This window comes from Caldovatus sediminis, from assembly GCF_014644455.1.
Lineage (GTDB): Bacteria > Pseudomonadota > Alphaproteobacteria > Acetobacterales > Acetobacteraceae > Caldovatus > Caldovatus sediminis.
Map to the genome: position 1 here is coordinate 1 of NZ_BMKS01000016.1, position 90,253 is coordinate 90,253.

The window sequence follows — 90,253 nt, forward strand, 5'->3', positions numbered from 1 at the left end:
GCCTGCGGCGACGCCTGGAACTGGCTCGCCCATCAGCCCGAGCGCAGCACCGCCATCGCCTCACCCGCCTACGCACAGGTCAACTTCTGATGCCGCGCGTATTAGGGGCGCGGCGATGGGCATCGCGATGGGCGACGGCCGCCACGCAAATCCGCTGGCCATGCCGCGCGCCGCGGCCGTCTCGATGGCGCACGAGTTGATCGCGGCTTCCGGCCTGTCGCGCAGCCTGAACGTGGCGGGGGCCGCGGTGCTGATCGAGGCGGGCGCGGGGCGTCTCTGCCGCGTCTTCGTCGGCGCTCCGGGCAGCGCCGCCGCCGCCTTCCACGATGCCGCCACGGTCGGCGGCGCGAGCGCGGCGAACCTGATCTTCGTGGTCCCGTCCGGCGCGCCGGCCGGCAGCGTGTATGGCCTCGACGCGCCCTTCGCCTCGGGGCTCGTCGCGATCCCGGGAAGCTCGGGCGTGCTGGCCATCGTGTGGACGTGACCGCACCGCGCCGCGCCCCGCCGCTGCCAGGCGAGGGCGGGCCGCAGGCGGTGCGGGAGGCCCCCGGCGGGGGCGGGGGCGGCTTTCGGCGCGAGGGGCGGGGGGTGGGGCCGCCGACACCCGTCCCGCCTCGCCTGCGCACCCCTCGCGCAAATCTTGCGCGGGCTCGGCGGGCGTTTTCCGAGCCGGGGTGGGCGGCGGGGTTGGGCGGAGGGCTGCTTTGGAAAACCTCGGCGGGGCGGACGGCCGCGAGGCGTCACTTCGCCGCGTCCCCGTGGTTGCCAGCTTATCCGGGCCCCGTCCTCTCGGCTGGATTCCTCTTCAACGCTCGCCACGCAGCGCGCGCCGCGAGGATCGCGGCCACCGCGGCCGTCATGTCTTAGATGCGCCACCCTTCATCGCGAGGCGTGTGTTCGACACCACGGTAAGGCGTCATCTGGGTTTCCATGATGCGGTTCGCGATCCAGAGAGCTTCGTCACGGTCTAGATGACCGAACGTCTCGGGGTGCTGTTCCAGGTAGGCTTGCGCCGCGTCGGTCAGTTCGTGCGCCGCATAGCCGTCGCGCCGGAGTATCATCACCGGGCTTGCGCTGATGCGCGATGACCTTCTTGTATCGCAGGCTGCGCACGACAGGATGGTTGCTCTGCACCGTGATGGGGTGGAAGGCAATGGAAGGGAACATGGACACCAGTGCGGCCTCTTCCTTCGTCAGCCCGTGCAATACCTCGCCCATCTCGGCGACCTCGCGCGCCCGCTTCCGCGCCGCAACGATGCGCCGTGCTATGGCTCGAAACAGCGCGCCGACAGCCATCGCCGCGCGCACGAAAAGCCCCGACAGGCCGATGACGAAAGTGATCCATATCCATCCCCGGTGCTGTTCGATCACGCTGGCCGCGCCGGTCGGTGTCAGGGACGCGGGGAAGTAGAGAAGCGCCGCGCTCCCGAAGGCGACGAACAGCAGCACGCGCATGTCGCCGATGATGCCCAGCGCCGTGTCGAAAATGTCCTTCATGCGGTCACGGCCGCCTTCTACAGCAACGCGGCCAGCTTGCGCGCCGCCGTGCTGCCATCGTGCATCTGAACCAGCTTGTCGGGTTCGGACACGAACCAGGCGAAGGAACGCCAAGCCAGCCCCGGCAGCGTCCGCCGCGCGGGATCGGCGCCCCGATCCATGTAGGCGGTGACGAAGGCCGCATCCTGCGGTCGATAGGCGCGGGGGGCGGCGGTGATCAGGTCGAGCAGCGCACGCTGGCGCTGTTCCGTTATCGGCCCGTCGGATGCCACCACCTCGACGAAGACGATCAGCACTTCGCCCGCCCGCCCCGGCGGGTCGAGGTCCACGAGCACCACGTCGGGCAACAGTGTGGCCGCGTCCAGGGTGATGCCGAGCGCCTTCTCAAGCGGGGGATCACGGAACGGCGCCTTGCTCGCGCTGTCGCTGATCCAGGCCACGCGCGGATTGCCGAGGAAGGCGGGCGCGAACACCTCGACCACGGCCTTCGTGATGGCAGGGCTCGGCCCCGGCGGCAGCACCACCGAAGGCCCGCCCGGACATTGCACCATGATGTTGGCGGCCGATGTGCTGGCGCTGGCACGGACCAGGGCGGCGCGCGCAAGCGCGGCGGGCGACATGTTGCGGCGGCGCCATTCCGCCGCCTCCGCTTCCAGCGCGGCGCCTTGCAGCCCCGGGCGGAACAGGGAGGCGAAATCGGCTTGCAGCGCGTATCGGCCCTTCGGCGAGGTGGTGGGCACGCCAGCGCGCTCCACGATGGCGTTGACCGGAACCAAGCCGTTGCGGATCACCTCATCCCGCAAAGGCTCGCGCGTGTTCTCCGCATACCAGCGGCCGGGAGGCGAAGGGGAGTTCGCCGCGCTCATCACCGCGTAGTAGGTGGCGCGCGCATCCGCGTCCTGCCGCGCCGCCTGCGCGTCGCTCATCCGCACCACATGCCGCGGGGCAAGCCACACGTCCGAACCGGCCACGGCGCCGATGTAGAGCGCGACGAAGATCGTGCGCGCCGTCATCTCGCGGACGAGGATGGCGCGATCCGGCGTGCCTTCGGGGAAGATCACCAACAGTCGCGCATGCACGTCCTGCCACGGGATCAGGGCGGGGAGCGTCATGCCTCGGCACCGTAAAGCCGCGCGATGGCCTGCTCGGGATCAGGGGCAGCGAGCGCGGCGAGCACGTCCTCCGCCGCCGGAAGCGGCATGGCCTCAAGCTCGGAGGCGCTCACCGCCACCGAGGCGTTGATGCAGCGAAGCACCCGATCCGCCGTGGCGGTCGCGAGAAAGGCTGCAAGCGCCGAGAGCGGCACGGACGGCGCTGTCACGGCGGGCAGGATCATGTTGAGGTGGTTCTCGACCGTCACACGGCCATGCCGCGCCAGGAAGCTGGCCGGCATCTCGGCCGCGATCAGGCGGCGATGCTGTTCCTTGGCCGTGGTGCGCTGAACCAGGACGCAAGGGCGCGTGACGATGTTGGGATCATCCTCGCCGCGGGGCTGGAACCACGGCGCGTGGTTCTTCTTCGTGGCGCGATGGACGAAGCGCCCGTCCTGCGTCACCGCCTCCGCCCACACCACGGGCACGCACCCCGGCCGCGGCGTATCGTGCAGGCGCGCCTTGTGGCGGTTCCACACAAGCGGCCCGGTGGAAACCCTGTAGCCCCAATCGCGCAGCCGCGCCGGCATGCTGCGCAACCGTGTGACGAAGGCGGCGTCGGCAGCGCTGCGCGGCAGGGTCCAGGGCGCTTCCGGCTCGCGGGGCAGGATCAGGGGGCCGGTCGGCTCGATCCGCAATCCGCCTTTCTCCGCGTAAACCACGGCGCAGGCAGCCCGCCGGGTGGTGGCGCCCCGCTTGAACGTCGAGAGCGCCACCTCTTGCAGCACGTCCGCGAAGACATCCTTGCGGCTTTCCACGAGGTCGAGCGTCTGCGGCGGGGCGTGGCGATGCAGCGTGCGGCGCAGGGCCTTGAAGTAGTGCCCGGCGAGGAAGCTGGCCGGTGTGAGGTAAGCAATGATCCCGCCGTCCTTCTTGGCGAGGTGAAGGGCAAGATCGGTGAAGAGGCCATACAAGTTCGGGTGGCCGTGAAGGCTGCGGGCGAACCGCTCGCGGATGGCGGGCGTGTCCTTCACCTTGCCGAAGGGCGGGTTGCCCATCACCAGGTCGAACTGGTCGGCGGCATCGTCGAAAAGGCCGAGCGCGTCGCGGACCTGCGCAACTGGGGCGAGGCGGCGCCCTGCCGAGGCGAGGATCGGCATCGCCACCGCCTCGACGGCCAGGTTCGCGAGCCACACCGCGAAGGGGTCGGTGTCCCAGCCACGAAGCCGCGAGCCGAGCGCCGCCAGCGCGATGGCAGGCTCGGCCCCTTCCATCTCTCTCAGCACGCGCGAGGCGGCCTCCACAAGGAAGGCGCCGCCGCCGCAGGAAGGGTCGATCACACGGCCCGCACGCCAGCAATGGCCGGCCTGCTCGGCCTTGTCCAAGAGACGGCAGACCAGGGCAGGCGGCGTGTAGTAGATGCCGTGCGCGGCGCGGTGCTTGGCCGGAATGGCTTGCGTGTAGAGACCGCCGAGAGTGGCCACGGCCTCGGGAAGAGGCAGGGAGGCAAGCGCTTGTCCGAACTCGGCGGCGGCGGCGAGCGTGTCTTCCGGAAGGGTTGCCAGGGATAGAGCGTCGGGCAGCGGCGCGGCCGCGATGCCAGGTCGCGCCAGCGAGGTCGTGCGGGACTGCCACCAGGCAACGGCAGCGGCATGGGCGACGGCACGCGCGGCTTCCAGGCTGGCCGCCTGCGCGATGGCGGACAGCGCGCGCTGGCGGAGCAGCAGCGCCGCCGGGCTTGATGGCTCCGCCCGTCTCTGTTGTGCCGCTGATCGTCCTGCCATGCACCCCGCCCGCGATTCGCTCCGACATCATGCCGGCGAACAGATGCCTGCGACAGTTCAGGTTGACCTGACGGGGTTCAGGGGCAGTTGGCCGGCAGCCCGCTCCGATCCGCCCTGCTCCGCATGTGTCCGCCGGGCAACACCCGCGAACCATTCTCGACAGGCCGACAGGCTTGAGTGTGGGGAGGTTTGTGGGGACAAATCGGGGGATGGCCGAAAAAAACGGTGGCTTGCCGGATGACATGGCGGAGGGGATGGGATTCGAACCCACGGTACGGGTTTAGGCCCGTACAACGGTTTAGCAAACCGCCGCCTTCAGCCACTCGGCCACCCCTCCGCAGGCGTGGCTCAGTCTCACGGCGTATGCGCGAGCGCTCATAGCCTTCGCATCGCGGGGCGTCAAACGCGCGGCCCACGCACGGCGGTGCCCCTGGCGAGGCGGGCGGAGGCGCCGCCAGCTCAGGAGAGCGCCACCTCGAAGCCCCTTGCCGTGGCCGGGCGGGCCATCATCCGCTCGTACCAGCGCTTCACCTCGGGGTAGTCGGCGAGGTCCACCTGGTGGCGCGGATGGCGCCAGGCCCAGCCGAGGATCGCGAAATCGGCCACGCTCGGCTCATCCCTGGTGGCGACGAAATCCCGTCCCGCCAGCCGCCGGTCCAGCACGCCGTAGAGCCGCCGCGTCTCCTTGTCGAAGCGGGCGAGGCCGTAGCGCCGGTCGGCCTCGTCCTTCACGTCGCGAAAATGGTGCACCTGGCCCGGAATCGGCCCGAATCCGCCCATCTGCCACATCAGCCATTCCAGCACGGGCACGCGCTCGCGCAGCGGGCCGGGCAGGAAGCGGCCGGTCTTCTCGCCGAGATAGAGCAGGATCGCCCCCGATTCGAAGACGCTGATCGGGCGGCCATCCGGCCCCTCCGGGTCCAGGATCGCGGGGATCTTGTTGTTGGGCGAGATCGCCAGGAACTCCGGCGCGAACTGCTCGCCCTTGCTGATGTTCACCGGGCGCACGCGGTAGGGCAGCCCCATCTCCTCGAGGGCGACGCTGATCTTGCGCCCGTTCGGCGTGTTCCAGGTGTAGAACTCGATCGGTGCTGGCAAGGCGGCGCGCTCCTCGTGGCAGGGCAAGGGGTGGCGGGACGGAGGCTTGTCTAGCCCGGCGACGGAATGCTTTACAGCCGTGCCGGCATGGCGCAACTATCAGTTGATTCGGGGGATCAGGGGGTTTCTTCCGATGGCGGCAGGAAAGGGGGCCGGCCTGTTCGGGCTGGCGCGCGGGCGCATCGTCCTTGGGGAAGGACGGCCGCGCTCGATGGGTCTCGCCTATCTGATCTGGTTCGGGTTCGGGCTGTTCGGCCTGCACCGGCTCTATCTCGGGCGACGGGTGAGCGCGGCGGCCATGGCGGGTATCACGCTGGTCTCGCTGGCGCTGGCGCAGAGCGGCCTCGGCCTGCTCGGCTTCGCCGCGACCGGCGCCTGGGCCCTGGCCGACCTGCTGCTGATCCCGGAGATGACGCGCGAATGCAACGAAGCGCCCGGGGCGACGGCAGCGGCGCAGGCGCCGGCAGCGGCGGTCGCCTGAGCCCGGGCCGGACGACGCCGGCGGGGCCGGAGCGTTACCACCAGCCGTAGCGCGGCGGCGGCCCGCCGTAGTAGCGCCAGGCCTGCGCCTCCTCCCAGCGGCGCTGCCGCTCGAGTTCGAGCGCGTAGCCGCCGAGCGCGCCGACCACCGCGCCGACCGCGGCCCCTTCGCCGGCACGGCCGCTGGGCGCGCCGATCAGCGCGCCAGCCCCGGCGCCGATCGCGGCGCCCGTGCCGATGGCCTGCGCCGCCGGGTCCAGCACCGGCACCGGATAGGCATAGACGCAGCCGCCGAGGGCCAGCGCGGCGGCGAGCACGGCGGCAGCGGATCGGGATCGGCGCATGGCCGGCTCGGACTCCCTCGCACATGCCGGCGACGCACCGGCGGGCGCGCGGCCCGCACGGGCAGCGCGCCGGATGCGCACCGGTGACAGCCTCGCCGGCGATCGTGGCGGGCGGATGGCGCCGGCGGAGCCGCACCGCGCCGCGCCGGTCCGCCGGTTGCCTCAGCCGAGCGCGCGCTTCAGCAGCTCGTTGACCAGGGCCGGATTGGCCTTGCCCTGCATCGCCTTCATCACCTGGCCGACGAAGAAGCCGAACAGCTTCTCCTTGCCGGCCTTGTACTCGGCCACCTTGTCGGCGTTGGCGGCGAGCACCTTCGCGACCGCGGCCTCGATCGCCCCGGTGTCGGTCACCTGGCGCAGCCCGCGCTCCTCGACGATGGCGCCGGGCGGCCTGCCCGTCTCCACCATCGCCTCGAACACCTCCTTCGCGAGCTTGCCGGAGAGCGTGCCGTCCCTCATCAGGTCGAGCAGCGCGCCGAGGTCGCGCGCCGAGACCGGCGGGTCGGCGATGGTCCGCCTCGTGCGGTTCAGCGCCGCGAACAGGTCGCCCATCACCCAGTTGGCGGCGAGCTTCGGATCGCGCCCGCGCGCGACCTCCTCGTAGTAGGCGGCGGTCTCCTTCTCCGCGACCAGCACCGAGGCGTCGTAGGCCGGCAGGCCGAAGTCGCGCATGTAGCGCGCCTTCCGCGCGTCCGGCAGTTCCGGGAGCGTGCGCCGGAGCTCCTCGACCCAGGCCTCGTCCAGCACCAGCGGCGGCAGGTCGGGGTCGGGGAAGTAGCGGTAGTCGTGCGCCTCCTCCTTGCTGCGCATGGAGCGGGTGACGCCGCGGCCGGTGTCGAACAGGCGCGTCTCCTGCTCGACCTCCCCGCCCTCCTCCCAGACCGCGATCTGGCGGCGCGCCTCGGCCTCGATCGCCTGCATGACGAAGCGGATCGAGTTGATGTTCTTCACCTCGCAGCGCGTGCGGTAGCCCTCGCCCGGGCGGCGGACGGAGACGTTGACGTCGGCGCGCAGCGACCCCTCCTCCATGTTGCCGTCGCAGGTGCCGAGGTAGCGCATGATCTGGCGCAGCTTGGCGAGGTAGGCGCCGGCCTCCTCCGGCGAGCGCATGTCGGGCTCGGAGACGATCTCCATCAGCGCGATGCCGGAGCGGTTGAGGTCCACGAAGGTCTTGGTCGGGTGCTGGTCGTGCAGGCTCTTGCCCGCGTCCTGCTCGAGGTGCAGGCGGGTGATGCCGATCCGCTTCGTGGTGCCGTCCGGCAGCTCGATCTCGACCGCGCCGCTGCCGACGATGGGGTGGGCGTACTGGCTGATCTGGTAGCCCTGCGGCAGGTCGGCGTAGAAGTAGTTCTTGCGGTCGAAGCGCGACCACAGGTTGATCCGCGCGTTGAGGCCGAGGCCGGTGCGGACCGCCTGCGCGACGCATTCGCGGTTGATCACCGGCAGCATCCCGGGGAAGCCGGCGTCAACGAAGGAGACCTGCGTGTTCGGCTCCGCGCCGAAGGCGGTGGCGGCGCCGGAGAACAGCTTCGCCCGGCTGATCACCTGGGCGTGGACCTCGAGGCCGATCACCAGCTCCCACGGGCCCGTGCGGCCCTCGATCGTGTAGGTCGCAGCGCTCATGCCCCTGCCCTCACCCGCGGCAGCGCCCTGAAGTCCGCGGCGCGCTCGATCGCCGCGCCGACGGCGAACACCGTCTCCTCGTCGAACGGCCGCCCGATCACCTGCAGCCCGAGCGGCAGCCCCTCGGCGTCGAGCCCCGCCGGCACCGCGAGGCCGGGGAGGCCGGCGAGGTTCGCCGTCACGGTGAAGACGTCGTTGAGGTACATCGTCACCGGGTCGCCCATCTTCGCGCCCATGGCGAAGGCCGCGGAGGGCGTGGCGGGCGTGACGATCGCGTCCACCCTCTCCCACGCCCGGTCGAAGTCGCGCGCGATCAGCGCCCGGACCTTCTGGGCCTTCAGGTAGTAGGCCTCGTAGTAGCCGGCGGAGAGCACATAGGTGCCGATCATGATCCGCCGCTTCACCTCCGCGCCGAAGCCCGCGGCGCGCGTGCGCTCGTACATGTCGCGCAGGTCGCCGCCCTTCTCCTCCACGCGCAGCCCGTAGCGCACGCCGTCGTAGCGCGCGAGGTTGGAGGAGGCCTCCGCCGGCGCCACGATGTAGTAGGCCGGCAGCGCGTATTTCGTGTGCGGCAGGCTGATCTCCACCGTCTCCGCGCCCTCGGCGCGCAGCCAGTCGAGGCCCTGGCGCCACAGCGCCTCGATCTCCGCCGGCATGCCGTCGAGCCGGTACTCCCGCGGCACGCCGATGCGCAGCCCCTTCACGCTCCGCGCGCAGGCGGCGGCGAAGTCCGGCACCGGCACCCGGGCGGAGGTCGAGTCCTTCGGATCGTGCCCGCTCATCGAGCGCAGCAGGATGGCGCAGTCCTCGACCGTGCGCGCGAACGGCCCGGCCTGGTCGAGCGAGGAGGCGAAGGCGACGATGCCGTAGCGCGAGCAGCGGCCGTAGGTCGGCTTGATCCCGACGATGCCGCAGAACGCCGCCGGCTGGCGGATCGAGCCGCCGGTGTCCGTCCCGGTCGCGCCGAGGGCCATGCGCGCCGCCACCGCCGCCGCCGAGCCGCCCGAGGAGCCGCCCGGCACCAGCCGCGTCCCCGGGTCGTTCCGGCGGCTCCACGGATTCTCGACCGGCCCGAAGGCGCTCGTCATGTTCGAGGAGCCCATGGCGAACTCGTCGAGATTCGCCTTGCCGAGAAACACCGCCCCGTCGCGCCGGAGCTGCGCCGTCACCGTGCTCTCGTAGGGCGGCACGAAATTGCCGAGGATGCGGCTTCCCGCCGTGGTCCGCACCCCCGCGGTGCAGAACAGGTCCTTGATGGCGAGCGGGATGCCCTCCAGCGGCCGCGCCTCGCCGCGCGCGCGCCGCGCGTCGCTCTCGCGCGCCGCCTCCATCGCCTGGTCGGCGGTGACGGTGATCAGGGCGTTGAGGCGCGGGTTCAGCGCCTCCACCGCCTCGAGATGCGCGCGCGTCAGCTCGACCGCGCTGATCGCGCCCTCCTCGAGCGCGGCCAGCGCCCCGGCGACGGTGAAATCGGTCGGGCGCATCGCCGCCGTCACTCCACCACCTTCGGAACGGCGAAGAAATCGCCCTCGCGGTCCGGCGCGTTGGCGAGGATCAGCTCGCGGATGCCGCCGTCGGTCACCACGTCCTCGCGCATCGGCATCCCGGCGGGCGCGCCGCGCGGGGCGCCGCCCGCCATCGGCTCGACGCCCTCCGTGTCCACCGACTGCAGCTGCTCGATCCAGCCCAGGATGCCGTTCAGCTCCGCCTGGAGGCGCGCGACCTCCTCCTCCTCAAGCCGGATGCGGGCGAGCGCGGCGACGCGCCTCACGGTTGCGGTGTCGAGGGACATGACGGACGAATTCTCTGCCAGGACTTCCCGGGGAAACGGCGGCGGACCATAACGGCGGCCATGCCCCTCGTCCACCTGAGCGCCCTGCGCGCCGGCCTCAAGCGCGGCGAGCGCCTGCTCGGGATCGATCCGGGGGCGAAGACCATCGGCCTCGCGCTGTCCGACGTGACGCTGCTGCTGGCGAGCCCCTATGGCAGCCTGCGGCGCGGCAGGCTGCGGGAGGTGGCCGCCGAGATCCGCGCCATCGCGGCGAAGGAGGGGGTGGGCGGCCTGGTCGTCGGCCTGCCGCTCTCCATGGACGGCACGCGGGGGCCGGCGGCGCAGGCGGCGCAGGACTGGGCCAGGGCGCTCTCCGACGCCACCGGCCTGCCGGCGGCGATGTGGGACGAGCGCCTGTCCTCCGCCGCGGTCGGCCGCTTCCTCGTCGGCGAGGCCGACCTCAGCCGGGCCAAGCGGGCGAAGGTGGTGGACCGGGCGGCGGCGGCGTGGATGCTCCAGTCGGCCTTGGACGCGCTGCGCGGCGCCGCTACCCTCCCCCGCCCCCCCGAGCAGCCGGACGAGTCGTGACCCTCGCCTACCCGCATCGGCACCTGCTGGCCATCGAAGGCCTGGAGCCGCCCTACATCGCCGACCTGCTGGAGCTGGCGGAGAGCTACGTGCTGCTCAACCGCTCCGGCAAGACCCAGCGCGACCTGCTGCGCGGGCGGACGCTGATCAACCTGTTCTTCGAGGACTCGACCCGCACCCGCACCTCCTTCGAGATCGCCGGCAAGCGGCTCGGCGCCGACGTGATCAACATGTCGGTCGCGACCTCCAGCGTGAAGAAGGGCGAGACGCTGCTGGACACGGCGGTCACGCTGAACGCGATGAACTGCGACCTGCTGGTGGTGCGCCACGGCCAGTCCGGCGCGCCGGCGCTGCTCTCGCAGAAGGTCTCGGCCGCGGTGATCAACGCCGGCGACGGCACCCACGAGCACCCGACCCAGGCGCTGCTCGACGCGCTGACCATCCGCCGCCGCAAGGGGCGGCTGGAGGGGCTGACGGTCGCGATCTGCGGCGACATCCTGCACAGCCGGGTCGCGCGCTCCAACATCCACCTCCTCACCACCATGAACGCGCGGGTGCGCGTGGTCGGCCCGCCGACGCTGATCCCGGCCGAGGCGGCGCGGCTCGGCGTCGAGGTGTTCCACGACATGCGCGCCGGCCTGCGCGACGCCGACGTGGTGATGATGCTGCGCCTGCAGCGCGAGCGCATGGCCGCCGGCCTGGTGCCGAGCAGCCGCGAATTCTTCCGCTTCTGGGGCCTGGATTCCGAGAAGCTCGCGGCGGCGAAGCCCGACGCGATCGTCATGCACCCCGGCCCGATGAACCGCGGGGTCGAGATCGACAGCGCCATCGCCGACGATCCCGCCCGCAGCGTCATCGGAGAGCAGGTGGAGATGGGGGTCGCCGTGCGCATGGCCGTGCTCGACGTGCTGGCGCGCGACCTGCGGCGCAACGCCTGATGCCGATGCGCGACACGCTGATCGCCAACGCCCGGCTGCTCGACCCGGCCACCGGCCTGGACGCGCCCGGCGCATTGCTGGTCCGCGACGGCGCGATCGCCGATCTCGGCCCCGGCCTCGCCGCGCCCGAGGGGGCGGAGACGGTGGACGCCGCCGGCGCCTGCCTCGCCCCCGGCCTCGTGGACCTGCGCGCCGCGCTCGGCGAGCCGGGGGCGGAGCATCGCGAGACCATCGCCTCCGCCGCCCTGGCCGCGGCGGCGGGGGGCATCACCACGCTCTGCGTCCTGCCCGACAGCGACCCGCCGATCGACGATCCCGCCCTGGTGCAGTTCCTGATCCGCCGCGGCGAGGCCACCGGCTCCGTCGCCCTCCTCCCCTACGCCGCCGCCACCCGCGGCTGCGCCGGCCGGGAGATCGCGGAGTTCGGCCTGCTGCGCGAGGCCGGCGCCGTCGCCTTCACCGACGGCGCCCGGGCCATCGGCGATGCGCGCACGATGCGCCTCGCCCTCTCCTACGCGCGCGGCTTCGGCACCTTCGTCGCGCAGCATCCGGAGGAGCCGAGCCTCGCCGCGGGCGGCGCCGCGACCGAGGGCGAGCTCGCCACCCGCCTCGGCCTCCCCGGCATCCCGGCCGCCGCCGAGGCGATCCTGGTCGAGCGCGACATCGCCCTCGCCCGCATCACCGGCGGCCATGTCCACTTCGCCCACGTCTCCACCGCCGCCGCGCTCGACCGGATCCGCGCCGCCAAGGCGGAGGGCCTCGCCGTCACCTGCGACACCGCGCCGCCCTATTTCGACCTGAACGAGACCGCGATCGGCGACTTTCGCACCTACGCCAAGCTCTCGCCCCCGCTGCGCGCCGAGTCCGACCGTCTCGCCGTGGTCGCGGCGCTGAAGGACGGCACCATTGACGCCATCGCCTCCGACCACCAGCCGCGCGACGCCGACGACAAGCGCCTGCCCTTCGCCCAGGCCGCCGCCGGCGGCGCCGGGCTCGCGACGCTGCTCGCGGTGACGCTGGCGCGCGTCCACGCCGGCGACCTGACGCTGCTCGAGGCGCTCGACCTGCTCACCGCGCGGCCGGCGCGGCTGCTCGGCCTGCCGGTCGGGCGGCTCGCCAGGGGGGCGCCGGCCGACCTGGTGCTGTTCCACCCCGACCGCGCCTGGAAGGTCGAGGCCGGGCGGCTGCCCGGCAAGGCGCAGAACTCCCCCTTCGACGGCCGGGCGCTGGAGGGGCGCGTGCTCGGCACCTGGAAGGCGGGGCGACGGGTGTTCGGGGGATGACCGCGGCCGGCCTGATCCTCGCCCTCGCCCTCGGCTACGGGCTGGGCTCCATCCCCTGGGGCCTGGTGCTGACCGCCGCCGCCGGGCTCGGCGACATCCGCCGCATCGGCTCGGGCAACATCGGCGCGACCAACGTGCTGCGCACGGGCCGCAAGGGGCTCGCCGCGGCGACGCTGGCGCTGGATGCGCTGAAGGGGGCGGCGGCGGTGTGGCTCGCCTGGTCGCTCTGGGGGCGGGATGCCGGGCTGCTGGCGGGGGCCGGCGCCATGCTCGGCCACGCCTTCCCGGTCTGGCTGCGCTTCAAGGGCGGCAAGGGGGTCGCCACCGCGCTCGGCGTGCTGCTCACCGCCGCCTGGTGGCTCGGCCTCGCCGCCGCCGCGGTCTGGCTGGCGGTGGCCTTCGTCACCCGCATCTCCTCGGCCGGGGCGCTCGCCGCCGCGGCGGCCGCGCCGGTCGTCGCGCTGCTGTCCGGCGACGGCAGGCTGGCGCTGATGGCGCTGGCCCTCGCCCTCTTCGTCGCCTACCGGCACGCGGCGAACATCCGGCGCCTGCTCGACGGCACCGAGCCGCGCATCGGGAAGGGCGCCTAGCCGTGCGGCGCCGCGCCGCCGCCGCCGCGCCGGCCGCCGCCAGCCCCCCTGCCGAGGCACTCGCGCGTCTCCGCCTCGCGCGCACCGAGGGGGTCGGGCCGCAGACCTGGCGCCGCGCCCTCGACCGTTTCGGCTCCGCCGAGGCGGCCCTCGCCGCGCTGCCCCGCTACCCCGCCCCGCGCGGCGGCCCGCCGCTCCGGCCGCCGCCCGAGGCCGAGGCGGCACGGGAATGGGAGGCGCTGGCGCGGCTCGGCGGGCGCTTCCTCTTCCTCGGCGATCCCGGCTATCCGCCGCTGCTGGCGCTGACCGAGGACGCCCCGCCGGCCCTCGCCGTGCTCGGCGATCCGGCGCTGCTGTCCGCCCCGCAGGTGGCCGTCGTCGGCGCGCGCAACGCCTCCGCCGCCGGCCGCCGCATCGCCGAGGAGCTGGCCGAGGCGCTGGCGCGCGCCGGGGTGGTCGTCACCTCCGGCCTCGCGCGCGGCATAGACGCGGCGGCGCACGAGGGGGCGCTGCGCGGCGGGCGCACCGTCGCCGTCGTCGCCGGCGGCCTGGACCAGCCCTACCCGCCGGAGCACGCCGCGCTCCAGGCGCGCATCGCCGAGGCCGGCGCGGTGGTGTCGGAGGCGCCGCTCGGCGCCGCCCCCCTCGCCCGCCACTTCCCGCGCCGCAACCGCATCGTCGCCGGCCTCGCCCTCGGCGTCGTGGTGGTGGAGGCGGCCCCGCGCTCCGGCAGCCTGATCACCGCCCGCCTGGCACTGGAGGCCGGCCGCGAGCTGTTCGCGGTGCCGGGCTCCCCGCTCGACCCGCGCTGCCGCGGCTCGAACGACCTGATCCGCCAGGGGGCGCACCTGACCGAGACGGCCGAGGACATCCTCCCCAACCTGCCCGCCGCGCCCCGCGACGGCCCCCTCTTCGCCCTCGCCGCGCCGGCGCGGCCCGGGCCGGAGGAAACCGCCGGGGTTCCCGCGCCGCCCGCCCCCGAGCCGGACGATGTTCAGCAAGTCTTTGATCTTATTGGACATTCACCCGTAACGGTTGACGAGGTCACCCGCCGCTGCCACCTCTCGGCGCCGGCGCTGCAGGCGATCCTGTTCGAGCTCGAGCTGCAGGGCCGGATCGAGTCGCTCCCTGGCGCCCGGGTGGCCCGCATCGGGCCGAGCCGGAACGAACCGTCGGAATCCGCGTAAGAACTGCCCATGCCAGACGTCGTCGTCGTCGAATCGCCGGCCAAGGCGAAGACCATCAACAAGTATCTCGGCCGCGACGTCACCGTCCTGGCGAGCCTCGGCCATGTCCGCGACCTTCCCGCGCGGGACGGCTCCGTCCGCCCGGAGGAGGACTTCGCCATGGACTGGGAGGCGGAGGCGCGCGGCGAACGCCAGGTGAACGAGATCGCCCGCGCCCTGCGCGGCGCCCGGCGGCTCTACCTCGCCACCGACCCCGACCGGGAGGGCGAGGCGATCTCCTGGCACGTGCGGGAGATGCTGGCGCGCAAGGGCGCGCTGAAGGGCATCGAGGTCCGCCGCATCACCTTCAACGAGATCACCAAGCGCGCGGTGCAGCAGGCCTTCGCGAACCCGCGCGACCTCGACGAGCCGCTCATCGACGCCTACCTCGCCCGCCGCGCCCTCGACTACCTGGTGGGCTTCACCCTCTCGCCCGTGCTCTGGCGCAAGCTGCCCGGCAGCCGGAGCGCCGGCCGGGTGCAGTCCGTCGCGCTGCGCCTGATCTGCGAGCGCGAGGCCGAGATCGAGGCCTTCCGCGCCCGCGAGTACTGGACCGTCGAGGCGCGCTTCACCACGCCGCTCGGCGCCCCCTTCACCGCGCGGCTGACGCATCTCGACGGCAGACGGCTCGAGCAGTTCGACCTGCCGGACGAGGCCGCGGCGATGCGCGCCAAGGCGGCGGTCGAGGCCGGCGAGTTCTCCGTCCTCTCGGTCGAGAGGAAGCGCGTCCGGCGCAACCCGCCGCCGCCCTTCACCACCTCGACGCTGCAGCAGGAGGCGGCGCGCAAGCTCGGCTTCCACGCCCAGCAGACGATGCGCATCGCGCAGCAGCTCTACGAGGGGGTGGACATCGGCGGCGAGGCGGTCGGCCTCATCACCTACATGCGGACCGACGGCGTGCAGATGGCGCGCGAGGCGCTGTCCGCCATCCGCGACCACGTCCGCGGCGCCTTCGGTCCCGACTACCTGCCGGCCGCCCCGCGCGAATACGCGAGCCGCGCCAAGAACGCGCAGGAGGCGCACGAGGCGATCCGCCCGACCGACGTCGCGCGCCGGCCGGAGGACGTCGCCCGCTTCCTCACCGACCAGCAGCGCCGGCTCTACGAGCTGATCTGGAAGCGCGCCGTGGCGAGCCAGATGCAGTCGACCGAGCTCGACCAGACCACGGTCGAGATCGCCGACCGGTCCGGCCGGACGAGGCTGCGCGCCACCGGCTCCGTCGTCGCCTTCGACGGCTTCCTCCGGCTCTACCACGAGGACGTGGACGACGCCGCGGCGGAGGACGAGGAGGGCCGCACCCTGCCGCCGATGGCCGAGCGCGACCCGCTGCGGCGCGGCGAGGTCACGGCGCTGCGGCACTTCACCCAGCCGCCGCCGCGCTACTCGGAGGCGAGCCTGGTCAAGAAGCTGGAGGAGCTCGGCATCGGCCGGCCCTCCACCTACGCCTCGATCCTCCAGACCCTGCAGGACCGGCAGTATGTCCGCCTGGAGCGCCGGCGCTTCGTCCCGGAGGACCGCGGGCGGCTCGTCACCTCCTTCCTCACGCGCTTCTTCGAGCGCTACGTGGACACCGGCTTCACCGCGGCGCTGGAGGAGCAGCTCGACGACATCTCCGGCGGGCGCGCCCACTGGAAGGCGGTGATGCGCGCCTTCTGGGAGGAGTTCTCGAAGGCGGTGGACGCCACCAGGGACCTCAAGATCAGCGACGTGATCGAGGCGCTGGACGAGGAGCTCGGCCCGCACTTCTTCCCGGCGCGCGAGGACGGCACCGACCCGCGCGCCTGTCCGGCCTGTGGCGCGGGGCGGCTCGGGCTCAGGCTCGGCCGCAGCGGCGCCTTCATTGGCTGCTCGAACTACCCGGAGTGCCGCTACACCCGCCCGCTCGCCGTCCCCGGCGCCGAGGGCGAGACCGACGGCACGGCCTTGGCCGAGGGCCAGCGCGAACTCGGCACCGATCCGGCCACCGGCCAGGCCGTCACGCTGCGCCGCGGCCCCTACGGCCTCTACGTCCAGCTCGGCGAGGAGACGGAGGACGCGAAGGGGAGGAAGGTGAAACCCCGCCGCGCCAGCCTGCCGCGCGGGATGGACCCCGACACGCTGACGCTGGAGCGCGCGCTCGGGCTGCTCTCCCTGCCGCGCGTGGTCGGCGTCCACCCGGAGACGCGCGAGGAGATCCACGCCGCGATCGGGCGCTTCGGCCCCTATGTGAAGATGGGCAACACCTACAAGTCGCTCGACGCGGACGACGACGTGCTCTCGATCGGCCTCAACCGCGCGGTGGCGCTGCTGGCCGAGGCGAAGCCGCGCGGCCGCGCGCTCGGCAACCATCCGAAGGACGGCGAGCCGGTGGAGGTCCGCCGCGGCCGCTTCGGCCCCTTCGTCCAGCACGGGCGGAGGGTGGCCTCGCTGCCGCGCGGCGTGGACTTCGACGCGGTGACGCTGGACCAGGCCGTCGCGCTGCTGGCCGAGAAGGGCAAGGAGCTGAAGCCCAAGGGCGCGGCGCGGCGCGGCGACGCGGCGGGGCGCGCGAAGGCGGGCAGCGCCGGCGGCGACGGCGATGCGCGCGGCAAGGCTGCCGCGCCGCGGCGGCGCGCCGCAGCCGCGGGCGGCGCGCGCCAGGCGGCCGCCTCCGCGGCCCCGTCGGGGTCTCCCGCCGCCAGGCCCCCGCCGGCGGCTACGCGCAAGGCGGGCGCCAAGAAGGCAAGCGCCAGGCCCGCCGCGGGCAAGGCCCGCGCGGCCCCGAAGGAGGCGCGCTGAGCGATGCCCCGGCGCCGCGGTCCACCCCCGACGAAGGGCCACGGCGCGAGGGCGTCCGCCAGCGCCGCGGCCGGCATCGGGCGCCGGGCGGGGGCCGCGCACCGGCCCGTTGCCGCGCCGCTCCCTTCGCCGGAGGAGCTGCGGCGCTTCCTCGCCGAGCGGCGCGGCCGCGCCGGGCCGCGCGAGATCGCCCGCGCCTTCGGCCTGGACGCGGGGCAGCACGCCGCGCTCCGCGGCCTCCTCCACTCGCTCGAGGGCGAGGAAGGGCCGCCGGCGCGCGGCCGGGCCGGGCACCGCGCAAGGCCGCCGCCCGCCGCCACCGAGGGCCCGGCCCGCGGCAGGCCCGCCGGCCCCCGCTCGACCCGCCTGCCCGAGATGGCCGTCGTCGAGGTCTTCGCCACCGGTGCGGACGGCGAGCCTCTCGCCCGCCCGGTCGGCTGGGAGGGGCCCGGCCGCCCGCCGGTCGTGTTCATGCGCCCGGAACGCGCGGGCCAGGCCGCGCTCGCGCCCGGCGAGCGCGTCCTCGCCCGCCTCCGGCCGCTCGGCGGCGACAGGTACGAGGGCCGCACCTTCAAGCGCATCGGCGGCGCCGCCCCCGCGCGGGTGCTCGGCGTGTTCGAGGGCGGCGGTCCCGGCACCGCCGCGCGCATCATCCCGACCGACCGGCGGCAGAAGGCGGAATGGACCGTCCCCCGCGGCGCCGAGGGCGCAGCCGCGCCCGGCGACATCGTCCTCGCCGAGCCGCTCCCCGGCCACGGCCTCGGCCCGCGCCCCGCGCGCATCGTCGAGGTGCTCGGGCAGGTCGGCGAGCCGCGCTCGGTCTCGCTGATCTGCATCCACGCCCACGGCATCCCCGACGTGTTCCCGGCCGAGGCGTTGCGCGAGGCGGAGAAGGCGCGCGGCGTCTCGCCCCGCGGGCGCGAGGACCTGCGCGCGATCCCGCTCGTCACCATCGACGGGGAGGACGCCCGCGACTTCGACGACGCCGTCTGGGCGGAACCTGACCGGAACGGCGGCTGGCGCGCGATCGTCGCGATCGCCGACGTCGCGCACTACGTCCGTCCCGGCGGCCACCTCGACCGCGAGGCCTGGGCGCGGGGCAACTCCGTCTACTTCCCCGACCGCGTCGTGCCGATGCTGCCGGAGGCGCTGTCCAACGGCTGGTGCAGCCTGCGCCCGGAGGAGGACCGCGGCTGCCTGTTCGTCGAGATGCGCTTCGACGCGCGCGGCCGGAAGATCGCCCACCGCTTCGGGCGCGGCCTCATGCGCTCGGCGGCCCGCCTCACCTACGAGCAGGTGCAGCGCGCGGCGGACGCCGGCGACGACCTCGGCCTGCCGGGCGACCTGCTGCGCCACCTCTACGGCGCCTTCGGCGCGCTGCTCGCGGCGCGCGAGCGGCGCGGGACGCTCGAACTCGAGGTGCCGGAGCGCAAGGTGGTGCTGGACGCGCGCGGCAAGGTGCTGGCGGTCGTTCCGCGCCCGCGCCTCGACTCCCACCGGCTGATCGAGGAGTTCATGATCGCGGCCAACGTCTGCGCCGCGGAGGAGCTGGAACGGCTTCGGCAGCCCTGCATGTACCGCATCCACGACCGCCCCTCGGACGACAAGCTGGAGGGGCTGCGGCAGTTCCTCGCCGGGTTCGGCTTCTCGCTGCCGCCCGCCGGCGGCATCCACCCGCGCGACTTCTCCGGCATCCTCACGCGGGTCCGGGGCCGGCCGGAGGAGCGGCTGGTCCACGAGACCATCCTGCGCGGCCAGTCCCAGGCGGCCTACAGCCCCGACAACATCGGCCACTTCGGCCTGGCGCTGCCGCGCTACGCGCACTTCACCAGCCCGATCCGGCGCTACGCCGACCTCCTGGTGCACCGGGCGCTGATCCGGGGCCTGCGCCTCGGCGCCGGCGGGCTCGAGGAGGTCGAGGCCGCGCGCTTCCCCGAGACGGCCGAGCACATCTCCCAGACCGAGCGCCGCGCCGCCGCCGCGGAGCGCGACGCGGTGGACCGCTACCTCGCCGCGTTCATGGCCGAACGCGTCGGTGCGACCTTCGCGGCACGGATTTCGGGAGTGACACGATTCGGTCTGTTCGTCACGGTAGAGGAGAACGGAGCGAGCGGATTCGTTCCCCTCGCCACCCTTCCGGACGACCGATGGTTCCACGACGAGAGCCGGCATACGCTGACCGGCCGCAGGACAGGTCTGGCCTTCACCCTGGCGCAGCCGGTGGAGGTGATGCTGTGGGAGGCGACCCCCCGCACCGGCGGGCTGGTCTTCCACCTGCTGCAGGGCGAGCCGCGGCGCGCCGCCCGCGCCGCGCCCCGGCCCCGGGGACGACGCGGCGGCTGACGCCGCATGGCGCCGGCCGCCCCCGGATCCCCCGGACGCGCGACGCGCCGTCCCCGGCGGCGGCCGGGCCCGGCGGCGGGCGGGCGGCGCGGGCTTGCCGACGCCCGCCGGCACCCGCGCTCGGTCGCCTGCTCCTCATCCTCGCCGTCCTGCTCGCCGTGCCCCTCGGCGCGCCGCCGCGCGCGCAGGACTTTCCGCGCGCGCCGATCGAGGCGGTGCTGACCGCGGCCTTCGAGGCGGTGCTGGAACGCCACCTCGAGCCGGTCACGCCGCCCGATCTGGGCCTCTGGAGCCTTCGCGGCCTGACTGCGCTCGATCCCGCCCTGCTCGTCGAGCTGCGCGGCGACGCCTTCCGCCTGCTCCCGGCGGCCGCGCGCGAGGGCCCACCGATCGCCGCGCGGCGCGCCCCGCCGCCGCCCACCGGCGCCGCCTGGCCCGAGCATCCGCTGCCCGACCCGGCGGCGGCCGCGACCCAGCTCGTCGCGGCGATCGCGCCGCTGATCGAGGCCGCCTGGGCCGCCTCGCCCGCGATCCGCCGGGCCGGCGCCGAGGGCGTGCTGCGCGCGCTGTTCGAGGAGCTGTTCAACTATCTCGATCCCTACAGCCGCTACATCACGGCGGCCGAAGCGCAGGCGGCGCGGGAGCGCCGCGTCGGCCACGCCGGGCTCGGCCTGCGGCTCGCCGCCGGGCCGGGCGCGTCGGTGCGGATCGCTGCGGTCGTGCCCGGCGGCCCGGCGGCGCGCGCGCGACTGCGCGCGGGCGACCGTCTGCTCGCCATCGACGGCCAGCCGGTCTCGGCCGCCGGGCTCGCCGATGCGGTGGCGCGGCTGGAGGGACCCGAGAACAGCCTGGTCACGCTCCTGGTCGCGCGCGGCAACCGGCGACGCGAGGTGCTGCTGGTGCGCAGTCCCGTGCCGCCCGAGACGGTCTCCGCCGAGCGGCGGGACGACATCCTCTGGCTCCGCCTCGCCGGCTTCTCGAGCGCCTCGGACGAGCAGCTGGCGGCGGCGCTCGGCGAGGCCTTCGGGCGGCAGGCCCGCCATCCGCCGCCGCGCGGCGTCGTGCTCGACCTGCGCGGCAACCGCGGCGGGCTGCTGAACCAGGCCCTCGCGGTGGCCGACCTGTTCCTCGCCGGGGGCGAGATGCTGCGCACGGTCGGACGGCATCCGGAGGCGCGGCGGGTCTTCGTCGCGGGCGCACCGGAGCTCGCGGCCGGACGGCCGATCGTGGTGCTGGTGGACGGCCGCTCCGCCTCCGCCTCGGAGGTCGTGGCGGCGGCGCTCTCCGATCGCGGCCGCGCGGTGGTGGTCGGCAGCACGACGATGGGCAAGGGGCTGATCCAGCTCCTGCTGCCGCTGCCCGACGGCGGGGAGCTGCTGCTGAGCTGGTCGCGGCTGATCGCGCCGCGCGGCTGGCCGATCCAGGGGCTCGGCGTGATGCCCGCGGTCTGCACCAGCCTCGGGGCCAGCGCGACGGAGCGCGCCATGGAGCGCCTGATCGCGGCGGGCGAGCCGCCGATGGCCGAGGCGCTCGCCCGGCATGCGCGGGCGCGCGTGCCGGTGCCGCCGGAGGAGATCGCCGCGCTGCGCAACGCCTGCCCGCCCGCCGAGGGGCGCGAGGCCGACCTCGCCGTGGCGCGGCTGCTGCTGCACCATCCGCGGGCCTGGCAGGCGGCGGCGAGGAGCGCCCGCTGACCGCGCCGGCGCAGGGCTGCCCGCCATGCCCGGCCGCGCTTGACGCGCAGGGCGGGACGGCTAGTGTCCGCCGCTCGCGCCCGGCGCCCCGCGGGCGGTCCGCGGCACACGGAGTCCCGCCATGGCCAAGTCCAACACCATCCTGATCCGGCTCGTCAGCAGCGCCGACACCGGCTACTTCTACGTCACCCGGAAGAACACGAAGAACACGACGCAGAAGCTGGAGCTGCGGAAGTACGACCCGGTCGCGCGCAAGCACGTCATCTTCCGCGAGGCGAAGATCAAGTAGCGGCTCCATCGCCCGCGCCGGGCGCGGGCGGGCCGCGACGCGAGGGTCACCGCCTCGCGGCCACCCTCCAGTCCTCCGGGCGGGCGAACTCCACGCGGTCGCGGCCGGCACGCTTGGCGCGGTAGAGGGCGGCGTCCGCCGCCTCCATCAGGGCGTCCACCGCGCCGCCGCGCGCGGCCAGCGCCACGCCGATGCTCACCGTGGTCCAGACCGGGGCGCCCGCCGCGTCCTGCGCGACCGGCGCCTCCGCCACCGCCGCGCGCAGCCGTTCCGCCGCCGCCATCGCGTCCTCCGCCGTGGCGCCGGCCATGGCGACGACGAACTCCTCGCCGCCCCAGCGCGCCACCACGTCGGAGGCGCGCACCTGCGCCCGCAGCCGCTCCGCCACCGCGCGCAGCGCGGCATCGCCGGCGGCGTGGCCATGCGTGTCGTTCAGCGGCTTGAACCGGTCCACGTCCACCATCAGCACCGCCGCCGACTGGGCGCGCATCGCCGCCTCGAGATAGCTGCGCAGGTAGAGGCGGTTGCGCAGGCCGGTGAGCGAGTCGGTCACCGCCAGCTCCAGCGAGCGGTCGAGGTCGGCGCGCAGCCGCGCCTGGTGGCGATGGCGGCGGATCTGGTTGCGCGCCCGCGCGCGCAGCTCGTTGGGGTCTACGGGGCGCAGGACGTGGTCGTTGGCGCCGAGATCGAAGCCGCGCAGCACCAGCCCGCGCTGCTCCGGGCCGGCGACCAGCAGCACCGGCAGCTCGCGCGTCTCGGCGCGGGCCCGGATGCGCGAGGCGAGGCGCAGCCCGTCCGGCCCGCCGCCGCCCAGGCCGAGCACCACGAGGTCGAAGGCGGGGTCGGCGCCGGCCGCCCGCGAACGCCCCGGCAGGGCGATGCGCGCCCAGGCCTCGGCCGGGCTCGCGACCCGCTCGACGGTCAGTCCCTCGGCGGCGAGGACGTGCGCCAGCGCCGCCGCCTCCGCCGCGTCCCCGTTAACGACCAGGGCGCGGGCGCCGCGGAGGTCGGCCTCGGGCAGGTCGGGCGGCTCCAGGCCGAGGGCGCGCGCGGTCTCGGCCCGCTGGCGCCATGCGTCCAGGACCTGCTTCATGCGCAGCAAGGCCCGCAGGCGGGCGAACAGCGTCGCGTCGTCCACCGGCTTGGAGAGGAAGTCGTCGGCCCCCGCCTCCAGCCCCCGGACGCGCTCGTCCGGCTCGGCCAGCGCGGTGACCATGACCACCGGGATATGCGCCGTGACGGGGTTGGCCTTGAGCCGGCGGCAGACCTCGAAGCCGTCCATCCCCGGCATCATTACGTCGAGGAGGATCACGTCCGGCGCCCAGCGTTCCGCGAGGTCGAGCGCCTCGGGGCCGCTGCCCGCCAGCGCGACCTCGTAGTATTCCGAGGTGAGCTTGGCTTCCAGCAGGCGCTGGTTCGCCGGAATGTCGTCCACGACGAGTATGCGCGCGGTCATTCCGGGCGCGTCCCCCCCTGCATCGGTCGCGGGGGCAGCGGCGTTTGGCGCCCGGCGCATGCCCGGCGGGGGGCGAGGGAGGCGCCGCTCCCCGATTCGGTCACGGTCCGGTCAAGGAGATGGGCATGCCCGGAATCACCCTGCGCGAGGAACGGCAGGCAAAGGGCGCGGAACGGCGCGGGGTGGCCAATGCCGCGCTGTTCTTCCGCCGCTGGTTGGCCAACCCCCTGCAGATGGGCTCGGTGATCCCCTCCTCGCCGAGCCTGTGCCGCAGGATCGCCGCCCACGTCCGGTGGGGCGCGGACGAGGTGGTGGTCGAGCTCGGCGCCGGCACCGGCGTCGTTTCGCGGGCGCTGCTCGCCGCCGGGGTGCCGGCCGATCGCCTGGTCGTGGTGGAGATCGTGCCGGAGATGGCCGAGCACCTGCGCTCGGTGCTGCCGGCCGGCGTGCAGGTCCTCTGCGGCGACGCCTTCGAGCTGGCCAGGACGCTCCCGAGGCGCTGGCACGGCAAGGTGGGAACGGCGATCTGCGGCATTCCGCTGGTGATGCTGCCGCTGGCGCGGCAGCGCCGGTTCGTCGAGGCGGTGGAGGCGGTCGCTCCCGGGCGGGGCTTCCTCCTCTACACCTACTGCATCACTTCGCCCCTGCCCTATCGCCGCCTCGGCCTGGAGGCGCGGCGCGAGGCATGGACGCCGCTGAACTTCCCGCCCGCGAGCGTCTGGCGCTACCGCCCGTCCCGGTCCGCCCCCAACGCCACCGTGCCGCATCCGATCGCCTCTCGAGGGCCAAGGGTTGCATAATCCCTTCGGCTCACTCGCCTTATGGTAGCATGCAATTCTTGCGGACCGTGACTCCTTGCGGGGCACGCGGCGGGATCGGCACGGCGCGCCGCCCGCCCGCGACGCCTCTCGGCGGGGCATCCGCCATGCGGGTCCGCCGGGGCGGGCTCACCCCGAGGTGAGCGTGACGTCCTTCCCGTCGGCACGCCGGATATGGACCACAAGGCGGGCATGGGGGCTGTGGCGCACCGTCACCGCCTCCTCCAGGCCGCGCGAGGCGAGGGCGGCGCGAAGCGCGTCGGCGTCCGGATGCTCGGCCTCGATGGCGAGGAGGCGGCAGCCGGAGTCGCGCAGCCGCTCGCCGGCCCGCGGCCCATCCCACTGGATCAGCGGCGGGATCAGGTTGTCGAGGTCCTGCCGCTGCGGCGGGAAGGCGATGCGCCAGGCGAGGTCGCCGCGGCGCATGGTGCGGATCTCGCCGCTGCGCGCCGGGCCGAGCCGCGCCACCACCGCGTCCAGCGCCGGGGTGCGGGCGACGTAGGCGAGCAGGGCGGGGCCGGAATCCAGCCGGGTGCGGACCGCCGGCTCATCGAGGTCGAAGGGGCGCGGATGCGCCGGCTCCGGCTGGGAGGGATCGGGGGCGATCACTTCCAGGTAGCAGTCCGGGCCCATGCCGAGCAGCATGTTGTGCGTGCCGACCCCCTCGTGCGCGCCGCCCTTCTCGGGCCTCGCGCCGAGCTGCTGCTCGACCCAGGCGGCGCCTTCCTCGAGGGTGCGCGCGCCGATGACGATGTGATCGATCTCGGCCATGGGATTCGGGTCCTAGCGCGCCGCGAACTGGATCTTGCCGAACATCACCTCGCGTTCGGCGTCGGTGATCGGGCCGCGGCGCTGGCGGTCGGCGAGCACCTCGACGCCGCGCTGCACCGCGGGCCGGGCGGCGATCGCGTCGTGCCAGCGCTGCACCGCCGGGTACTGGGCGAGGTCCACGTTCCGCCGCTGCGGGTTGCGGATCCACGGGAAGGTGGCGATGTCGGCGATCGAGTAGTCCGGCCCGGCGAGATACTCGCTCTCGGAAAGGCGCTTGTTGAGCACGCGGTGCAGGCGCGCGACCTCGTTGGTGTAGCGCTCGATCGCGTAGGGGAGCTTCTCCTTCGCATAGTTGGCGAAGTGGTTGTACTGGCCGAACATCGGCCCGACGCCGCCCATCTGAAACATCAGCCACTGCAGGCAGCGGTAGCGCGTCGCGGCGTCCTTCGGGAGCAGCGCGCTGCCGGTCTTCTCGGCGAGGTAGATCAGGATCGCGCCCGACTCAAAGAGCGGGAAGGGCTTGCCCTCCGGCCCCTCGGGATCGACGATCGCCGGGATCCTGTGGTTCGGCGTGATGGCGAGGAACTCCGGCCGGAACTGGTCGCCGGCGCCGATGTTGACGGGGATCACCTCGTAGGGAAGGCCGACCTCCTCCAGCATGATGTGGACCTTGTGGCCGTTCGGGGTCGGCCAGGTCCAGACCTGGATGGGTGCGGGCATGGGCGGCGTCTCCACTGGGCGCAAGGGACGATGGGGCCTGCGGCGCGCGGAGGCAATGGCCCCGCCGCGCCGGTTCAGGCGTTGCCGCTCAGGAATTCCAGCGCCGCCTGCACCCCGCCCGGCCGGTGCGGCACGCCGGCGGCGCGCAGCCCCATCTCGACCCCGCTCAGCGTGCCCATGAGCTGCAGGTCGCCGAGATCGCCGAGATGGCCGATGCGGAACACCCGGTCCCGGAGCTGGCCGAGGCCGTTGCCGAGCGACATGTTGAACCGCTCCAGGATCACCGCCCGCAGCGCGTCGGCCGAGTGCCCCTCCGGCACCCGCACGGCGGTGAGGCTCGAGGAGTGGTGCCGCGGGTCGGCGCACTGGGTCTCCAGGCCCCAGGCGCGCACGGCGCGGCGCGTCGCCTCCGCGTGGCGGTCGTGGCGGGCGAAGACGTTCGGGAGGCCCTCCTCGAGCAGCAGGTCCAGCGCGGCGTCGAGGCCGTAGAGCAGGTTGGTCGCCGGCGTGTAGGGGAAGTAGCCGGTGGCGTTGGCCGCGAGCATCGCCTTCCAGTCCCAGAAGCTGCGCGGCAGCCGCGCCGTCTCGCTCGCCCTCAGGGCCTTCTCGCTGACCGCGTTGAAGGAGAGGCCGGGCGGCAGCATCAGCCCCTTCTGGCTGCCGGCGACGGTGACGTCCACGCCCCACTCGTCGTGGCGGTAGTCCATCGAGGCGAGAGAGGAGATGGTGTCCACCATCAGCAGCGCCGGGTGGCGCGCCGCGTCCAGGGCGCGGCGCACCTCGTCTATGCGCGAGGTGCAGCCGGTCGAGGTCTCGTTGTGGACGACGCAGACGGCCTTGACCAGGTGGCCCCTGTCGTCGCGCAGCCGCGCCTCGATGGCGGCGACGTCGGCGCCGCGGCGCCAGTCGGTGCCGATGAACTCGGGGACGAGGCCGAGCCGCTCGGCCATCTCCTTCCACAGCGTGGCGAACCAGCCGGTCTCGCACATCAGCACCCGGTCGCCGGGGGAGAGGGTGTTGGTCAGCGCCGCCTCCCAGGCGCCGGTGCCGGAGGCGGGGTAGATCACCACCGGCCCCCTGGTCTGGAAGACGAGGCGGAGCTTCTCCAGCAGCGCCTTGGCCATGCGGCCGAAATCGGGGCCGCGGTGGTCCATGGTGGGGTTGTCGATGGCCCGCAGCACGCGGTCCGGCACGTTGGTCGGGCCCGGGATCTGCAGGAAGTGGCGGCCGGGGGTGGGCTTCGATCGGTAATAGGCCATGGTGGCGCTCCTCGTCGGGCAGCGGTATGCCGCAGGGAGGCGCCCGACGCCAATGGGTCCGGCGCGCCGGACCGACGAGGACCACGGCATGAACGCCTTCGCCATCCCCGCCTCCCGCATCGGCGATGCCCGCCTCGCCGAGCGCCTGCGGCGCGAGACGGCGGGCGAGGTGCTGTTCTCCCCCGGCGACCGCGGGCGCTACGCGACCGATGCGAGCATCTACCAGGTCGAGCCCGTCGGCGTGCTGGTGCCGCGCCGCGTCGCCGACGTCGAGGCGGCGATGGCGATCTGCCGCGAGGAGGGCATCCCCCTCCTGCCGCGCGGCGGCGGCACCAGCCAGTGCGGCCAGACCGTCAACCGCGCCCTGGTGGTGGACTGCACGAAATACCTGCGCGCGGTGATCGAGGTGGACCCCGCGGCGCGGCGCGCCACGGTGCAGCCCGGCATCACCCTCGGCGCGCTGAACGAGGCGCTGAGGCCGCACGGGCTGTTCTTCCCGGTGGATCCCTCGACCTGGGCGCGCTGCACCATCGGCGGCATGGCGGGGAACAATTCCTGCGGCGCGAAGTCCATCCGCTACGGGCTGATGGCCGACAACGTCACCGCCATAGACGCGCTGCTCGCCGACGGCACGCGGTTCCGCTTCGGCGAGCTGCCCGGCAACCTCGGCGCCGAGGTTCCCGCAGGCATCGCCGACCTGATCCAGCGCCTGCGCGCGCTCGGGGCGCGCGAGGCGGAGGAGATCGCGGCCCGCTTCCCGAAGCTGCTCCGCCGCGTCGGCGGCTACAACATCGACGCGCTGACGCCCGAGGCGCGCGCCGCCGGGCGCGGCAACCTGGCGCGGCTGCTGGTGGGAAGCGAGGGGACGCTCGCCTTCTCCGCCGCGCTGGAGCTGAAGCTGTGGCCGATCAAGCCGCGCAAGGTGCTCGGCATCTGCCAGTTCCCGACCTTCCGCGCGGCGATGGAGGCGGCGCAGCACCTGGTCACGCTCGACCCGGAGGCGGTGGAGCTGGTGGACCGCACCATGATCGAGCTCGGCCGCTCGATCCCGATCTACCGCGCGACCATCGAGCGGATGCTGATCGGCGAGCCGGACAGCCTGCTGATCGTCGAGTTCCACGGGCACGAGGACGCGCCGCTCGCCGCCGCGCTCGGCCGGCTCGAGGCGATGATGGCCGATCTCGGCCATCCCGGCGCGGTGGTGCGCGCGACCGATCCCGCCTTCCAGGCCGCGGTCGCCGAGGTGCGCGAGGCCGGGCTCAACATCATGATGTCCATGAAGGGCGACGGGAAGCCGGTCTCCTTCATCGAGGACTGCGCGGTCGCGCTCGAGGACCTCGCCGACTACACCGAGCGGCTGAACGAGGTCTTCGCCCGCCACGGCGTCAAGGGCACCTGGTACGCCCACGCCTCGGTCGGCTGCCTGCACGTCCGCCCGGTGCTGAACATGAAGGACCCCGCCGACGTCGCGCGCATGCGCGCGATCGCCGAGGAGTGCTTCGCCCTGGTGCGCGCCTACAAGGGCAGCCATTCCGGCGAGCACGGCGACGGCATCGTCCGCTCCGAGTTCCACGAGCCGATGTTCGGCCCCCGCATCGTGCGCGCCTTCGAGGAGGTGAAGGACGCCTTCGACCCGCGCGGCCTGCTCAACCCGGGCCGCATCGTCCGCGCCCCGCGCATGGACGACCGCACGCTGTTCCGCTACCCGCCGGACTACCGCGCCGATCCCGCCGTGGTGCCGGCGCTCGACTGGTCGGCCTGGCCGGGGCCGCAGGGCGGGCTGCTCGGCGCGGTGGAGATGTGCAACAACAACGGCACCTGCCGGAAGTTCGACGCCGGCGTGATGTGCCCCTCCTACCGCGCGACGCGCGACGAGCGGCACGTCACGCGCGGCCGCGCCAACACGCTGCGCCTGGCGCTGACCGGCCAGCTCGGCCCGGACGCGCTCGCGTCGGACGAGGTGCACGCGGCGCTGAGGCTCTGCGTCTCCTGCAAGGGCTGCCGGCGCGAGTGCCCGACCGGCGTGGACATGGCGCGGATGAAGATCGAGGCGCTGGCGGCGCGCGCGCGCCGGCACGGGATCGGCGTCAAGGACCGGCTGATCGCCTCCCTGCCGCGCTGGGCGCCCTTCGCCAGCGTCGCGCCCTTCGTCGCGAACGCCCGCGACGCCGTCCCCGGCCTTGCCGCGCTGTCCGAACGCTGGCTCGGCCTCGCGCGCGAGCGCAGCCTGCCCCGCTTCCGCCGCGACGCCTTCCACGACGACGAGGCGCATGTCCATGCGCCGGACGTCCTGCTCCTCGCCGACACCTTCGACCGCTACTTCGAGCCGGAGAACCTGCGCGCGGCGCTGCGCGTCCTCGCCGCCGCCGGGCAGCGCGTCGCCGTGGCGCGGGCGCCGCGCGGCGCGCGCCCGCTCTGCTGCGGCCGCACCTGGCTCGCCGCCGGCCTGGTCGAGCAGGCCCGGGCGGAGGCGCGCCGCACCGTCGAGGCGCTCGCCGCCTCCGACGCGCCGGTGATCGGCCTCGAGCCCTCCTGCCTGCTCACCCTGCGCGACGAGTTCCCCGCCCTGTTCCCCGGCGACGAGACGGAGCGCCTCGCCGCGCGCGCCTTCCTGCTCTCCGAATGGCTCGCGCGCGAGAACCCGGCGCTGGCCCTGAAGCCGGTCGCGCCGGCGGCGCACATCCACGGCCACTGCCACCAGAAGAGCTTCGGCGCCTTCCCCGCCGCGGTCGCGGCGCTGCAGCGCGTCCCCGAACTCGAGGTGAAGCCGATCGCCTCCTCCTGCTGCGGCATGGCGGGCGCCTTCGGCTACGAGGCGGAGACCCTGCCCGTCTCGAAGGCGATGGCCGAGCTGGCGCTGCTGCCCGCCGTGCGCGCGGCGCCGCGCGAGCACCTGATCGTCGCCGACGGCACCTCCTGCCGCCACCAGATCCGCGACCTCGCGGGCCGCGAGGCGCTGCATTCCGTCCGCGTCCTGGAGCGCGCGCTGGCATGAGCGACGCGACCACCCCCGGCGCCGTCCTCGCCTTCTGGTTCGAGGGCGACCGCGAGACCCTGCGCGAACGCTGGTTCACGCCCGACGCCGCCTTCGACGCCGCGATCCGCGCGCGCTTCGGGGCGCTGGTCGCGCCCGCGGCCGCCGGCGCCCTCGATCCCTGGGCGGCGACGCCCGAGGGCGCGCTCGCCCTCTGCCTCCTGCTCGACCAGTTCCCGCGCAACCTCCACCGCGGCACCGCGCGCGCCTACGCCTGCGATCCGAAGGCGCGGGAGATCGCCCGCGCCGCGGTGCTGCGCGACCGCCACGACCTTCGCCTGACCGCCACCGAGCGCGTCTTCCTCTACCTTCCCTTCGAGCATTCGGAGGACATGGCCGACCAGGACCTGTCCGTGGCGCTGTTCGAGGGGCTGCGCGACCACCCCGCGCATCGCGCACCCGGCGGCACCATTGACTACGCCTGGCGCCACTGGCTGGTGATCCGGGAATTCGGCCGCTTTCCCCACCGCAACGCGGCGCTCGGGCGCGCCAGCACCGCGGCGGAGAAGGCGTATCTCGCGCGGCCCGACGCGGGCTTCTGAAGGCGGCGGCGACACGCCCGGCTCGCCGTCCGGCGCAGCCCACCGGGCGCTGCCGCGGGGGGCGCGATCCGCCTCGACGGGCCGGTCTCGCGCCGCGACCATCGGACGGCTTGCCGGCGGCCCGCCCGGGTGTAGCCTCCCCTCGAAGGGACATCGGCCTCGCGGGAGGACGCCATGGACGGCACCGCGGCAGCGGGCGCGCCGCGCCCGGACATCAGGCTCAGCATCGCGAAGAAGGCGACCGCGCCGCTGGTGCCCGGGCGCCGGAAGTTCTTCCGCCACCGCGACCTCGGCGTCTCCGACGCCACCGGCGGGCGGATGCGCGCCCAGGTGATGGAGGCGATCTCCGGCATGACCGAGCCGACCGGCTGGCACACGCACCAGTGCGAGGCGCAGTTCGTCTACGTGCTGAAGGGCCGGGTCGAGCTCGAGTTCGAGGACGGCACCCGCGACCGCTTCGAGCCGGGCGACGCCATCCTCATTCCCGGCGGGATGAAGCACAACGAGATCGCCACCTCCGACGACGTGGAGATCCTCGAGCTCTCGATCCCCGGGCCGATGGGCACCACCCCCTGCGACCCGCCGCCCGGCATCGCCGGAGGGGCCGCCGCGATGAAGGCGTGAGGTCGTCCGCGCCCGCCCGGCCCGCCGCGTGCGGCCAGGCATCGGGCGCGCACCCGTTGCCGGGATGGCCTTCCGGCATCGGGACGGCCCGTCGGCAGACGGGGCACGATACCGGGAGGATCCGCCATGCGCTTCCAGGAACAGGTCGCCGTCATCACCGCGGCGGCGAGCGGCATCGGCCGCGCCACCGCGGACATCATCGGGCGGGAGGGCGGCACCGTGATCGCCGTGGACAACAACGCCGAGCGCCTGGACGCGGCGGTGAACGCGATCCTCCGCGCCGGCGGGCAGGCCCACGCCTACCTCGCCGACGCGCTCGACGAAGGCCAGGTGAACGCCCTGGTGGCCGAGGTGGCGGACCGCTTCGGCCGCATCGACGTGCTGGTGAACGCGGTCGGCGGCAGCACGATCATCGCCGATCCGGCCGCGACGACGGAGGCGCTGACCCTCGCCGAGTGGCAGGCGCTGCTGCACTTCAACCTGACCGGGACCTTCCTGTTCACCCACGCCGTGATCCCGGTGATGAAGCGACGGGGACGGGGCAAGATCGTCAACCTCGCCTCGATCGCCGGCCGCGGGCTGAGCGAGGCCAGTTCCTCCGCCTACGCCGCGGCGAAAGGCGGCATCATCGCCTTCACGAGGAAGCTCTCGATCGAGCTCGGCCCGCATGGGATCAACGTGAACGCGATCGCGCCGGCGACGACGCTGACCGAGCGCATCCGCCCGCGCTGGGAGCAGCGCCCGCCCGAGGAACGCGCCCGCGACATCGAGCGCACGCCGCTGCGGCGCATGGGCGAGGCGGCCGACCAGGCGAAGGTGATCTGCTTCCTCGCCTCCTCCGACGCCGACTTCGTCACCGGCCTGACCATCGACGTCACGGGTGGGCTCTAGCCGGAACGGGCGGCGCCGCGCGCCGCCGCCCGCCGCAGCCGCCTATTCCAGCCGGGCGCCGGAGATGCGGACCAGCTCCGCCCATTTCGGGACCTCGGCGGCGAGGAAGCGCGCCGACTCCTCGGCGTCCATGACGACCGGGATGGAGCCCATCTCCTCGATCCGCTGCCGCATCGCCGGCCGGCTCATCACCGCCATCGTCTCGCGCGCGATCCGCTCCACCGCCGCCCGCGGCGTCTGCGCCGGCGCGAACAGCCCCTGCCAGGAGGTCACCTCGAACCCGGGCAGGATCTCGCCGATCGAGGGAAGGTCGGGGAACAGGGAGTGGCGCTGCCGCGTCGTCGCGCCGAGCGGCCGGATCTTCCCTTCCCGAATGTAGGCGAGCACCTCGATCAGCGGATTGATCACCAGCTGCACCCGCCCGGCGATCAGGTCGAGCGCCGCAGGCGCGCCGCCGCGATAGGCGACGTGCGTCATCTCCAGCCCGGCCATGTGGGCGAGCAGCGCCCCGGAGATGTGCTGCGAGCTTCCCACCCCCGCCGAGCCATAGCTGATCCGCCCCGGATTGGCGCGGGCATAGGCGATGAACTCCTGCAGCGTGTTCGCCGGCACCGAGGGATGGATGGCCGCCATGTTCGGCGACAGCGCCACGATCGAGACCGCCACGAAGTCGCGCAGCGGGTGGTAGGAGAGGTTGGGATGCATCGCCGGCGCCGCCGCCATCGGCGTGTTGGTCCCCATGAACAGCGTGTAGCCGTCCGGCGTGCTCCGGGCGACGTACTCGGCGCCGATCGTGGCCCCCGCCCCGGTGCGGTTCTCCACCACCACCGACTGGCCGAGCGGGCCGGTGATCGCCTCCGCCACCAGCCTCGCCATGGTGTCGGTGGCGCCGCCCGGCGCGAAGGGCACGACGATGCGGATCGGCCGGTCTGGCCGCCACTGGCCCTGCTGCGCCGCCGCCGCGGACGGGACGAGCGGCGTCGCCGCGAACGCGGCGAGAAGACTGCGACGGTTCATGTTTCGCTCCCTACGACGATCGGGGCGTTTGACGCCCTCTGTCCGGCATTGCCCGGCGCGGGCCCCGCCATGCCCGGCGAGCCTAGCCCGGGCTCCGCGGGGCGCGCCAGCACGGCATGAACCCGCGCGCGCCGGGTGCCCGGCTCCTTACCGGCGCGGCGCGGCCCGGAAGGGAGCGGAGCTGCACAACGGCCCCGCTTCCCTCCGCCGCCGGTCCGCCTGGCCGGGCGGGGTCGTCCTCCGCGGCACCGCACCGGATGGCGCCGCCATGCCGGCGAGCCTGCTCGGGGGTTTCCCAAGGTCCGGCCGCGCCGCCACCGCCGGCGCCCCGCGCGATCCGGCGAAGCGCAGCGACCGCGCCATCCGGGCGCGGCTTCCGGGTCTGGTGCCGGCCGGATCCCACCGGATCGGCCCGGACCCGGCGTTCCCGACGCCGGGGGAGGCACCGTGGCGGACGCGCGGATGCTGGTGGGCCAGGCCTTCTGCGTCCCTAGCCGCATTGGTGGGCGCCACTCCCCGGCGGGGTCGGCGACCGCCGGGGAGCATCAGTCGGTGACCAACCGCCAGCGCTGCGACGCGAAGGAGCGCCGTGTCGGATCGGTCGCGCCTTCGATGATCTCCATCGGGGACCGCACCCGCGGCACGATGACCTGGATCTGATGCGGTCCCGGCCCCGGCGGCAGGACGACGCGGTGCAATACGACGCCGGAGGCGTCCGGCTCGCCATGGCTATGCCGGAGCGGCCGCCGCTCGGGACCCGCGAAGAAGCGGAACTGGTCGGCCGCGATGCCGAGCACGACCGCGACCTCGAACTCCAGATAGCGTTCGCCCGCCGCGTTGGTGACAAGGATCTCCGAGGCGGGCATGGGCCCTGCCCACCACTCGCTGACGCCGTCGCCGCGCTCGACCCGCGGATACCAGCCCCGGGTCAGCCGGATCTCGCTCTCTCCAGCCTTATAGGGGCACATCGCATTGGCCAGTCGGCGCAGGCCGAGATGCGGAGCGTCGAGCACGTCGCGACGCCATTGGGCGTAAGCCTCCCGCGCGAGGCTCCAGAGCGTGAAGTCGAGGCCGAGCCGCTCCATGCTTCCGGCCACGACATCCCGCAGCCTCTGCAGGTCCACGTCGCCCGAGGCGGCGCGGTTGCGCGACGCCTCGAACGGCAGGTGTATGCCCTGCTCGACCGACCAGAGCATGCAGAACTCGTCGATCGATTCCGTCGGCACGAGCCAGGTGATCCGGTCGAGCGCCTCGCCCATCTTGTCGAGGACCCAGCGCGTCTCGCTCGCGACCCGCGGCCCGAGCCCGGTCCCGAAGAACGCGACGGCCAGGCAGCGCGCCTGGAAATTCAGCAGGATGTCGCCGTAATGCTCGAAGAAGGCGGCGGGCGAGAGCTGGTTCGCGGCGCGGTGCAGCGACATCCGCGGCTCGCGGCGGATATGGCGATAATGGGAGATCACCTGGCCGATGGGCTCGCGGACGGTGCAGATGACGCGCACCTCGTCGCCGGCATTGCGCAAGGCGCCGCCGCGCACGTGCGCCTCTACGAAGTCGTAGCGCCCCTTGAGGGCGGCCAGCGCCTCCTCGCTCGCGATCGGTCCCCGGAGGAAGTAGGCGCGCTCCGGAGGAAAGGCGGAGCCGATCCGCTCCGCGACCGTCTGCCCGCCGGTCTTCGGGATGTGCAGATAGAAGTACATCTCCGGTCCTGTGATCCTTCCTTGCGCGATGCCGGTCGGACGGCCTGCGCCGAGGCGGCCGCCCCGCTCCCCTGGATCGGTCGCCTCACTCCGGATCGAGCCGCGAGAGGTAGAGGATGCTGTCCTCGCTCTCGGCCAGCACCTCCTCCGCCCGACACGCCCGCGCGATCCCGTCGAAGCCGATGCGGCGCAGCGGGAACCGGGCCGCGATCGCCGCCAGCGTCTCGGCCGGCGCGCGGCAGCGGCGCGGATTGAACTCGAGCACGATGCGGATTTCCGGGCTGCGCGCGATCAGTCCCTGCATCCCTGCCCAGACGGCCTCCTCGGCGCCCTCGACGTCGATCTTGGCGAAGTGCACGGGACGGTCCGCGATCGCCGCGTCGAGCGAGACCATCGGCACGGTGCCGACCTGGTAGCCCTGCGCCGCGTAGCCGGCGAGCGTCCGGTCATCGGCCCCCGGCTCCAGGCGCCCGTTCTTCGGATCGGAGGCGAGCGAGACGAACGGTACCGCCTCGGCATCGCGGTCGCCGACCGCCGCGGCGCGCGTCTCGACGACGTTCCAGTAGCCGTTCACCGCGACGTTGCGGGAAAGCAGCTCGTTGAGCCGCGGATTCGGCTCGAAGGCGACGACCCGCCCGCCGGGGCCGACGATGTCCGCCATGAGCATCGTGTAGTAGCCCATGTGCGCGCCGAGATCGAGCGCGGTCTGACCCCGCCTGAGGTTGCGCAGGACGAACTCGGTGATCCAGAACTCCCAGTAGCCGTCGAGCAGCAGGTGCGGTACCAGGCCGACGTCCCGGGTGTCCAGATACATCTTGTACCGCCCCAGGACGCGGCAGAGCGCCGTGTTCGGTTCGACGGCGGCGACGAAGCAGCGCGCGCGCACCGCGCCCTCGGCGGCGGTGCGGTGCGGCATGCCGCGCAGGTCCTCGAGGGTGAGGAGGCCGATCGCAAGCTCGGGCTGCATCGAGGGCACTGCGCTCCGGATCAGGGCGGGAGGACGATGCGGCGCGACCGCCGGAGGGCGCGCCGCCGCCTCTTATCCCCGGCGCGCATTCTCCGGGCAAGACCGCACTCTCCGGTTGCATCCCCTTCCGGCCGCACCCCTGCCGCAAGGCCCGGGGACCGCCGCACGCGCCACCCTCAGCGGCCCGCCCGCCACGGATTCGCCGCTGCGCCCCGCGCCCGCGGCGAGGCGGCCTGCACCATCATCATCTCCCCGATGGTCTCCGAGGTGACGTAGCCCATCAGCCGGCCCGCCCCGTCCACCACCCCGACCGCCGGCACCCCCCCGCCCTCCATCAGCAGGCGCAGCGCCTCCGCCAGCGGCTGCCGGTGGTGCACCAGCGGGATCTCGGCGTGCATCACCTCGAGCACCGGCGTGTCCGGCCCCTGCGCCCGCAGCGCCTGGACCATCGCCTCCCGCGTCAGCACCCCGCGCAGCTTCCCGCCCCCGTCCACCACCGGGAACTCGTGCTGGGTCGTGCGGATCAGGCACTCCACCGCGTCCGCCACGGTGGCCGAGGGCGGCAGCGATTCGAACCGCGTCACCATCGCGTCCGACACGATCACCCCGCGCGAGACCTCGCGCATCTGCGCCGCGTGCGCCTCGCCGGCGGCGCCGAGCCAGACGAAGAGGGCGATGAAGATCAGCAGCGGGTTGCCGAGCAGGCCGAGGACGCCGAGGCCGAAGGCGAAGGCCTGCCCGACCGAGGCCGCGATCTGCGTCGCCCGCAGATAGCCCATGCGGTAGGCGAGCAGCGCGCGCAGCACCCGCCCCCCGTCCATCGGGAACGCCGGGATCAGGTTGAAGACCGCGAGGAAGCCGTTCACCAGGGCGAGGCGCGCCAGCATGTCCACGCCGGGCCGGTGCACCTCGACGCCCTCCTCCGGCACGAAGCGGCCGACGACGAGCCAGAGCAGCAGGACGATCGCGAAGCTCACCGCGGGGCCGGCGAGGGCGATGACCAGTTCCTGCCCCGGCTGCTCGGGGATCCGCTCGAGCCGGGCGACGCCGCCGATCGGCAGCAGGATGATCTCGGGCGTGCGCACCCCGTAGCGGCGGGCGGCGAAGATGTGCCCGAACTCGTGCAGCACCACGCAGACGAACAGCAGGGACACGAACACGATGCCCTGGAACGCCGCGCTCCACCCGCCCTCGGCGTAGTGGATCATGCCGATCCAGAGCAGCAGGAGGAAGAAGGTGAGGTGCAGGCGGATAACCGTGCCCTTCACCGCGCCGAGGGGGATGGACCAGCTCATGCCCGCTTATTTCAGCCCGGAGGCTCCGGGCGCAATGGCAAGACGCGCCGGGACGGCCGCGGCGCGCCCGCCGCATCGGGCCGCGCCCGCGGCGCGCCGCGCCAGGCCGACCCGACCGCGGACCGGGCCGCCCGCCGGCGCCGGCCCCCGCCCGGTGACGCCGGGCCGTCCGCCGCCTAGAACGGGGCCGGATGGGACCTGCCGACGCCACCGCCGACCACGCCGCCGACGAGGCCGCAGCGCGCCGCCTCCTGGCGCGCGCCGCGCGGGCCGGCCGTCGCCGGCTGCTCCTGCCGGTGCTGCTCGGCCTGGCCGGGACGCTCGCCGCCATCGCCCAGGCCTGGCTGGTCGCCCGGCTGCTCGCCGCGCTGCTCGGCCTCGGCCCCGGCGCGGGGTGGGCGGAGCTCGCCGGCGCCGGCGCCTTCGCCCTGCTCGGCCTCGGCCTCGGCCTCGCGCAGGAGCGCGCGCAGCAGACCGCGGGCGAGGCGGCGAAGGCCCGGCTGCGCGAGGCCGCCTTCGCCCGCCTGATCGAGGCCGGCCCGCTCGACCCCCGCCCGGTCGGCGAGCGCACGGCCCTCGTCGTGGACCGGATCGAGGCGCTGGAGGGCTATTTCTCCCGCTGGCTCCCCGCCGCGTTCCTGGCGCTGCTCGCTCCCGCCGCGGTCGCCCTGGCCGCGGCGATGGCCGACCCGGCGAGCGGCCTGATCCTGCTCGGCGCCGGCCTGCTGGTGCCGCTGGCGCAGGGCGCGAGCGGGATCGGCGCCGCCCAGGCGGCGCGGCGGCAGTTCGACGCGCTGCAGCGCCTCTCCGGCCGCTTCCTCGACCGCATGCGCGGCCTGCCGACGCTCGTGCTGTTCAACCGGCAGGAGGCGGAGGCGACGAGGCTCGGCGCGGTGGCGCAGGAGCTGCGCCGGCGCACCATGCGCGTGCTGCGCGTGGCGTTCCTCGCCTCGGCCGGGATGGAGCTGATCGCCGCGGCTGCGCTGGCGCTGCTCGCCATCCGCCACGGGGCGGCGCTGGCCGCGGCCGCCGGCATCCCGCCCGGCGGCGCGGCGGCGGAGGCGCTGTTCGTGCTGCTGCTGGTGCCCGCCTTCTTCGCGCCGCTGCGCGGCTTCGCCGCCGCCTACCACGAGCGGCTCGCGGCGCGCGGCGCGGCCGCCGCCCTGGCGCCGCTGCTCGGCGAGGCGCAGCCGGACCGCCCCGCGCCCGCGCCGGGCCTGCTCCTCGCCGAGGTGCCGCCGCAGGTCACCGTCACCTTCCAGGAGGTGCGCCTCGTCTACGACCCGGCCCGCCCGCCGGCGCTGGATGGGCTCAGCTTCCGCGTGCTGCCCGGCGAGACGCTGGTGCTGACGGGCGCCTCGGGCGCCGGCAAGACCTCGGTGCTGCGCCTGCTGATGGGCTTCGCCCGGCCGGACGGCGGGCGCATCGCGATCAACGGCCGCGACGTCACCCTGCTGCGCCCTTCGGAGCTGCGCCGCCTCTCCGCCTATGTCGGCCAGCGCGCGCACCTGTTTCGGGCGACGCTCCGCGAGAACATCCGCCTCGCCCGCCCCGAGGCGACCGAGGCGCAGGTCGAGGCGGCCGCCCGCGCGGCCGGCGTCATGGAGTTCGCCGGCGCGCTGCCCCGGGGGCTCGACACGCTGGTCGGCGAGGGCGGCTGGGGACTCTCCGGCGGCCAGGCGCAGCGCGTGGCGGTGGCGCGCGCCTTCCTGCGCGACACGCCGCTGGTGCTGCTCGACGAGCCGACCGCGCATCTCGATCCCGGGACCGAGGCGGAGATGTGGGAAAGCCTCCGTCGGCTCTGCGTCGGCCGTACCGCGATCGTCGCGAGCCACGCGCGCGCCGCGCGCGGCGGCGCGCTGCGCGGCGCGCGGGTGCTGGAGATCGCCGCCGGCCGCGCCCTCGGCGCGGCGCGGGCGGCGGGGGCGTGAGCATGCCGGGCGATCCAGGCCATGCCGGATGCGGCGCCGCGATGCGGCGCGACCTCGCCCGCGTGCTCGCCGAGCTCTGGCGCGGCCATGCGGGCCGCCTCGCCGGCGGCGCGGCGGTGGCGGTGGCGGCGGCGCTGCTCGGCCTCGCGCTGCTCGCCCTGGCGGGGCTCGGGGTCGCCGGCGCGGGCGGACAGGCGGCGCTGGCCGGCGCGGGCCTCGTCTCCGGCCTCGCCGCCCTGGCGCTGCTGCGGCCGCTGGTCCCGCTGCGCCCGCTGGCCCGCTACGCCGAGCGCCTGCTGACCCACGAGGCGACCTTCCGCGCCCTGGCCGACACCCGGCTCTGGTTCTTCCGCCGCCTCGCCGAGCGCCTTCCGGCGGGGCTCGGCCTGCGCCGCGCCGGCGACCTGCTCGGCCGGCTGGTCGCCGATGTCGAGGCGCTGGACGGGCTCTACCTGCGGGCGCTGGTGCCGGGCGCGGCGGCGCTCGCGGCGGTGCTGGCGATCGCGCTGCTGCTCGGGATGCTGGCGCCCAGGCTCGCCGCTGCGGTGGCGCTGCCGCTGGCCCTCGCGCTGCTCGCGCCGCTGGCGCTCGCGCCGGCCGCCGCGCGCGCCGCCGCCGCGGCGGCGGCGTCGCAGGGCGCGCTGCGCGCCGCGGTGGTGGACCCGCTGACGGGGCTCGAGGACACGCTCGCCGCCAATGCCGAGGGCCGCGCCGCGGCCCGCCTGGCGGAAGCGGGTGCGGCCCTCGCCGCCGCCCAGCGCCGGCTGGCGATGCGCGGCGCCCTGGGCGGGGCGCTCGGCGGGCTCCTGGTGCAGGCCGCGCTGCTCGCCGCGCTGGGCTGGGGGCTGGCCGCGGGGCCGGAAGGGGTGGCGCCCGCCCTGCTCGCCCTGTTCCTCGTCGTCGCGGCGGCGGAGACGCTCGGCCTCATGCCGCGCGCGGGGGCGGCCCTCGCCGCGGCCGCAGCGGCCGCGCGTCGGCTGTTCCAGGCGGCGGACCAGCCGCCGCCGGTGGCCGAGCCGGCCGCGCCCGCCCCCCTTCCGCCGCGCGGCCACGCGATCCGCATCCGCGACCTGCGCTTCGCCTGGGCGCCGGACCGGCCGCCGGTGTTCGAGGGGCTCGACCTCGACGTCCCGGAGGGGGCGAGGGTCGCGATCCTCGGCCCCTCCGGCAGCGGCAAGTCCACGCTCGCCGCGCTGCTGCTGAAGCTTGCCGCGCCGCAGGGCGGGCGCATCACCCTGGGCGGCGCGGACCTCGCGACGCTGCCGGCGGCCGCCGTCCGCGGGCGCATCGCCTGCCTGACGCAGGATGCGCGGCTGTTCGACGACACGATCGCGGCCAACCTGCGCCTCGCCGCGCCCGAGGCCGAGGACGCCGCGCTGTGGCGGGCGCTGGAGGCGGCGCGCGTCGCCGAACTCGTGCGCGCCCTGCCCGAGGGGCTGGAGACGCGCTGCGGCGAGGCCGGCGCCCGCCTCTCCGGCGGCCAGGCGCGGCGGCTGGCGCTGGCCAGGGCGCTGCTCTCCCCGGCGCCGGTGCTGATCCTCGACGAGCCCGCCGCGGGGCTGGACACGGAAACCGAGTGCGAGTTCCTCGCCACGCTCGACGCGGCGACCGCCGGGCGCAGCGTGATCCTGATCGTGCACCGGCTGATCGGGGTCGAGCGTCCGACCCGCATTCTCCGCCTGATCGGCGGCCGGGCGATCCCGGCGACCGGATAGCCGCGCGCGGCGGGCGCGGCGGGGCTCCGCGGCGCCTCCACGACATGCGTGCCGCCCGGTGTCCTCTTCCGCGCCCGGCCGGCCGTCCCGTTCGGCCGCCCGCCCTGCTCCCCGGCCGCGCCTGGCCATCGGCCCCGCTGGCGCCTCTCCGTTGCGCCGGCGAGGGTCGGCGGGTTGCCCCTCGCCCCCGGCAGCCCGGGTTTCCTCGCGGCACCGTCCGGTCGCGGCCCTACAGGCGGGGCGAAGCCGGCGGCCACCCCCGGCTCCGCGCGAATCGCGGGGAACCGCGCTGCGCTTGAACGCGGATGTGGTTCGTCTCCGCTGCCCGGGCCGAAGAATCGTGACAGAATCGGGCTACCTTCCCTCCCTGGCGGCGAAGGCATGGCTGCCGCGCGGCGCCGCCCGCGGCGGGCAGGTCCGCGGGCATCGCCCCGGTTCCCCCCAGAGCAGGCAAGGAGTGCAGGCTTGGCCCATCCCGGAGCGATCCCCGCGCACCGCCCCCTCGACCCCGCGAAATTCCGCGACCCGCGCAGCACGGCGAAGGGCGAGCCGCGCGCCTCGGTGGCGCCGATCGGGCTGCGCACCCTGTGGTTCAACACCGGCACCCTCTGCAACATCACCTGCCGCGGCTGCTACATCGAGAGCAGCCCGCGCAACGACGCGCTGAGCTACCTCACCCTCGGCGAGGTGGAGGCCTTCCTCGAGCAGGCGGCGGCGCTTCCCGGCGCATCGCTGCGCGAGGTCGGCTTCACCGGCGGCGAGCCCTTCCTCAACCGCGACCTGCCGGCGATGCTGCGCGCCGTCCTGGCGCGCCCCGGCGGCCTGCGCGCCCTGGTGCTGACCAACGCGATGCGGCCGATGCGGCGGCGGGAGCGCGAGCTCAAGGCGCTGCGGGACGAATTCGGCGCGGCGCGCCTGGTCCTGCGCGTCAGCCTCGACCACTACGACGCCGCCGTGCACGACCTCGAGCGCGGCGAGGGCAGCTTCGCCAGGGCGCTCGACGGCCTGGTCTGGCTCGCGCGCGAGGGCTTCACCGTGCACGTCGCCGGCCGGGCCGCCTTCGGCCGGGAGGACGAGGCCGGGCTGCGCGCCGGCTTCGCGCGGCTCTTCGCCGCCCACGGCATCCCGATCGCCGCCGCCGATCCCGTGGCGCTGACCCTGTTCCCGGAGATGGACGCCTCCGCCGACGTGCCGGAGATCACCACCGCCTGCTGGGGCATCCTCGGCCGGCGGCCGGAGGAGATGATGTGCGCGACCTCGCGCATGGTGGTCAGGCACAGGGGGGCCGCGCGCCCCTCCGTGGTCGCCTGCACGCTGCTGCCCCACGACCCGCGCTTCCGCCTCGGCGCGACGCTGGCGGAGGCCGACCGGCCGGTGGCGCTGAACCACCCCCATTGCGCGCGGTTCTGCGTGCTCGGCGGGGCGGCCTGCTCGCGCTGAGGCCCGGCCGGGCGGGCACGAGGCGCTGCGCCGACCGGCCGCGACGCATCCGGCGATCCCGCCGGCGTGAAACGATCGTCAGGCGCCGCGCCCGCCCCGACGACGCACCCTGACATCCGGCCCCCGGCGTGGCAGACAGCAGGCATGCCCGACGACATCGGCGCCCTGCCTTCCGACCCCGCCGAGATCCTGCGCCGCGTCTTCGGCCATGCCGCCTTCCGCGGCCAGCAGGAGGCGGTGATCCGCCACGTCGCCGCCGGCGGCTCCGGCCTCGTGCTGATGCCGACCGGCGGCGGCAAGAGCCTCTGCTACCAGGTGCCGGCGCTGTGCCGGCCCGGCCTCGGCGTCGTCGTCTCGCCGCTGATCGCGCTGATGGAGGACCAGGTCGCCGCCATGCGCCAGCAGGGCGTGGCGGCGGGCGCGCTGCATTCCGAGCAGCCGGAGGAGGAGCGCCGCGCCGTCCGGCGCGCCATGCGCGAGGGCGAGCTCAAGCTGCTCTACGTCTCGCCGGAGCGGCTGACGCTGAACGGCACGCTCGACGACCTGGCGCAGCGCGGGATCGCGCTGTTCGCGGTGGACGAGGCGCACTGCGTCAGCCAGTGGGGCCACCACTTCCGGCCGGAGTACCGCGACCTCGGCATCCTCGCGGAGCGCTTCCCGCGCGTGCCGCGCCTCGCCCTGACCGCGACCGCCGATCCGCGCACGGTCGAGGACATCCGCCGGCAGCTCGGCCTCGCCGGCGACCCGGTGTTCCGCGCCTCCTTCGACCGGCCGAACATCCGCATCGAGGCGCAGGCGAAGGAGCAGGAGCGCGCGCAGCTCCGCGCCTTCATCGCCGCCGCCTCGGACGGCTCGGGCGCGGGCATCGTCTATTGCGGCACCCGCGCCAGGACCGAGGCGACGGCGCAGTGGCTGCGCGCCGAGGGCCACGACGCCCTCGCCTTCCACGCCGGCCTCTCGCCGGAGGCGAAGCGCGAGGCGCACCGCCGCTTCGCCCGCGGCGACGCGGTGGTGATGGCCGCGACCATCGCCTTCGGCATGGGCATAGACCGCCCCGACGTGCGCTGGGTCGCGCACACCGACCTGCCGCGCAGCCCGGAGAGCTGGTACCAGGAGATCGGCCGCGCCGGCCGCGACGGACTGCCGGCGCGCGCCTTCCTCCTCTACGGCGCGCAGGACATCGCCATCGCCCGCCACCGCATCGAGGACAGCCCCGCGCCGCCCGAGCAGAAGCGCATCGAGCGCGCGCGCCTCGACGCCATGGTGACGATCGCCGAGGCCGCGACCTGCCGGCGACGGCTGCTGCTGCGCTGCTTCGGGGAGGACCACGCGGCGGAGAACTGCGGCGCCTGCGACGTCTGCCTCGACCCGCCGCGGGTCTTCGACGGCACCGTGGCGGCGCAGAAGCTGCTCTCCGCGGTGCTGCGCACCGGGCGGCGCTTCGGCGTGGCGCACATCGTGGACGTGCTGCGCGGGCGGCTGACCGACAAGGTGGCGCAGTTCGGCCACGACACGCTGCCGACCTTCGGCGTCGGCAAGGACCTGTCCGACGCCGCCTGGCGCGGCGTGGCGCGCCAGCTCGTCGCCCGGGGGGCGCTGGACCTGGCCGAGGTCGGCCAGCACGGCAGCGCGCTGGTGCCGACGGAGGCGGCGCGCCCGATCCTGCGCGGCGAGGCGACGGTGATGCTGCGCGAGGACGTGGTGGCGCCGCGCGCGAGGGTCCGCGCGGCGAGGCCCGCGCCGGCGACACCCGACGCGGCCGCGGCCCTGGCGCCGGGCGGGGACGCCCCGCTCTACGCCGCGCTGCGCGCGTGGCGCCGCGACGTGGCGCAGGCGCAGGGCGTGCCCGCCTACGTCGTCGCGCTCGACCGGACGCTGGCCGAGATCGCCGCGCGCCGGCCGCGCACCCCGGACGAGCTGGCCGAGGTGCCCGGCTTCGGGCGCAGCCGGGTGGAGCGCTACGGCAAGGCGATCCTCGCGATCCTGGAGGGGCAGGAGCCTCGGGACCTGCCGGAGCGCGAGGTGCCGGATGCGCCGCCGCCGCCGACCCTCCCCGCCGCCACGGATCCGGACACCGGCGCGCCGGCTGCCCCGGGCGGCGATGGCGGTGCGAGCCCGGCCCGCACCTTCGACGCCGCGCTGCGGGCCGCCGCGCACGCCGCCGCGGTCGAGGCGCACGCGCAAGGCGCCCCGCTGTTCGAGGTGCTGCGCGCCTGGCGCCGCGCCGTCGCCTCGGGGCTCGGGATGCCCCCCTACGTCGTGTTCCAGGACCGCGCGCTCGCCGCGATCGCCGAGGCGATGCCGCGCGATGCGGCGGCGCTCGCGGCACTGCCCGGCATCGGGCCGGCCAGGGGCGAGCGGTACGGGGCGGCGCTCGCCGCCGTGCTCGCGGCCTGCGCGGGCCGGCCGGGCGCGGCGTAGCGGCGCCATGCTCGCCCGGCTGCGGTCCTGGGCGCGGGCGGTCCGGCGCGACGCGCTGCTGCTCTGGCTCGCCGCGCGCGACCCGCGCGTGCCGCCGGCGGCGAAGCTGCTGGCCGCGGCGATCGCGGCCTATGCCTTCTCGCCGCTCGACCTGATCCCGGACGCGATCCCGCTGCTCGGCCTGCTCGACGAGGCGATCCTGCTGCCGCTGCTGGTGCTGCTGACGCTGCGGCTGATCCCGCCGGCGCTGCGCGAGGAGCTGCGCGCGCGAGCGGCGACGCTGGCGGAGCGGCCGGTCAGCCGCGCCGGCGCCGCCCTGGTGGTGGCGCTGTGGGCCGCGGCGACCGCGCTCGGCGCCTGGTGGCTGTTCGCCCGCCTGGCCGGCGACTGACGCCGGGGCTACCCCCGGGGCGCCGCCGTCGCGGCGGGCTCGCGCGGAACCTGGCCCGCGAGCCCGATCGCCTCCTCCAGCAACTGCGCCATGCCGAGCAGTTCCGCATCGCCATGGGGCCGGCCCACCAGTTGCAGCCCGACCGGCAGGCCCGCGCGGGTCGTGCCGCAGGGGACGGAGATCGCCGGGCAGCCGGTCAGCGTCACGACGAAGGTGAGGAACATCCAGTCTATGTAGGTCGCGAGCCGCACGCCGCCGATCTCCGTCGGGTAGGGCTGCTCGACCGGGAAGGGCGGCACGGCGACGGTCGGGCAGGCGAGCAGGTCGTGCGTCCCGAAGAACGCCGCGACGCGGTGGTAGAGGGCGGCGCGGGCGCGCTCGGCGCGGACGACCTCCTCCGCGGTCAGCCGCAGGCCCTTCTCGATGTTCCAGACGATGTCGGGGGCGATGCGCGCCCGTTCGCGTTCGAGCAGCGCGCCGCGCAGGGCGGCGAAGAGGATCGCGCGCTGGGTCTGGAAGGTCTCGATGGCGCCGGCGAAGTCCGGCGCCGCCTCCTCCACCGCCGCGCCCATCGCGGCGAAGCGCGCCGCGCCCGCGCGGCAGATCGCCGCCACCTCCGGGTCCACGCGGGAGAGGCCGAGATCGGCGCTGAACCCGACGCGGCGCGGCGGCCGGCGCTTGCCGAGCGCCGCGGTGAAGGAGACCGCCGGCGCCGGGCGCGACAGCGGATCGCGCGGCGACTCCGCCGCCTGCGCGTCGAGCAGCAGCGCCACGTCCGCGACGGTGCGGCCCATCGGCCCCTCCACCCAGAGCGTGTCGAAGGGCGGCAGCCCGGCGCCGCGCGGCACCACGCCGGGGCTCGGGCGCAGGCCGACGATGCCGCAGAAGCTCGCCGGGATGCGCAGGCTGCCGCCGAGGCAGCTCCCGTTGGCCAGCCACACCAGCCCCGCCGCCAGCGCCGCCGCCGCGCCGCCGGAGGAGCCGCCGGCCGACATGCGCAGGTCCCACGGGTTGCGCGTCGCGCCCCAGACCGGGTTGAAGGTGTTGGCGCCGGCGAATTCCGGCACGTTCGACTTGGCGATCGGGATCGCCCCGTTGGCGCGCATGGTCGCGACCGTGACGTCGTCCTCCTGAGCGACGTTGCGCGCGAAGATCGGCGAGCCGTAGGTGGTGAGCTGGCCGCGGACGTCGTTGTAGTCCTTGACCGCGATCGGCAGGCCGGCGAGCCAGCCGGGGCGGTCGGCCCGCGCGTCCCGCCCGGCCGGGAAGCGCCGCGCCTCCTCCCGCGCCGCGTCGAGGAAGCGAATCGGCAGCGCGTTCACCGCGCCGTCGCACGCCTCGATCCGCGCCGCGGCGGCCTCCACGAGCTCGAGCGGGGAGACCTTGCCGGCGCGCAGCAGCGCCACCGCCTCGGTCGCCGTCCGTCGGCAGAGTTCGTCCGTTCGGGCCATCACGACGCCTCCTCGCGCGCGCTGCGGTCCGGGAGCGATCCTCGCCCCGCCGCCCGCGGCGCGCCAGCCCGCGGCGCGAAGCCGTCAGCGCGGCGCGAGCGCGGCGTCGAGCGCGGCGAGCCACGCCTCGCCGCGGCGGCGGTTCGCACCGAGGTCGGAACGGCCGAACAGGCTGCGCGAATAGAGCCAGACCGCGCTGCGCCCGTCCGGCAGCGCCTCGACCTGCGCGGTCACGAGGTCGGGGAAGTTCAGCAGCGCGGTGCGCGCCACCCACTCGGCCTGGCGCAGCTCGGGCCATTCGGCGCGGCGCCAGGTGCGCGGGAAGTCGGCGGCGAGGCCGCGCAGCGCGCGCCACACCCGCTCCGGCGGCAGGTCGAGCGGCGGCAGCGCGCGGTGCTTCGGCCCCGGGTGGGTCTCGGGCGCGGCGAGGAAGGCGTTGGGCGTCCCCGGCAGGACGAGGCGCGGGAAGTCGATCGGCTCCGGCGGCGGCAGCCCGCCGCCCGCGCCGCGCGCGAAGAGGGCGCCGATCCCGGGGCGCGGCCGGTCCCCGCCCCCGCTCATGCGCCGGCGATGCGCAGCCGGATCACGCCGCGGATCTCGGCGGGGCCCGCCACCGGCCTGCCCTTGCGCAGGACCTCGATGCGGCCGGCCCCGGCCAGCCGCAGCGCCGCGGCGCGCACGGGACCGAGCAGGCGGCGCCAGTCCTCCGCCGCGCCGGCGCGTTCGGCGAGGGCACGGGCGACGTCGTTCGGGCTGATCGAGCCCTCGCGGCCGGCGGCCTCCGCCTGGCGCAGGATCTCCGCCGCGACCGCCGCGGCGTCGGGGCGCAGCGCCATCCCCGTCAGCCTCCCTCGCCGCGGCGCAGGACGAACAGCTCGCCCGCGACCGGCGCGCCGCGCTCCTCGCGCAGCGTGGCCGGCGCGCGCGCCAGCTCCGCGAGGCCGGCGGCGGCGGCGAGCGCCGCCACATGCGCCGGGTCGTGGCGGTAGCGCATGCCCTCGCCCAGCGCGTAGGGCGTGCCGGCCGGACCCGCCTCGACGGAGAAGGCGGCCACGCCGCCGGGCGCGAGAGCGGCGGCGATCGCCACCAGCGCCGGCGCCAGGTCGCCGAGATAGTTCAGCACGTCGGCCGCCGCGATCAGGTCGAAGGCGCCCCGGTGGCGCGGCAGCCATTCCAGCAGGTCGGCCTCGTGCAGCGCGGCGTAGAGCCCCTCGCGCCGCCGCGCCTCGGCCAGCATCCGCGGCGACAGGTCGAGCCCCTCCAGCCGCGCCGCGAAGGGCGCCAGCGCCGCGCCGGAGAGGCCGGTGCCGCAGCCGAGGTCGAGCACGCGCAGGCCCCGCTCCGCCGGCACCCCGGCCCGGCGCAGCAGCGCCGCCAGCGCCTCCGGCGCGCGGTAGCCGAGGCGCCCGGTCAGCTCGGATTCGAAGCGCGGGGCGTACTGGTCGAACAGGTCGCGCACATAGGCGGCAGGCGCCCGGGCGGGCGGCGCCGCGCGGCCGAGCGCGGCGAGCAGGAAGCGCGCCTGCGCCGCCAGGGCGGGGTCGCCGCGCGCGCGGCCCAGCGCCGCCTCGGCGGCCTGCGCGGCGCCGGCCGCGTCGCCCGCCTCGCGCCGCGCGTGGGCCAGCGCCAGCATCGGCTCGGCAGCGTCGGGGCGCAGCGCCGCGGCGCGCTCGAGCGGCGCGAGCGCCGCCCGCGGGTCGCCCATCGCGCACAGCGCCTGGCCGAGATTGCGCAGGGTCACGGCGTCGTCGGGGCGCGCGGCCAGCGCCTGGCGCAGCGTCGCGACCGCCTCGGCGAGCCGCCCCGCCTCGGCGAGCGCGGCCCCGTAGTTGGCGAGGAACGCCCCAGCCCCGGGGCGGAGCGCGACCGCGCGCGCCCCCCAGTCGAGCGCCGCTGCGAGGTCGCCGCGCTGACGCGCCGCGACGCCGAGCAGGTTGGCCGCGTTGGGATCGTCCGGCCGGACCCGCAGCACCTCGCGGTACAGCGCCTCGGCCGCGGCGACCTCGCCGCGGGCGTGCCGCGCCGCGCCCTCGCGCAGCCAGCGATCGGCATCCTCCGCTTGCGCCATGCCCCGGGTTCCGCAACTCATGGGCCCGGCCGGCCGGACTTGACCGGCGCGCGCTGCCCACCCTCATCCCTCGCCCGGCGCGGCGCGGCAGGCAAGGGCGGAGGCGCCCTCCGCCCCGCCCGGCGCGCGCCCGCCGCCACGACGACGCCTCGCAAGGTCGGAATGTTCGCACTGATCCGCCAGGACCGCGACCTCAGGGTGGACTTCTTCCGCGGCCTCGCGCTGTGGATCATCTTCGTCAACCACATCCCCGGCAACTGGCTCGGCCTGGTCACGCCGCGGAACTACGTGCTGGCGGACGCGACCGAGACCTTCGTGCTGCTGGCGGGCTACGCGGCGGGCCTCGCCTACGGGATGGTGATGGACCGGCAGGGCTGGGCGTTCGCCGCCTCGCGCGTGATGGGGCGGGTGTTCACGCTCTACGTCGCGCACATCTTCCTGCTGGTCGTCTTCACGGCGCAGGTCGGCTACTCGGCGGAGCGGCTGGACACCCACGCCTATCTCGACGAGCTGCAGCTCGACCCCTTCGCGCGCGAGCCCTACCGCGCGCTGCTGGAGGCGCTGCTGCTCCGCTACCAGCCCTCCTTCCTGAACATCCTGCCGCTCTACGTCGTGCTGCTCGCCATGTTCGCCCTGGCGATGCCGCTGATGCGGCGGACCTGGCTCCTGCTCGGCGCCTCGGCGGCGCTCTACGCCGCGACGCGGACCTTCGGCTGGGACCTGCCCTCCTGGAGCGGCGAGGGCTGGTTCTTCAACCCGCTCGGCTGGCAGCTCCTGTTCTTCATCGGCTGCGCGCTCGGCTACCGCCCGCCGGGGGGCGGCGCGCCGCTCGCGGTGCCCTACAGGCGCTCCCTCGTCGTGCTCTCGCTCGCGCTGCTCGCCGCGGGCGTGGTGGCGACCCAGCTCCTCTACTTCCGCTGGGACGTCGCCGAGCAGAGGCTGCCGGCGACGGTGGCGCGCTTCCTCGCCGGGATCGACAAGGCGGCGATGCACCCGATGCGGCTCGGCTCGATGCTGGCGCTGACCTATCTCGCGGCGCACTTCATCCCGCGCATGGCGGCCTGGCTGCGCGGCCGGGCGGCGGCGCCGTTCGTGCTGATGGGCCAGCAGGCGCTGCCCGTGTTCTGCGCCGGCATCGCCCTCTCCTTCCTCGGCCGGGTGGCGATCGAGGTCTCCGACCGCTGGGCGATGCAGCTGCTGGTCAACCTGGCCGGGCCGGCCCTGCTGGTCCTGCTCGCCGCCCTGACCGCCTGGTACGAGGCGGAGAAGCGGGCGGGGCGCCGCGGCGCGGCGGCGTCGGCCGCCGCCGGCCTGGCCGCAGTCCCGGCCGCCCCCGGCGCGGCGATCCCCTTGCCGGCGCCGGCCCGCGGCGATAGCGGGTAGCGCCATGCGACGGCCCCGCACCGTCCTGGCCGCGATCGGCTGCGCCGGGCTCCTGCTCGCCCTGGCGGGGCCGGTCGGTGGCCGCGTCGCCGCGGCCGCCGCCTCCCCGCCGCAGGACGCCCCGGCCTGCGGAGCGGCGCCGGAGCTGCTCCGCGCCGGGCAGCCCCTGGGCGGGGCGGCGTCGGGCGTGGCCATCGGGCGACTGCGCATCCTGGCCGTCGGCTCCGCCTCGGTCCACGGGCCCGGCACGAGCGGTGCGGCGGCCGCCTGGCCGGCCCGGCTGGAGGCGCTCCTGCGCGAACGCCTGCCGGGCGTGCGCGTGGAGGTCGAGGCGCGCGGCGGCCGCGGCCTGATCGCGGCCGACCAGTGGGCCCTGGTCGCCGAGGCGCTGCAGCGCGGGCCGCGCCCCGACCTCGTCATCTGGCAGGCCGGCGCGACCGAGGCGGCGCGCAGCCTGCCGGTGGCGAGCCTCACCGAGGGCCTGCTTCCCGGCCTCGACCGCCTGCGCACCCTCGGCGTGGACACGGTGGTGATGGACCTGCAGTTCAGCCGGTTCCTGCGCGCCCATACCGACATCCACGCCTACCGCGAGGCGCTGGCGATGTCCGCGGCCGGCGCCGAGGCCCCCCTGTTCCCGCGCTACGAGCTGATGCGTGCCTGGGCCGAGGCGGGGCAGGTGGACCTCGAGCGCATACCGCGCGACCAGCGCGTCGCCGCGGTGGACAGGCTGAACGACTGCGTCGCCCGGGCGCTGGCCGAGTTCCTCCTCGACGGGATTCAGGAGGCGCGCCGCTGAAGCCGGTGCGGGCGCGGGGGGCGGGGGCCGCCCGGTGCCGGTGACGACGGATCCCCGGCCTCCGGCGCGCGCGCAACAGTGTCCGCGACCTGCGGCGGGTGGCGGAACCGGGCGCCCCCTCGCGAGCTATAGCTGCGCGATGGACGGATTCATTGCCGAACAGGAGCGCCAGTCGCCCGCCCCCCGCCCCCGGGGAACGCCGAGGCGTCGCGCGGCTCCGGCCACGGCCTTCGACCGCTGGCTGCGGCAGGAGCTGATGCGCCTCTACGGTGCGGCGCTGGACGAGCCGGTGCCCGACGACCTGCTGCGCCTGATCGCCGAGGCGTCGCCCGGCGGGAGCGACTGACGGCGGGACCGCCGGGCACCGGCCGAGGTTCAGAACAGCCCGACGATCCGCCCCTCCGCGTCCAGCCCGATCTGCTCCGCCGCAGGGCGCTTCGGCAGCCCGGGCATGGTCATGATGTCCCCGCAGATCGCGACGACGAACCCGGCGCCGGCGCTGAGGCGCACCTCGCGCACCGGCAGGACGTGGCCCTCCGGCGCGCCGAGCAGGGCGGGGTCGGCGGAGAAGCTGTACTGCGTCTTGGCGACGCAGACCGGCAGGCGGCCGAAGCCCTGCTCCTCCCACCGCGCGAGGCGGGCGGCGACGGCGGGCGGGATCTGCACCTCCGCGGCGCGGTAGATCTCGCGCGCGATGGTGCGGAGCTTGTCGGCGAGCGGCATCGCCTCCGGGTAGAGCGGGGCGTAGCGGGCGGTCCCCGCGGCGATGGCGGCGTTCACCGCGCGCGCGAGGTCGAGCGCGCCGGCCGCGCCGTCCGCCCAGTGGGTGCAGAGGACGGCCTCGACGCCGAGGCGCGCCATCGCCTCGCGCACGGCCGCGATCTCCGCCTCGGTGTCCGAGGCGAAGCGGTTCAGCGCGACGATGACCGGCAGGCCGAACTTGCCCATGTTCTCGACGTGCCGCGCGAGGTTCGGGATGCCGCGCGCGAGCGCGGCGAGGTCCTCGCGGGCGAGTTCCGCCTTCGCCGCCCCTCCGTTCAGCTTCAGCGCCCGCACCGTGGCGACGACGACGCAGGCGGCGGGCGCGAGGCCGGCGGCGCGGCACTTGATGTGGAGGAACTTCTCCGCGCCGAGGTCGGCGCCGAACCCGGCCTCGGTCACCACCACCTCGGCCAGACGCAGGCCGAGCCGCGTCGCGACCACGCTGTTGCAGCCATGCGCGATGTTGGCGAAGGGGCCCCCGTGGATCAGCGCCGGCGAGCCCTCCAGCGTCTGCACCAGGTTGGGCGCGAAGGCGTCGCGCAGCAGCGCGGCCATGGCACCGTCGGCCTTGAGGTCGCGCGCGGTCACCGGCGTCCCGTCGCGCCGGTGGCCCACGATGATGCGCCCGAGCCGGGCCTGCAGGTCGGCGAGGTCGCGCGCGAGGCAGAAGATCGCCATCACCTCGGAGGCGACGGTGATGTCGAAGCCGTCCTCGCGCGGCACGCCCTGCGCCGCGCCGCCGAGGCCGACGACCATGCTCCGCAGGTTGCGGTCGTTCATGTCCATCGCCCGGCGCCAGGTGATCCGGCGCGGGTCGAGGCCGAGCCCGTTCCCCCAGTAGAGGTGGTTGTCGGCCATCGCCGCGAGCAGGTTGTTGGCGCTGGTGATGGCGTGGAAGTCGCCGGTGAAGTGGAGGTTGATCTCCTCCATCGGCGCGACCTGCGCGCGGCCGCCGCCCGTCGCCCCGCCCTTGGTGCCGAAGCAGGGCCCGAGCGAGGGCTCGCGCAGGCAGATCATCGCGCGCGTGCCGAGCGCGTTCAGCGCGTCGCCGAGGCCGATGGTGGTGGTGGTCTTGCCCTCGCCCGCCGCGGTCGGGTTGATGCCGGTGACGAGCACCAGCGCGCCGCCGCCGGCACGGGCTTCCGCCGCGCGGACGAAGTCGAGGTCCACCTTCGCCTTGTGGCGGCCGTAAGGGATCAGCGCGGCATCGGGGATGCCGGCGCGCGCCGCGATTTCGGCGATGGGGCGCAGCGGCGTCGCGCGCGCGATCTCGAGGTCGGTCGCCATGCGGCATCTCCCTATGCCGGCCGGCACGGCCGGCACCGCGCCGCGCTTATCCTTCCCGCCGCCGCGCGGCAAGACGGCGCGCCGTCCGCGGCCTGGCGGCGTCCCGGCGCCCATTGGCCGCACCAATGATGCGCATGCCGCGCCTCGATTGGCTTCCCGGCGGGCCGTTGCGCATCTCCGCGTGCGACGGGAGCGCGGCGTCGCCGCCGCCCTCCCCCGCACAGGAGAGAGACCATGATGATCCGCAGCGCGATCCTCGCCGCACTCTTCGCCCTCCCCGGCGCGGGCGCCGCCCAGGCCGCCGACGTCCGCATCACCGGCGGCGCCGAGGCCATGACCGTCGAGTACCTCGGCCCGGCGCCGCACGAGAACGTGCTCGGCGGCGCCGTCGTGCGCGTCACCGGCGGCGGCGACAACGCCGTCCACGCCGTCGAGCGGGTCGAGCACGCGCAGCCGGGCCGTGACGTCGTGATGGCCGGCGGCGGCGACGAGGCGCGCTTTCTCCCGCGCGGCGCCCCGCCGGCCGCCCAGGCACCGCGCGGCTGAGGCGCGACGCGGCGGCCGCGGGGGCGCCCCCGCAGCCGCCGCATCCCCTCAGTGGGCCACGCTCCGCGCCGCCTCGGCGTAGCCGACGCGCCGCTCCGGCGGCACCGGATGGCGGCCCGCGACGCGCTCGAGCAGCATCCGCGCGTCGGCGACCAGCCCGGCCTTCACCGCGGCGTCGAGGAAGAGCTGCTCCAGCACGTCCTGCTGCGCGTGGCTGCCGCCCATGCGGTGCATGATGCCGAGCGCCGGGCGCATCGCCGCGACCGCGCCGGCGAAGTCGCCGCGTCGGTGCGCGAGCACCGCCTCGCAGACCGGGATCGCCGCGTCGCGCACCACCGCCGCGACGGTGCCGCCCGCGGTCGCGACGAATTCGCGCATCGCGTCCAGCATCCGCGCCGCCGCCTGGAAGCGGCCGGTCGCCGCGAGCGCCATCATCCAGTGCGGCAGGGTGAAGGCCGAGAGGCAGTCGCCGATCCGCGCCTCCGCCTTGTCGGCGAGCTCCGCCCAGCGCCCGCCCACCGGCACGCCGCGCAGCTCCAGGCGGAACAGCATCGAGGCGGCGTTCTGCACGTCTATGTAGAGGTCGGGCTGCATCTGCGTGACCGGCGAGGAGAGGTCGCGGAAGCGCCGGTCGTAGAGGTCCAGCACCGCGTCCCATTCGCGCCGCTCCATGTGGAACATGGCGCGGTGCCACCAGAGGTGGTGCTTGAGGTTGTTGCCGCCCTCCCAGTGCGGCTCCAGCGCCTCGGTCCAGGCGACGCCCTCGCCGCGGCGGCCCTGCATCTCGAAGGTGTGCGCCACCGCGTGCGCCGCCCAGAGGTCGCCGCGGTCGAGCTCGATCGCGGCGCGGCCTGCGGCCTCGGCGATCAGGTAGTTGCCGCACTCCTCGTTGGCGAAGGAGCGGCAGGCGAGGACCGCGCCGTAGCCCGGAAGCGCCGCCGACCAGCGCGGCAGCACGCGCTCCACGACGCCGAGCATCCGCTCCGGCGCGCCGAGCCAGAAGGCGTTGAAGTGGTGCAGGCGGAAGGCGAGGATGTCGTGCGGGTGCTCGGCCAGGATCTCCTCCCAGGTCGCGAGCGCGCGGTCGAGCGCGCCTGCGACCCAGTGGCCGAGGGCGGCGGCGTGCATGCGCTCGCGCGGGGTGGCGCGCTCGGTGGCGGCGAGCGCGCGCGCCTGCGCCGCGCGCGCGCGGTCGAGCTGGGCGCTGTTGTAGGCGAGCATGGCGAAGCTGCCGGCCAGCACCTGCGCCATGCCGCATTCCGGATCGGCGGCGAGCAGCGCCTTGAGGTGGGTCGAGGCGTCCAGGCGGTAGCGCAGATAGGCGGCGACGGTGGCATCGAAGGCGGCGACGGCCTCCGCCGAGGCGGCGGTGAGCACCAGACCCTGGGCGTCGCGCAGCGTCATCTCCCTTCCCTCCCTGGCGGCCGGGCGATCATGCGGCGGGCCGCGTAGCCGGACGCATCATGCCGCCGCGGGGCGGCGCGCGGGAAGCCGCGTTCCGCCCGCGCGACGCCGCGCCACAGCGCGCCCGGCGCTGCCGCAACGCGCGACATCGCGGCCGTAACCCGCGAAACCCGAATCCCCATGCGGCGGCATCATCCTGAAACGCGCCTCCCTTACCTCTCGCCGCGTCGGCCGGACGGGCCGAGACCCAGAGAGACAAGGAACGAGACCATGAGCATCTTCCGCAACACCGCGCTGGCCGCCCTGCTGGCGCTCGGCACCGCCGCCGGCGCGGCGCAGGCCCAGACCGTCACCGAGGCGGACCTCCGCGCGTATGTCCCGCCCGGCGCGGGCAACGTCGTCGGGGGCGGCAGCGCGGCGGTGATCGGCAGCGCCGACAACCTGTCCGTGGTGCACAGCGGGCGGGGCCCGGCGCAGGCGGGACGCGACGCCCGCGTGTCGATGGACTCGGGCGAGGTCCAGATCGAGTACCTCGATCCGGCGCCGACCGGACCGGGCCGCCCCGCCGCGCTGACGGGCGGCGCCGACGACAACTCCGTGGTCTATTTCGACGTCGTGCGCCCCGGCCGGGGCTGAGGCCCATGCAGGCTGCAGCCTCCATCCTGCTCCGCTCCGCTGCGTCGCGGAGCGGAGCGGGGGAAGGGAAGAGCGTCGGGATTCCCGTGGTGCCCCTGCACGGCCCTCGGGTTCCTGGCGCCCCGTCGAGGATGTCCCGAGCCACCTGCCGGCCACGCCCCGCGCCACCACGCCCTCGCTGTGCTCCCACGCGCCTCGCGCCGGGCCTCCTGTGCGGGTGCGGCCGAGATCGCCGGATTCGCGGCGGCTCCCGCGCGCTGGCGGCGGCCGCGCCGCTCAGCCCGTACCGGTGCTGCCGAAGCCGCCGGCGCCGCGCGCCGTGTCGGGCAGCGCCGCCACCTCGCGCCAGACGGCGCGCACGACCGGGGCGAGCACGGCCTGGGCGATGCGCATGCCGCGCTCGATCGTGAAGGGCGCGGCGCCGGCGTTGAGCACGATCACCTGCACCTCGCCCCGATAGTCCTCGTCCACCGTGCCCGGGCTGTTCGGCAGCACGATGCCGTGGCGCAGCGCCAGGCCGGAGCGCGGGCGGATCTGCAGCTCGTGCCCGGGGGGCAGCGCGACGCGGAGCCCCGTCGGGATCAGCGCGCGCTCGCCGGGCCGGATCGTGACCGGCTCCGCCACCGCGGCGAGCAGGTCCATCCCCGCCGCGCCGGGCGTGGCATAGGAGGGCAGCGGCAGGCCCTCGGCATGCGGCAGGCGCAGCACCGCGACCTCGGCGGGCGGCGGCAGCGCGCCGGTCATGCGAACGCCGCCGCGATGCGCGCCGCGAGGCGCCGCGCCACCTCCTCCTTCGGCAGGCGCGGCCAGTCCTCGACGCCCTCCGCCGTGACCAGGTGCACCGCGTTCTCCGCCCCGCCCATCACGTCGCCGGAGACGTCGTTGGCCACGATCCAGTCGCAGCCCTTCTTCGCGCGCTTGGCGACGGCGTTGGCGACCACCTCCTCGGTCTCCGCGGCGAAGCCGACGACGAGGCGCGGCCGCCGCGCATGGGCCGCGAGCGTGGCCAGGACGTCCGGGTTGAGCGCGAGGGCGAGCGGCGGCGGCGGCTGGCCCGGCACCTTCTTGATCTTCCGCTCCGCCGCCGCGGCCACGCGCCAGTCCGCCACCGCCGCGGCGCAGACCGCGATGTCGGCGGGCAGCGCCGCCTCGCAGGCGGCGAGCATCTCGCGCGCGCTCTCCACCCGCCGCACCGTCACGCCGGGCGGATCGGCCAGCGCGACCGGGCCCGAGACGAGCGTCACGCGCGCGCCGAGCGCGGCGAGGGCGGCGGCGATCGCATGGCCCTGCCGGCCGGAGGAGCGGTTGGCGATGTAGCGCACCGGATCAATCGCCTCGTGCGTCGGGCCGGAGGTGACGATGGCGTGCCGGCCGGCGAGGGGGCCGGCGGGCGCGAGCAGCGCCTCGATGGCGGCGAGGATCTCGGCCGGCTCGGCGAGGCGGCCGGGGCCGCTTTCCGGCTCCGCCATCGGCCCCTCGTTCGGCCCCACGCACCGCACGCCGCGGGCGCGCAGCGTCGCGAGGTTCGCCTGCGTCGCCGGATGGGTCCACATGCTCGGGTTCATCGCCGGCGCGATCAGGACCGGCCGGTCGGTGGCGAGCAGCACGGTGCTGGCGAGGTCGTCGCAGAGGCCGAGCGCCATCTTCGCCATCAGGTCGGCCGAGGCCGGCGCCACCACCACCAGGTCGGGCAGGCGGGCGAGGCGGATGTGGCCGACCTCCGCCTCCCCGGCGAGCGACCAGAGGTCCTGGTGCACCGCCTCGCCGCTGATCGCCTGCAGGGCGTGCGGGGTGACGAAGCGGGCGCCGGCCGCGGTCAGCAGGCCGGTGACCGCGGCCCCCGCCTTGCGCAGCAGGCGGGCGAGCTCAAGCGCCTTGTAGCCGGCGACGCTGCCCGCGACGATCAGCAACACGCGCTTGCCGGAAAGCGGGGTCATGGCGAGGCCGAGCCTAGCGCGCGCGGCCGGCTTCGGCCATGGCGCGAGCCGGCGGCCGCGCCCTCACAGCCGCCAGCCCGTGTGGATGGCGACGATGCCGCCGGAAAGGTTGCGGTACGCCACCCGCTCCAGCCCCGCCGTGCGCATCATCGCCGCCAGCGTCTCCTGGTCGGGGAAGGTGCGGATGCTCTCGGCCAGGTACTCGTAGGCGGCGCGGTCCCGCGCGACGCGCGCGCCGATCTCGGGCAGCACCCTGAACGACCAGGCGTCGTAGAGCGGCACCAGGGGCGCGATCTCGAGGCGCGAGAACTCCAGGCAGTGGAACCGCCCGCCCGGGCGCAGCACGCGGCGCGCCTCGCGCAGCACCGCGTCCTTGTCGGTGCAGTTGCGCAGGCCGAAGGCGATCGAGACCTTCTCCACCGAGCGGTCGGGCAAGGGCAGGCGCTCGGCGTCGGCGCAGAGGAAGGAGAGGCCGGCGGCGAGGCCGCGCTCCAGCGCCCTCCCCTCGGCCACCTCCAGCATGGCGGGGTTGACGTCGGACAGGATCACCCGCCCGGCGCCGCGCTCCAGCGCCGCGAAGGCGATGTCCCCCGTGCCGCCGGCGAGGTCGAGCAGCGTCTCCCGCGGGCTCGCGCCGATCGCCGCGACGAAGGCGCGCTTCCACAGCCGGTGGACGCCGAGCGACATCAGGTCGTTCATCAGGTCGTAGCGCGGCGCCACGCTCTCGAACACCTGGCGCACGAGGCCGGCCTTGGCCGCACGCGGCACCTCGCGGAAGCCGAAATCGGTGCTATCGGGGGAGCGGCCCTCGGCGGTCATGGGCAAGACCATAGCGCCGCGGGGCGGAAGGGGAAGCCTCATGCCGGAACTGCCCGAGGTCGAGACGGTGATGCGCGGACTCTCCGCGGTGCTGGCCGGCCGGCGCATCGTGCGGGCGGAGGTGCGGCGGGAGGGCATGCGCTTTCCCTTCCCGCCCGGGCTCAAGGAACGGCTGGAGGGCCGGCGCGTGCTCGGCTTCCGCCGCCGCGGCAAGTACATCCTGATGCGGCTCGAGGGTGGCGAGAGCGTGCTGATCCATCTCGGCATGTCCGGGCGCATGGTGGCGCGGCGGGCCGGGGCCCCTCCGGCGCCGCGGTTCGGCCCGCAGGGGGCCGCCTCGGACGCGCGCGGCGGGACCGCCCCGCCGGACGCGCACGAGCACCTGGTGATCGAGACCGAGGACGGCATGCGCATCGGCTTCGTGGACCCGCGCCGCTTCGGCTGCGTGGACCTGGTGCCGACCGCGGAGGAGGACCGGCACCGGCTGCTGCGCGGCCTCGGGCCGGAGCCGCTGGACGATTCCTTCACGCCCGAGGTGCTGTCCGCCGCCCTCGCCGGCCGGCGGACCTCGATCAAGGCGGCGCTGCTCGACCAGCGGGTGGTCGCGGGCCTCGGCAACATCTACGCCTGCGAGGCGCTGTTCCGCGCCGGCATCTCGCCGCGCCGCGCGGCGCACACCATCCCGGGCGAGCGCGCCGCGCGCCTGGTGTCGGCGATCAAGGCGGTGCTCGAGGAGAGCATCCGCGCCGGCGGCTCGTCCCTGCGCGACTACGTCCGCGCGGACGGCGAGATCGGCGCCTTCCAGGAGCGCTTCGCGGTCTACGGCCGCGAGGGCCAGCGCTGCGAGCGCTGCCCCGGCCCGCCGCGGTGCCGGGGCGGCATCCGCCGCATCGTGCAGGCCGGCCGTTCTACCTTCTACTGCCCCCTGACCCAGCGTTGAGGCGCCGCCGGTCCTGCGCTAGACGGGCGCACCCCCTCAACCGGAGGACCGACGCGCCATGGCCGAGTACGGCATGATCCTGGTCGAGACCCAGGGCAGGGTCGGCGTGATCCGCCTGAACCGCCCGCAGGCCCTGAACGCGCTCTGCGACCGGCTGATGGACGAGCTCGGGCAGGCGCTGCTCGCCTTCGACGCCGACGACGCGGTCGGCGCGATCGTGCTGACCGGCAGCGAGAAGGCCTTCGCCGCCGGCGCCGACATCAAGGAGATGCGCGACCGCACCTATCCCGCCGTCTATCGCGACGACTGGATCGGCGAGAAGTGGGAGACGGTGCTCAGGGTGCGCAAGCCCGTGATCGCCGCGGTCGCCGGCTTCGCCCTCGGCGGCGGCTGCGAGCTGGCGATGATGTGCGACATCATCCTGGCGGCGGAGAACGCGAAGTTCGGCCAGCCCGAGATCAATCTCGGCGTCATCCCGGGCGCCGGCGGCACCCAGCGGCTGACGCGGGCGGTCGGCAAGTCCAAGGCGATGGAGATGATCCTCACCGGCCGGATGATGGACGCCGCCGAGGCGGAGCGGTCGAACCTCGTCGCCCGCGTGGTGCCGACCGGGCAGCTCCTGGACGAGGCGGTGAAGCTCGGCGAGCGGATCGCCTCGCTCTCCGCCCCCTCCGTCGCGATGGCGAAGGAGGCCGTGAACGTCGCCCACGAGACGACGCTGCGCGAGGGCGTGCGCTTCGAGCGGCGGCTGTTCCTCTCCCTGTTCGCGACCGAGGACCAGAAGGAGGGGATGGCGGCCTTCGTCGAGAAGCGCAAGCCGAACTTCCGCAACGCCTGAGCGTGCGCCGGCGCACGGCGCCGGCCACGCCTTGACTGGGCCGGGGGCGGCGACTAGAACCCCGGCCTTCGCCGTGGCGGGCCGCTTCCGGTCCCGCGCGGCGCCCCCCTCGAACGACGTCCGGTCCGAAACCCGATCAGTCATGGCGAACACGGCTTCCGCGCGCAAGCGCATCCGGCAGACGGAGAAGCGCACCGCCCGCAACAAGGCGCGCCGCTCCCGCGTGCGCACCTTCCTCCGCAAGGTGGAGCAGGCGATCTCCGGCGGCGACCACACGGCGGCGCAGGAGGCGTTCCGCGCCGCCCAGCCGGAGCTGCATCGCGCGGTGAGCAAGGGCGTGCTCCACCGCAATACGGTGGCGCGCAAGCTGTCGCGCCTGGCGGCGCGCATCAAGGCGATCGGGCAGGGCGCTGGCGGAGCGGGCGCGCCGGCCTGATCCCGCGCGGCGCCTGACGCCGCGGCGAGGTGTCCCGCCGCGGCGCCTGCGGCCGCGGTACCATCGAGGGCAGGGTGCGGAAGACCGCGTGACGCGGTTTCCGCAGGGCGGGCGCGTGCGCCGGTCCGCCTCCCTTCGCGCCGATGCATGCCGCGCGCAGTTTGCCGTTGGCGGCCCTTCCCCGCCACGATATCGTCCGCCACCGCTCAGCGCGCATCCGGGCCGTTCGCCTCGCGTTGGCGTGCCGGGCAGGCGCGATCGCCGGATCCGGGCGGTCCGCGGCGAGGGACGGAGACGCGTCTGACAGGGGTGGCCTGACGCCGCATGGAGAAGCATTCCGGCATGACCCCATCCGGCAGAGGCGCGGCGGCGTCCGCATCCGCGACGGTCTCCGCCGAGCGGCAGTTGGCGGAAGCATGGGCGCGCGTCCGGGGACGCCTGCGCGACGAGGTCGGCGAGGTCGAGTACCGCACCTGGCTGCGCCAGATGACGCTCGCCGGCGTCGAGGGCGACGAGGCCATCGTGCAGTTGCCGACCCGCTTCCTGCGCGACTGGGTGCGCGGCCATTACGGAGACCGGCTGCGCGCGCTCTGGCAGCAGGAGTATCCCGGCGTACGCCGCGTCGAGGTGCGCGTCGCGCGCGCCGCCGCCGCGCCCCCCGCCGCCAGCGCGGACGGCGCCGGGACGGCGGCCTCTCTCGCCCGCACGCCCGCCGGCCATGACAGCGCCGGCCAGACGGACGGCGGACGCGCGGACGCCGATGGCCTCGCCGAACCGCTGGCGACCGTGCGGACCGCCGCCGCGCGCCCGCCCTCGGCCTCGGCGGCCGATCCCCGCACCACGGAATGGGCGGCGCCGCTCGATGCGCGCTTCACCTTCGACAGCTTCGTCGTCGGCAAGCCGAACGAGTTCGCCTACGCCTGCGCCCGCCGCGTCGCCGAGCGGCCGGCGAGCCCGGGCTTCAACCCGCTCTTCCTCTACGGCGGCGTCGGCCTCGGCAAGACCCACCTGATGCACGCCGTCGCCTGGGCGATCCGCGAGACGCACCCGACGAAGACCGTGGCGTACATGAGCGCCGAGAAGTTCATGTACCGCTTCATCGCCGCGCTGCGCAGCCAGTCCACGATGGAGTTCAAGGAATCGCTCCGCGCCGTGGACGTGCTGATGATCGACGACCTGCAGTTCCTGATCGGCAAGGACAACACGCAGGAGGAGTTCTTCCACACCTTCAACGCGCTGGTGGACGCCGGCAAGCAGATCGTCGTCAGCGCCGACAAGTCGCCCTCCGACCTCTCCGGCCTCGAGGACCGGCTGCGCACCCGGCTCGGCTGCGGCATGGTGGCCGACATCCACGCCACCACCTACGAGCTGCGCCTCTCGATCCTGCAGGCCAAGGCCGCGGCGGCGGGCGTGCCGGTGCCGCCCAAGGTGATGGAGTTCCTCGCCCACAAGATCACCTCGAACGTGCGCGAGCTGGAGGGCGCGCTGAACCGGCTGATCGCGCACGCCAACCTGTTCGGCCGCCCGATCACGCTGGAGGGCGCGCAGGAGGTGCTGCACGACATCCTGCGCGCGCACGACCGGCGGGTGACGATCGAGGAGATCCAGAAGCGCGTCGCCGAGCACTACAACATCCGGCTGACCGACATGAGCAGCGCCCGGCGCGCGCGCAACGTCGCCCGCCCGCGCCAGGTGGCGATGTACCTCGCCAAGCAGCTCACCTCGCGGAGCCTGCCCGAGATCGGCCGGCGCTTCGGCAACCGCGACCACACCACGGTGATGCACGCGGTGAGCCGCGTCGCCGAGCTGATGCAGCAGGACGCCGCCTTCGCCGAGGACGTCGAGCTGCTGCGGCGGATGCTGGAGACCTGAACCGCGGCCGGCGCGCCGGCCGCCCCCGCGGCGCCCTTCCGCCCTACCGGACGGCTTCTCGCCCTCGACGGCCGCTGCTAGAGTGCGCGCCCCGCCGCGCCGGCGGGGGCCGGCGCGTCCTTGCGGCGGGCCGGGACCCGGCGCGGCCGGGATGGGGAAGCAGGGGGAGTCGGGGCGGAATCCCGGCTCCGGCGGCGTCGGGAAGAATCGGGTGCCATGAAGTTCACGGTGGACCGGGCGGTGCTGCTCAAGGCGCTCGCGCACGTGCAGAGCGTGGTCGAGCGCCGCAACACCATCCCCATCCTGGCCAACGTCCTGCTCGAGGCGACCAAGGACGGCACGCTGCGCCTGACCGCGACCGACATGGAGATCGCCATCGTCGAGGAGGTCGCCGGCGCCGCCGTCGCCCAGCCCGGCCGCACCACCGCCCCGGCGGCGACGCTCTACGAGATCGTGCGCAAGCTGCCGGAGGCCGCGAAGGTCGAGCTGCAGCACCCGGGCGGCGATTCGCCGCTGGCGCTGCGCGCCGGCCGCTTCGCCACCTCGCTGATGGTCCTGCCGGTGGAGGACTTCCCCTCCATGACCGAGGGCAAGCTGCCGACCGCCTTCGCCCTCAAGGCCGGCACGCTGCGCGCGCTGATCGACCGCACCCGCTTCGCCATCAGCACGGAGGAGACGCGCTACTACCTCAACGGCATCTACCTGCACGAGGGCCGGTCGGACGACACGCCGGTGCTGCGCGCCGTCGCCACCGACGGCCACCGCCTCGCCCGCGTCGAGGAGCCGCTGCCGGACGGCGCCAAGGGCATGCCGGGCGTGATCGTGCCGCGAAAGACCGTGAACGAGATCCGCAAGCTCGCCGAGGAGGCGCAGGACGAGATCGAGATCCGCCTCTCCGACACCAAGATCCAGTTCCGCTTCGCCACCGTCGCCCTGACCTCGAAGCTGATCGACGGCACCTTCCCCGAGTACGAGCGCGTGATCCCGCGCGGCAACGACAAGGTGCTGCGCGTGGACAAGAAGGCGTTCGAGGACGCGGTGAACCGCGTCGCGGCGATCAGCACCGAGCGCTCGCGGCCGGTGAAGCTCTCGCTCGATCGCAACCACCTGCTGCTCTCCGCCGTCTCGCCCGAGCAGGGCCAGGCGCAGGAGGAGCTCGACGGCGAGGTGGTGCGCTACGAGCACGGCCCGCTCGAGATCGGCTTCCAGGCGCGCTACCTCACCGACATCACCGGCCTGATCGAGGGCGAGGTCGAGTTCCGCTTCGCCGACGGCTCCGCCCCGACCCTGGTGCAGGACGTGGCGAAGGCCGACGCGCTCTACGTGCTGATGCCGATGCGGGTGTGAGGGGCCGGGGCCGGCCGCTCACTCCCGCGGGATCCCCGCCTCCTCCACGATCCGCGCCCAGCGCGCCAGTTCCCGCTCGGTGAAGGCGCCGAGCGCCTCGGGCGTGCTGGTCGTCGAGGTGATGCCCATGCCGGCGGCGAAGCGCTTCGCCTCCTCGCTCTCGCCGATGGCGACGATCTCGCGGTTGAGCCGCGCGATGATCGGCGCCGGCGTGCCCGCCGGCACCCAGACCGCGTTCCACGAGGCGAAGTCGAAGCCCGGGATGCCGCCCTCCTGCATGGTCGGCACGTCGGGCAGCAGCTCGATCCGCCGCGCCGTGGTGACGGCGAGCGCGCGGATCGTGCCGGCGCGCAGATGCGGCACCGCGGGACCGAGGTCCACCACCATGAACTGGATCCGCCCGCCGAGCAGGTCGGTCATCGCCGCCGGCGTGCCGCGGTAGGTGACCTGCTCGGCCCGGATGCCCGTGGCCGAGGTCAGGAGGTGCGTCCCGGCGAGGCCGCCGGCGTTGCCGATGCCGAAGTTGAGCCGTCCCGGACGGGCCCGCGCGTGGGCGATGAACTCCTGCAGGTCGCGCGCCGGGAAGTCCGCCCGCACCAGCAGCGCCAGGGCGTTGATCGTCAGCATCGAGACCGGGGCGAAGTCGCGGATCGGGTCGAAGCCCGGCGCCCGGAGCAGGTTCGGGTTCGCCGCGTGGGTCGAGACCGTGCCGAAGAACACGGTGTAGCCGTCCGGCGCCGCGCGGGCGGCGGCGCGCGTCGCGATCACGCCGTTCGCGCCGCCCATGTTCTCGACCGGCACGGACTGGCCGAGGCTGCGCGCCAGGCGCTCGGAATAGAACCGGGCGAGCGTGTCGGTGCCGCTGCCGGCGGGGAACGGGACCAGGATGCGCACCGGCCGCGTCGGCCACGCCACCTCCTGCGTCGCGCCCGCGGTCGCGGCGACCGGAAGCGCGCCGAGCAGCGCGAGGCAGCGGCGCCGCGGCAGTCCGGTCGGGAGCGGCGTGCGGGATGGCGTCATGGGCGCCCTCGTCCTCCATCGTCCAGGAACCGCGCGCATCTTGCCTGCGCCGGGCGGGCCCGCCCAGGCCCGGCGGCGGCCGGCCCGCTTCCCGCCACGATCGTCGCGCGACCGGCCCGCATTCCCGCGTCCGGCACCGGCTGCTAAGCACCGGGGGTGTTGCCCGATACCCCGCCCGGCCTGCGCCTGACCCGGCTGATGCTGCGCGACTTCCGCAGCTACCCCGACCTGGAGGCCTCCTTCCGCGCCCGCATCGTCGTCGTCACCGGCGAGAACGGCGCCGGCAAGACGAACCTGCTCGAGGCGATCTCGCTGCTCGGCCCCGGCCGCGGCCTGCGCGGCGCGCGCATGGCCGAGCTCGGCCGCCGCCGGCCCGGGCAGGACCCGCTCCCCTGGGCCGCCGCCGGCCGCTTCGAGAACGCGCACGGCCATTTCGACGTCGGCACCGGCACCGCACCCCCCTCTCCCGAAGGCTGCGGCGGCTCCGACCGCCGCGCCTGGCGGCTCGACAATGCCCCCGTCCGCTCGGCGGGCGACCTCGCCGAGCGCGTCGCGGCGGTCTGGCTGACGCCGCAGATGGACCGGCTGTTCCAGGAGAGCGCCTCCGGCCGCCGCCGCTTCCTCGACCGCCTCGTCTGGGCCCTGGAGCCGAGCCATGCCCGCGAGGTCGCCGCCTACGAGAACGCGATGGCCCAGCGCAACCGGCTGCTCTCGGAGGGGCGCCGCGACGCCTCCTGGCTCGGCGCGCTGGAGGACGCCATGGCGCGCCACGGCGTCGCCGTCGCGGCGGCGCGGCGCGGCCTCGCGGCCCGGCTCAACGCCGTGCTGGCCGAGGGCGTCACCGGCGCCTTCCCCGCCGCGCGGCTCGACCTGGTCTGCCCCCTCTGCGGCGCCCTCGGCCGCGAGCCCGCCCTCGCGGTGGAGGAGCGGCTGCGCGCCGACCTCGCCGCCGGCCGGGGGCGCGACGCGGCAGCGGGCGGCGCGGCGGTCGGCGCCCACCGCGCCGACATGATGCTCATCCACCTGCCCAAGAACCTGCCCGCGGAGCTCTGCTCGACCGGGGAGCAGAAGGCGCTGCTCGTTTCGGTGGTGCTCGCCCATGCCGCGCTGATCGCCGAGGCGCGCGGCTTCGCCCCCCTGCTGCTGCTCGACGAGGTCGCCGCGCATCTCGACGCGCCGCGGCGCGAGGCGCTGTTCGCCGCCCTCGCCGCGCTGCCCGCCCAGGCCTTCCTCACGGGCACCGATTCCGCCCTCTTCGCCCCCCTCCGCGGCCGTGCCGAGGGCTTTCGGGCGCAGCCCGGGAATCTCCTTCCGGACGCGGATTTTCCGATGCCGGAATGCGCGTGAATCCCTATATTATTCAGGCCAATCCGCCCGATCTGCAGAGGAGTCCGCCGCCGGCATGAGCGAAGCCGCGCGCGCCCAGGTCCCGCCCCCGGCCGATGCCGCCGGAGACGACTACACCAGCGCCTCCATCACCGTGCTGCGCGGCCTCGAGGCCGTGCGCAAGCGCCCCGGCATGTACATCGGCGACACCGATGACGGCTCGGGCCTGCACCACATGGCCTTCGAGATCATCGACAACGCCGTGGACGAGGCGCAGGCCGGCTTCGCCACGCGCTGCGAGGTGGTGCTGAACGGCGACGGCTCCGTCACGGTGCGCGACGACGGGCGCGGCATCCCGGTGGACATCCACCCGGAGGAGGGCGTCTCCGCCGCCGAGGTGGTGCTGACGCGCCTGCACGCGGGGGGCAAGTTCAACCAGAACAGCTACAAGGTCTCGGGCGGCCTGCACGGCGTCGGCGCCGCGGTGGTCAACGCGCTCTCCGAGTGGATGGAGGTGCGCATCTGGCGCCAGGGGCACGAGCACCTGATCCGCTTCGCGCACGGCGAGACGGTGCAGCCGCTCACCGTGGTCGGCCCCTCCGACCGTCCGACCGGGACCGAGGTCACCTTCAAGCCCTCCCCCCTCACCTTCTCGCGCACCGAGTTCGACTTCGCGGTGCTCGAGCGGAGGCTGCGCGAGCTCGCCTTCCTCAACTCCGGCCTCCGCATCACGCTCCGCGACGAGCGCCACGCGCCGCCGCAGGAGGTCGAGTTCCACTACGACGGCGGCCTCGTCGCCTTCGTCGAGTGGCTGGACAAGGGCAAGACCCCGCTCTTCCCGCAGCCGATCTCCGTCGTCTCGAAGGAGCAGGAGGGCATCCGCGTCGAGCTGGCGATGCGCTGGAACGACAGCTACCACGAGACGATGCTGTGCTTCACCAACAACATCCCGCAGCGCGACGGCGGCACGCACCTCGCGGGCTTCCGCCAGGCGCTGACGCGGGTGGTGGCGCGGTACGCGGAAGGGATCGCCAAGAGGGACAAGGTCGCGCTCACCGGCGAGGACATGCGCGAGGGGCTGACCGCGGTGCTCTCGGTCAAGGTCCCGGACCCGAAGTTCAGCAGCCAGACCAAGGACAAGCTGGTCTCCTCCGAGGTCCAGCCGGCGGTGCAGGCCGCCGTCGCCGACGCGCTCGCCCACTGGTTCGAGACGCACCCGAAGGAGGCGAAGGACGTCGTCGGCAAGATCCTCGACGCCGCCGCGGCGCGCGAGGCGGCGCGCAAGGCGCGCGAGCTCACCCGCCGCAAGGGCGTGCTCGACGTCTCCACCCTGCCCGGCAAGCTCGCCGACTGCCAGGAGCGCGACCCGGCGAAGAGCGAGCTCTTCATCGTCGAGGGCGACAGCGCGGGCGGCAGCGCCAAGCAGGGGCGCAACCGCGCCTTCCAGGCGATCCTGCCGCTCAAGGGCAAGATCCTCAACGTCGAGCGCGCGCGCTTCGACAAGATGCTGTCCTCGGCCGAGATCGGCACGCTGATCACCGCGCTCGGCACCGGCATCGGGCGCGACGAGGCGGAGAAGGGCGGCTTCGACATCAACAAGCTGCGCTACCACCGCATCATCATCATGACCGACGCGGACGTGGACGGCAGCCACATCCGCACCCTGCTGCTGACCTTCTTCTTCCGCCAGATGCCGCAGATCATCGAGCGCGGCCACCTCTACATCGCCCAGCCGCCGCTCTACCGGGCGAAGCGCGGCAACGAGGAGCGCTACCTGAAGGACGACCGGGCGCTGGAGGACTACCTGCTGGAGAAGGCGCTCGCCGGCGCGCGGCTGCGCCTCGCCGACGGCGCGGAACTCGCCGGCGAGGAGCTGCGCGCCGCGGTGGAGGCGCTGCGCCAGGCGGCGGCGCGCATCCGCCGCCTCGCCGCGGTGGTGCCGGCGGCGCTGGTCGAGCAGGCGGCGGTGGCCGGCGCGCTCACCCTCGACCCGGCCCGCGCGACCGCCGCCGCCGCGGCGCTGGTCGAGCGGCTGAACGCGCTCGCCCCGGAGAGCGAGCGCCACTGGCACGCGCTGGCGGACGCCGACGGGCTCAAGCTCTGGCGCACCGTGCGCGGCGTCACCGAGCGCCACGCCCTCGACGCCACCGCGCTGAAGAGCGCCGAGGCCCGCTGGCTCGACGAGCGGCGCGAGCGCCTGGCGCGCGAGTTCGGCGCCGGCGCCGGCTCGGCCGCGCTGGTCCTGGACGGCGCCGAGCACGCGGTGCACGGCCCGCTCGCCGCCTTCGAGCGCATCCTCCAGCAGGGCCGCAGGGGCGTCACCATCTCCCGCTTCAAGGGCCTGGGCGAGATGAACCCGGAGCAGCTCTGGAAGACCACCCTCGACCCGGAGGCGCGCGTCCTGCTCAAGGTGCGGATCGAGGACGTGGAGGACGCCGAGCAGGTCTTCTCCACCCTGATGGGCGACGTGGTGGACCCGCGGCGCGACTTCATCGTGCGCAACGCCCTCAAGGTCGCGAACCTGGACGTCTGACGGGCGCGGCGCGCCGTCGCCTCTCGACGGCGCTCGCCCGCCGTTTCAAACTCCGGCCGCGGCCCGGCGGCGCCTCCCGCCGCCGCGCGAGGACGAGGGAAAGGAGCGCGCGCGCATGCTGGAAGTGGAGAGGCCCGCCGACATGGCGGCCTATGTCGGCAAGAAGCTCGGCGTCAGCGACTGGTTCACGGTGGACCAGAGGACGATCGACCTCTTCGCCGAGGCCACCGGCGACCACCAGTGGATCCACGTGGACGTGGAGCGGGCGAAGCGCGAGATGCCGGGCGGCAAGACCATCGCGCACGGCTACCTGACGCTCTCGCTGCTGCCGCGCCTCACGCCGACGATCTACCGGATCAGGAACCGCTCGCGCGGGATCAACTACGGCTCGAACAAGGTCCGCTTCACCGCGCCGGTCCCCGCCGGCTCGCGCGTCCGCCTGCACCTGACGCTGAAGGCGTGCGAGCCGATCGAGGGCGGCCAGCGCCTGACCTTCGAGAACGTCATGGAGATCGAGGGCAGCGACCGGCCGGTGCTGGTCGCGGAGACGCTGTCGCAGGCGTACGACTGACGGCGGCGAGGGCGGGGAGCACGGGGATGGACGGGCAGACCGGCGCCACCATGACCGGCGCGGAGTTCCTGGCGCGCAGCATCGCGGCCTCGGGCCAGACGCACGTGTTCTTCGTGGACGCGGTGCTGCGGCGGACGCTGCTCGCGCTCAACGACCTCGGCGTGAACACGGTGCTGGCGCACACCGAGAAGGCCGCCGCCTACATGGCGGACGGCTACGCGCGCGTCTGCCGCCGCCCGGGCATCGTCGCGGCGCAGTCGGTCGGCGCGGCCAACCTCGCGGCCGGGCTGCAGGACGCCTACCTCGCCCGCACGCCTATCCTGGCGATGACCGGCCGGAAGGTGCCGGCGCACCAGCACCGCAACGCCTATCAGGAGGTGGCGCACGGGCCGCTCTTCGCGCCGGTCACCGCCTTCGGGGCCGACGTCGCGGAGGCGGCCGACCTGCCGCGGGTGCTGCGCCAGGCCTGGGCGGCCTCGGTCGCCGTGCCGCCGCGCCCCGTGCACCTCGACCTGTTCGGCCTGCAGGCGGAGGTGATCGAGACCGGCACCGTCGCCGCCGCGAAGCCGCTCGACCTCTCCGCCCTGCGCGCGCCCGCCTATCGCGCCGGGCCGGACCCCGCCGCGGTCCGCGCCGCCGCCGCGGCGCTGCGCGCGACGCCGCGCGTCGCCATCGTCGCCGGCGACGGCGCCGCCCTCTCCGGCTGCGGCGCGGAGCTGCTGGCGCTGGCGGAGGCGCTGGCGGCGCCGCTCGCCACCTCGCTCGGCGCGCGCGGCCTGGTGCCGACGCGCCATCCGCTCTGCATCGGCGTCGTCGGCAGCTACTCCGCCCCCCCGGCCAACCGCATCCTCGACGGCGCCGATCTCGTCCTGTTCGTCGGCGCCGACACCGGCGACATGCTGACCAACTACTGGCGCGTGCCCCGCCCCGGCACGCGCGCGATCCAGATAGACGCCGACCCGCTGGAGTTCGAGCGCAGCTACGCCACCGAGCACGCCCTGATCGGCGATCCCCGCGCCGTGCTGCGCGCCCTCGCCGAGGAGATCGGCCGCCCCGCGGCGCGCGACCGCGCCTATCTCGAGGACGCGCAGGCGCAGATCGCCGCCTGGCGCGAGACGATCGCGCCGCGCCTCGCGAGCGACGCCGCGCCGATAGACCCGGCGCGCCTCTGCGCCGAGATCACGGCGGCGCTGCCCGAGGACGGCATCCTCGTCGCCGACACCGGCTATTCCGGCATCTGGACCGGCACGCTGGTGGAGCTGAACGGCGCCGGCCAGACCTACCTGCGCGCCGCCGGCTCGCTCGGCTGGTCCTTCCCGGCCGCGCTCGGCGCCAAATGCGCGGCGCCGGGGCGCAAGGTGGTGTGCTGGAGCGGCGACGGCGCCTTCTACTACCACCTCGCCGAGCTGGAGACCGCCCGCCGCCGCGGCATCGCGGTGACGGTCGTGGTCAACAACAACTCCGGCTTCGGCCAGGGCTGGCCCAACCTGCGCCGCCTCGCCGGCAACCGCCCCGGCGCGGCGGAGACGCTGCTGCGCTTCGGCCCCACCGACTTCACCGCGGTCGCGCGCAGCTTCGGCCTGCGCGGCATCCGCGTCGAGCGGCCGGGGGAGATCGCCCCCGCGCTGCGCGAGGCCATCGCCTCCGACGAGACCGTCGTCGTGGACGTCGCCACCGACATCGAGGCGCGCGCGCCCGAGGCCTGGGCGCCGCCGGCGTGACCGACGACGCCGCCTCCCTCGCGGAGCGCATCCTCGCCGACGTGATGGCGCGCGACCCGGCCTCGGCGCGCGGCCTCGGCATCACCGTCGAGTGGGCCCGGCCCGGGCATGTGCGCCTCGCCTGCGTGGTGCGGCCGGAGATGGTCCACTCCCAGGGCGTCTGCCACGGCGCCTACCTGTTCGGCCTCGCCGACACGGCCTGCGCCTTCGCCGCGATGGCGCGCAACGAGTACGTGCTGACGCAGACCGCGCACGTCACCTTCCTGAGCCCGGCGCGCGCGGGCGAGCGCCTCGTCGCCGAGGCCGTGGAGGTCGCGCGCACCCGCCGCGGCGGCACCTATGACGTGCGCGTGAGCGGGCCGGACGGCCGGCTGGTGCTGCTGCTGCGCGGCCTGTGCCGGACGACCGGCCGCGCCATCCTGCCCGCCGCCGGGGCCGAAGGCTGACGGGCCGGCCGCCCCGATGCTAGGCTGCGCGGCGCGATGGGTGCCGCGATGGCCGATCCCGACTACCAGTCCCTCACCTTCCCCTACGCGCGCTCGCCGGACCAGGACGCGGCCGTGCCGGCGCGCCATCCGGTGGTGGTGGTCGGGGCCGGCCCGGTCGGCCTCGCCGCGGCCGTGGACCTCGCGCGCCAGGGGGTGCGCGTGCTGCTGCTCGACGAGGACGAGCGGCTCTCCGCCGGTTCGCGCGCCATCTGCTTCGCCAAGCGCACCCTCGAGATCTTCGACCGGCTCGGCTGCGGCGACCGCATGGTGGCCAAGGGCGTGGGGTGGAAGACCGGCAAGGTCTTCTTCCGCGACGCGCCGGTCTACGCCTTCGACCTGCTGCCGGAGAGCGGCCACGAGCGCCCCGCCTTCATCAACCTGCAGCAGTACTACGTCGAGGGCTACCTCCTCGACCGCGCGCGGGAGCTGCCGGACCTCGAGATCCGCTGGAGGAACCGCGTCAGCGGCATCGCCCCGGACGCGGACGGCGTGACGCTGACGGTGACGACGCCGGAGGGCGACTACCGCCTCCGCGCCGACTGGGTGGTCGCCGCCGACGGCGCGCGCAGCGGCGTCCGCGCGCTGATGGGGCTGGAGAGCAGGGGCCGCGTCTTCCGCGACCGCTTCCTGATCGCGGACGTGCGCATGTCCGCCCCCTTCCCCGCCGAGCGCCGCTTCTGGTTCGACCCGCCCTTCCACCCCGGCCAGTCGGTGCTGCTGCACCGCCAGCCGGACGACGTGTGGCGCATAGACTTCCAGCTCGGCTGGGACGCCGACCCGGAGGAGGAGCGCAAGCCGGAGCGCGTCATCCCGCGCATCCGCGCGCTGCTCGGCGAGGGCGTGGACTTCACGCTCCTCTGGGTCAGCGTCTACACCTTCGCCTGCCTGCGCATGGAGCGGTTCCGCCACGGCCGCGTGCTGTTCGCGGGCGACGCCGCGCACGGCGTCTCGCCCTTCGGCGCGCGGGGCGCCAATTCGGGCATCCAGGACGCGGAGAACCTGGCCTGGAAGCTCGCCCTGGTGCTCAAGGGCAAGGCGCCGGAGCGGCTGCTCGACAGCTACGACGCCGAGCGCGTGCCGGCGGCGGACGAGAACATCCTGAACTCCACGCGCAGCACCGACTTCATCACGCCGAAGAGCGAGGTCAGCCGCACCTTCCGCGACGCCGTGCTGCGCCTCGCCCGCGACTGCGCCTTCGCGCGCCGGCTGGTGAACAGCGGGCGGCTCTCCGTGCCCGCGACGCTCCGGGACTCGCCGCTCAACACGCCGGACGAGGAGCCCTTCGCCGGCGCGATGGTGCCGGGCGCGCCGGTCGCCGACGCGCCGGTCGGCGTCGGCGGGCGGCCCTCCTGGTTCCTGCGGCACATCGGCGACGCCTTCGTCCTGCTCCACTTCCTCGGCCCCGACGACCCGCCGCCCGAGGCGCTGCGCGTCCTCGCCGCGGAGAGCGACGTCCCCCTCCGCCCGCTGGTGGTCGCGCCGGCCGGGAGCGGCCCGGCGGCGCCCCCGGGCATCGCCGCGGTCGAGGACACGGAGGGCCTGCTCGCGGCGCGCCTCGACGCCCGGCCGGGCACCACCTATCTCCTGCGTCCGGACCAGCACGTCTGCGCGCGCTGGCGCCGCCTGGACCCGCCCCGGGTCCGCGCCGCCCTCGCGCGCGCCACGGGCCATGCGTGAGGACCGCGCCGCGATGGCGACGCTGAACACCGAGCCCAACATCGCCGACGCCGACGCCTTCTACGAGGCGCTGATCGAGATGCACCGCGACCTGACGCCGGAGCAGAGCGCGGCGGCGAACGCGGCGCTGATCCTGCTGCTCGCCAACCAGGTCGGCGACCTCGAGGTGCTGCGCCAGGCGATGGCGAAGGCGCGGGCGACCGTCGCCGCCGACTGATCCGCAGGGAAGGGAACCGCCATGCCGGGCTTCGCCAGCACCAACGACCTCGCCGACAAGACCGTCTCCTTCGACGAGCTCGGCCCCGGCCTCTACGGCTACACCGCGGAGGGCGACCCGAATTCCGGCGTCGTGGTCGGCGACGAGTCCGTCCTGGTGGTGGACGCGCAGGCGACCCCGGCCCTCGCGGAGCAGGTCATCGCCCGCATCCGCGCCGTCACCGACAAGCCGATCCGCCACCTCGTGCTGACGCACTACCACGCGGTGCGCGTGCTCGGCGCCTCCGCCTATGCGGGGGCCGAGATCATCGCCTCCGACGTGACGCGGGAGCTGATCGCCGAGCGCGGCCGGCAGGACATGGACAGCGAGATCGGCCGCTTCCCGCGCCTGTTCCGCGGCAGGGAGGGCATCCCGGGCCTCACCTGGCCGCACCTGACCTTCCACCGGCGCATGACGCTCTGGATGGGCCGGCGCGAGGTGCAGATCATCCACATCGGCCGCAGCCACACCGCCGGCGACACCGTGGTGTGGCTGCCGCAGGACCGCGTCCTCTTCGCCGGCGACACGGTGGAGTACGGCGCGACACCGTACTGCGGCGACGCGCACTTCGCCGACTGGCCGACCACCCTCGCCGCCGTGCAGGCGCTGGGCGCGGAGCGCATGGTGCCGGGTCGCGGCCGCAGCCTGATGAGCCGCGCGGAGGTGGAGGAGGCCATCGCCGGCACCGCCGCCTTCACCTCCGACCTGTTCGCGATCGTCAGGCGCGGCGTCGCCCGCGGCGCCCCGCTCAAGGAGGTCTACGACGAGGCGATGGCCGCGCTGCGCCCGAGATACGGGTCGTGGGTGATCTTCGAGCACAGCATGCCGTTCAACGTCAGCCGCGCCTACGACGAGGCGAAGGGCCTCGACCGCCCGCGCATCTGGACCGCCGAGCGCGACCTCGAGATGTGGCGCGCGCTGGAGCGCGGCGAGGCCGCGAACCCGGCGGAGGCGGGATAGGAGGCAGGTGTCGCCATGAACGTCATCGGCCAGGCCCAGCCGGCGCGCACCGGCACCGCGGAGCCGGGCTACATGTCCGGCTTCGGCAACAGCTTCGAGAGCGAGGCGCTGCCCGGCGCGCTCCCCGTCGGCCGCAACTCGCCGCAGCGATGCGCCTACGGGCTCTACGCGGAGCAGCTCAGCGGCTCGCCCTTCACCGCGCCGCGCGCGGCGAACGAGCGCTCGTGGCTCTACCGCATCCGCCCGACCGTGCGCCACATCGGACGCTTCGCCAGGAGCGACGCGGCGCCGCTCTGGCGCACCGCGCCGTGCGCCGAGGCCGAGCTGCCGATCCAGCCGCTGCGCTGGGGGCCGGTCCCGATCCCGGAGGAGAGGCTCTCCTTCCTCGAGGGCATGCGCACCGTCACCACCGCCGGCGACGCCGCCGCGCAGGAGGGCATGGCCGCGCACGTCTACCTCGCCACGCGCTCGATGGAGGACGAGTACTTCTGGAACGCCGACGGCGAGATGCTGATCGTGCCGCAGCAGGGCCGGCTGCGCCTGCGCACCGAGTTCGGCGTCATCGACATCGCCCCGGGCGAGATCGCCGTCATCCCCCGCGGCGTGAAGTTCTGCGCCGAGCTGCGCGGCGAGCCCGCGCGCGGCTACGTCTGCGAGAACTACGGCGGCACCTTCACCCTGCCGGAGCGCGGGCCGATCGGCGCCAACTGCCTCGCCAACCAGCGCGACTTCCTCACCCCCGTCGCCGCCTACGAGGACAGGGAGGCGCCCTCGAGGCTGCTGGTGAAGTGGGGCGGCGCCCTGTGGGCCTGCGAGATCGGCCACTCGCCGCTCGACGTCGTCGCCTGGCACGGCAACTACGCGCCCTACAAGTACGAACTGCGCCGCTACTCGCCGGTCGGCCCGATCCTGTTCGACCACGCCGACCCGTCCATCTTCACGGTGCTCACCTCCCCCTCGGGCACGCCCGGCACCGCGAACATAGACTTCGTGATCTTCCCGGAGCGCTGGATGGTGGCGGAGGACACCTTCCGCCCGCCCTGGTACCACATGAACATCATGAGCGAGTTCATGGGCCTGATCTACGGCCAGTACGACGCCAAGCCGCAGGGCTTCGTCCCCGGCGGCTTCTCGCTGCACAACTGCATGCTGCCGCACGGCCCCGACGCCGAGGCCTTCGAGGCCGCGAGCGCCGCCGAGCTCCGGCCGCACAAGCTGGCCAACACCCTCGCCTTCATGTTCGAGACGCGGCTGCCGCAGCGCGTCACCCGCTACGCCGCGGAGCTCGAGACGCTGCAGCGCGACTACCTGGACTGCTGGAAGGGCCTGAGGAAGCGCTTCGACCCGACGAAGCCGTAGGACCTCCGGGAACGCCGGGGGCGGCGCCGCTTTCCCCGCGCGGCGTCGCCCCCGGCCGAACGTCGGCGCGAGCCGTCCGCGCCGCGCAGCTCAGCCCGCGTCGCGGTCCGGTCTCGGCGCCGGCGCCGTCTCCGCGGCCTCCACGGCCGCGTCCTGCGCCTCCGCCTCGGCCGAGAACTCGAGCACCAGCGTGAACCCCACCGCGAGCAGCACCGGTCCGAGGAACAGCCCGAGGAAGCCGAAGGCGAACACGCCGCCGAGCGCCCCGAGCAGGGTCAGCAGCAGCGGCAGGTCGGCGCCGCGGCTGATCAGCAGCGGCCGGATCACGTTGTCCACCGAGGAGATGCCGAAGGCGCCGTAGAGCGCCATGAAGATCCCCCAGCCGATCCGGTCCTCGACGAACAGCCAGATCGCCGCCGGGATCCAGACCAGCGGCGCGCCGACCGGGAAGATCGAGAGCGCCCCCGCCACCACGCCGAGCAGCACCGGCTGCGGCACGCCGGCGAGCCAGAGGCCGAGCGCGGTCAGGATCCCCTGCGCCACCGCCGTCCCGATCAGCCCGTAGACGACGCCGCGGGTGACGTTTCCGGTCAGGACCAGCAGCCGCTGCGCCCGCGCCCCGCCCACGCGCCCGATCATCCGCGACGCCCGTTGCGCCATCGCCTCGCCGTCGCGGTAGAAGAAGAAGGCGAGCAGGATCGCGAGCAGCAGCTCCGCCACCCCGGACAGCACGGCGAGCAGCACCGTGAGCACGGCCGAGGCGATGGTCCCCGCATAGGGCCTCAGCAGGTTCGCCAGCCCCGACAGGTCGAAGGCGAATCCTGCCATCCAGTCGCGGAGGAAGTCGCCCACATAGGGCAGGCCGGCAAGCCACGCGCCGAGGCCGGGCATCCCGGCCGTCAGCAGCGCCTCGACCTGGGCGCGCAGCGCCTCCACCTCCTCGCGGCTGGTCGGCGCGGCGAAGACGATCGGCAGGCCGACCAGCAGCATCTCCGCCGTCACCATCACCCCGGCCGCGAAGCCGGGCGAGAGGCGCGCCCGGTCGCGGAGGAACCGGTAGGCCGGCCAAGTGGAGAAGGCGAGGATCGCCGCCCAGAGCAGCGCGGAGAGGAAGGGCCACAGCACCAGCAGGCAGCCGACGCCGAGCGCGAGCAGCGCCAGCAGGCCGATCAGGCGGGCGGGGCGGAGCGACTCCACCTCGGAGGACGGGTGCATTCGGCCGGATCTCCTGCGCCGCTTCCGGCCGCTCCGCGACGCCGCGCGCGTCGCGGCGGAGCGGGATCGGCGGCGCGGGCGCGATTCGCCGCGCAGCTTGCCAAACCGCGGCCGATCGCGCACCGGGCCGCCCCGCGACGCTGGCGCGCAGGCCGCGCCGGGGCTAGCGTGCGCCCGCCCCCGCGCCGCGCGCGGAACGAGGGAGGATCGCCGGGCATGCCGCGCTTCGCCGCCAATCTCTCCATGATGTTCACCGAGGCGCCGTTCCTCGACCGCTTCGCCCTGGCCGCCAGGGCCGGCTTCAAGGCGGTGGAGTTCCTCTTCCCCTACGAGCATCCGGCGGCCGAGATCGCGAAGCGCCTCGCCGACAACGGACTGCGGCAGGTGCTGTTCAACCTCCCGCCCGGCGACTGGGCCAGGGGCGAGCGCGGCCTCGCCGCCCTGCCCGACCGCCGGGGCGAATTCCGCGAGGCGCTGGCCAGGGCGCTCGACTACGCCGCCGCCCTCTCCTGCCCGCGGCTGCACGTGATGGCGGGGCTGAGGCCGGAAGGCGTGCCCCACGACACCCTGCTCGCCACCTTCGCGGCCAATCTCGACCGGGCGGCGGAGGAATGCGCCAAGGCGGGCGTCAAGCCGGTGATCGAGCCGATCAACCACCGCGACATCCCGGGCTACTTCCTCAACACCACCGACCAGGCGGCGGCGATCATCCGCGCCCTCGGCCCGGAGCGGATCGGGATGCAGTTCGACCTCTACCACTGCCAGGTCACCGAGGGCGATCTCGTCAGGCGCGTCGAGAGGCACCTGCCGCTGATCGCGCACATGCAGGTCGCCGACACCCCGGGCCGCAACGAGCCCGGCACCGGCGAGGTCAACTGGCCCTTCGTGTTCCGCCGCATTGACGAACTCGGCTACCGCGGCTGGATCGGCTGCGAGTACCGCCCGGCGGGCGAGACCACGGCCGGCCTCGGCTGGTTCGCGCCCTACCGGAACGAGACCTGATCCGCGACAGGGAACCCCGCACGCCATGAAGATCGGATTCATCGGCCTCGGCATCATGGGCAAGCCGATGGCGCTGCACCTGAGGAACGCCGGCCACGCGCTGTTCGTGCCCGAGCGCCGGAGCCTCACCGACGAGATCCGCGCCGCCGCCACCGTCCTGCCCGACGCCACCGCCATCGCGCGCGAGGCCGAGGCGATCATCCTCATGGTCCCCGACACGCCCGACGTGGAGGCCGTGCTGTTCGGCCCGGGCGGCGTCGAGGCCGGGCTCTCGCCCGGCAAGCTGGTGATCGACATGTCCTCGATCAGCCCGACGGCGACCAGGGAATTCGCCAGGCGCATCAACGCCAGGGGCTGCGACTACCTCGACGCCCCCGTCTCCGGCGGCGAGGTCGGCGCGAAGCAGGCCACGCTCACCATCATGGTCGGCGGGCCGCCGCGCGCCTTCGAGCGCGCGAAGCCGCTGTTCGAGGCGATGGGCAAGAACATCACCCTGGTCGGCGAGGAGAACGGCGCCGGCCAGACCTGCAAGGTCGCCAACCAGATCGTCGTCGCCCTCACCATCGAGGCGGTGGCGGAGGCGCTGACCTTCGCCGCCAAGGCCGGCGCCGACCCGGCCAAGGTGCGCCAGGCGCTGATGGGGGGCCTCGCCACCTCCCGCATCCTCGAGCTGCACGGGGAGCGGATGATCAAGCGCAGCTTCGCGCCCGGCTTCCGCATCCGCCTGCACCAGAAGGATCTCAACCTGGCGTTGTCGGCCGCGCGCGACCTCGGCGTGGCGCTCCCCAACACCGCCTCGACGCAGCAGCTCTTCTCGGCCGTCGCGGCGGCGGGCGGCGCCGACCTCGACCACTCCGGCCTGGTCCGGGCGCTGGAGATCCTGGCGAACCACAAGGTGGCGCCCGACCCGGCCTGAGCTGGGAAGGGCGGCCGCCCCCGGCCCGCGCTCCCCGACATTGCCCGTTGCACGCCACGGGCGAAGGCAGCAAATTCGGCTCGCGTGATTCGCGGCGAGAGTCCGTCTCGGATCGCCGGGTTGTATCTGAATTTGATCACCTGCAGGGGGTTGCATGCGGTTCGCGGATATCGGGCAGCAGTTGCGGGCCTACCGTCTGGAGTCCGGGCTGCGTGCCGAGGAGATCGCGGCCCGCCTCGGCGTCTCGCGGGCCGCCCTGTATCGCTACGAGAAGGGCGAGGTCATCAAGCTCGACACCATCCGGCGCCTCGCGGAGCTGCTGAAGATCTCGCCGCTGTCCCTGCTCGGCATCGGCGTGGACTACTTCACCCGCCCCGCCGCCTTCCAGGAGCGCCTCCGCCAGATCGAGGAGGCGGCCGACCAGATCCTGATCCTCGGCGGCGCCCTGGTCTATCAGGTCAGCACCGACGCCTTCGACGGCGCGCTGGCCGAGGCCATGGCCGAGGCCGCGGACATGCTGGGCGGCGCCGAGCGCGCGGCGGCGCGGGCCGCGGCGGACCAGGCGATGGGCCAGCTTGCCAGCCGCAAGCGGCTGCACCAGCAGCGCCGCCCGACCATCATCGGCATCCTCGCCGAGGGCGCGCTGCGGCGCATGCTGGCGGAGGGCATCGCCCCCGGCCTCGCCGTCTCCGACCGCACGCGGCAGCGCTGCCGCGACGCGGCGCGGTCCGAGGCCATGGCGATCGCGGAGCTGATGGAGACGGTGCCGATCGGGGTCCAGCTCGGCCTGTTCCCGGGCCCCGATCCGGTCGGCGGCTTCCAGGTGCTGCGCGGGCGCGAGCGGGCGCACGTGGTCGGCAACCCCTTCGCCCCGGACGCCTCGCCCACCGCGGCGATCGGCGTCGCCATGGTCACCTCGGCGGAGGAGGCGGTGTCGGTCCATCAGCGCGTGGCCGAGAACGCCTGGCGCGAGGCCCTGAAGGGCGCCGCCGCCGCCGAGCGGGTGCGGGCGCTGCTGCGGGAGACGGCCGCCGCCTAGCGGCCTGTCGGATTCCCGAGCGGCCTGAAACCGGTGATGCATGGGCGGCATGGCGCGGCTCATCCCGTGCGGCCGCGACCGGGCCTTGCTGCTGCCGCTCGTGGTGGTGGCGGCGGTGGGGCGGATGCCGGCCGGCACCGTCGCGGTGGGGCCGATCCCCGGCGGCGGGGCGCAGGACCGCCCGCGGCGGCCGCTGGCGCTGCCGATCTCCCGCCGCGCCAGCGGCATCTTCTCCTCGCGCCGGATCGAGCGGGCGACGCGCCCGACCTCGGCGTGCGCTGCGTGGCGGCGAACCCGCTCCCCGACCACGACACCCTCGCCGCCTTCACCCGCTTCCGCCTCCGCGGCCCTACCGACGCCGCCGCCGCGTGGCCCCGATCATGCCGGGCCGACGCCTGCAGCAGGCGACGCCGCCGGCGGGCAGGCTTGATGCCGCCTCCCCCCGGATCGTCATGTGCATTTCGCATGGCGGCCCGTCCGATTTCCGGAATCGCGCATGGCGCGAATCCGTTAGCATGCGAATTGTCCGACCGACTTCGTCGGACGGGGTCGTTCAGGGCGATGCCCGCCGAGGGCAGCGCCATGAACCCCTTCGTCTCCCAGACGTGAAGCCTCCCTGTTTACTCGCCCGCCAATCCCATGGGTTGGCGGGCTTCTTCTTTCGTGCCCATGGCCCCGCGGCATATGGTGGGCGCCAACGGGCCCGCTGCTCTGCCGCCGGGGCGTGCCCCCGCGAGACGGGGTGCCGATCGCAAGGGGCGGGGAGGGGCCGCGCTGCTCCCGTCCGTGCTCACGCGAGCGGCACTCGGCCCTGCGCCGCCCCCGCAATCACCTTCCCGCGAATGACCGCATGCCACTGCGCCGGCCGGCGTCGGTCGTGTCCGTCGTGTCGGCCGACACGCGCGCCCGCCGCGCGGGCTGCGCCGGCCGTGTGCCCTGCGGGTCCTTCCCTGCCCCGCGCTGTCCTGCGGTACCGCGCGACACCGGGCGGGCGACCAGGACACAGCCTTGGGTGCGATGCCGGTCCCGTCGGCGGAGGGACCGGTCAGGCACGAGCATCACGCCGGAATCGTCAGCTTCGCCGAGGCGGAGGCCAGGGCCGCCCAGCGACACATCGAGCGGGAGACGGAACGCGCTGAGCGTGATGGCGACGACGGACGGCGACCGGATCGAGTTCGCCCTCGCCCGATCTGGCGCGGGCGGACGCGACACGGCGCGGTCCGCCCCCCTGGGGGCGCGTCCGCGGACACGCCCTGTCCGGTCCGGCCGCGTGTCCGGCCGGGCCTGGCCGGTGGAAGCAGGCAGCGCGGCGGACGATGCCGGCCGGGGCAGCGGGGTGCCCCTGCCACCGCCCCCCGTTGCCCCGTGCGCTGTGCGTCAGGACATGTCCGGTGGGTCCCTGAACTGTGCGGATTTGCGGATTTCCAACTTGCGGCCCAGGGCCTGCCCTTACGAGCGCGCCGGAACGCTCAGAGCGAGCCGCCGCAGGCGACGAGCAGCGCGATGGCGCAGGCCGGCTCGCGCCAACCGGACGCCGGACAGGGCAAGGACGAGTGCGCGGCGGCCTCGCCCCGCCCGCGGGGCTGGAGCGCATGCCGCGCGTCAGCCCCGATCCGACGCGAGGAGAAGATGCCGCTGGCGCGGCGGGAGATCGGCAGCGCCAGCGGCCGCCGCGGGCGGTCCTGCGCCCCGCCGCGGGGATCGGCCCCACCGCGACGGTGCCGGCCGGCATCCGCCCCACCGCCGCCACCACCACGAGCGGCAGCAGCAAGGCCCGGTCGCGGCCGCACGGGATGAGCCGCGCCATGCCGCCCATGCATCACCGGTTTCAGGCCGCTCGGGAATCCGACAGGCCGCCAGAGCCGTTTTCGCTCGGCCGTGCCCGCGGCAACGGCTCCCGCGCGTCCCGATCCACGCTCCCGGCCGTTTCCAGCCGTCCGCGATCGGCCCTAGCTCCCAAAGGCGGCCAGCTCCGCCACGAGGAAATCGCGGAACACGGCCACCCGCTTGGAGTGGCGCATCTCCTCGGGGTAGACGAAGTAGGCCTCGATCCGCGGCGCCTTGAGGTCCGGCAGCACCTGGATGAGATCGTCGAGCTCCGGGCCCATGTAGTCGGGCAGCGCGGCGAGCCCCAGGCCGCTCCGCACCGCCAGCAGCATCGCCGGCAGCGAGTTCACCTCGACCGCTCCGCGCCGCGGCGTCCCGGGGCGGCGGCCCGTCTCGGAGAGCCAGTTCACGCTCTCGATGGGCGGGCGGTAGTCGCCGTAGATGATCAGGCGGTGCGCGTCGAGATCCTCGGCCCGCTGCGGGATGCCCGCCCTCTTGAGATACTCGGCGGAGCCGCAGACCTTGTAGCCGAAGGTCGCGACGTGGCGCTGGATCAGATCCGGCTGGCGCGGCGGATGCATGCGGATCGCCACGTCCGCCTCGCGCATGGCGAGGTCGAGGTCGGCGTCGTCGAGCAGCAGCGTCAGCGTCACCTCCGGGTACATGTCGAGGAAGCGCTTCAGCCGCGGGGCGAGCCAGGTGGCGCCGAAGCCCGTGGTGGTGGTGACCTTGAGGCGCCCCGCCGGACGCTCGCGGCTCTCGGTGAGCAGCGCCTCGGTCATGGCGAGCTTGGCGAACACCTCGCGCACGGTGCGATAGAGGTTCTCGCCCGCCTCGGTCAGGATCAGGCCGCGGGCGTGGCGGTGGAAGAGCGGGACCTGCAGCGCCTCCTCGAGCGCCTGGATCTGGCGCGAGACGGCGGACTGGCTGAGGTTCAGCGTCTCGCCCGCATGCGTGAAGCTGCCGGCCTCGGCGACGGCGTGGAAGACGCGCAGCTTGTCCCAGTCGAGCGGCATCCCGGCCCCATTCCCCTCGGATCACTCGGCGGCGCAGGAGGCCGAGGCCGGCGCGTCGGCCGGCCGGTGGGCGAGCCACTTCTCGGCCTCCAGCGCGGCCATGCAGCCGGTGCCGGCGGCGGTGACGGCCTGGCGGAAGACCTTGTCCTGCACGTCCCCGGCGGCGAAGACGCCCTCGACGCTGGTGCGCGTCGAGCCGGGGGTGGTGCGGATGTAGCCCTCCGCGTCCATGTCGAGCTGGCCCCTGAACAGCGCCGTCGCCGGGTCGTGGCCGATGGCGACGAACACGCCGTCCACGGCGAGTTCGCTCGCCTCGCCCGTCTTGACGTTGCGCAGCGCGAGGCCGCGCACGGCGCGGATCTTGCCCTCCGAGGCCAGGACGCGCTCGGCCACCGTGTCCCAGAGGACGCGGATGTTCTCCCGCGCGAACAGGCGCTGCTGCAGGATCTTCTCCGCCCGCAGCGCGTCGCGGCGGTGGATCAGGGTGACGCCCTTCGCGAGGTTGGCGAGGTAGAGCGCCTCCTCGACCGCGGTGTTGCCGCCGCCGATCACGGCGACCTCCTTGCCGCGGAAGAAGAAGCCGTCGCAGGTGGCGCAGGCGGAGACGCCGAAGCCGGACAATTCCTTCTCGCCCGGGATGCCGAGCCAGCGCGCCTGGGCGCCGGTGGCGATGACCAGCGCGTCGCCCTCGTAAAGCGCGCCCGAATCCCCCTCGCAGCGGAAGGGCCGGCGCGAGAGGTCCGCCCTGACGATCACGTCCTGCGCGATCGTGGCGCCGACATGCTCGGCCTGGGCCTGCATCTGCTCCATCAGCCAGGGCCCCTGGATGGGCTGGGCGAAGCCCGGGTAGTTCTCGACGTCCGTGGTGAGGGTGAGTTGCCCGCCGGGCTGCAGCCCGGCGACGACGAGCGGACCGAGCCCGGCGCGCGCGCCGTAGATCGCCGCCGTGTAGCCGGCCGGGCCGGCGCCGAGGATCAGCAGGCGCGTGCGGTGCAGGACGGGGGCGGCGGCACTCTGGGACAAGGGGGGGACCTCGGGGGTGCTGGCGGGTCTGTCTCGGTCGGTCGGCCGAAGGGCCGCCGGAGCATATCGGCCGGCGCACCGATTCCCACAACCCGGAGGGCTCGATGGCGCGGCCTTGAACCCGCGGCGGCCAGCAAGGATATTGCGTCCGACCCGTCCCGCCGAGCAACGAATGAGACATCCTCCCCCGCACCACGCTCCGCCCTCCGCCGAGCCGCCCCTCGCGCTGGACGAGGCGGACCGGCGCATCCTCGCCGAACTCCAGGCCGAGGGGCGGATGACCAATGTCGAGCTGGCGCGCCGGGTGGGGCTCTCGGCGCCGCCCTGCCTGCGCCGGGTGCGGCGGCTGGAGGAGGCGGGGGTGATCCGCGGCTACCACGCCGACCTGGATCCGGCGGCGCTGGGCTGGGACGTCACCTTCTTCGCCCTGGTCGGCCTCGAGAGCCAGAAGGAGAGCGTGCTGCGCGCGTTCGAGGCGATGGTGGCGGAGTGGCCGGAGGTGCGGGAGTGCCACATGATCCGCGGCGGCGGCGACTTCCTGCTGCGCCTGGTGGCGCGTGACACGGCGCACGAGAACGCGCTGACGGCACGGCTGACCGGCGCGGCGATGGTCAGCCGCGTGCAGACCCTGCAGACGATCCGCACCAGCAAGGACCTGACGGGGGTGCCGGTGGAGGGGTAGGCGCCGGCGGGCCCGGGGCTGACGCATCCCGGTCGGCGCGCCGGAGGGCGCGGCGCCATCGCCGTCGCGGAGCGCGAGGATCCGGCCCGGGTGGCCGCCCCGCCGGCCGCGACCGGGGAGCCCGGCGGCGGGCGGCGAACGACCGCCCGCGCCGGCATCGCGCCCCGACGGCGGACGGAGCGGAATCAGGCGTCCCTGCCGGGCGCCGGCATGCGCCCGTGGTCGTGGCGATGATGCAGATCGGGGTAGTGGGGGTGCCGGTGCACGAGGGGCTCATGCCGGTGCCAGTGGGTGTGCGGCTCCCCCGGCGGCGCCTCCGGGCCGTGCTCGTGCCGATGGTGTTCGTCGTGACGGTGCCGGTGCTCGTGTTCCAGCGCCTCGTGGACATGCTCGTGGTCGTGCCGCTCCGACAGGTGCAGCCACAGCCCCACGCCCATCAGGCAGCCCGCGGCCAGCAGCTTCGCCGAGACCGGCTCGCCCAGCAGGGCGACGGCCAGCACCGCCCCCACGAACGGCGCCAGCGAGAAGTACGCCCCGGTGCGCGCGGCGCCGAGATGGCGCAGGCCCAGCACGTAGAGGGCGAGGCTCGCGCCGTAGCCCAGGAAGCCGACGATTCCCGCGGCCAGGACGGCGCCGCCGGAGGGGAGGTCCGCGCCGCTCGCCAGGGCCAGGACCAGGTTGACCGTTCCCGCGACGAGCCCCTTCAGCATGGCGATCTGCACGGGATCGGCCGAGGACAGCCTGCGCGTCAGGTTGTTGTCGATCCCCCAGCACAGGCAGGCCCCGGCGATCAGGGCGGCGCCCCCGTCGAGGGACGCCCGCCCCTGCCAGGACAGCAGCGCGGCGCCTGCCAGGATCGCGAAGGCGCCGACCAGCAGGCGGCGGTCCACGTTCTCGCGGAACGCCAGCCAGGCGATGCCCATCGTCGCCAGGCCCTCGAGGTTGAGCAGGAGCGACGCGCTCGCCGCCTCGGTGCGGGCGAGGCCGAGCATCAGCAGCAGCGGCCCCCCGACGCCGCCCGTCAGGATCACCAGGCCGAGCCAGGGCGCGTCCGGGCGGCGCAAGGGCGCCTCGACCGCCGGAAGCCGCAGGGCCGCCCGCGACAGGTGGACGGCCGCCAGGCCGCTCCCGGCGCCGAGATAGAGCAGCCCGGCCATCAGCCAGGGGTCCACCGCGCCGAGCAGCAGCTTGGCGAAGGGCGTGCTGGCCCCGAACAGGACGGCGGACAGCAGGGCGAGGGCGACGCCGGCACGATTCATGGCGCGACCCTATCCCACCCGGACCCGCGTGTCCGCGAGGGGCCGAGGCGGGCCCAGCCGGCCACGACCGCGCCGGCGCCCGCCGGACCGCGGACGGTCCGCCCCGGCCATGCGCTGCTCCGCCGGCGGAGGAGGCGCGGGAAGGCTCCCGCGCGCCTCCACGACGCGCCGGTGACGGCCATGGCGGGGCTCGCGCGCCCGGCACCGGGGCGGCGCGCGCTGCGGCGAAGGGGACGCCGCCGCTCCCGCCGCGCCGCCGCACCGGGCGGAGGGCGCGCCGGCCCGGTCCGTGCCAGTCTGCGGGCATGAGCGAAGCACCCGCACCCGCCACCGCCGAGGACGCCATCGCCGCCCGCGTCGCCGCCCTCCCCTGGGCGCGCCTGGCGGAGGAGCTGGACGCGCAGGGCGTCGCCCCGCTCGGCCCGCTGCTGACGCCGGAGGAATGCGCCGCCCTGGTCGCGCTCTACGCGGAGGAATCGCGCTTCCGCAGCCGCGTCGTCATGGCGCGGCACGGCTTCGGGCGCGGGGAATACCGGTATTTCGCCAACCCCCTCCCGCCGCTGGTCGCCGCGCTGCGGCGCGCGCTCTACGCCCCGCTCGCGCCGATCGCGTCGCGCTGGGAGGAGACGGCGTATCCGCCGACGCTCGATGCCTTCGCCGCGCGCTGCCACGCGGCCGGACAGAGGCGGCCGACGCCGCTGCTGCTGCGCTACGGGCCGGGCGACCACAACTGCCTGCACCAGGACCTCTACGGCGCGGTCGCCTTCCCGCTGCAGGCGGTGGTGCTGCTCGGCGCGCCGGGGCGCGACTTCACCGGCGGCGAGTTCGTGCTCGCCGAGCAGCGCCCGCGCATGCAGTCGCGCGTCGAGGTGGTGCCGCTCGCGCAGGGCGAGGCGGCGGTGTTCGCGGTGCACCGCCGGCCGGTGCGGGGGACGCGCGGCACCTACCGGGTGACGATGCGCCACGGCGTCAGCCGCGTGCGCTCGGGCACGCGCTTCACGCTCGGGGTGATCTTCCACGACGCGGCGTGAGGCGGCGCGGGCGCCTACGCCGCCGCCACGCCCCGTCCCGGCACCTTGCGGCGGAAGGCGAGCGCCTCCGCCACATGCACGCGGCGCACCCTCTCCGAGCCGGCGAGGTCGGCGATGGTGCGCGCCACGCGCATCGTCCGCACGTGCCCGCGCGTCGAGAGGCCGAGCCTCGCCACCGCCGTCTCCAGCAGGCGGTCCGCCTCGGCGTCGAGCGTCGGGTGCAGGTGGCGCGCCTCCGCCTCCGCGTTGCAGGACGGGCCGTCCGGGCCGTGGCGCGCGCGCTGGCGCCCGCGCGCCGCCTGCACGCGCGCCGCGACCGCGGCCGAGGACTCGCCCGCCGGCGCGCGCGCCAGCTCGCCGGGGGCGAGCGGCATCACCTCGATCGTCAGGTCCATGCGGTCGAGCAGCGGACCCGAGAGGCGCATCTGGTAGTCCTCGCCGCAGCGCGGCGCGCGGCCGCATTCGCGGGAGGCGTCGCCGAGATGGCCGCAGCGGCAGGGATTCATCGCCGCGACGCACTGGAACCGCGCCGGATAGGTGACATGCGCGTGGACCCGGCTGATGGTGGTGCGCCCGGTCTCCATCGGCTGGCGCAGCGCCTCCAGCGCGGGGCGCGGGAATTCGGGCCACTCGTCGAGGAACAGCACGCCGCGGTGGGCGAGGCTGATCTCGCCGGGCCGGCCGCGGCTGCCGCCGCCGACCAGCGCCGCCATGGAGGCCGAATGGTGCGGCTCGCGATAGGGCGGGCGCGTGACCAGCCGCCCGTCCTCCAGCATGCCGGCGACGGAGTGGATCATGCTCACTTCCAGCGCCTCGGCCGGCGTGAGGTCCGGCAGCAGCCCCGGCAGCCGCGCGGCGAGCATGGACTTGCCCGCGCCTGGCGGGCCGACCATCAGCAGGTTGTGGCCGCCCGCCGCGGCGATCTCCAGCGCGCGCTTCGCGCTCTCCTGTCCCTTGACCTCGGAGAGGCAGGGGCCGGCGCGCGCGCCGCCGGCGGCGAGCGGCGGCGGCGAGGGCGGCGAGAGCACCTGCGCGCCGCGGAAATGGTTCAGCAGCGCCGGCAGGTCCGGCGCGGCGAGCACCTCCACCTGCCCGGCCCAGGCCGCCTCGCCGCCCTGCGCGGCGGGGCAGATCAGCCCGAGCTCGCGCGCCGAGGCGGCGAGCGCGGCGGGCAGCACGCCGGCCACCGCGTGGATCGAGCCGTCGAGCGCGAGTTCGCCGAGCGCGGCGTAGCCCGCCATCTCCTCGCGCGGCAGCAGGTCCATCGCGGCGAGGACGGCGAGCGCGATCGGCAGGTCGAAATGCGAGCCCTCCTTGGCGATGTCGGCCGGGGCGAGGTTCACCAGCAGGCGCCTGGGCGGCAGGGCGAGGCCGAGCGCGGTGAGCGCGGCGCGCACGCGCTCCCTGCTTTCCGCCACCGCCTTGTCGGGCAGGCCGACGACGAGGAAGGCGGGCAGGCCGGGGGCGAGCTGGACCTGGACCTCGACGGGGACGGCCTCGATGCCGAAAAAGGCGAAGGTGGCGACGCGCGCGATGGTCGTCATGGCGCGCCGGAGCGTGGCGCGCGGCGCGGGACGGCGGAATCCGGCGCGCGGCGCCTTGACGGCGAATTCACGCCGTCCCGGCCGGATCCCCGATCCGGAACGCGTCGGCGATCCGGCGCACCGCGCCGTCGGCGGCGACGAGCATCACGTCGAACCGCATCCCCGCCGCGCCGTGGCCCGGATTCGCCGCCAGCCACGCCTCCGCCGCCGCCATCAGCCGCGCGCGCTGGCGCGGCGCGAGCGCCGCCGCGGCCTCCGCCAGCCGCGGCCGCGCCTTCACCTCGACGAAGGCGAGCAGCCCGTCGCGCTCGGCGATCAGGTCGAGCTCGCCCGCCCCCGTGCGCACGCGGCGGGCGAGGATGGTCCAGCCCTCGCGCGCCAGCGCCGCGGCGGCGCGGGATTCGGCGGCGCGGCCGCGGGCCTCGGCGGCCTCGCGCGCCGCCCTGGCGTCGTGGCGCGGCATCGCGTTAGGGATGCCAGATCGGTCCGGAGAACGCCATGCGCCGTCGCGCCGTGACGATCCTGCTCGCTGCGCTCCTCCTCGTCCTCCCGGCGGTCCCGCGCGCGGAGCCGGTCCTCGCCCGGCGCCACATGGTCGCCGCCGCGCATCCGCTCGCCGCCGAGGCCGGGCGCGCCGTGCTGCGCGAGGGCGGCAACGCCATGGATGCGGCGGTCGCGGTGCAGATGGTCCTCACCCTCGTCGAGCCGCAGTCGAGCGGCATCGGCGGCGGCGCGCTGCTGCTGTTCTGGGACGGCGAGGCGCGCGCCCTGCACGCCTGGGACGGGCGCGAGACCGCGCCGGCCGCCGCCGCGCCGACGCTGTTCCTGCGCCCGGACGGCACGCCGATGGGCTTCCACGAGGCGGCGGTGGGGGGCCGCGCGGTCGGCGTGCCGGGGACGGTGGCGATGCTCGAGGCGGCGCATCGCGCGCATGGCCGCCTGCCCTGGGCGCGCCTCGTGGAGCCCGCCATCGCGCTGGCCGAGCGCGGCTTCCCGGTGTCCCGCCGCCTCGCCGCGGCGATCGCCGGGGAGGCCGGGCGCCTCGCCGGCGACCCCGAGGCGCGCGCGCTGTTCCTGCTGCCGGACGGCCGGCCGCTGCCGGAGGGCCACCCCCTGCGCAATCCCGCCCTCGCCGGGACGCTGCGCGCCGTCGCCGCGGGCGGGGCGGCGGCGCTGCACCGCGGCCCGATCGCGGCGGCGATCGTCGCCGCCGTGCGCGGGCACCCGACGAACCCGGGCGGCATGACGGAAGCGGACCTCGCCGCCTACGCGCCGCGCGAGCGCGCGCCGGTCTGCGCGCCCTATCGCCGCTTCCGCGTCTGCGGCTTCCCGCCGCCCTCCTCCGGCGGCGTCGCGGTGGGGCAGATCCTCGGGCTGCTCGCGCATTTCGACATGGCGGCGCTCGACCCGGGCGGGGCGGAGGCGGCGCACCTGCTGGCCGAGGCCGGCCGGCTCGCCTTCGCCGACCGCGCGCTCTACCTGGCGGATCCGGACTTCGTGCGCGTGCCGGTGCGCGGGCTGCTCGATGCCGCCTATCTCACGGTGCGCGCGCAGCTCATCGAGCGCGGCCGCGCCCTTCCCGCCCCCCGTGCCGGCAATCCGCCCTGGCGCGACGCGCGGGCGCCGGCGGCGCCGCAGCCGGCGCAGGCCGAGCACGGCACCAGCCATGTCGCGATCGTGGACGCCGCCGGCAACGCCGTGGCGATGACGACGACCATCGAGGACGTGTTCGGCGCGCGCCTCGCCGTGCGCGGCTTCATGCTGAACAACGAGCTGACCGACTTCTCCTTCCTGCCCGAGATCGCGGGCCGCCCGGTCGCCAACCGCGTGGAGGGCGGCAAGCGCCCGCGCTCCTCGATGGCGCCGACCATCGTGTTCGACGAGGCGGGGCGGCTGCACGCGGTGGTCGGCTCGCCGGGCGGGGCGCGGATCATCGGCTATGTCGCGCAGGCGCTGGTGGCGATGCTCGACTGGGAGCTGGACCCGCAGGCGGCGGTGGCATTGCCGCATGTCGGCACCCTGGGCGGGCCGGTGGAGCTGGAGGAGGGCACCGCCGCCGCGGCGCTGGCGCCGGCGCTGGCGGCGCGCGGGCACCAGGTGGAGGTGGGCCCCATGGCCTCCGGCCTGCAGGCAATCCGCGTGACGCCGCGGGGGCTGCTCGGCGGCGCCGATCCGCGGCGCGAGGGCGTGGCGCTCGGCGACTGAGGCGCGGCGCGATGGGGCGCCGCGCATCACCGGCGGGAACTGTGCCGGCACGGGCGCGTCGGCAGGCCCGAAGGAGGATCCGACCATGCGCGCCAGGATCGCCGCCTCGTCCGCACCGGCCTCGCCGCCGCGCCCTCGGCGCCTCTGGCGCAGGGATCGGAGACGCGGGAGATCGGCCACGTGAACACGGCGCTGACCAATCTCGGCCTGACACTCAGCCACCGCGCGGTGGTCGAGCGCTTCACCGATCCGGAGGTCGAGGATGTCGCCTGCTACATCAGCCAGGCGCGCACCGGCAGGCTCTCGGGCATGGTCGGGCTGGCGGAGGACCCGGCGCGCTTCTCGCTCTCCTGCGCCGCGACCGGGCCGGTGCGCGCCTCCGAGCGGGCGCGGCGCGGGGAGCGCGGGCAGCAGGTCTACGAGAGCCGGACCTCGGTCTTCTTCAAGGAGACGCGCGTGCACCGCTTCCTCGACAAGGAGCGGGGCGCGGTGGTCTACCTCACCTGGTCCAAGAAGCTGGTGGACGGTTCGCCGTTCAACGCGATGGCAGCGGTGCCGCTCGCCTCCTCCGCGGCGGCGCCCGAGGCCGCGGCGCAAGCGGAGCGCGATCGGCCCTAGCGGCCTGTCGGATTCCCGTGCGGCCGGAGATGGTCCAAGCTGGCGTGCATGACGCGGT

General features: G+C 75.1%; 79 protein-coding genes and 1 tRNA gene. 47 read left to right on the top strand and 33 right to left on the bottom strand.

Features of this window, described 5'->3' with window-relative positions; translation table 11 throughout:
- Positions 1–160: 160 nt before the first annotated feature.
- Positions 161–484 carry a hypothetical protein gene (locus IEX99_RS18750; RefSeq protein WP_188903125.1) on the top strand — a complete coding sequence of 108 codons (324 nt, stop codon included), beginning with the start codon at positions 161–163 and terminating at the stop codon, positions 482–484.
- A 476-nt stretch (positions 485–960) separates the two neighbouring features.
- Here IEX99_RS18750 and IEX99_RS18755 read toward each other — a convergent pair whose 3' ends face one another.
- The 5 genes from IEX99_RS18755 to IEX99_RS18775 form a co-directional block, all read right to left on the bottom strand.
- Positions 961–1,497, bottom strand: coding sequence for a super-infection exclusion protein B (locus tag IEX99_RS18755; protein ID WP_188903127.1), 537 nt, complete (start codon positions 1,495–1,497; stop codon positions 961–963).
- Positions 1,498–1,514: 17 nt separating this feature from the next.
- Entirely contained in the window at positions 1,515–2,609 is a 1,095-nt protein-coding gene (locus IEX99_RS18760) for a BsuBI/PstI family type II restriction endonuclease (RefSeq protein ID WP_188903129.1), read from the bottom strand.
- Entirely contained in the window at positions 2,606–4,372 is a 1,767-nt protein-coding gene (locus IEX99_RS18765; RefSeq protein ID WP_188903132.1) for an HsdM family class I SAM-dependent methyltransferase, read from the bottom strand. The genes IEX99_RS18760 and IEX99_RS18765 overlap by 4 nt, the downstream gene beginning before the upstream one ends.
- A gap of 243 nt (positions 4,373–4,615) precedes the next feature.
- A tRNA-Ser gene (locus IEX99_RS18770) sits at positions 4,616–4,709 on the bottom strand.
- 122 nt (positions 4,710–4,831) lie between these two features.
- The gene (locus IEX99_RS18775; RefSeq protein WP_229678140.1) at positions 4,832–5,470 is read right to left on the bottom strand and encodes a glutathione S-transferase family protein; all 639 of its coding nucleotides are present in this window, start codon (positions 5,468–5,470) and stop codon (positions 4,832–4,834) included.
- 211 nt (positions 5,471–5,681) lie between these two features.
- Here IEX99_RS18775 and IEX99_RS18780 point away from each other — a divergent pair, with 211 nt between their 5' ends.
- Positions 5,682–5,951 (top strand): TM2 domain-containing protein, encoded by a 270-nt coding sequence (locus IEX99_RS18780; protein ID WP_229678141.1) that lies wholly within the window; start codon positions 5,682–5,684, stop codon positions 5,949–5,951.
- Between the two features lie 34 nt (positions 5,952–5,985).
- Here IEX99_RS18780 and IEX99_RS18785 read toward each other — a convergent pair whose 3' ends face one another.
- The 4 genes from IEX99_RS18785 to gatC form a co-directional block, all read right to left on the bottom strand.
- Positions 5,986–6,294 carry a YMGG-like glycine zipper-containing protein gene (locus IEX99_RS18785; RefSeq protein WP_188903136.1) on the bottom strand — a complete coding sequence of 103 codons (309 nt, stop codon included), beginning with the start codon at positions 6,292–6,294 and terminating at the stop codon, positions 5,986–5,988.
- A 162-nt stretch (positions 6,295–6,456) separates the two neighbouring features.
- Complete coding sequence (gene gatB / locus IEX99_RS18790) at positions 6,457–7,917, bottom strand: Asp-tRNA(Asn)/Glu-tRNA(Gln) amidotransferase subunit GatB (protein WP_188903138.1); 1,461 nt, start codon at positions 7,915–7,917, stop codon at positions 6,457–6,459.
- The gene (gene gatA, locus IEX99_RS18795; protein ID WP_188903140.1) at positions 7,914–9,401 is read right to left on the bottom strand and encodes an Asp-tRNA(Asn)/Glu-tRNA(Gln) amidotransferase subunit GatA; all 1,488 of its coding nucleotides are present in this window, start codon (positions 9,399–9,401) and stop codon (positions 7,914–7,916) included. The genes gatB and gatA overlap by 4 nt, the downstream gene beginning before the upstream one ends.
- Positions 9,402–9,409: 8 nt before the next feature.
- The gene (gene gatC, locus IEX99_RS18800; protein WP_188903143.1) at positions 9,410–9,709 is read right to left on the bottom strand and encodes an Asp-tRNA(Asn)/Glu-tRNA(Gln) amidotransferase subunit GatC; all 300 of its coding nucleotides are present in this window, start codon (positions 9,707–9,709) and stop codon (positions 9,410–9,412) included.
- A 60-nt stretch (positions 9,710–9,769) separates the two neighbouring features.
- Here gatC and ruvX point away from each other — a divergent pair, with 60 nt between their 5' ends.
- From ruvX to rpmG, 9 genes are all read left to right on the top strand, one after another.
- A complete protein-coding gene (ruvX, locus tag IEX99_RS18805) occupies positions 9,770–10,276 on the top strand; it encodes a Holliday junction resolvase RuvX (protein WP_188903145.1) in 507 nt (168 codons plus the stop codon).
- Entirely contained in the window at positions 10,273–11,214 is a 942-nt protein-coding gene (locus IEX99_RS18810; RefSeq protein ID WP_188903147.1) for an aspartate carbamoyltransferase catalytic subunit, read from the top strand. The genes ruvX and IEX99_RS18810 overlap by 4 nt, the downstream gene beginning before the upstream one ends.
- Positions 11,215–11,219: 5 nt before the next feature.
- Positions 11,220–12,497 carry a dihydroorotase gene (pyrC, locus tag IEX99_RS18815; protein ID WP_188903272.1) on the top strand — a complete coding sequence of 426 codons (1,278 nt, stop codon included), beginning with the start codon at positions 11,220–11,222 and terminating at the stop codon, positions 12,495–12,497.
- On the top strand, positions 12,494–13,087 hold the full coding sequence (plsY, locus tag IEX99_RS18820) for a glycerol-3-phosphate 1-O-acyltransferase PlsY (RefSeq protein ID WP_188903149.1): 594 nt from the start codon (positions 12,494–12,496) through the stop codon (positions 13,085–13,087). Before pyrC ends, plsY begins: the two co-directional genes overlap by 4 nt.
- A gap of 2 nt (positions 13,088–13,089) precedes the next feature.
- Positions 13,090–14,274 carry a DNA-processing protein DprA gene (gene dprA, locus IEX99_RS18825; RefSeq protein WP_188903151.1) on the top strand — a complete coding sequence of 395 codons (1,185 nt, stop codon included), beginning with the start codon at positions 13,090–13,092 and terminating at the stop codon, positions 14,272–14,274.
- 9 nt (positions 14,275–14,283) lie between these two features.
- Positions 14,284–17,070: a type I DNA topoisomerase gene (gene topA / locus IEX99_RS18830; RefSeq protein WP_188903153.1), complete on the top strand. Its 2,787-nt coding sequence runs from the start codon at positions 14,284–14,286 to the stop codon at positions 17,068–17,070.
- Positions 17,071–17,073: 3 nt separating this feature from the next.
- On the top strand, positions 17,074–19,413 hold the full coding sequence (gene rnr / locus IEX99_RS18835) for a ribonuclease R (protein WP_188903155.1): 2,340 nt from the start codon (positions 17,074–17,076) through the stop codon (positions 19,411–19,413).
- Between the two features lie 158 nt (positions 19,414–19,571).
- Entirely contained in the window at positions 19,572–21,107 is a 1,536-nt protein-coding gene (locus tag IEX99_RS18840; protein WP_188903157.1) for a S41 family peptidase, read from the top strand.
- Between the two features lie 121 nt (positions 21,108–21,228).
- On the top strand, positions 21,229–21,396 hold the full coding sequence (gene rpmG, locus IEX99_RS18845; protein WP_188903159.1) for a 50S ribosomal protein L33: 168 nt from the start codon (positions 21,229–21,231) through the stop codon (positions 21,394–21,396).
- Positions 21,397–21,442: 46 nt separating this feature from the next.
- On the opposite strand, the gene IEX99_RS18850 is transcribed toward rpmG, so the two are convergent.
- On the bottom strand, positions 21,443–22,852 hold the full coding sequence (locus tag IEX99_RS18850) for a PleD family two-component system response regulator (protein WP_188903161.1): 1,410 nt from the start codon (positions 22,850–22,852) through the stop codon (positions 21,443–21,445).
- A 125-nt stretch (positions 22,853–22,977) separates the two neighbouring features.
- Here IEX99_RS18850 and IEX99_RS18855 point away from each other — a divergent pair, with 125 nt between their 5' ends.
- Complete coding sequence (locus tag IEX99_RS18855) at positions 22,978–23,652, top strand: class I SAM-dependent methyltransferase (protein WP_229678142.1); 675 nt, start codon at positions 22,978–22,980, stop codon at positions 23,650–23,652.
- A gap of 147 nt (positions 23,653–23,799) precedes the next feature.
- Here the strand turns inward: IEX99_RS18855 and IEX99_RS18860 are convergent, their stop codons facing one another.
- From IEX99_RS18860 to IEX99_RS18870, 3 genes are all read right to left on the bottom strand, one after another.
- Entirely contained in the window at positions 23,800–24,441 is a 642-nt protein-coding gene (locus IEX99_RS18860; RefSeq protein ID WP_188903163.1) for a VOC family protein, read from the bottom strand.
- A 12-nt stretch (positions 24,442–24,453) separates the two neighbouring features.
- The gene (locus tag IEX99_RS18865; RefSeq protein WP_188903165.1) at positions 24,454–25,161 is read right to left on the bottom strand and encodes a glutathione S-transferase N-terminal domain-containing protein; all 708 of its coding nucleotides are present in this window, start codon (positions 25,159–25,161) and stop codon (positions 24,454–24,456) included.
- A 74-nt stretch (positions 25,162–25,235) separates the two neighbouring features.
- The gene (locus IEX99_RS18870) at positions 25,236–26,420 is read right to left on the bottom strand and encodes a pyridoxal-phosphate-dependent aminotransferase family protein (RefSeq protein WP_188903167.1); all 1,185 of its coding nucleotides are present in this window, start codon (positions 26,418–26,420) and stop codon (positions 25,236–25,238) included.
- A gap of 88 nt (positions 26,421–26,508) precedes the next feature.
- Between IEX99_RS18870 and IEX99_RS18875 the strand changes: the two genes are divergently transcribed.
- The 4 genes from IEX99_RS18875 to IEX99_RS18890 all read left to right on the top strand — a co-directional run bounded on the left by IEX99_RS18875 (position 26,509) and on the right by IEX99_RS18890 (position 31,511).
- Positions 26,509–29,415: an FAD-binding and (Fe-S)-binding domain-containing protein gene (locus IEX99_RS18875; RefSeq protein ID WP_188903169.1), complete on the top strand. Its 2,907-nt coding sequence runs from the start codon at positions 26,509–26,511 to the stop codon at positions 29,413–29,415.
- A complete protein-coding gene (locus IEX99_RS18880) occupies positions 29,412–29,996 on the top strand; it encodes a DUF924 family protein (RefSeq protein WP_188903171.1) in 585 nt (194 codons plus the stop codon). The genes IEX99_RS18875 and IEX99_RS18880 overlap by 4 nt, the downstream gene beginning before the upstream one ends.
- Positions 29,997–30,170: 174 nt before the next feature.
- Positions 30,171–30,620: a cupin domain-containing protein gene (locus IEX99_RS18885; RefSeq protein ID WP_188903172.1), complete on the top strand. Its 450-nt coding sequence runs from the start codon at positions 30,171–30,173 to the stop codon at positions 30,618–30,620.
- 126 nt (positions 30,621–30,746) lie between these two features.
- Complete coding sequence (locus IEX99_RS18890; RefSeq protein ID WP_188903174.1) at positions 30,747–31,511, top strand: SDR family NAD(P)-dependent oxidoreductase; 765 nt, start codon at positions 30,747–30,749, stop codon at positions 31,509–31,511.
- A gap of 42 nt (positions 31,512–31,553) precedes the next feature.
- Here the strand turns inward: IEX99_RS18890 and IEX99_RS18895 are convergent, their stop codons facing one another.
- The 4 genes from IEX99_RS18895 to IEX99_RS18910 all read right to left on the bottom strand — a co-directional run bounded on the left by IEX99_RS18895 (position 31,554) and on the right by IEX99_RS18910 (position 36,487).
- Positions 31,554–32,528 (bottom strand): Bug family tripartite tricarboxylate transporter substrate binding protein, encoded by a 975-nt coding sequence (locus IEX99_RS18895; protein WP_188903176.1) that lies wholly within the window; start codon positions 32,526–32,528, stop codon positions 31,554–31,556.
- Positions 32,529–33,073: 545 nt separating this feature from the next.
- Positions 33,074–34,225 carry a hypothetical protein gene (locus IEX99_RS18900; protein ID WP_188903178.1) on the bottom strand — a complete coding sequence of 384 codons (1,152 nt, stop codon included), beginning with the start codon at positions 34,223–34,225 and terminating at the stop codon, positions 33,074–33,076.
- Positions 34,226–34,310: 85 nt separating this feature from the next.
- Positions 34,311–35,192, bottom strand: coding sequence for an FkbM family methyltransferase (locus IEX99_RS18905; RefSeq protein WP_188903180.1), 882 nt, complete (start codon positions 35,190–35,192; stop codon positions 34,311–34,313).
- Positions 35,193–35,368: 176 nt separating this feature from the next.
- Positions 35,369–36,487, bottom strand: a complete 1,119-nt coding sequence (locus tag IEX99_RS18910) for a site-2 protease family protein (protein WP_188903182.1) — start codon at positions 36,485–36,487, stop codon at positions 35,369–35,371.
- Between the two features lie 191 nt (positions 36,488–36,678).
- Between IEX99_RS18910 and cydD the strand changes: the two genes are divergently transcribed.
- From cydD to IEX99_RS18935, 5 genes are all read left to right on the top strand, one after another.
- A complete protein-coding gene (gene cydD, locus IEX99_RS18915) occupies positions 36,679–38,418 on the top strand; it encodes a thiol reductant ABC exporter subunit CydD (protein WP_188903184.1) in 1,740 nt (579 codons plus the stop codon).
- Between the two features lie 41 nt (positions 38,419–38,459).
- Positions 38,460–40,133, top strand: coding sequence for a thiol reductant ABC exporter subunit CydC (gene cydC / locus IEX99_RS18920; RefSeq protein ID WP_188903186.1), 1,674 nt, complete (start codon positions 38,460–38,462; stop codon positions 40,131–40,133).
- 465 nt (positions 40,134–40,598) lie between these two features.
- Positions 40,599–41,573 (top strand): radical SAM protein, encoded by a 975-nt coding sequence (locus IEX99_RS18925; protein ID WP_229678143.1) that lies wholly within the window; start codon positions 40,599–40,601, stop codon positions 41,571–41,573.
- Between the two features lie 144 nt (positions 41,574–41,717).
- Complete coding sequence (gene recQ / locus IEX99_RS18930; protein ID WP_188903190.1) at positions 41,718–43,994, top strand: DNA helicase RecQ; 2,277 nt, start codon at positions 41,718–41,720, stop codon at positions 43,992–43,994.
- Between the two features lie 7 nt (positions 43,995–44,001).
- Positions 44,002–44,385 (top strand): YkvA family protein, encoded by a 384-nt coding sequence (locus tag IEX99_RS18935; protein WP_188903192.1) that lies wholly within the window; start codon positions 44,002–44,004, stop codon positions 44,383–44,385.
- A gap of 8 nt (positions 44,386–44,393) precedes the next feature.
- Here the strand turns inward: IEX99_RS18935 and IEX99_RS18940 are convergent, their stop codons facing one another.
- The 4 genes from IEX99_RS18940 to IEX99_RS18955 form a co-directional block, all read right to left on the bottom strand.
- Positions 44,394–45,836 carry an amidase gene (locus IEX99_RS18940; RefSeq protein WP_188903194.1) on the bottom strand — a complete coding sequence of 481 codons (1,443 nt, stop codon included), beginning with the start codon at positions 45,834–45,836 and terminating at the stop codon, positions 44,394–44,396.
- A gap of 84 nt (positions 45,837–45,920) precedes the next feature.
- The gene (locus IEX99_RS18945) at positions 45,921–46,397 is read right to left on the bottom strand and encodes a DUF1499 domain-containing protein (RefSeq protein WP_188903195.1); all 477 of its coding nucleotides are present in this window, start codon (positions 46,395–46,397) and stop codon (positions 45,921–45,923) included.
- On the bottom strand, positions 46,394–46,672 hold the full coding sequence (locus IEX99_RS18950) for a DUF3253 domain-containing protein (protein ID WP_188903197.1): 279 nt from the start codon (positions 46,670–46,672) through the stop codon (positions 46,394–46,396). Before IEX99_RS18950 ends, IEX99_RS18945 begins: the two co-directional genes overlap by 4 nt.
- Positions 46,673–46,677: 5 nt before the next feature.
- Positions 46,678–47,904: a methyltransferase domain-containing protein gene (locus IEX99_RS18955; protein WP_188903199.1), complete on the bottom strand. Its 1,227-nt coding sequence runs from the start codon at positions 47,902–47,904 to the stop codon at positions 46,678–46,680.
- A 162-nt stretch (positions 47,905–48,066) separates the two neighbouring features.
- Here IEX99_RS18955 and IEX99_RS18960 point away from each other — a divergent pair, with 162 nt between their 5' ends.
- Complete coding sequence (locus IEX99_RS18960) at positions 48,067–49,287, top strand: OpgC family protein (RefSeq protein ID WP_188903201.1); 1,221 nt, start codon at positions 48,067–48,069, stop codon at positions 49,285–49,287.
- A gap of 4 nt (positions 49,288–49,291) precedes the next feature.
- Positions 49,292–50,083, top strand: coding sequence for an SGNH/GDSL hydrolase family protein (locus IEX99_RS18965; protein WP_188903203.1), 792 nt, complete (start codon positions 49,292–49,294; stop codon positions 50,081–50,083).
- Between the two features lie 375 nt (positions 50,084–50,458).
- Here the strand turns inward: IEX99_RS18965 and IEX99_RS18970 are convergent, their stop codons facing one another.
- Positions 50,459–52,132: a formate--tetrahydrofolate ligase gene (locus IEX99_RS18970; protein WP_188903205.1), complete on the bottom strand. Its 1,674-nt coding sequence runs from the start codon at positions 52,130–52,132 to the stop codon at positions 50,459–50,461.
- Positions 52,133–52,366: 234 nt separating this feature from the next.
- On the opposite strand from IEX99_RS18970, the gene IEX99_RS18975 reads away from it, so the two are divergent.
- Positions 52,367–52,678 (top strand): hypothetical protein, encoded by a 312-nt coding sequence (locus tag IEX99_RS18975; RefSeq protein ID WP_188903207.1) that lies wholly within the window; start codon positions 52,367–52,369, stop codon positions 52,676–52,678.
- A 48-nt stretch (positions 52,679–52,726) separates the two neighbouring features.
- Here IEX99_RS18975 and IEX99_RS18980 read toward each other — a convergent pair whose 3' ends face one another.
- Positions 52,727–54,082: a tetratricopeptide repeat protein gene (locus tag IEX99_RS18980; protein ID WP_188903209.1), complete on the bottom strand. Its 1,356-nt coding sequence runs from the start codon at positions 54,080–54,082 to the stop codon at positions 52,727–52,729.
- A gap of 270 nt (positions 54,083–54,352) precedes the next feature.
- On the opposite strand from IEX99_RS18980, the gene IEX99_RS18985 reads away from it, so the two are divergent.
- Positions 54,353–54,718: a hypothetical protein gene (locus IEX99_RS18985; protein WP_188903211.1), complete on the top strand. Its 366-nt coding sequence runs from the start codon at positions 54,353–54,355 to the stop codon at positions 54,716–54,718.
- Between the two features lie 276 nt (positions 54,719–54,994).
- Here IEX99_RS18985 and dut read toward each other — a convergent pair whose 3' ends face one another.
- The 3 genes from dut to IEX99_RS19000 all read right to left on the bottom strand — a co-directional run bounded on the left by dut (position 54,995) and on the right by IEX99_RS19000 (position 57,474).
- The gene (gene dut / locus IEX99_RS18990; protein ID WP_188903213.1) at positions 54,995–55,462 is read right to left on the bottom strand and encodes a dUTP diphosphatase; all 468 of its coding nucleotides are present in this window, start codon (positions 55,460–55,462) and stop codon (positions 54,995–54,997) included.
- Positions 55,459–56,655, bottom strand: a complete 1,197-nt coding sequence (gene coaBC / locus IEX99_RS18995) for a bifunctional phosphopantothenoylcysteine decarboxylase/phosphopantothenate--cysteine ligase CoaBC (RefSeq protein WP_188903215.1) — start codon at positions 56,653–56,655, stop codon at positions 55,459–55,461. The genes dut and coaBC overlap by 4 nt, the downstream gene beginning before the upstream one ends.
- 63 nt (positions 56,656–56,718) lie before the next feature.
- On the bottom strand, positions 56,719–57,474 hold the full coding sequence (locus IEX99_RS19000) for a class I SAM-dependent methyltransferase (RefSeq protein WP_229678144.1): 756 nt from the start codon (positions 57,472–57,474) through the stop codon (positions 56,719–56,721).
- A gap of 40 nt (positions 57,475–57,514) precedes the next feature.
- On the opposite strand from IEX99_RS19000, the gene mutM reads away from it, so the two are divergent.
- The 5 genes from mutM to dnaN all read left to right on the top strand — a co-directional run bounded on the left by mutM (position 57,515) and on the right by dnaN (position 62,907).
- Entirely contained in the window at positions 57,515–58,414 is a 900-nt protein-coding gene (gene mutM, locus IEX99_RS19005) for a bifunctional DNA-formamidopyrimidine glycosylase/DNA-(apurinic or apyrimidinic site) lyase (protein ID WP_188903217.1), read from the top strand.
- Positions 58,415–58,472: 58 nt separating this feature from the next.
- Positions 58,473–59,252, top strand: a complete 780-nt coding sequence (locus IEX99_RS19010) for an enoyl-CoA hydratase (RefSeq protein WP_188903219.1) — start codon at positions 58,473–58,475, stop codon at positions 59,250–59,252.
- Between the two features lie 142 nt (positions 59,253–59,394).
- Entirely contained in the window at positions 59,395–59,688 is a 294-nt protein-coding gene (gene rpsT / locus IEX99_RS19015) for a 30S ribosomal protein S20 (RefSeq protein ID WP_188903221.1), read from the top strand.
- Between the two features lie 324 nt (positions 59,689–60,012).
- Positions 60,013–61,560 carry a chromosomal replication initiator protein DnaA gene (gene dnaA / locus IEX99_RS19020; RefSeq protein ID WP_188903223.1) on the top strand — a complete coding sequence of 516 codons (1,548 nt, stop codon included), beginning with the start codon at positions 60,013–60,015 and terminating at the stop codon, positions 61,558–61,560.
- A gap of 216 nt (positions 61,561–61,776) precedes the next feature.
- On the top strand, positions 61,777–62,907 hold the full coding sequence (dnaN, locus tag IEX99_RS19025; RefSeq protein WP_188903225.1) for a DNA polymerase III subunit beta: 1,131 nt from the start codon (positions 61,777–61,779) through the stop codon (positions 62,905–62,907).
- A gap of 18 nt (positions 62,908–62,925) precedes the next feature.
- Here the strand turns inward: dnaN and IEX99_RS19030 are convergent, their stop codons facing one another.
- Positions 62,926–63,927 carry a Bug family tripartite tricarboxylate transporter substrate binding protein gene (locus IEX99_RS19030; protein ID WP_188903227.1) on the bottom strand — a complete coding sequence of 334 codons (1,002 nt, stop codon included), beginning with the start codon at positions 63,925–63,927 and terminating at the stop codon, positions 62,926–62,928.
- A 198-nt stretch (positions 63,928–64,125) separates the two neighbouring features.
- Here IEX99_RS19030 and recF point away from each other — a divergent pair, with 198 nt between their 5' ends.
- From recF to hmgA, 9 genes are all read left to right on the top strand, one after another.
- Positions 64,126–65,274 (top strand): DNA replication/repair protein RecF, encoded by a 1,149-nt coding sequence (gene recF / locus IEX99_RS19035; RefSeq protein ID WP_188903278.1) that lies wholly within the window; start codon positions 64,126–64,128, stop codon positions 65,272–65,274.
- Between the two features lie 55 nt (positions 65,275–65,329).
- A complete protein-coding gene (gene gyrB / locus IEX99_RS19040) occupies positions 65,330–67,786 on the top strand; it encodes a DNA topoisomerase (ATP-hydrolyzing) subunit B (RefSeq protein ID WP_188903229.1) in 2,457 nt (818 codons plus the stop codon).
- A gap of 115 nt (positions 67,787–67,901) precedes the next feature.
- Complete coding sequence (locus IEX99_RS19045; protein ID WP_188903231.1) at positions 67,902–68,357, top strand: MaoC family dehydratase; 456 nt, start codon at positions 67,902–67,904, stop codon at positions 68,355–68,357.
- Positions 68,358–68,383: 26 nt separating this feature from the next.
- Positions 68,384–70,078, top strand: a complete 1,695-nt coding sequence (locus IEX99_RS19050) for a thiamine pyrophosphate-binding protein (protein WP_188903233.1) — start codon at positions 68,384–68,386, stop codon at positions 70,076–70,078.
- A complete protein-coding gene (locus IEX99_RS19055) occupies positions 70,075–70,524 on the top strand; it encodes a hotdog fold thioesterase (RefSeq protein ID WP_188903235.1) in 450 nt (149 codons plus the stop codon). Before IEX99_RS19050 ends, IEX99_RS19055 begins: the two co-directional genes overlap by 4 nt.
- Positions 70,525–70,572: 48 nt before the next feature.
- Positions 70,573–72,243 carry an FAD-dependent oxidoreductase gene (locus tag IEX99_RS19060; RefSeq protein ID WP_188903237.1) on the top strand — a complete coding sequence of 557 codons (1,671 nt, stop codon included), beginning with the start codon at positions 70,573–70,575 and terminating at the stop codon, positions 72,241–72,243.
- Between the two features lie 13 nt (positions 72,244–72,256).
- Positions 72,257–72,460, top strand: a complete 204-nt coding sequence (locus IEX99_RS19065) for a DUF2783 domain-containing protein (protein WP_188903239.1) — start codon at positions 72,257–72,259, stop codon at positions 72,458–72,460.
- 21 nt (positions 72,461–72,481) lie between these two features.
- Positions 72,482–73,459: an MBL fold metallo-hydrolase gene (locus tag IEX99_RS19070; protein WP_188903242.1), complete on the top strand. Its 978-nt coding sequence runs from the start codon at positions 72,482–72,484 to the stop codon at positions 73,457–73,459.
- Positions 73,460–73,474: 15 nt separating this feature from the next.
- A complete protein-coding gene (gene hmgA, locus IEX99_RS19075) occupies positions 73,475–74,818 on the top strand; it encodes a homogentisate 1,2-dioxygenase (RefSeq protein WP_188903244.1) in 1,344 nt (447 codons plus the stop codon).
- Between the two features lie 90 nt (positions 74,819–74,908).
- On the opposite strand, the gene IEX99_RS19080 is transcribed toward hmgA, so the two are convergent.
- On the bottom strand, positions 74,909–76,033 hold the full coding sequence (locus tag IEX99_RS19080) for an AI-2E family transporter (RefSeq protein WP_188903246.1): 1,125 nt from the start codon (positions 76,031–76,033) through the stop codon (positions 74,909–74,911).
- Between the two features lie 216 nt (positions 76,034–76,249).
- Here IEX99_RS19080 and otnI point away from each other — a divergent pair, with 216 nt between their 5' ends.
- The 4 genes from otnI (at position 76,250) to IEX99_RS19100 (ending at position 79,420) form a co-directional block, all read left to right on the top strand.
- The gene (gene otnI / locus IEX99_RS19085) at positions 76,250–77,035 is read left to right on the top strand and encodes a 2-oxo-tetronate isomerase (protein WP_188903248.1); all 786 of its coding nucleotides are present in this window, start codon (positions 76,250–76,252) and stop codon (positions 77,033–77,035) included.
- 25 nt (positions 77,036–77,060) lie between these two features.
- On the top strand, positions 77,061–77,951 hold the full coding sequence (locus tag IEX99_RS19090; RefSeq protein ID WP_188903250.1) for a 2-hydroxy-3-oxopropionate reductase: 891 nt from the start codon (positions 77,061–77,063) through the stop codon (positions 77,949–77,951).
- A gap of 154 nt (positions 77,952–78,105) precedes the next feature.
- Positions 78,106–78,990, top strand: coding sequence for a helix-turn-helix domain-containing protein (locus tag IEX99_RS19095; RefSeq protein ID WP_188903252.1), 885 nt, complete (start codon positions 78,106–78,108; stop codon positions 78,988–78,990).
- Between the two features lie 49 nt (positions 78,991–79,039).
- Entirely contained in the window at positions 79,040–79,420 is a 381-nt protein-coding gene (locus IEX99_RS19100; protein WP_188903254.1) for a hypothetical protein, read from the top strand.
- A gap of 1,519 nt (positions 79,421–80,939) precedes the next feature.
- Here the strand turns inward: IEX99_RS19100 and IEX99_RS19105 are convergent.
- A complete protein-coding gene (locus tag IEX99_RS19105; RefSeq protein WP_188903256.1) occupies positions 80,940–81,833 on the bottom strand; it encodes a LysR family transcriptional regulator in 894 nt (297 codons plus the stop codon).
- A gap of 21 nt (positions 81,834–81,854) precedes the next feature.
- Entirely contained in the window at positions 81,855–82,856 is a 1,002-nt protein-coding gene (gene trxB, locus IEX99_RS19110; RefSeq protein ID WP_229678146.1) for a thioredoxin-disulfide reductase, read from the bottom strand.
- A 172-nt stretch (positions 82,857–83,028) separates the two neighbouring features.
- On the opposite strand from trxB, the gene IEX99_RS19115 reads away from it, so the two are divergent.
- Positions 83,029–83,538 carry an Lrp/AsnC family transcriptional regulator gene (locus IEX99_RS19115; RefSeq protein ID WP_188903260.1) on the top strand — a complete coding sequence of 170 codons (510 nt, stop codon included), beginning with the start codon at positions 83,029–83,031 and terminating at the stop codon, positions 83,536–83,538.
- A gap of 185 nt (positions 83,539–83,723) precedes the next feature.
- Here IEX99_RS19115 and IEX99_RS19120 read toward each other — a convergent pair whose 3' ends face one another.
- On the bottom strand, positions 83,724–84,797 hold the full coding sequence (locus IEX99_RS19120; RefSeq protein WP_188903262.1) for a DMT family transporter: 1,074 nt from the start codon (positions 84,795–84,797) through the stop codon (positions 83,724–83,726).
- A 305-nt stretch (positions 84,798–85,102) separates the two neighbouring features.
- On the opposite strand from IEX99_RS19120, the gene IEX99_RS19125 reads away from it, so the two are divergent.
- A complete protein-coding gene (locus tag IEX99_RS19125; RefSeq protein ID WP_188903264.1) occupies positions 85,103–85,828 on the top strand; it encodes a 2OG-Fe(II) oxygenase in 726 nt (241 codons plus the stop codon).
- Between the two features lie 14 nt (positions 85,829–85,842).
- On the opposite strand, the gene IEX99_RS19130 is transcribed toward IEX99_RS19125, so the two are convergent.
- Together IEX99_RS19130 and IEX99_RS19135 are read right to left on the bottom strand one after the other, a co-directional pair.
- Complete coding sequence (locus IEX99_RS19130) at positions 85,843–87,372, bottom strand: YifB family Mg chelatase-like AAA ATPase (RefSeq protein ID WP_188903266.1); 1,530 nt, start codon at positions 87,370–87,372, stop codon at positions 85,843–85,845.
- 67 nt (positions 87,373–87,439) lie between these two features.
- Positions 87,440–87,835 carry a YraN family protein gene (locus IEX99_RS19135; protein ID WP_188903268.1) on the bottom strand — a complete coding sequence of 132 codons (396 nt, stop codon included), beginning with the start codon at positions 87,833–87,835 and terminating at the stop codon, positions 87,440–87,442.
- Between the two features lie 35 nt (positions 87,836–87,870).
- Between IEX99_RS19135 and ggt the strand changes: the two genes are divergently transcribed.
- Together ggt and IEX99_RS19145 are read left to right on the top strand one after the other, a co-directional pair.
- A complete protein-coding gene (gene ggt / locus IEX99_RS19140) occupies positions 87,871–89,577 on the top strand; it encodes a gamma-glutamyltransferase (protein WP_188903270.1) in 1,707 nt (568 codons plus the stop codon).
- 180 nt (positions 89,578–89,757) lie between these two features.
- On the top strand, positions 89,758–90,195 hold the full coding sequence (locus tag IEX99_RS19145; protein ID WP_229678147.1) for a CreA family protein: 438 nt from the start codon (positions 89,758–89,760) through the stop codon (positions 90,193–90,195).
- Positions 90,196–90,253 lie beyond the last annotated feature (58 nt).

Coding starts and splice junctions, on each gene's coding strand:
- IEX99_RS18750 (WP_188903125.1), top strand. CDS start 161: ATGCCGCGCGCCGCGGCCGTCTCGATGGCGCACGAGTTGATCGCGGCT.
- IEX99_RS18755 (WP_188903127.1), bottom strand. CDS start 1,497: ATGAAGGACATTTTCGACACGGCGCTGGGCATCATCGGCGACATGCGC.
- IEX99_RS18760 (WP_188903129.1), bottom strand. CDS start 2,609: ATGACGCTCCCCGCCCTGATCCCGTGGCAGGACGTGCATGCGCGACTG.
- IEX99_RS18765 (WP_188903132.1), bottom strand. CDS start 4,372: ATGGCAGGACGATCAGCGGCACAACAGAGACGGGCGGAGCCATCAAGC.
- IEX99_RS18780 (WP_229678141.1), top strand. CDS start 5,682: ATGGGTCTCGCCTATCTGATCTGGTTCGGGTTCGGGCTGTTCGGCCTG.
- IEX99_RS18785 (WP_188903136.1), bottom strand. CDS start 6,294: ATGCGCCGATCCCGATCCGCTGCCGCCGTGCTCGCCGCCGCGCTGGCC.
- gatB (WP_188903138.1), bottom strand. CDS start 7,917: ATGAGCGCTGCGACCTACACGATCGAGGGCCGCACGGGCCCGTGGGAG.
- gatA (WP_188903140.1), bottom strand. CDS start 9,401: ATGCGCCCGACCGATTTCACCGTCGCCGGGGCGCTGGCCGCGCTCGAG.
- gatC (WP_188903143.1), bottom strand. CDS start 9,709: ATGTCCCTCGACACCGCAACCGTGAGGCGCGTCGCCGCGCTCGCCCGC.
- ruvX (WP_188903145.1), top strand. CDS start 9,770: ATGCCCCTCGTCCACCTGAGCGCCCTGCGCGCCGGCCTCAAGCGCGGC.
- pyrC (WP_188903272.1), top strand. CDS start 11,220: ATGCGCGACACGCTGATCGCCAACGCCCGGCTGCTCGACCCGGCCACC.
- plsY (WP_188903149.1), top strand. CDS start 12,494: ATGACCGCGGCCGGCCTGATCCTCGCCCTCGCCCTCGGCTACGGGCTG.
- topA (WP_188903153.1), top strand. CDS start 14,284: ATGCCAGACGTCGTCGTCGTCGAATCGCCGGCCAAGGCGAAGACCATC.
- rnr (WP_188903155.1), top strand. CDS start 17,074: ATGCCCCGGCGCCGCGGTCCACCCCCGACGAAGGGCCACGGCGCGAGG.
- rpmG (WP_188903159.1), top strand. CDS start 21,229: ATGGCCAAGTCCAACACCATCCTGATCCGGCTCGTCAGCAGCGCCGAC.
- IEX99_RS18850 (WP_188903161.1), bottom strand. CDS start 22,852: ATGACCGCGCGCATACTCGTCGTGGACGACATTCCGGCGAACCAGCGC.
- IEX99_RS18855 (WP_229678142.1), top strand. CDS start 22,978: ATGCCCGGAATCACCCTGCGCGAGGAACGGCAGGCAAAGGGCGCGGAA.
- IEX99_RS18860 (WP_188903163.1), bottom strand. CDS start 24,441: ATGGCCGAGATCGATCACATCGTCATCGGCGCGCGCACCCTCGAGGAA.
- IEX99_RS18865 (WP_188903165.1), bottom strand. CDS start 25,161: ATGCCCGCACCCATCCAGGTCTGGACCTGGCCGACCCCGAACGGCCAC.
- IEX99_RS18870 (WP_188903167.1), bottom strand. CDS start 26,420: ATGGCCTATTACCGATCGAAGCCCACCCCCGGCCGCCACTTCCTGCAG.
- IEX99_RS18875 (WP_188903169.1), top strand. CDS start 26,509: ATGAACGCCTTCGCCATCCCCGCCTCCCGCATCGGCGATGCCCGCCTC.
- IEX99_RS18880 (WP_188903171.1), top strand. CDS start 29,412: ATGAGCGACGCGACCACCCCCGGCGCCGTCCTCGCCTTCTGGTTCGAG.
- IEX99_RS18885 (WP_188903172.1), top strand. CDS start 30,171: ATGGACGGCACCGCGGCAGCGGGCGCGCCGCGCCCGGACATCAGGCTC.
- IEX99_RS18890 (WP_188903174.1), top strand. CDS start 30,747: ATGCGCTTCCAGGAACAGGTCGCCGTCATCACCGCGGCGGCGAGCGGC.
- IEX99_RS18895 (WP_188903176.1), bottom strand. CDS start 32,528: ATGAACCGTCGCAGTCTTCTCGCCGCGTTCGCGGCGACGCCGCTCGTC.
- IEX99_RS18900 (WP_188903178.1), bottom strand. CDS start 34,225: ATGTACTTCTATCTGCACATCCCGAAGACCGGCGGGCAGACGGTCGCG.
- IEX99_RS18905 (WP_188903180.1), bottom strand. CDS start 35,192: ATGCAGCCCGAGCTTGCGATCGGCCTCCTCACCCTCGAGGACCTGCGC.
- IEX99_RS18910 (WP_188903182.1), bottom strand. CDS start 36,487: ATGAGCTGGTCCATCCCCCTCGGCGCGGTGAAGGGCACGGTTATCCGC.
- cydD (WP_188903184.1), top strand. CDS start 36,679: ATGGGACCTGCCGACGCCACCGCCGACCACGCCGCCGACGAGGCCGCA.
- cydC (WP_188903186.1), top strand. CDS start 38,460: ATGCGGCGCGACCTCGCCCGCGTGCTCGCCGAGCTCTGGCGCGGCCAT.
- recQ (WP_188903190.1), top strand. CDS start 41,718: ATGCCCGACGACATCGGCGCCCTGCCTTCCGACCCCGCCGAGATCCTG.
- IEX99_RS18935 (WP_188903192.1), top strand. CDS start 44,002: ATGCTCGCCCGGCTGCGGTCCTGGGCGCGGGCGGTCCGGCGCGACGCG.
- IEX99_RS18940 (WP_188903194.1), bottom strand. CDS start 45,836: ATGGCCCGAACGGACGAACTCTGCCGACGGACGGCGACCGAGGCGGTG.
- IEX99_RS18945 (WP_188903195.1), bottom strand. CDS start 46,397: ATGAGCGGGGGCGGGGACCGGCCGCGCCCCGGGATCGGCGCCCTCTTC.
- IEX99_RS18950 (WP_188903197.1), bottom strand. CDS start 46,672: ATGGCGCTGCGCCCCGACGCCGCGGCGGTCGCGGCGGAGATCCTGCGC.
- IEX99_RS18955 (WP_188903199.1), bottom strand. CDS start 47,904: ATGGCGCAAGCGGAGGATGCCGATCGCTGGCTGCGCGAGGGCGCGGCG.
- IEX99_RS18960 (WP_188903201.1), top strand. CDS start 48,067: ATGTTCGCACTGATCCGCCAGGACCGCGACCTCAGGGTGGACTTCTTC.
- IEX99_RS18965 (WP_188903203.1), top strand. CDS start 49,292: ATGCGACGGCCCCGCACCGTCCTGGCCGCGATCGGCTGCGCCGGGCTC.
- IEX99_RS18970 (WP_188903205.1), bottom strand. CDS start 52,132: ATGGCGACCGACCTCGAGATCGCGCGCGCGACGCCGCTGCGCCCCATC.
- IEX99_RS18975 (WP_188903207.1), top strand. CDS start 52,367: ATGATGATCCGCAGCGCGATCCTCGCCGCACTCTTCGCCCTCCCCGGC.
- IEX99_RS18980 (WP_188903209.1), bottom strand. CDS start 54,082: ATGACGCTGCGCGACGCCCAGGGTCTGGTGCTCACCGCCGCCTCGGCG.
- IEX99_RS18985 (WP_188903211.1), top strand. CDS start 54,353: ATGAGCATCTTCCGCAACACCGCGCTGGCCGCCCTGCTGGCGCTCGGC.
- dut (WP_188903213.1), bottom strand. CDS start 55,462: ATGACCGGCGCGCTGCCGCCGCCCGCCGAGGTCGCGGTGCTGCGCCTG.
- coaBC (WP_188903215.1), bottom strand. CDS start 56,655: ATGACCCCGCTTTCCGGCAAGCGCGTGTTGCTGATCGTCGCGGGCAGC.
- IEX99_RS19000 (WP_229678144.1), bottom strand. CDS start 57,474: ATGACCGCCGAGGGCCGCTCCCCCGATAGCACCGATTTCGGCTTCCGC.
- mutM (WP_188903217.1), top strand. CDS start 57,515: ATGCCGGAACTGCCCGAGGTCGAGACGGTGATGCGCGGACTCTCCGCG.
- IEX99_RS19010 (WP_188903219.1), top strand. CDS start 58,473: ATGGCCGAGTACGGCATGATCCTGGTCGAGACCCAGGGCAGGGTCGGC.
- rpsT (WP_188903221.1), top strand. CDS start 59,395: ATGGCGAACACGGCTTCCGCGCGCAAGCGCATCCGGCAGACGGAGAAG.
- dnaA (WP_188903223.1), top strand. CDS start 60,013: ATGGAGAAGCATTCCGGCATGACCCCATCCGGCAGAGGCGCGGCGGCG.
- dnaN (WP_188903225.1), top strand. CDS start 61,777: ATGAAGTTCACGGTGGACCGGGCGGTGCTGCTCAAGGCGCTCGCGCAC.
- IEX99_RS19030 (WP_188903227.1), bottom strand. CDS start 63,927: ATGACGCCATCCCGCACGCCGCTCCCGACCGGACTGCCGCGGCGCCGC.
- recF (WP_188903278.1), top strand. CDS start 64,126: ATGCTGCGCGACTTCCGCAGCTACCCCGACCTGGAGGCCTCCTTCCGC.
- gyrB (WP_188903229.1), top strand. CDS start 65,330: ATGAGCGAAGCCGCGCGCGCCCAGGTCCCGCCCCCGGCCGATGCCGCC.
- IEX99_RS19045 (WP_188903231.1), top strand. CDS start 67,902: ATGCTGGAAGTGGAGAGGCCCGCCGACATGGCGGCCTATGTCGGCAAG.
- IEX99_RS19050 (WP_188903233.1), top strand. CDS start 68,384: ATGGACGGGCAGACCGGCGCCACCATGACCGGCGCGGAGTTCCTGGCG.
- IEX99_RS19060 (WP_188903237.1), top strand. CDS start 70,573: ATGGCCGATCCCGACTACCAGTCCCTCACCTTCCCCTACGCGCGCTCG.
- IEX99_RS19065 (WP_188903239.1), top strand. CDS start 72,257: ATGGCGACGCTGAACACCGAGCCCAACATCGCCGACGCCGACGCCTTC.
- IEX99_RS19070 (WP_188903242.1), top strand. CDS start 72,482: ATGCCGGGCTTCGCCAGCACCAACGACCTCGCCGACAAGACCGTCTCC.
- hmgA (WP_188903244.1), top strand. CDS start 73,475: ATGAACGTCATCGGCCAGGCCCAGCCGGCGCGCACCGGCACCGCGGAG.
- IEX99_RS19080 (WP_188903246.1), bottom strand. CDS start 76,033: ATGCACCCGTCCTCCGAGGTGGAGTCGCTCCGCCCCGCCCGCCTGATC.
- otnI (WP_188903248.1), top strand. CDS start 76,250: ATGCCGCGCTTCGCCGCCAATCTCTCCATGATGTTCACCGAGGCGCCG.
- IEX99_RS19090 (WP_188903250.1), top strand. CDS start 77,061: ATGAAGATCGGATTCATCGGCCTCGGCATCATGGGCAAGCCGATGGCG.
- IEX99_RS19095 (WP_188903252.1), top strand. CDS start 78,106: ATGCGGTTCGCGGATATCGGGCAGCAGTTGCGGGCCTACCGTCTGGAG.
- IEX99_RS19100 (WP_188903254.1), top strand. CDS start 79,040: ATGGCGCGGCTCATCCCGTGCGGCCGCGACCGGGCCTTGCTGCTGCCG.
- IEX99_RS19105 (WP_188903256.1), bottom strand. CDS start 81,833: ATGCCGCTCGACTGGGACAAGCTGCGCGTCTTCCACGCCGTCGCCGAG.
- IEX99_RS19115 (WP_188903260.1), top strand. CDS start 83,029: ATGAGACATCCTCCCCCGCACCACGCTCCGCCCTCCGCCGAGCCGCCC.
- IEX99_RS19120 (WP_188903262.1), bottom strand. CDS start 84,797: ATGAATCGTGCCGGCGTCGCCCTCGCCCTGCTGTCCGCCGTCCTGTTC.
- IEX99_RS19125 (WP_188903264.1), top strand. CDS start 85,103: ATGAGCGAAGCACCCGCACCCGCCACCGCCGAGGACGCCATCGCCGCC.
- IEX99_RS19130 (WP_188903266.1), bottom strand. CDS start 87,372: ATGACGACCATCGCGCGCGTCGCCACCTTCGCCTTTTTCGGCATCGAG.
- IEX99_RS19135 (WP_188903268.1), bottom strand. CDS start 87,835: ATGCCGCGCCACGACGCCAGGGCGGCGCGCGAGGCCGCCGAGGCCCGC.
- ggt (WP_188903270.1), top strand. CDS start 87,871: ATGCGCCGTCGCGCCGTGACGATCCTGCTCGCTGCGCTCCTCCTCGTC.